The following is a 115,343-nucleotide window of genomic DNA, read 5'->3' on the forward strand; positions in this document are numbered from 1 at the left end:
ACTTATTGCCATCAATCTCCAGGTCACTGCCAGAACCTACGCACAGCAAATTACCCTATCCTATAAAAATGCTAAACTTTGGGATGTACTGTCGTCGGCAAGCAAACAAATTGGGTATGGCTTTTCCCTGCCGCCCGAAGCAGCAAAAAAAGCAAAACCAGTTACTATAAACATCAAATCAGCCACTATTGAAACAGCTTTACAAATGATTTTTGAGGATCAGCCTTTCGTCTACAAAATCGAAGGAAAACTCATCATGGTAGCGGATAAACCCGCTGAAAAAAAAAGTGAAACGTTAACGTTACGATCAGATGTATTAACTACTATACGAGGTACAGTTACTGACGAAGAAGGTCAGCCACTTCCTGGAGCAACTGTGATGGTCAAAAGAACCAATCTGGGGGCTGTAACTGACGGCTCGGGGCGGTTCACCATTCCTGATGCACCTGAAAATGGTGCTTTGCTTATCCGCATGATCGGCAAAGAAAGCCGCGAGGTAGCCTACAAAAACGGTGTGGTGCCTAATGTTACCCTTAAGGATGTTGAGGCTGATCTATCTGAGGTCCAGATCATAGCCTATGGTCAGATAGAGAAAAAATATGGAACCAGTAATCAAGGGACAATTACTGGAGCCCAAATTGCCAGGCAGCCGGTAAGCAACCCTCTTCTCGGTATACAAGGGCGTATCCCTGGACTTTTCATTCAACAGACCTCAGGACAAACTAATGGCCGAATTGGGGTTTTGTTGCAGGGCATTAACAGTTTGGCTTCAGGGACTGAGCCTTTTTATGTCATTGATGGCATTCCCTATTCACCTGATTTTACAGGTAGTTCCCTAGTTGGCAATCAAATATCTCAAAATGTTCTGGGCGCCAAAACGTCCAGTGGAGGTAGCACATTCAATTTCATCAACCCCGCTGATATAGAAAGTGTGACCATTCTGAAAGATGCCGATGCAACCGCCATTTATGGTTCCCGTGCAGCAAACGGTGCGATCCTGATCACCACCAAAAAAGGCAAGCCAGGCAAAACAAAAGTAGATTTAAATATGCAGTCCGGCTGGAGCCAGGTAACACGCCGTCCTGATTTTCTCAATAAAGATCAATATCTGGAATTAAGACGTGAGGGATACAAAAATTCGGGAGAAGATGTCCCTAATGAAAATTCAGTGCCTGATTATTCTAACTATCCGCTGACTGTGTGGGCGAATAACAAGGAACATGACTGGTGGAAGGAACTCGTTGGCGGCACAGCTAATTTCACCAGCCTGCAGGCAAATGTCTCAGGAGGCAACGAGAATACGACGTTTTTAGCAGGCGGCGGCTACTCAAAGCAGACCACCGTATATCCGAATGATCTGGCTGATAAAAAATACAATGTCAATCTCACTATCAATACAACCTCAGACAACAGGAAATTTAATTTCATGATTAAAGGATCGTTTCTTCGGGATGATAATCGTTTGAATGGAATTGATCTCGCATCAGCAGTGCTTACTACAGCCCCCAATGCCCCTGACTTGCTGAATCCTGACGGTTCAATCAACTGGGGCCCATTTCCCAATGACCCGAATCGCTACAGTTTTGGAGACAATCCATTAAAAGAAAAATACAATGAATATTATAGTACCAGCAACAATTTGCTTGGAACCAGTTTAATCAGCTATGAGCTACTACCGGGATTGACTGTAAAATCCACATTTGGATACAATATGCTGTTTGGTGATGAAATGGTTTTGAGAAAATTTGAATCCTACTCCCCCGAGTTCGTTGGTGTTACCTCGAGTTCAAAATTTCAGGACCGTTCCATCAACTCTTATATCATTGAGCCTCAGATCACTTACCGAAAGGATCTACCCGATGGGGTAATTGACTTCCTGGTCGGCAGCAGTTTTCAGCAAACGAAAACCCAGTATAGCGGTATTGAAGCATTTGGCTTCAACAACAACAGTCAACTGGCAAATCCACGGGCAGCTACCAATGTACAGCCACTTTTAGGCAAGGAAACGTTATATAAATACAATGCCATCTTCGGTAGGCTAAACTACCGTCACCACAACAAATATATTTTGAATTTCACTGCCAGACGCGATGGCAGCAGCCGGTTCGGAGACAACAACAAACTACATAACTTCTTTTCCGCAGGGGGAGCATGGTTATTTGGCGATGAAGATTTTTTAAAGAACTTAACTTCAGGGATATCAACCGGAAAACTAAGGATAAATTATGGCATCACCGGCAACGATCAGATTGATGACTATGTTTATGCAAGTCTGCTGGACGCTGTTCCATCAGGGATGCCCTATCAGGGTATTACTCCATTGATACCTTCAAGGCTTGCCAACCCAAACCTACAATGGGAAAGCACTAACAAATTTAATATAGGAATTGACCTGGGATTTTTTAACGATAGGTTGTCATTTACCGTCGATTATTTCCGCAACCGCTCGTCCAATCAGTTGGTCGACTACATTATGCCCAACCTCACTGGTTTTACCAATGTCAAAAAGAACTTTGAAGCTGTCATTCAGAATACCGGGATCGAATTGTTGTTGAACGCATCGATCATCTCTAAGCCGGATTTTACCTGGAGAACATCGTTCAATGCCACTATTCCTAAAAATAAACTGATTGACTTTCCTGGACTCGAGGGGAGCTCTTATGCTAATACCTACGTTATTGGTAAACCAGTTAATATCATCAAAGCATACGAATTTGCTGGCGTTAATGCTACAACAGGCTTATACGAATTTGTAACCTCCAAAGGGGAAAAGTTAAATTATCCAGATTTCTTCATGGACCGTACAAAGCTGATTGACATCAATCCCAAATGGTACGGCGGTTTTTCCAATACCATCAGTTATAAAGGATTTGACCTCGACTTTCTGTTACAGTATGTTAACCAGGTATCTCCAAACATTAAATATGAAAACTTCTTCCCGGGTTATGGAAGTTCAAATTTACCTACATATATGCTCAAAAGATGGCAAAAAGAAGGCGATATTACCGATGTTGAAAAAATCACTACGGGATATTCAATAACCACTGTAAATGCAAAGGACAGCGACGCGAAATACAGCAACGGCTCCTTTCTCCGCTTGAAGAATGCATCCATTTCCTACAATATACCAGCCACATTATTCAGAAAAATCGGCATCAGCAGCCTGAGGGCCTATGTGCAGGGACAAAACCTCCTCACGATCACCAAATACGAGGGTGCCGATCCGGAAACGCATTCAATTGGTTTCCTGCCTCCATTGAGAACATATACCCTGGGTTTGCAAGTTTCATTATAACTCTTAAACGATGAAAAATATGTCTAACAACTCTATATATGCTAAAGTCTTCATTATCGGAGGGCTCATCATCAGCAATTCATTATCAACAGGCTGCAAGAAATACATTACAGTAGATGCCCCATCGACTAGTGTTACAACAGTTAGTGCATTCCGGGACAATTCTTCGGCCATTCAGGTTGGCACAAGCCTTTTCACTGCTATGAGCGGAAATACCGGGAACGGCTCCTACGTCTCAACAGCGATCCTGCCGGAACTCTCAGCTGATAACTTGTCACTTTATGACAAAAACTCTTATCGGTATACAGATTATTACAAAAATTCACTGGAATCGCAATATCTGACTTCGGACCAGTTCGAAACCTACTGGATTGTCGCTTATAAGCAAATGTTTACGGTAAATACCGCCATTGAACAATTAAAGGGCAATCGGTATCTCACCCAGGCTGTGGCCAGGCGACTATTGGGAGAGGCCTATTTTGTCCGCGCATTCTATTATTTCTATTTGACGAACTTTTACGGTGACGTTCCTTTAGTCTTGACCACTAACTATGATAAAAACAGTGTGCTGAAGAATAATTCATCCGCAGAAGTGTATGCACAGATAGAATCAGACCTGTCTGCAGCTGAAACACTGCTCGATCAGAACTACGTATCTTCAGATCTGATAACACCTACTCCGGAGCGCCTGCGTCCTAATCTTTCAACCATCAAGGCACTGCAAAGCAGGGTCTATCTATATGAGAAGAAATATCCGGAAGCTGAAGCCGCAGCAACTGCTGTCATTGATAATACACAATATTCTTTGAGTGACGTTACATCTGCCTTTTTAAGGAACAGTTCCGAGACTATTTGGGCACTGCAATCCATCAATGTTGGCTACAACACCTTTGAAGGCAGCGTTTTCAACCTTCCCCCTACAGGTCCAAACGGTAATGTATTCGGCGGCTATCCAATCTATGCCTCCACGTCACTTGTCAATAGCTTCAAACCTGGCGATGCACGTAAAAGCAACTGGCTGGGTGTTGTCAATGCAAATAACAGGGACTATTACTATCCAGCAAAATACAAAGTCCCGTTTATAGCCAACTCCAAAGACCTTAAAGAATACACTATCGTATTCCGGCTGGCGGAACAATATCTGATACGGGCTGAAGCTAATAACGAGCAGGGAAAAACAGCAGACGCAGTGTCTGACCTCAATGCACTTCGTTCAAAACGCAGAGAATCAGGACCGGGTACGGTCCCCGATCCGCTTCCTGCATTCGCTAGTTCCTTAACCCAGTTGCAACTTCGTCCGTTGATCTTGGATGAACGAAGGGCAGAACTATTTACCGAAGGTGCTCACCGCTGGTTCGATCTGAGGCGTTTAGGTAATATCGATAGAATATTGACAGATGAACAAGCGGATAAAGAAGGTACGTGGTCATCATTCAAATCCTATTATCCTATTCCAAGGTATGAGTTGACCGCTAATACATCATTAGCCCAGACTCCAGGGTATTCAAAATAGCTTAGTGAGGGCTGTGAAGCATCGCAGCCCTCTTTTCCTCAATAAACTAAATGAAATGAAAAAGATTGTCATAGTGCTGCTGGCAGGGCTTACATCCCCAATGCTCTCTTTAGCCCAAACCCCGGCCGACTTATTTGAAAAATTGCCTAACTGGCAATCCGTACTTGAAAAAGCGGCGAAAGCGAATAAAAACATATTTATCGACTTTTACGCAACATGGTGTGCCCCCTGCCAAGAAATGGATGCTTCGGTGTACACAGCCCCCACTGTTCGTGACTATCTAAGCGAACATTTTCTGCCGGTTAAAATCCAGATGGACCAAACTAAAAACGATAATCCCGAAGTTCAGGCATGGTATAAAGATGCCGTACTGTTGGGCAAACAATATCATGTAGACGCATTCCCTTCCTTTCTATTTCTCTCGCCGAAAGGTGACTTGCTGACGATGCAATTTGGTTTTCACAATGCCGCGGACTTTCTGAAGGTCCTTGAAAAAGCAAATGACCTGAATAATGCTTATTATCCACTGTTAAAGCAGTACCAAGATGGCAAGTTGCCAGATTCAGCTCTCCTCAATTTGGCCATCAGGACAAAGGAATTGAAAGCCGATAGTCTGGCCAGGGTATTGGTTAGCAAATACAAAAATCTGTATTTCGACAAGCTCAGGATCGAAAGTCAATTGACTAAAAACTTCACAGATTTAGCTTTTCACTTTCCTACCACCATCCATGAAAGTGATAAAGTGGTGAGGTATATTTATAATCATCCTCAGATACTGGACTCAGCTTTCAGACCAGGAATATCCAAAGAATATACTTCCTTTTTTATAAGCAGGGATTACATCATGCCATTAATTACGGCGGCGGAGAAACGCGGCAAGGAACCGGATTGGAAAGATATTGAGTACAAAGTCACTAAACGGTATGATTCAAAAACCGGGAAACGTCTGGCTTTCGATCATAAACTTGCATGGTATTACAAACAGGAAGACTGGGAAAACGTGGTGAAATATGAAATAGAAAAAGTTGAAGAAAAAGGTATAGAAAACGCTGTGAAGGCGAGTACGCTGCAAGTTAACAACCTGGTTTATGAGGTGATTTTTAAAAGAAGTATGAATCCGGCGCATTTGAAAAAAGGCCTGCAGTTTATCGAAGTGATCATGAAAAACAACCCTCATGATGATGAAGTAATCGATACGTACGCTAATGTTTTGTATAAAATAGGTAGAAAAGAGGAAGCCATACAACAAGAGAAAAGAGCTTTAAGCCTGGCTGAAGAAAAAAAGCGCGATGCAAATGCTAAAATATATAAAGAAGTGATTCAGAAAATGGAAAACAATGTGCCAACCTGGCAATAATGGTCGCGATAACCTATGACATCTATGGAAGAACATATCGCAATAATTCCCTCAGCTTACAAAACAGACTTTATAGAGCCAGAAGAGAAATATTGAAGTCTTTGGGCGAATTAACCGAAGCAGAGTTTAAGTACCATGAGGGAATCCTTTATTATGCCTCACAAATGTGTTTAAGCTTAAAAGTGGCAAATAGGGTATTAGCAGCTAATGCAAAGGGGTCGATCCACGGAATGCTGCTACAACGGATCTATGCTGAATCCAAAATAATTACTAAACATACAAATATGAATATGAAAGAAATCAACTACGAATTGGGCATAGATGATCCTGCATACTTCCGGAGATTTAAAATAATTAAAGGATACTCCCTCCAGAGTATGGCTACCAGCATGACAAGAAGATGGTTTAAATATACGCAGGATGTTTTACATCCTGCGTATAGAAAGTTACAATCAAGGAGCAGTATAGTACAGCGTAGTAGTTGTACAAATGCCTGGAGTTTCTGCCAGAGGAATCAGAGAAGTAGTAACTGGCAATTGGTTTGGAACAGCTGTAGTTGTAGCAAAACCTGGTCTTGTGAAAGTACAAGATGTAGTACCTGCTGTAGTAAAATACAGAACTTTGTTCAGTCTTGTGCTTTTGAAAGCCAAGGCACTACCCGCAACAGCCATAACAGCAACAGCTGCGAGAACGAATTTAGCACGTTTCATGATGTTGAAAATTATTGTGTGAAGAATATGAGTGCCTACTCTGATCATGGGTTTTCGGCTACCCCCTTTATCAATTTGCGCGCAAAAGACTTTAAATATATAGTGTAGAGCTACCGCTCTTCATATGTTACGAAAATGCTTTGTAAAATGGCCAACTCGATATGGAAATGTGTAGTTAATAAAAAACATGATCTTCCTTTATAGCGTCTTTCACTGTAAAAATACGTTCTTATAGCTGATGGAGATATGAGAGATAGACACCTAAGTTAGGAGATTAAGAAAATTAGCTGACAAATCAGCAAATAACTGCGCTGCTATAGCAGCGAAAGTTTTTAGTTTAAGATAAAAGAAAAATGATGATTCGAATAATAGTAGTAGTTCAGCTTCTTCTGCTGTCTATATCCAGCATAGGGCAAAAGAAATTGATCACAGATTCTACCTTCCTGGAATGGCCGGAAGTTATACAATCTAAGTTAAGCAATGATGGAAAATTTGCTTCTTACAGCGTATATAATAGTCCACTGGGTCAGACGACTACCACCGTTAAATCGACAAACAACTCATGGTCTAGACAATTTACTTCATTAGGCCAATCGGAGTTCAGCCAGGATTCCAAATACTATTATATGGTACAAAACGGCAGACTGAACAAGCTGAAGGTTGGCAGTGCCGAGTCAACTGAAATAGCCAGAACCGGAGGCTTCACGTTATTTGCAGGGGCAGGCGCACAGTATCTTATTTATAAATCTGACTCTTCAAAACAGACGGTCATAATTAATCTAAATACTGAAAACAACCTATCTTTTGCCAACGTAGAAGAATATAAAATCAGTCCCACAGGCAACAGTTTAATATTAAAAGTGGCCGAGACCCCCAATCTCAATACTTTAACCTCGCTAAATCTCTCGACCGGGGTATATAGGGATATTTATTCAGGATCCGCTGTGTCACACCTAATATTCAGTAAATCAGGAGCAGATATAGCATTTACAACAGACACGGGAAAGTTACTTACACTTTGGCTTTATGATCATACAATGACTACAGCCAGCCCCATACTTCAACCTCGGCACATGCCCAACGATAAAGTGATTTCTGTCGACGATATTTGGGAGTTTTCTGATGATAGCCGGATGCTATATTTCACTTTTTTACCAGATGTAAACTACATTAAGAAGCCGACCGATCCTGACATCTGGAGCTACCAGGACCAGATATTGTATAGTCAATATAAGATGAATGCTTTTAAAGGGCCGAGGGAGTGGCGCAACCTAACTACCCTTGACATTAATAGCGGAAAAGTAACGCAACTTTTATTTGGCAATGAGCACAAAGGGAGTGTTCTTCATAAAATTTCGGGCGACAAATTCGTCATCGAGGTCATCGATACTTCATTAATAAGTAAAAGAGCAGCAGACAAGCCCTACAAGTCCTATTACATGGTCAATGGATCCACCGGTCAGCGGACACTTTTGCGGTCATCTTCCATAACCAGTATCTATGATATTAAATTTTCACCGGATAATAGATTTATAACTTATAGAGACGGCCAGGACGACGTCTACAAATGTTTTGATGTTCCGTTGAACGCTATATATGATTTCACTCAGGAAATTAATAAACAGATGCTCCACTACGATGGGCGTACAAGATCCACGTTACCTAATTATAAAGGCGTAATCGGCTGGATAAAGGGAACTACACATGTACTCATGGTTGGGATGCATGGCATCTGGGAACTAGACGTAACCGGTAAATGCAGCCCTAGAAACCTAACTGCAAATGGTAAAAATGATGGGTTGATTCATTACTCCTTTTGTGAAAAAATGGACAATCAGGTCATTGATCCGTCCAAAGACCTGTATGTATATGGGGTGAATCACAAAACCAAAGAATCATCGCTATACAGACTTAATATCAAACGAAAGATATTTCAAGAATTGTATGCCGGCAACTTCTTTTGGGCAGAACCTTACGGAGAGGTCCCTAAGAGATATTTTCAGAGAGCGAAAAATGCAGATGCCTTCATAGTAGCATTCCCTACCGTAGATAAAACTCCTGATCTATTCTTTACCACCCAATTCAGGAAATTTGACACTTTAACTACGCTATACCCTGAGAAAAAATACAATTGGCTTACTTCAGAACTGCATACTTATAAAGATGAACTTGGAAATGTCTGCCAGGGCCTACTGTATAAACCTGAGAACTTTAACCCTGATAAGAAATATCCCATTATCTTATATTTTTATCAAAATATTTCTAATACCCTAAATGAGCCATTATCCGTGGACCCGGTGTCCTCTGGCTTAAATATACCTCATCTTGTTAGCAACGGATACCTGGTTTTTCAACCCGATATCTATATTGAAAAGGGCAAGTTTGGGCAATACGTATTAATGAGCATCAATGCAGCGGCCGACCATTTGTCAACCTTTAACTACATAGACAGCAACAAGATGGCAATTGCAGGTCATAGTTATGGGGGTTATGAAGTTAATCAGATCATTACCCATACAAATCGGTTTTCAGCTGCATTATCGGGCGCGGGGTTTTCAAGTATTGTTAATAATACCTTTGACCTAGGTGTAGTCAATGAGGAAGTAAGGTCTTTTTCCAGAATCAATTCCAGAATGACTGTTGACTTCGAAGACGCACCGCAGTTATATATAGACAATTCACCAATTTTTAAAACTAAGAATATTCAAACGCCGGTGCTATTTCTGCATAGTGAGGATGATCGAAACGTTCCCTTTTACCATAGCCTGCAGATGTTCTTATCTTTGCGCCACCAGGGGAAAAAAGCATGGCTATTGTCTTATAAAGATGGCGGACATGGCGTAGGAAGCCTAGAGAACAGGATAGACTACATGAAGAAGACAAAGGAGTTCTTCGACTATTATTTAAAAAATGAGCCGATACCGGGGTGGATGCAACGACATATTAAATACTGAAAACATAGAGTGCTCCAAAACTTGGGCACTCTATGTTTATGATACAGAAATCATGTCATTTTCCAAATCACCATGTTAATCCCACACCTTTATGATCTATTTTCAATAAATGAATAATTACCTTATGGGGTGATTCGGAAAGTATGCGTAAACGTACCTCTCCATGATCTTTCACGGTTAATTTTCCATCTGCCATTGTTACATCCCAATAATCTGCTGAAATGTAAAGTTTATTATCTACGATTTTCAGGGCTTCTTTGCCTTCACTATCGTAGAAGGTTGCAGACAGTGAGAAAGGTAACGAGCCGTCAACTGGTGCTTTGATTACAAAGTAATGATTCGGTCCTCGGCATTCATCAACTAATCATCAAGGGCATTACCTTTGCATCATTATCCTTTCTTCTTCCAGTTGTGAGGTAATAAGTTGATCAGCTGATTTGCAGGGCAGTCATGCAGACTATCGTAGATATCACAGAGGTAGGTAAACGGGTCGATGTTATTGAGATGGCAGGATTCAATCAGAGAGTAAAATAAAGCTACACGTTCGGCTCCATGTTCATTGCCTGCGAACATTAAGTTCTTATGGAAGATAGTAACAGGTCGGATTACCCTCTCGGCGCCGCTATTATCTGGATCGACGTATCCATTTTCTGTAAATGCTCTTAAACGTGGCCATTGGCCCAGCGCGTAATTGACAGCTTTTGCGATAGGCGTTCCTGGCAGATGACCCTGATTTTGCTGGTGAAGTAACCCTGATTTGATTTTGTTCAGGAACTGGACGGTATATTTCTGACGAAGTTGCAATCGCTGATCCGGAGTAGATTTATTCTTATCGGCATAGGCTTCTATCCGGTAGATAACATTGAAGAGTGTGAGTACTTCTGCTACAAGTTTTTTGTCATACGCCTCTGCCTTCCTGAACCCGCGACGGATGTGGACCAGGCAACTCATCATGGTAACTTCATCGTTATTTTTAAAAGCAGCAGTATATGACCCGAGACCATCAGTCTGGAGTATGCCTTTAAAATCCTTCAATACTTCGGCTGGTATATGTTGGCTTCTTGACGGGTTAAATTCAAACAAGACTAGCTTGTGTTCTGGTGACAGGAACACCCAAAGCCACCCATTAGATGGCTTCCCTTTGCCTACATCGCTTAGGTACTTCAGTTTCGTCTTATCTGCCTTGATATATTTTGATTGCATAATGACCTTCCAAAGGCACCGTAGTAATCGTTGAAGTTTTTTATAACAGATTTCTTCCCAACCATCTACCGTCGATGCTGCAAAGTCTACACCCGTCGTGTTTTTGATAAATCTCAGCTGGCGGTAGTAAGGGTCTCGATATCCAAAACGGCGGCTATGAAGGTATGCAAGCAATCTGTTGCCTGCGGTACCTTTTTCTACCATGCGCGGCTTTACAGGCTCACAGATGATCTGCTTCTCATCATTGATATATTGAAGGTGCTCCTGCTGGACTTTGATGATTTTTCCTGGTGGATAATCATAAAAGGTAGTCACCTTTTTGCCCGTTGGTTTGAGGCCCGTTTTATCAATACTGATATCTATAGTCTCAGTTTGAACCTCTAGCCATGAAGGCTGAACTCTTCTCCCAAGATGTGCCTGGTATCTTTTCCTCTTCCGATTGCCTTTGATTATTTCATGGTTTGCTTGCTGTACACAAGCAGGAGTAACTGCTACGCTGATAATCTCTTCTAACTCCTGCACATCAAATTCAGCGCCCAGCGTTTGCTGAATAGCAACATTGACAACCGCTGATTCAGGTATAAATTTCTCGGATTTCTTTCCCATCAATATATCACAGAATTCCCTTAACTGAACTTCCTTTCGTAATCCTGCTTCTGCCTTCTCTCTCATTTCAGCATTTGCCTTTTCAAGGATCAAAATCCTTTCTTCCAGGTCTTTGATTATTTGTTCCCTATCCAGCATGATTTTATGTGCCTGATGAAAATACTTATTCAGTTTGACACATTCTTCTTGCTTTGCTTCCAGTTGGTTATTCAGGTCGTAGATGATTTTTCCAAACGTAATCCGTTCCCGGGACACAGATTCTGACAAGTAGGCATTTGCCATTGTTAAGGTGGAGACCTGTTGTAAAGCATCTGTGATGGAAGTAATTAATTCGGGGCGCACTGCGTTGTTGTAATGGTTACAGCTATATAAACGCAGCAGGTATTATAATGGTTTGATTATGTCTGATTTTTTCGCTCATACCTTTTCCTATACCTGATCTCAACTCCTTCCAAAATCAGCATCACATCCTTCTTGTCCAGTGTCACTGATCGGTAGTCTGGGCATACACAGGCGTACCCAATGTGCCCTGAGCTAATCTTTATTGTAAAGGGCATGGCCATCACCCTCAAAAACGAGCATCTTTACCTGGGTACGCCTGCCATTGAAGAACAAGTAGATTACTCCACGATTTAATGGATCCTGATTCATTATGTTACGCACTATTCCGGATAAACCATTTATACCCATTCGCATATCGGTATTGTGCGTATACAAATAAAAATTATAACCTGCCAGAGACAACATTTATCAACAATTTATCAAAGTGAGTAAATATTCCGCTGGAACAGCCTGATAGATCTTTATACCTAAAAGCTCCGGGAACACAGGTTGACACTCACCGGATACACTCATCGAATCAATATTTACAAGTAAAATCATGGGCTTATTTAATACCGGAACCTGTGTGTTTCTTTACTTGCAGAGCCAATAATAGAAGGTCTTCACTTTGATTTTATTGGCAGCGCAGTACTCTTTAATTGTTTTGCCAGAACAGGGGTAATTACTGACAATCTCCTTCATCCTTTCCGCCTTGGTGGTAGACGGCTCGTTCAACTTAACAATAGGCTTTTACATTACTCTTTTTTGCAAAAGTCTGAAGATTTCAGTACACTTCATTGATGGTCAGAACCGAATCATTACATATCAACTACAATTTGGCATCGGGAGTTTATAGGAATATTTCTGTCGGCGAAGTTTTATCGTGCATATAAGGAAAATTACCCTTGTCCTGAAGATATTGTAGTCGGGATATCAGGATGGTTGAAAGATGATACATTTGTACTAATTAATTCTACTTATGACTTGTGGAAGGCTGATCCTAATGCAAAAGTATCCCCAATAGTATTAACTGATGGAGAGAAGAATAATACTTTGTTCTATGCTGTTGAAAAAGATCCATCTGGTTCCCTAGTCGATAAACAATCAGAAATATTATTAACTGCATTTAATCTTGATAATAAGAATTTTGGATTTTGTAAGTTTAACCCTTATACCGGTCGATCTGTTCTTCTATCTTTGGAAGCAAGGTATTCAGGACATTTGCAGGACTTGTATACTCATTTTGGAGAAGAGGATTTAATTCGTTCATCCAATGGAAAGGCATTTTTGGTAAGACGGGAGAAGGCCGATTCTGAACCGAATTATTACTTCAGTCAGGATTTACGATATTTTTCTGCATTGTCTGATATACAGCCACACAAGCAATTTAATTGGCTAAAGGCGGAATTATGTACCTATAAAGATCAGGCAGGAAATAACCTACAGGGAGTATTGTATAAGCCAGAAAATTTCGATTCCGCTAAAAGCTATCCTGTGATTTTTAACATCTATGAAACGAAAAGTAACCTTCTTAATAATTTTGATAAACCGGTTTTGGCTGTTGCCGATTTTTCAATTCCCATATTGGTAAGTAATGGATATGTCGTTTTCTTGCCCGACATAGCAGGCAGGAGCAAGTATAGCGGAGATGGAGCATTAAATTCGGTGAATGCAGCAATTGACTTTATGTCTAATTTTTCATGGGTAAATACAGCGAAGCTGGCCTTAGTAGGCCATAGTTTTGGTGGTTTTGAGACTAATTATATTATAACACACTCTAAAAGGTTTGCTGCTGCAGTTTCTGGCGCTGGTATTAGTGACATGATCAGATTAGCGAGCGGCATTTGGGGTGATGGTGATAGTCAACAAAGTTTTGCTCAAACGACTTATTTGATGATGGAATCAACTTTAGCTGATGATCCGGATACTTATATTAGAAACTCCCCCATTCTTTCTTCAAAGAACGTGACCGCCCCACTGTTATTTATGCATAATGATGGCGATGGAAGTGTGAATTTTGAACAAACAAGATCTTTCTTTATTGTATTGCGTGATTTAAATAAGCCGTGTTGGTGGATAAATTATAGGGGTCAAAGTCATGGAGTGAGCGGAGAAACTAATCAGTATGATTTCAACAAAAAAGTATGGGAATTTTTAGACCACTACCTCAAAGACAAGCCGATGCCTGAATGGATGAAAGAGCATATATAGAGCGCCTGTACTTGAGTTACAGACAAAGGGGTAGGTAGGGGCTTTGCCCCTAACCGCTATTTGGTATATCCAAGCCTCAGGATGATCGGGCTGGATACCGGCATTTGCTGTCTGGCCATGAAGTCGTAAACTAACTGTATGTTGCCTTTCAGCTTGGCATTGATTTTATATTTTTTACTGATTCCGATAAGGGCGCTTGGTTTCCAGTTATTCCAGGCCTTCAGGTCATTTCCATTGCGAATGGTGGTGATGTATTTGGCCTCGGCTCCACCGTATACATAGAAAGAGCCTTTTAGCTTCCAGTCCAGGAAACTCCGCAGGCCGATGCCCTGATGCGAGAAGCGGATGTGGTTCCAGCCGGTACCCATACCCAGGGTGTAAGATACTCCAAGACCGGCACTGCTTCTACCGTTTAGCTTATATGCGGCCTGCCCGGCTATTTCTGTGCTGGAGGGAAAATACTGTGAGGTCTTTTGAAATTGGATATTCCCGCCCAATTCCAGCCGGTGAAGAAAGGTTTTGCTTTTAAAGGGATTGGGTTTGAAATCTGGTTCATCAGACATCGTGCTCATGTTGGGCAGTTTATCCTTGTATTTAGAAAACGCCTGTTGGGCATTGTCCATCAACTGAGAAACTGCCTGACGCGATGCCGGATTGTTGCCTACGCGCTGTCTGAGGGCTTCTTCTACCATCGCGCGGGTTTGAAGGCCTTCGATTTGGGCGGTTGCACCTGTAGCTGGTAGACCCAATAGCCCGGAAAACTGGGAGTTCCGCTGCATAAAGTCTTTATAGATCTTGCTTTTGGACAATAGTTCCAGCGCTTTCTTTTCGGCCTTCTTTTTATCGCTCAGCAGGCTTTTATATTCTTTCACTTGCTGATTATAGTAGTAGGCATCTTTGCTGATTGCCTGGAGGTTTTTAGACAAACCAGTAAATTGGGCCAGCTGGGCTTTAAGCGCTTTTTGCTGCTCTTTGATGTATCGCTCAATCTGCGCAGCATTATCCAGTGATTGCTGCAAGGATTGAATGCCGCTGACAGCGCCTTGTAGCTTTTCTTTGCTGCCTTGCAGGAGTTCCTGATTGCCCCCAAGGAATTTTAAGGATGTGGCCATACTATCCAGCGCGGGTACATGCTGTTTGATACCTGGTGGCAATTGCAATTTTCCGGATTTCATGGCAGTTTTTAGGCCACGCAAACTGTCCAATCCTTTGCGGAATATGCCTTCGGCCTGTTCAGGGCTGATCTTTTTTACCTTTCGGTAGAGCTTTTCCTCCTGTCGCAGCAGCTTGCTGACTGCTTTTTCTGCACTGGCGTCAATACGGTTGGATACTTTTTCAGATTTTTTCTCGATACTTCCAAGGTAGTTTTGAGGAAGGGCAAACAGGCTATCTTGCGCACTGGCCGGTAAACTAAACATAACGAATAGCCATAAGCAATACAGATGCTTCATGTGTAATGATTTGTACAGGGTAATGAATGTTACGGTTTATTGAGTGCTATAATGGGCAGTATCTGGGGCTCCACTTATAGGTATCGGGCTAAACTGTTCAAGTTAATAATGACAATTTTTTGCTTCACTAAGATAGGACAGCTTTTTGAGAAAATCGAATTTTTCCTGGTCGCGTAAAGGTTTTTGTATGACAGTGATCTACCAGATCCTTTCATCACGACGTATTTGAAAAGTGAATAGCTACATATTATTCACTAATTGTCCCTTATACCAGGCTTCAAACTTATTTCTTTCTGCAAAAATGGTGATTGTAGGCAACTCATTCATACTTCCAACCGCGATATTCATACTAAATTCGTCAATGCCAGCTACTTCATCAAGAACCAAAAGTTGAAGATCCTCTTTGGATGGTAGGTTGAAAACATCACCTATAGGCTCGAATGCAATCATCATGTCTGCTTCTGTAGTATTTGATAATTTGATTTTTTTCATAATTAATCGAATAATGTAAGTATTGTTCAATAAGGCAATAACAAAATGGAAGATGTTGCATTACCCGTGTTAGAAAACGAATGGAATGAAAAGATGTTGATTGAAACAGGAGCTAATTTCGCCCAATGCTGTGGTAAATGCAAGCATCCGGGTAGGGAGAATCAGGAATAAGTACTTCCAGTATCTTTTCACCTGTATCATCGCATTGCAGCATTTAAGGGTAAGGAAGGGGATAATTACAGTAAAGGTAAAGGAAGCCCGGGCAATGCACACCGCCGGAAATCAACCATTAGTCGGGCACATTACGCCCATTCCTGATTCCCCGAAAGGTTAGGCTCGAAACGCAGGTTTTGCTGCATCACGGCAATATGGCTCAACACCACATCATTGAATAGCGTTGCTTCCAGCATATCTCCGCAATGACAGTTAGTGCTGGCATCAGCCAGCAGCCGCTTCACTGAATGACGTACGGTCTTCGCTGGCTGCTTTTTCAGGATGGCTTTCAGCTTCTGTGTCACGTTGCCTGGTGTTGTATGTAGTAAGTGAAGATCTGATAGTATCCTGCTGGCCTGCCGGCTACCAATGATCACTTCATTAAGGAATATAAGCAGCTTGTCTTGTATGGAGTTGTCGTTATCTAAAAAGTTGGTCATGTCTTTAAACTTTATACTGATCTAATGACAATCGCATGCATCATGCGTTACATGGGGTGTACAGCAAGTTACGAAAAGGGAGAGAACGCGCATTCCAACTTTTGTGTGAGAAGACCACAGTTGTTGCGCTTATTGATTTACAAACCAGGGTATTTCGCCGTAGTAGGTATCTAAATTATCATAATCCCCACCCTCCAGATACTGCAACGCCCTGCCGGCTTCTTCGCCGGTTTGTGTTTTCAGATAGGCGATGGTCTCCTGTATGCCGGCAAAGGGAATCAGTTGCCCGTCGACGTAACAGTAGGTATCGAAATCAATTCTTTTTGCCTCCCAGACCCTCATACAGTCTTCCACTTGTTGGTGTTTTCCCAGTAGGTAACAGGCCAGCATGAGGCTAGCACCTGAAATGTCCTCATCCGGGTCTTTCCTCAGCTCAGACAGGGTGCGTAGCAGTTCCAGTACAAACGGCCTGTTTTGATGCTGATTGAAATAGTGTATCATCTCTATCCGTAAGTCTGTGTCGTCGTTGACTTCCTGTATCGTTTCCCTGGAGATCCTGCCGGTCTGCGCCAGTTCCTGTATGATATCTTCGGTTTTCATTTGTCGGATCGTGCTTTATTTAATAGGAGTAAAGGTCTTTAGCATTGGTAGGGTTCATGTGCCCACCGGTGAACCCAACACAAACGCCCTTACACATCGCCATCGCTATGCATAAGGGCGCTTTTTATCAGCACCGACTATGCAGTGGCCAGTTGCCTGGTTTTTCTTGATCTCATATACACCACCAGGCACGTGAATGCAATGATCAGAATAACCGGTAGTATCAGCGTCACCTGCAGTACTTCCGGGCCTGCGAGGTTCCTTGCTGCTGCCAGCGCAGCCGCTTCAGGCGTTCCCTCCACGGCCGTCGAATAGGTTTGCAGGGTAGCGCCTGCCGGAAGATGTTTTACAATGAGCCCATCATAAAATCCGCCCATGAACATCGTGTAGATAGATACTGCAAACATGCCTGCTCCTCCCATCAGGTTAAGCCCCAGTGCGCCGGACTGCGGGATGTTCTCCGCCACAAACCCGATCATGGTAGGCCAGAAGTAACATACGCCAATACCAAAGATCACCGCAGCAAAGAATACCGAACTTCCTGTAAAGGTGCTCAGCATATAAAGCCCTGCCGCAGCAAATATAGCTGAGAACAACAATACACCCTGTGGCGCCAGTTTCTTAACTATTGGCTTGGCAAAAGCCCTGCCCACCACCATGATGCCTGTCGTCAGCGTAAGCAGGAGCAGGGCATTACTGGTCACATTTTTTAGTAACATACCTATCCACTGACCTGTGAACAGTTCTGTAATGGCTGTCATCAGCATACAAACAAGCATGAAGAGGAACAGCGGCGAAAGCACGGCTCTGTACATGTCTCCGCTGGAGTAACCGGACGAGACCCTTTCGGTAGGGGGAAAATCAAGTTTTGAAAACAGGAAGCCATAGACAGCGGTCGGGATCAGCATGGTCGCTACCTGCAATTGCCAGCCCAGATTCAGTTTAAGGAACAGGGTCACGATTAACGTACCAATGACGATACCGCCCGGGAACCAGAGATGGAAATAATTCAGCCGGGTGGTCTTTTCCTTTGGATACAATGTAGCCACCAGCGGATTACACGCTGCTTCTACCGTACCATTGGCAATACCGATCAGCAGCGTAGAGAAGAAAAGCGCCCAGTAACCCTGTGCAAAGATCGTGAGTACAATGCCCGTCAGGTGAAAAAGAAAAGCACCTACAAGCAGGCGTTTCATACCAATAATGTCAACGATCATTCCGCCGATCACGATCGCCAGTGGAAATCCCCAGAACGCAGTCGCAGTAATAGTACCCAGCTGCGTTGCATTCAGGTTAAAATCTAACCCTAACTGGGTCATCATGCCGGCCCGGATGCCGAAGGAGAGAGAGGTCACTAATAAAGCCAGGCAGCTCGCCCAGAACAGCTTGTTCGTTTGGATGTTTTGCATATACGTGGTTTTGGACAGTAAAAATTTCTGTTGTAGCATGCCGCCCCTTCCTTATCGGCGGATGCCACATTTTATCCTTCTGTTATGGTTTGATCAAAAAGCGTTTTGCTGGCTGTTTGCCGGTATATCCCGGAATTTTGCGATATAAATTGGACATTGGTTCGCATCAGTGCCCGTGAAGTATTAAAATACAAAAATAAATAGAATTTTTATGATATTTAATGGGGAAGCAGGGGATTGTCTGACGCCCTGCTCCCGTATCACATTTCCTTTATCTTAGGCCAACAGCCAATGAAAAGATTCATTCACTTCTTTACAGGTGCCCTCTTCGGTGGATGCATCGTTTACCTATACTTTTTCTTTTTCTCGCCGGAGTACCGCCAGAAAAGACAACGAGATACCTGGAACAGAAGGTTGAAAGAATGCAAATCCGCTATGACAAAGCCGAGCTGAAATTTTTTATGAATAAGTAATTGTACAGCAGTATGATGTGTGCCGGGCGACGTCCGGTCCTCCCATCAGCATAGCATCCGCTCCTGATCTTCTCTCCAATGACTGAGCTACCTGTATACTAATGGTTTACCAGGCATCAGGTCTTCATATTTTTGCATTACTAAAAGGTCAGTTACATATCATTTGTATATCCTCCGGATATTGAAGTGATAATTAAGTGATGTATTAGTACTCATTGAGACTGGAGATCAGAATAATACTAAGTACCTTTGTCATCATTACCTCAAAATTGACTATTATGGCCATTGTTAAAGACAATATCCTGTTACAGCTCGTCCGGGGCTCGATCGGCAGACAACTCACCATCTACGAACGGAATGGGCAGATCATTATGGCGAAGAAACGCCGCCCCTCCAGTAAAAAACCCACACAAAAACAGCTGGAAGCCAGACATAAAATGCGTATCGCGGCGGATTTAGCCCGGGATATGATGAACGATCCTGAGATCAAGGCCTATTATGCCTCGCTGGCCGGACCAGGCCAGAATGCCTATAATATGGCGGTAAAGGATGCCTATCGCTCCCCTGAAGTGCAAAATATTCGCCTGGAAGACGCGGAAGTGATAGTCACGGCGAAGGACGAATTCCGCGTAGCGGCTGTGACCGTGCAGGTGACCGATGCGGATGGTGTGGTACGTGAGAAAGGACCGGCTATTTTAGGCCGTAACGGCGTAGACTGGTATTATAAGGCCGCAATGCTGCCTGCCGGTGGTAAGATCACGATAGCGGTTGCCGATCTGCCGGGGAAGGTGACCGTAAAAGAATTACTGCTAATGTAACAGCTGTCCCTATATATTGCTGGTAGTTACCCCTGCATACGATAGACGTTGCCCCGGCAATGTGCGGCATCGTCATGCCTGCCGCAAGGTCAGGCTAAACTGGTTAACCTTTTTCTCTTTTTACTGTTATTAAGCAGGAAATCCCCGCCCTCAGACCATTAACTCGGGAATGACTGCTGCATAAAGGGCAGAAGGTATCCACGTATACAACCATCTGCTACTGATTTCTTATTTCTTCACCAATACAGTAAAACTACATCATGAAAAGGATTGTATTAATCGGTAACAAGTCCTGGGAAGTAGAGCCTATCCTGAATGCCCTGCTGAATGTAAGGGTCCGGCCGCAGACGCTTCCAGATCCGACACAGCTGCATTACCCCTGGACCTTCCCTCAAGGTGCCGCAAAGCCCCGCGCTGTATGGGACACTTTCAAACAAGCCACCGTTGAACTATGGTGTATACAGGATATCATGGATGCAAAATGGAATCCCTCCAGTTCACAGGGTAAGCACGCGTGCCTGCCCAGGATCCTCGATTACAGTAAGCAGCATCCGGATCTGGTCGTCGCACTGGGCACAGCTGCACTCGGACTTAATGGTAGTAATAACAACGGGTGCGTTGTAATGGGCAGTAATATCTTCATCCACAATTATCATCCGAACGGAGAGAATCCGGAAAGTGTATGGGATGATCCTGCGCACTTTGAAAACGTACTGACATCGACCGTGAACCCGGCTGTTTTCCAGCTGGATAGTAATACTGTTCAGTTAATAGAGCAACGTTTGCTGAAGCCTTATCTGAATCCTTCTGATAATATCAGTGTGATCTCCAATAAAGATAATATAGGCGTAAGTGTGGTGAATATCACCAATTACGCCGACTACCAGTACTCCGACGAAAGTGGACTTAAAACACTGGCAGAGACGGGTAATACACTGCCGGTAGGCTCCGTGGAAACCACGCACGGCGTAATACGCTTAATGTGTGATGCACCGTTCCTGTTCATATCCGGTATTACCGACCGGGTCGGACACTTTGCAGATGACGTGGATGGTAAAGATGCAAATGGTAACGTTAAAACAGAAGCACAGAACTTTACCGCTGCGTTCAATATTGGCGTGTGCCTGAGCTATGTCATCCCTGCACTTGTTACGCAGGTAGCACAGCAGCATGCTACTCCATCCAGGATGACGGAACAAGTGTAAGTGTATCAGACGGTATGATAAAGCCCACCTGTCTTTATAAGGTCAGGTGGGCTTTCCTGTTATTATTTCACCGATTTGGTTCATCAGCGGACTACTGAAAGCCTTTTAGATTCCTTTCACGGATCGCCTCTTCCGTTCTGGGTACAAGGGACGCCAGTCCTGATTGTACCGCTTCTTCCTGCACGGCTTCAATGAACGGACGCAGGTCTTTATTATAATCCTGGAACGCCTTTTCGAAATTGCCCTGATGTCGTTGCATCGCATCTGCTAATGCAGCTGCTCCATCGATAGCGAGAGAGCCACCCATCCCGGCAGCTGGCGAAGCGCAATAGCCTGCATCACCCACTAATGCTATCCTGCCTTTTGTCCAGGAAGGCATTTTTATCTGACACAATTTGTCAAAGTAGAAGGGCTCACTATTCATGATTTCAGCAAGCAGTTCGGTTGTTCTCCAGCTTTCTCCTTCAAACTGTTCGCGTATAATTCTTTTCTGTTGTGCATGATCCCGGTAGTCATAGGGGATCTCTTCATCTGAACGGAATCCGAAAATGATATCGGTCTTGTTATTGTAAGCGTTCAGCATGATGGCCTTGTCCGGTACATTATATAGCTGTGCCGTATTCTCCCTGATCAGTAATTTATTGACTATCGTGATGGAGAAGTATTGTCCCAGGAAATGGGCGTATGCAGCCTCATTCCCGAAGCACATTCGTCTTACGGCAGAGTGTATGCCGTCGCAACCAAAGACCAGGCTGAATGACTGCTGCTCGCCATTTCTGAATGTTACCAGCACCCCGTCGTTTGTTTCGTGGATGGAAGTGATGCTGTTGCTGAACATAAGGGTGACATCGGCTTTTACGGTATCAAAGAGCATGTTAAGTAAGACATTCCTTTCAATCTCATAGTCGTCATCCGGCATCGGTTCTCCGGCTTGCCTCAGTTGCATCGATCCTTCGGTAATGTTGTCAGCGTTCTTGAACTCCCACAGGTCGATGTGTAGCCTGTTCGCCTTTATCGCCTCAAAAAGCCCCATTCGCTGCACGATCCCGATCGTATTTCCCCGTATATTGACAGGTGTGCCGCCCAGTTTTAGTCCGGGTGAGATCTCCACTATTGTTACATCGTATCCCATTTGATTCATCCAGAAAGCGGTGGATAGTCCGGCAAAGCTGGCACCTGAGATGAGCACTTTCTCTCCTTTTGATATATTCATTTGTTGCTGTTTTATTGCAGCAGCAAATGAACAACCAGCGCATGGGTTATAAAATAGTGAACCGGTGTATGTATTGGACTAATCGAGGTTTTTGTGCCTGAAGGATAAGGGCGGCATGCCTGCGACCTTGGTGAACAGGCGGATAAAATAGGGATAGTCATCATACCCTAACCAGGAGGCGATCTCCTTTACCGACTTATCTGAATGATAGAGCAGTCGTTTGGCTTCCAGCACGACACGCTGTTGTATATGGTGAGAAACAGAGAAGCCGGTTGTATTTCTGACACATTCATTCAGGTAGGGGACTGAGAGGTTCAGTTGCCGGGCATAGGCAGCCGGTCTTTTATCAGCTGTATAATGGTGATCCAGGAGTTCCCGGAAGGCCTGCGTGACCGTTTCGGCTCTCGTTGGATGGTCAGTAGTTTTGGCGCGTTTTAAATATTGTGAGATGGTTAATGCGATGAGGGCGTTGCAGCTGTCTTTTAGCAGGGACTGATAAACGCTGTCCTGCGGCTGTTCTGAGAACTGGAGAAAAAGTGTTACTGCCTGGTAAAAAAGAGAGAACGTTTCCTTCCTTAATGGTAGCGGACCGCCAGGAGTGAGCTTCTCCAGTAGTTTCAGGTGTTCAGGATGAAGGTATTCATTGGTGATAGCCCAGCTACTAACGACCACATCTTTGAATGCCAGTATCCGATGTACCTGATCGGGGTGCATGTACAGCAGGGACGATCTTTTGAGCCGGTGCCGCTGAAAGTCGATCTCGATGGTCATTGTACCGTTTTCCAGTAAAAAGAAGGAGTGACGGTCGTGACGATGTGCTTCTGCGACAATGTCGAAAATCGGCATGTCGTGGAGGGACATCCTTTCAATGGTGATACCTGAGTTGAAATTGTCTTCCAGGTAGTTTACAGGAATGGGTTTATTCGTTTTACGCATCGTAAGTCGGTTCTCCGGACAAAGGTAGGTAGTTATAGCTATCCCATAATTCCGGCTCGTACTCACGTGGCACATGATGGAAGTCATAATCCTGTAAGTATTCGCTGATGTGACGACCTAGCTGGAACGGGCCGACGCTTGTATTGATAATGATCTCGTACATGCTGATGATTGGATTTGATAATTCCTGGTCTAATGTAGTCGTATAAAGTCACCATCTGTGAACCCCAGGGTTACAATAAGATCCCGATAGAGGGCTTTTGAACCGGCAAGCGCCGGATGTCATTCCTCCATTCACTTATGATCTCTTTTATCCTTTCCCCGACTATCGTAATTATTGACATAGTAATTTTACCATTTTAGCTAATGCCTGCTTTCTGCGCGTTGATAAGCTGCCGCTTAGCTGAATGGATTTTATACAAAAATAAGGACTTTTATTCACTGATGATATCGTGTCAGACTACAACTTTACCAGCTCTCTTCTGATCGCTTCCAATACCATTCCGACCCTGCTTTGTACATTCAGCTTCCCAAACAATGCCTCCCGGTAACCATCAACGGTTCTTTCGGCCACTTTCATATCAGCCGCGATCTTTTTGTAAGTGGCGTCGCTACAGGCTAGTTGGAGGAACTGCATTTCCTTATCCGTCAGTTTCAGGGCCTGGTCATCATGCCTGATCAGGCGGCGGTAATTGATATTGAAGGCGTCGCCATTGTAGATGCCTTTATCATACACCTGTTGTAAGGCTTTTTCGAGTTCATCGGGATGGATGTCTTTTTGCAGATAGGCATTACAGCCGGCTTTGATCATGCTGATGATCGTGGTGTCATCATCTTTCATGGATAAGGCGATCATCCTGATCAGCGGGTATTGGGCGGCGATTTTATGAACGGTATCGATACCATTCATAACCGGCATATTGACGTCGATGAGTATGATTTCAGGGAGGCTGGGGGAGGCAGCGAGCTTATTTAACAGTTCCTGTCCGTTCAGCGCTTCCAGCGTTACCTCGAAGTGACTGAAAGTATTGATCAACGTGCTCAATGACTTCAGAAAGAGCTGATGATCATCTGTTATACCGACCGCTATTTTCATCTTACAAATTTAGAAGGATACGAAAACCATTGATATGGGGATGATAGACACCTTGTAATAATTGTATGCGTTGCTGTATCGTTGCTGATGGTGGGGTGCCGTCATTTTTGATCACTATTTCCAGGGGGCTGCTGAATGAAATTTGCATGTCACTTACATGGCAGGCTTCGACTATTCCCCGTATAATACAGAACAATATTACTTGTTTTTCTGCGGATATTGATAATTCATTACCGTAAATGAGCAGCTTCATAGGGGTATTCATATAATTGATCTCCTGCCGGATATACTCCAATGCGTTGAAATGGCTCATCCAGTCCGCCTGTATAGGCCTGGCTATGGTACGTAATTCCTGCATGGCGGTACGCAGTGAAGCATGTGCGGTGTTTAACATGTCCGAAAGCTGCGACATGTCTTTCATAGCAGCGCCGAGTAACATATTAACGCTTCCGAGTAACTGAGCAACCTTATCATGCAGGGCTGTTCCCAGTCGCGTATACAGGTATTCCTGTAACTCAATCCTGGCCTGTAATGATAGCAAGCTTAATTCATCTTTCATAACTATACTTTATTAATCATTACAGGCCGGAATGAAGGGTTTATTTTGTATGTCCGGTTCCACCAAGGTTGTAGGAAACTGCGAAGAAACCGCCTACCCGTGGTGCCTTTTCTGTCAGATCGGCGTCATCAATATCAGCAAAACGCTTATAGTTGTTCCAGTCCCGGTATTTATTCTTCAGGACATCTGCGTATCCGACGCTCATGCCTATGCTCAATACCAGTCGTTTACCGAGATCATTGGAAGAAGGGAATCCGAGACTTGTTCCTATGAACAGCCGGGAATTAGCTAGTGTGGAGAAATCAGGGGAAAAGCCGGTGCTGAGCATCCACTGTATATTGTGCTTTGTTGTTTTGTACCAGTGAATAAAGACGCCCGGATTGAACTGGATCAACTTGTTTTTGCTACTCTTATACAGTGATACACGGGCAGTATCATCACCGGTTTTGGCATCGGTAGGGTTCTTCCTTAACGAATAGTTGCTGCCATTGCCGCCGATACCAGCTGTTAGCCCGATACTGAAGTCTACCCGCGTACCGCCGTATGTCCTGATCTTATGAGGGGCGATGGTGAACACTTTTTTATCTGCGTTGTCTTTCAGCTCGTCACTGATCTCAATGAAATCGCCTTTCGCGGTGCTGATAGCAACAGGAGGGAGGGTGTAATCTGCGTTCAATACGGTGGTAAGATTGTACTGGATGATACTGACGTTTTTCAGGAGGATGGCGGCATTCGTCCCGGTGTAGATGTTATTGAGCACAGCCACCTTTTTTTCCAGTGAGTCAATAAGCGGTTTCATCCCCGGTTCTTTCAACGATTTCAGCTCATTTAAGGCGCTGTAAATGTGAGAGAGGCTGCTGTATATGTCCTCCTGGCTGGTATGAAATTTATCGGGTATATTGTCCTTTGTGATGCCATATGCAGCAACCGGATGCATAATGGACGCTTCCATTCTTGCGCTGGAAAAATTAGCCCTGTCATTCTTCCCGATCCTGATCAGCGTATCTATTGTCATAATTGCGTCGATCGTCTGTATACGTCGCTGTATGATGGTCAGATGATGCTGTATGCTGTTCAGCAGTGCCTCTTTCTTATCTAACTTTGCTTTTGTTTTGACTGGTAAGGCAAACATTGCTTTTGCCTTCACTACCTCAGCAGCTGCTTCTTCTTGAGGTCCGGACAGGCTGTTTAACCCGGATTGTACCACATCCATCCCATCCAGGAAGTTGTGATTGATATCTGTAAAGACCACATTTGATTTATAGGCGAAAGGGTTGATGTCTTTGTATGACAGCGATATCTTGTTACCTTCTTTGATCAGCATGGGAAAATCAGTTTCAAATCTGCTGTCATGCATATTGTAGACAACCCCGATGGTATTGCCCTGCGCGGAGCAGTACTGATCAGCTATCAGTAATAGTGAGAGTGTGATGAGCAGTTTCATGTTGCTAGGTTTTAAAAGAAATTGCGGTAAGATTGATCTTCTTTCAGGTAAGACAGGTGTTTTGCGAAATGGTCACTACCATTTGCACCGATAGCCAGCAGGTCTTCCAGTGCTTCTTTTTTGAACAACGAGCCGGCAGCAAAAGCTTCTTTATTGAAAGGATATGCTTTGGTCGCCATCCGCTGATCTTCAGCTGAAAGGCTGTTGTTGACCGGTGTACAGCACGGAGAAGCGGCGCCGGATACGAACATCCAGTCGGGAAATGAATAGTGCATAACAGAATGTTTGTCATGCGGCCCATAGGTTAGTCCGGCTGCGGGCATCTGACGCAGGTTAAAGTCAACCTTCTCTTTGGACCATCTGTTAGGTGGCTGGGCCAGGTATTCATATACTTTATCCCAGTCGAAATCGCACGGAATATCCGGGGTAGCATGCTCATGGTGAAAGCCGATAGCGTGACCAAATTCGTGAAGGACGATCCCTTCCCAGTCACGCGGAAGGCCCTGGTCAAAGCCGGATAGGTTAAGCGTAATGTCTCCGGCTGAAACAATAGCGGTGTCGCGGCTGTCGGTTCCCACTAAAGACCAGTAACCATCGTAATCAAAGCCTACCCGGATATGTGAATCGTCGTCTGCCGTCCAGCCACGGTATTGTTGTTTGGCTTCGTTTCCAAAGTCAAAGGTGATATTTGCAAAGCGGGACCAGATCTTTGCTGTATCAGCGATGGCTTTATGCAGCGTGCTGTTTCCGCCTTTGAAACTTACCAGCAGGCTGCCTGTCTGCCATAGTTTGAGGTTTTCAAAAACAAGTGATTTCGCTTTGCCGCTGATATAGGCTGGTAATGCAAGCCGCTCGTTTTCCCGTTGAGCGAGCTTCTCCTGTATGTGATGAGGAAAACCTTCCATGATCTGTTGATGTGCCATGATGTTCTTTTTGGGGGGTGAATAAATTGTTATGCTGTGGTTGCTTTATCGTATTCATCCATAGGTGATCGCACCTATGCCAGGTCCTGTCATTATCTTCCGTCATTCGTCAGATAGGTATGCACCCGCGCACTGTGCTATGGAAAGGAGGTATGTGCTATATTGAATATGCCGGTAGCAGGAGGATAAATGCTTTTTCATATCGCATTGCTTTGGGTGCAATACAAACTTACTATGGAGCGCGTGGAGTGGAAACAGGGAAAGCACGTCCGGGATACGGTGTTTTTCCCGTAGGAAGTTAGAAAAATACAAACTAGTTGGTATTGTATAGCTTTGGGTATCAGCTTACCTTTCTGACAAGGGGAATTTCCCCGTTGGCGTGCAGTATTTTCCCGCTGGCGGGCGTGTGTGATAGTATGTAGTTTACGATAAACCTATTTTTCACACTTAAATCTATAAACATGCAAGAGGTAGCCACAGACATTAAAGCAGAAGCTGTTATTGCGCTTTCGGCCAGAAGCGGTGACGGTGTCACCAATTTTGCAATAACCTTAAATATAATGGACGGTGAAAAGATCGTGAAAAGCAAATTTGCAGATCGCGGAGGCGAAACAAAAGTCCCCGGCGGACCGAGTTTGAGATCTACAAAGGCAAATATATTTGAGTTGAGAACCGAGCCCAGGGTCCTCTCAACTGTTGTGGAGAAGCTCGATGAGACAGGACACGTAAAGGTGACTATCAAAGCGCTGATTGTTGCGAAGGAGTACGAAGATAGAGAATATGATCCCTGGACCAAAGATAGATTCCGCGTGATCCGTTTCGATGAAGCTCCCCGGGATATTGCCCTTGGAGTAGATTATCAGATGATTGCTGCTCCGCTGTCTAATGATGATGTAGAGGTAGAGATTATCTATAATGATGTTATATTGTAAGAACCAGCATCAACTTCCTGTCAGGAAGTTGATGCTGCTGCGTAAGCATCGATAAAGTCGGTCCATTGTCCACATGTATCTGCAATACCGGAACCTAATGTTGGCCGGCTCCCGGCAAAGTATCTATAGAAATAACTGTGCTTAGACCTGGGGACGCAGATGGCCATGCCAAAAGGAATATTAGGCCTGGGGCGCATTAGTCCCGGGCCTTTGAATGTTTCAATAAACATATGTTCCCGTAATGCATTGAACTCCTTCACAAGCGCAGGTTCCCAGGTATCACCAAACCTGGCTACCATTTTATCTACGAGCTGAAACAGATCTATGAGATCAGATCCCGTATGCAGATAATTATCGACAGTAATGGCGTTTCTGGCCTCATCCGGTTTGAGTTTGCGGCCCAGCTGATTGATGAGAGGGATCAGCCGGTCATAAAAGGATAGATCGGTGGCAAAAAAAGCCGCTGTGTTCAGGTGGGGTCTCAGGGCGGGAGATTGTTGTAATGTATTTATTGCCAGCCTGGCGAGATCGAATGTGGCTATCGACGTGTTTCCGTATAATCCGGACAGGATAGCGATGTAATTATATCCCTGAAAATCTATTCCATATTCTGCAGCGACCATACACGCTACCTTGGCCTGATGCAGGATGAGCCCTGTATCGAAGTATTGCATATTGCAGTCCATCATCACAACGATATCTACTTTTTGTCCTGCGCTGACAAAAGTATTTAATATCGCCTCTTTCAACTCCGTCATTATAAGCAGTTGATATCTTGGGTGCTGTATCTCCCTGAATGGGAATACCCCAATAGCGGAGCCATGTCCCCAGGTGAAGAGCATATATCTGTCAGCACGCTGCTTACCCGTTACTATTGATTGAAAGAAGTTGCTGATGTCTTCCTTTTTAGTGATGTCGAATATACGGTCCTCCTTTAACATATTGAGTTTACTGCCTGTTCTCGCTGCTCCCTTGTCTTTACGTACGACCTGATAGAATAACGTCGTTTGCTGATCGGGGAAGGCGGGAGGCGGACCGGCATACTCCCGGTCAATTTTACGGACATTGTCGACGGGTATCCGTAAGCAGATGGTGATACATACGTCGTCGGGGATGTCAAGACTTAACATATCCCTGAACATCGCCATAGCAGAATGGGTGGTGTCGTTAGTGGCGTGCATCAGACAGATCACTGTCCACTTGTAAGTTGCTTGCATTTTATTATATTTAGAGAGATTATTGAAAATGCGCAAAATCTGTATTCTTCTCGCTGTGTTTGTGTTTGCTCTGGGGAATCTGAATAATTGTCTGGGGCAGCAACAGGAAGTTTATCACTTCCGTAAATATCGTCAAAAAGATGGTTTGAGTAGTTACAATATTACGAAAATATTGCAGGATCAATATGGATTTATCTGGATTAGTACGCAGGATGGTCTGAATTGTTTTGACGGGAAAAATTTCCTTGTCTTCAATCAGCAGGCAGTGGCGGCTCGGCGCTTGAAAGGGAATGCGATACTGGATATGGCAGAGGACCGGCAACGTGGATTGATATGGGTGGTTACCTCTAATGGCGGACTGCAGACTATTGCAACAGATAAACACAGGGTCATATTTCCCCGGGAAAAAAGTCAGCGGTTACCCTCCTTTAAAGACAAATGGTTACGTAGTATAGCAGTATCCGGAGATGTGATATGGATAGGCACCTACTCAGGTCTGTTTGCATTTGACCTGGCGAGAGACACATTACTCAGCCTTCCGTTCTCTCACATTAAAACCGGCAAATTGCTGGCCGATGATCAGGGACGTATCTGGGCCTGCTGTGATGAAGAAGGCGTGCTATTGCTGGATGGTCGTACAGGCAAATTGTTAAGCAGGTTAACGGCTGCAGACATGAACACTAACCGGTCGCGCAAGTCAGTTGTTTTCTGGAATGTGATCTCTTCGAAAAAAGATGAGGTGTTTGCCTGCACGAACTGGGGACTAAGGCAGATCAGCGCAGGTAATAACAGACTGGTGTTGAAAGCCAGGGATACTACAAGCGTTATTAATACAAATGAAGTCTTCAGCTGCGCATTGGATAAAACAGGTAACCGCTGGATCTCAGATGCACATCATCTTTACAAGGAAGACCAGCAGACGGGTGTGCTCAGTAAGATAGTGGAGCGCAATGATGAAAGCGATGCCTGGCAGACCGCTATTTATGCGTTGTATTTTGACAATGATAACCGGTTATGGATGGGGTCTGAAGAAGGATTGTCTTACTGTTCACTCAGGAGACCTTCGTTTGAAAGGTTTTACCGTTCTGCCACACTGGACACCAAGATCCAGCATGCATTTTCTCTTTGTTCACTCAATGATTCCATTGTTTATTGTGGTGCTGCCAACGGATTATACGAAGTCAATACGCAGGCCGATGTGATCAGGCAATTACACGAGGGCGCTTCCTGTTACCTGGTATCGCCCGTTACGCCGGATAGAATACTGGTGTCAAACAGTCAGGGATTATTTATCATCAGTAATGGGAAACTGTTACCCGCAAAACAACTGTATCCGGAGCTCTCTTTCATAGAAAATGATCTCTTCTGTACCATGGCGCGTTATAATGATAGCATCGTCCTGCTGGGGAGCGTCTTACATAGTGGTTTGTGGGTGTGGAACAGCAATAGCCGGAAAATAAAGGGGTATAATAGTGCAAATGGCTTACAACTCGATAATGGGGACGTTAATTTTATTTACAGGGACACACAGGGACAGATGTGGGTGATATCTACAAAGTCGCTTTCTCAGTTTGATCCGTTGACCGGACATTGCTCCCGCTTTACCTTATCTGATACCGATTCTTCACAGACGTCTGACATCCTCCTGGATATGTGCGAGACAAGCAAAAGTTACTGGTTTGCCACCTATGGCAAGGGAGTGATTGAAACCGATAAACAATTACAGGTAAAAAGAATCATCTCCACCAGTTCAGGTTTATGTAACAATGGTGTATACAAGGTATTTCCTGCCGATGACACGACCATCCTGATCACTTCCAATGACGGATTGTCTGTTCTCAATACACGCAGCAATAAGATCAGGAACTATTATGAACAGGACGGACTTCATTCCAATTCATTTGAACAGTTCTGCGGGTACCGCCGCCATCCGGATACTATTTTTGCCGGAGGCGTGAATGGATTCTCTGTTATTTATCCGCGTAACTTCCATACGAATCTGTCGCCGCCCGGACTGTATATTACCCGGGTGAAGATGGACGCACCATCCGGAAGCAGGGACACCACCGATCTGCACATGGCGTCGCTGCAGATACCTTCAGACGTTTATCAGACCACTATCTTTTTCGCTGGTTTGAATTTTAATAATCCTGAGCGGGTACGTTATGCCTACCGGATGTTACAGGTGAATGATAAGTGGACCGAAATTGGCACACAAAACTATATCCCGCTGATGGATCTCCATCCAGGCAAATATACCTTGCAGATAAAGGCAGCCAATGAAGATGATATCTGGACGGATCGTATTGCGGAGATCAGCCTGGATTACATGCCCAGGTGGTATCAGACGCTGTGGTTCAAAGCACTCGTAGTGATCAGCATCGGAGGGCTCCTGTTTGCCTTTTACCGGTATCGGATCAGTCAGTTGAAAAGACAGCATGCCATCCGGCGCGAAATCGCTAACGATCTTCATGATGACCTGGGCAGCACACTGAATACGGTTAAAGTGCTGACCCATCTTGCGCAGCATACGCGGCAACCGGAAGCGTACCTGAATAAGATAGAAGACTCGCTGGCAAATGCGTCCAGCGGACTAAGAGATATGTTGTGGGTGCTTGATGACAGTGGCGATAAGCTGCAGGATCTGGTAACACGTATCTGTAACGCGGTACTACCTGTTCTGAGTGCACAGGGCATTAAGCTGGATTGTCAGGTGGAACCCGGGATACGGGACCATGTTATTTCCAAAGCTGAAAAAAGGAACCTGCTGCTGATTGCCAGGGAGGCGGTAAATAACAGCGTCAAGTACGCTGCGTGTAAAAATATTAACATCCTCATCTCCGCTCACCCCAGGCTAACTTTAACCGTATCCGATGACGGTGTTGGGTTTGATATGGCACTGATACCTGTTATGGAAGGCAATGGATTGAAGAACATACATTACCGTGCTGCGCACATTAATTATACGGTAAATGTGTACGCCATGCCGGGAGAGGGTACGCGTATAACGGTGTCAAAGAAGTGATCAGAATATATTGCATAGCCCCTTTTAACTGTCATTATGTTATACCAGCAACGGCGAGTTATAACTAAGGCACCCTTCATCAGGTGTGTGAATGAAAGCTGAATGGTGGCCGTTCCCTGGGTCCATCGGGAGCGTGGATGACGCTTGTATATATACGGTTAAGTGGCAATAAGTACTTATACGGAATTACTGCAATCAGGGCGGAAAAATTTGCCGGCATTTCTTTTTTCAGGTAACTTAGTGCATACTTAGGCAGATGAGAGATGACTGCACTAATGAACAGCAATTAAGGCATGTAGTACGCAACCCCTGAAAGAATAATAGTTTTCGACCCCAGCATTACAATGACCATAGATAGCCCCCTTATCCTGGATGGCCCCGGACGAACCCTTATTCCCACTGGTAGGTTGGCGTAACGCCAGGTACTACTTCCAATAAAAAAAATCGGAATGGAGCATCAAGCTAAACAAACTAAGAGTACGGCGAAAGCGCGTAAGGGAGATTTTTTTGGCGACAGTGGTACCCCTTTTTTTGTCCCGCCGGGGATTCAGACTAAACTGATCGTTAATCCGCCTGACGACGCCTATGAAAGGGAGGCAGATGCCGTGGCAGATAAGGTAACGGCTACGCCAGATGCTGGCAAAGATCAGTCACCTGCCTTCTTTACACCAGGTTCCAATGCATTGCAAAGAAAATGTGCGCATTGTGAGCAGGAGGAATTGTTGCAGAAAGAAGAAGGTGAAGGAATGGAGGTAAGCAGGAAAGAGAAGACAGGAGAGGTCCCCGCAGGAGACGATGTAGCGACCGCATTGCAGCAAACTAAAGGAAGTGGAGAACCCTTGCCTGACAACACCCGCGCTCATATGGAAAATGCGATCGGCGCAGACTTCAGCGATGTCAAAATTCATACAGGAACGACTGCCGTGCAGTTAAGTGAGCAGTTGAATGCCCACGCATTTACCGTTGGCAATGACGTTTATTTTAACCAGGGCGCCTATAGCCCCGGCAGTACGCAGGGCGATAAGCTGCTGGCCCATGAGTTAACGCATGTGGTGCAGCAGAACGGTAGTATTCAGAAAAAGATCCAGCGTCAGAAAAAACAAGGTCCTGAATATGTCGAGTTCCAGGTAAAAGTGCCTGAAAACTTTACTAGTCTGGAACAAATGTACCGGCTTTTTGAACGCGTAGCTTATGGCAGGGAAATGAACATGTCGTGGTCATGTGGCAGCTATTGTGATATGACCAAAAACAGGGGGCAGATCATCCCTTTTCTTGTTCCAAAGACAAAACTGGATCGGGTCAGGGGAGAGCAGGCCGACAAAGAGAAACAGCTGAAAGAGGACTTCAAAGCCTTACCCGGGGATAGCCAGGAAAAGGTGAACGCTGAGGCCAATAAAAGATATTACGAAGTTTCAGGGAACAAGGAAAACTCTAAGATCAAACCAGGAGAAAAGGGGAATGCAGTGACCTGGGAAAACATGCGTAATGAAATACTGGAAGAGAAAAGGAAACTGGAGTCACTACCGAAGGAACTAAAGGACCTGATGGGAGGTGAAGGCACTTTCAAGCCAGGCGATTACCAGCAGCTGCTGCGTATTGCGGAAAAGCTGAAGCAGTTTTCGCCGGAGGACCTGGCGGTGTACAAATTGCTGGTATTACGTGCAACTGATGATCTGCAGCTTTTTGAAAAGTCGGTAGATATGTTCCTGGCCAGGAAAGCAGAATTAGTGGCCGCTATGAAGAAACAACAGGCCAATGCAAAGCAGGATGAACCTGCGTCTATGCAGGACGCTATGGATAAAGCTTTGACAAACCTGGATGGCAAGGATGTCCGCACCATGTCTGAAGCCGACCGGTACGACCTGGCCGCTAAGAAGACCTGGGAGGTGTCAAAGGCGCAAATGGAATATATGAAGGACCATCCAGGAGAGACGGCTGTAGATTTTGCGAAGGCAGCTACCCTGCAGAATACCGGCGATACTTTTAAAGGTATGGGAAAAGATATGCAGGAAGCGGCCAGTGGTGACGCCAATGCCTGGGCCAGATGGGCAGGAGGCGTAGGAGCCGGCGCTAAGTTATCCGGTTGGTTGCTCGCAGTAGGTGGCGTTCTCTATGTGTTATCCTGGTTGACAGGCGTCGGAGAGCTGGCAACCATTGCTGCCTTTATGGGATATATGCTGGCGAGTACGGTGGTGCTTTCTACTGTAGAAACGCAGCTACGCATAAAGGCGGCGTCACAGGCCACTACGGAGGAAGAGTTCAAAGAGCAGGTGAAGAAGGCCGCTGCTTCACTGACGAACGTAATAATGGCGGTGGGTTTACTTGTGCTGGCATTAGCGATAAGGTTCGTCGCCAAAACCTTCTTCCCTGAAACAGTCACTAAAATAAATGGCGCACTTACAAAATTCAGGCGCCGTGTACAGGCGGGTGTAAACCTGAAGAAGGTCAAAGCGGAGTTCCAGACCGAGATAAAAGGGCATCGGGAGAACCTGGTAAAAGCAGGCGAAGCCGCGAAGGACAATGCACTGAAAACTGCGTCAGACATTGAGAAAATGGACATGGATACGTTCATTGATAAACTGGAAAGTGGTGACAATGGCTTTTTTGATCAGTCTTCAGTGAAGGATGGACAGAAGATCCCGTGGAAGGAGCTGTCAAAAACACCGGAAGGAAGAAAAGGTATCGAAAGTTATAAGGTAAAGTTGACGGAGCAGTTGCGGTCAGGTGTGTTGAAAGAGATCAATGCCATGGTAAAAGAGCAGCTGAATGCAATAGATGCTATGTTGAAGGAGATAGAGCAGGCCACTGCTGCCAAAGAATTACTGAAGGCTGCTGATGGATATGAGAAATTCATGAGCGCAGAGGAAGTGGCAGCCCGCGGTGCAGCGCGGGAACAGAAGATGCGGGAGGAAAAAGCCGCCGAGGCCATGAAGGAAATAGAATTAATGATCAAGATCGAAAAAGTAAGGCCCCAGCTTTACAAATTTGATCCGATCCGCAGATACCTCGAGGCAAATCCGCAGGTCATTAAGAGCTTCGCTGAACATCCGGAGGCTATTCCGATCATTGAGGAAGTGATGAAGGAACTGAAAGACCTTGGCGCGGATAAAGTAGTGGAGAAATACAAAGGTAGGGAGCTGAGGGAGGCGACGCCTTTAACCGATGAACAACGGAAATTAAGCGGCGACTTTGAAAAAGCAGTTAAGTCCATGAATCAGGGTAAGCCGCGGCAACAGACTGGCGATCTTGATCAGCTGTATGCGGATGCAGAAGTAGCCTCCACCGAGCTGGGTAACGTGATCGATGATGTGCTGAGTGACCCCGGCGTCAGTAAGGCGGGAGGCCGGAAGGCGATGCGGCCGGAACTGAAGGGGAGAGAACGTGCCGAACAGAAGGTCAGGGATGAGTATGCAGGCGATGCTTCCTGGCTGGTGGACATTGCAGGTGGCAAAATTGTATTTCCATCGCTGGAAGGTATTTATCAGGCCCTGCAGGTGATAAAGAATAAATTTGGCGCCAGGATCATTAAGGTCAAAGACCGGTTCGTCGATCCCCAGCAAAGCGGATACCGCGATGTGCTGATGAGCATAAAAATGTCTAATGGTCATATAGCAGAATTACGCCTGCACTTGGAACAAATAGATAAAGTAGCTAGTTTAGAGCACCCGATCTATGAGGTAAAGCGGGTAGTTGCGCCAGATGCGGCCAGGGCCGCCGGTCAGTTAACGGCGGAACAGCAGGCCATTGCTTTGTCAATAGAAGCCAGGGCAAATGAGATCTTTGGCCAGGCCATAAAAGAGGCCACTACCGGTAAACCAGCAGAAAATGTTAAAGAATAAGCGCATAACACGAAACATATGAATGAGCCACAGAACACCGCTGATGAACGCCAGTATTTTGTAGTTGGCAATCGTACCGTGCAGTTGCTTCCCCTTGGAAATGGTGGTATGGAGATACTTAAACTGGACTGGGATACCGGTAAATTTATGCCGGGAGCCGACTATCTTCCCAAGGTGATGTTTGGTAAGGATGAAGTAGAAAAAGTGTCGGAAGATGAGTTTATCCAGCAAACGGAACAGATGCGCCGGGAGCTGTTTAAAGGCGATAATGCGGTATTTACACTGTATAAATTGCTGGATACAATAGAAGCAACCGCCAAACAGGAAGGACGGCTGCTGACAGCCGAAGAGCAGGGTATCATAGCACTGACACAGCGAAAGACGTATGCGATGTTTGAAAAGGAATGTCGTTTAAATGAGAATTATTGCAGGAAATGAGTCCTGTTTGCTCACATCGTTTCGGGATATATTTGGCATCCGGTCATTCAAAGAAAGGGATCCCGGGTATGGCATATTTTTTCATGCCTGCTTCATTGATCTCTACGCCAATGCCTGGTTTTTCTGAGACGGTGATATAGCTGTTGCTCACCCACTCGCCATCATAGGATATAATCTCTTTAAACATGGGTTGCGAATGAAAGTAACTCTGCCATTCGAGTATCATGAAATTGGGTACTGCAGCGCAAACATGTGCTGAAGCCATGGCGCCGAGAAAAGACGCCACCATATGGGGGGCAAACGGTGTATAATAGAGGTTGGCCAGGTTAGCGATCCTTTGTCCTTCTCCGAGTCCACCGCATTTTTGAAGGTCGGGCATTACAATGTCTACAGCGCCTATTTCCAGCATTCGTCTGAATCCATAGGCAAGATATTGGTTTTCACCAACGCAGATGGGAGTAGTGGTGGAGTCGGCAATCAGTTTATACACCTCCACATTCTCCGCCGGCACCGGTTCTTCCAGCCACATCAGCTGCAGCGGCTCCAGTCGTTTGGCAATCGCATGCGCAGTGACCGCATCGTAACGTCCGTGCATATCGGCACAAATGTCAATATTGGGTCCAACAGCCTGCCGGGCAGCTGCCAGTTGATCAAACATCCGTTGCAGTTCAGCGGGACCCGCTGTCCAGTTATATGGGTCGTACTTATTAGGGTCGTTTGCCTGATCAAGATCAAATTTGATCGCATTGAATCCCATCTTTTTTGCCTGTAGCGCAGCTTCTGCGAAATCGGCAGCTGTGGGCAGATTGTGTTGATATAACGCCGTATCGCAATATACGCGTACCTTATCTCTGAACTTGCCTCCTAAAAGTTGATAGACGGGCAGTTGGAGGGCTTTGCCGGCCAGGTCCCATAATGCGGTTTCTATAGCTGACAGCACCGCTATATATATGCCCGACTGTGCGCCCCGGAAAAACCCTGATTTACGAATGTCTTCGAACAGGCGGTACACATTTAAAGGGCTTTTGCCTTCCAGGCTCGCGCCCAGCATCTTTACCAGGTGATAAGTACCGGCAATGGCATCCACACCTTCACCACATCCCCAGATATCCTGATTGGTATGGATCTTTACAAATAAGCTTCCCCGGATATAACCGCATGTTACTTTTGTAATCTTCAGACTGGAAGGAGATGACAGTTTAGGGGCATGGCCGATCGCTGTTTCAAAGCCTTTTCCGAAGGTGGCGAAAGGCGCCATCACAGCAGCTATAACTGCTTTGGATACGAAAGATCTTCTTGAGTTAGGGTTTGTCATGTGTAAGTGATTTATCTGAATGAGCATATTTTTGTTGCAGATTACTGATCGCTTCGAATTCGTCAGCGAGTTTGTCACTTAAACGTTCAAATATGCGGAAGTAATCAGCATATATCTGGTGATGTTGTTCATTAGGTGTAAATACGTGAAGCGGTTCGGCCGGTTTTACAGCGGTATCGTCCAGGGACTGGTATACGCCCATTTCGGTAGCACTTAGTATATAGGCGCCGAAGCTTACACTGTGTAGTTGTGGTCTTACCTGTACTGGTTTATTGAAGATGTCAGCAATCAGCTGACTGCAGAAGGGAATGGTACCAAAACTTCCATTTACGGAAAGGCTGGTGATCGGACGTTGTTCTTCCAGGGTCTTGCCGATACTGTAAATTTCATACAGGATGCCTTCTATCGTGGCACGTATGAAATGTTTTCGCTCATGTTTGATGTTAATTCCGAAGTAAGCACCTTTCGCATTGGCATTCCAGATCGGCGCGCGTTCACCGAGCAGATAGGGCATAAACAACAGCCCATCTGATCCTGTTGGTACATTAGTCGCATCTTCCAGCAGTTGCCCCATACTATCTTCCATATCGAACTGATGAATGAAATCACCGAACTGGCGGGTGAACCATTCGAAGATGTTTCCACCGTTATTGGTAGGTCCTCCCGATATGTAGTAGTTATCCGCCAGCAGATAATTGAAGAACCGCATCTGTTCATCTTGTAACACACTGGTTCCCATCACCCGTACTGCGCCGCTGTCTTCAATGGTGATACTGGCCTTTCCTTCTCCTTTTATGATGCCGTCCCCCAAGGTGGCCAGGCATCCGTCACTGGAACCAATGAGGATCTTTGTATCTGCCGGGAGTCGTAATGACTGCTGATATGCTTTTTTTAAGTTACCGGCTGTTGACGATATGGGTGCTACTACGGCTAATTTATCAGCCGTAATACCGGCATACTGTAATGCGTCGTCTTCCCAGTTGACAGTATGAATGTTCAGCAACCCGGTGGCGGAAGCGATGCTATAATCTATCATATACTCCCCTGTGAGTTGATGAATGATATAGCTTTTTATAGAAAGGAATTTGCTTGTGCTGGCGAAGCGTTCCCTGTCATGGTCCCTCAACCATGCAATTTTCACCAGTGGAGACATGGGATGGATAGGGGTACCTGTTTCTCCATATAGCTTCTTTCCCAACGGAGAGTCACGCAGTTGCTGGGCTTCTTTCTTGGCGCGGTTATCTGCCCAGGTGATCGCATTACCAAGTGGGTTCCCTTTTATATCAACGGCAAGTACGCTGTGCATAGAGCCGCAGAAACAGATGCTGGCTACTGTATGTTTTTTCGGATGTATGTATTCATTTAACACGTTCTTCAATACGTATAAGGTTGTGATGAAGATCTGCTCAGGGTCTTGCTCGCTATAGTCAGGTTGCGTATGGAATGTTGGATAGTGCCCCTTCATGGATCCGATCACCTGGCCATCAAGGCTATATACAAATACCTTTACTCCGTAGGTCCCTAATTCAACTGTTATAATACAATTCATATCTATGGTTGTTATATATTACGCAAATGATTTTTTCTGAATTCACTGGGCCGGTAACCTGTTAGCTTTTTGAAGGTGGTAGAGAAATGCTGAGAGGAATAGAACCCTATATCAAGTGCGATATCCGTCACTGATATATCGGCCCGTTTCAATAATCTGATCGCCTCGGAAATGCGGATATTGATCAGGTAATTGATAGGCGAGAACCCGGTAAAATTTTTCACCTTTTCGGTAAACAAAGTGGTACCCATTCCTACCAGTCCGGCCATTTCCTCTACAGTCCACTGATGTGCGAGGTCCTGCCGCAGCGCCATTTCCAGATTTGTGAACGCCTGGGGGAAGTCGCGGGTCGAATGTGTTTGCCGCGTTATCTTACGGCTAACCTGTATCAGCAGTTCATCTATATGGTGATTAACACGCGTCTGATAAGCGACCTGCATTTCAAATAGCTCTGTGTAAATACATTTAATAATACTGCACACTTCATTGAACCGGCTCAGTGCGGGGAGGTTGTTTACAAACAATATCTTGCTGATGGCAGCGGCTTCACTGTCAGATAACCTGCTCCATTTATCTGGTAGTATATGACCGGTATCCAGTTTCTGTACGGCGAGTTGTATCCAGATAAAGGACCCGATGGTCAGTACGCTATTGTCGGAACTGAGTGGAATATCAGGCATTATCAGCGCTACATCACCGGGATAAAACACGTGCGGTTGATGGTTAATGTACCATTCGAACCTGCCTTCTAATATATGATATATGCGTAATCCTTCTGCTACAGTGGCCGGAAAACTGTTGGGCTGAATGGAGCCATTCTTTTTCATGCCCAGCTCCAGGATATGCGGAAATAACGCCAGCTCTGGAGATCTACCGTGGTTTAGCACAAATTGATTCATATAGGTAATGCGTGGGCTTACATAAAGTAAAGAAATTTGTTCAACCTGTACGTACAAAATTCAACGTCGTTTTATTTTGGAAGTTTTTATATGTAATACCAGATAATTTGTAAGTCTAAAGATTCCTCACCACACCAAATTACGTTATGAAAAATTACTTCTTTGGCAGTGCATCCCGCCTTGCTGGTGGCTGGTTGCTTGTTGTCTTACAGCTGATAGCGTCTTATACCTATGCGCAAACCGTGACAGGAACGGTGGCTGATGAAAAGGGTGCAAGACTCCCCGGCGTTTCTATCACCGTAAAGGGCCGTTCCCAGGGAACCACGTCCGATAGCTCGGGCAACTATCGTATTCCCGCTTCCGCCAATGCCATCCTTATATTCACCTCACTGGGTTTTAAAACAACAGAAGTGAGGGTTACGGACCAGCGAATAATAAATGTATCAATGCTGATCGATAACCAGAACCTGGGTGAAGTGATCGTCACTGCCCTTGGTATTAAGAAACAGGCCCGTAGCCTGGGATATGCCGCCACCAGTGTCAAACCCGAGGAAATTAGTGTGAACCGCAGCAGCAATGTAATGAATGCCCTGCAGGGGAAGGTGGCAGGACTGAACATCTCTTCGCTGGGTACAGGGCCAGGGGGCACCTCCAAGATACGCATCCGTGGTCAGTCGTCTATTTCGGGGCAAAATAATCCGCTGATCGTCATTAACGGCGTGCCGGTTGACAATACCAATTTCAACGATAATATCACAGGCGTAAAAGGAGGAGGCGTGTTCGCTGACGGGGGAGATGGCTTGTCGAGTATTAATCCTGATGATATCGAGAACATGACGATATTAAAAGGTGCACCAGCATCTGCTCTTTATGGCTCCCGTGCAAAGGATGGGGTGATCATGATCACTACGAAGACAAAGGGGAAAACCAGGGGGATCGGTGTCACCTATAATCTTAACTATACCAATGACACCCCGCTCGACTTTACTGATTACCAGCAGGAATATGGTCAGGGTGAAAATGGCGTTCGTCCGTCAGTGCCGAATCCAACTTCCGGGCAATGGTCATTCGGTGAGAAATTTGCACCGGGACTGACACAGATCCTTTTTAATAACCTGACGCTACCCTACGAACCACAAGGTAGCCGCATCCGGGAGTTTTATCGTCATGGTCAGAATGTTGCGAACACGGTTGCTTTTGAGAGTAGCAGTGATAAAGGAGGTTTGCGGTTGTCGCTTAATAATACCGATAATCGCGGGATCATGCCCAATAATACATTTAACCGCAAATCAATGAATATGGGGTTTAGCTATGACCTGTCGGAGCAATTTATGATATCAGGAAACGTAAATTATTCCCGGGAGAATAACAGGAATCCACCCAATATAGCGAATCAGGATAATTCCATTCCCACCACCCTGATGGCCATGTCGACATCCATGCCATTGCAGGTGCTGGATGACAATAAGTATAATGCAGCTGGCGACGAATATAACTGGTCCAGGTTCACCAACCGCACCAATCCCTACTGGGTGATGGCAGAACAGTTTCATAACATAAAACGGGACCGTATTTATGGTAATGTGACCCTGAGATATCGCTTGCGGCCATGGCTCAGCGTACAGGGGCGGTTTGGTCAGGACTACTGGTCCAGGGATGAGGACGTCAACAATTTTCCTACGGGACAGGCCTCCCGGGCTGCAGCGCCTCCAGGATTTGTGAATGGTTTATATACACAGGAATCGCGTCGCTTTCGGGAAACGAACCTTGACTACCTGATCAATGCGAATAAAAAATTCGGCGCAGTAGAAATTAATGTTAATGCGGGAGGTAACCGCATGCGTAAACGAAGCGACGTCAATAATGTGGTGGTAACAGATTTTATCACCAGGGGAATATATGCAGTACAGAACGGACGTTCCAAAGATCCGGTGTATACGCTGATAGAACAGGGTGTAAACTCCTTGTATGGTTCTGCTGAAATAAACTATCAGCAAACGTTCTACCTGACCGGTACAATACGGAATGACTGGTTCTCCACCCTGTCGCCTGAAAATAGAAGTATTTTGTATCCTTCCATCTCTGGTAGCTATATTTTCTCCGAACATCTGCCCCATGCCGGTTGGCTGAATTTTGGTAAGCTACGCCTGGGTTATGCGGAAGTGGGAAGTGATGGAGATGTGGCGCCATATTCTAATCAGTTGTTCTATACACCTAATGCCAATTTCATTAATAACCCCAATGGGCAGGCGGTGCCTGTTGGCACGAGCGCTATCAGTAACAATGTTACCGGTACGACGTTACCCAACGCAGGATTAAAACCCAGTAGGATAGCTGAAGTGGAGGCCGGCCTGGAAATGCGGTTATTTGATAGCCGTGTAAATATTGATCTGGCAGCCTACCGGAAAATTACCAGCGACCAGATAGTGCTGGTACAAATTTCAGATGCATCCGGTTACCTGAACAGACCGATCAACAGCGGTAAAAGCCGTAATCAGGGCTTTGAAGTGATGCTGAACCTGGTGCCGGTGCGGGGTACTCACTGGAACTGGGAGTTCACCGCAAACACCTCCTATAACATTACGAAAGTACTTAGTATCATCACAGAGAAACCCGGAGAGCGCATCACTACAGGCACGCACGTGTTCAATGGAGAGACCCGGCATGTTGTGGGGCAGGAAATCGGACAGATTGCCGGTTACGGATATGCATATAATGATAAAGGACAGCAAATATTTCAGTCGAACGGTTTGCCGCAGCGGACAGCTGACTTCCTGTTATTTGGCAGTGCGTTGCCCAAATGGGTAGGAGGCTTTTTAAACACCGTCAGCTATAAAGGTTTCAGGTTGAGTGTTTTTGTTGATTATAAACTTGGTAACAAAATGCTGTCCGGTACTAACTTCAACGCAGTAAGACACGGACTGCATAAGAGAACGCTGGAGGGCCGTGAAGGCGGTGTAACAGGTGATGGAGTAGATGCAGCGGGCAATCCGAATAAGGCCGTGGCAGCAGCGCAAACGTATTGGGAACATCTTCGTTCACAACAGATCGTGGCATCTGTTGTATACAACGGCGGGTACTGGAAGGTACGCCAGGTATCGTTGGGTTATGACCTTACAAAGCATATTCCGGCCAGATGGCCGATAAAAGGTCTGAAGCTTGATCTTGTCGGCAACAATGTATTGCTGCTGAAGAAGTGGGTTGATAACATTGACCCGGAGACATTTGGCTTTGGGTCTGATAACCAGATGGGACTTGAATCGCCCGGACTACCCACCACCCGCAGTCTTGGATTGAATCTGAATGTAAAACTTTAAAAGATCCCATCATGAAAAAGTGCTTATTATCCATCGCTATATTGTGTTGTCTTATTTCCTGTGACAAGGGGTTGAGTGATCTGAACGTGAACGAAACGAATTCGACCTCCCTGGATCCGGTGCTGCTGCTCAACCAGGCCATTATTAATACATCATTTCCGGTGAAGTCATTAGTATTTGATGTAGGAATAGTACAGCAAATGGTATCACCCAATGGCGGCGTACTTGCCGGCGCCAATTTTAATCAGGACAGTCGCGATGTAACAACACAACCCTTATGGACAGCTTACTACCAAAGCGTAATAAAGAACACGTATGATGCCCGTATGCGGTCGAAGGATCTGGTGAACAGAAGCAACATGTATAATATGGCGCGCATTTACCAGTCATATATATTCATGATACTGACGGATGAATACGGAGATATTCCCTATCTGGAAGGTGGCGCCGGTTTAGCAACAGGCGTATTGTTTCCACAATACGATCGTCAGCAGGACATTTATCCGTTGCTGATACAGGAACTTACAGAAGCCGCTGCGGCACTTAATACGACGGCTGTTATTGAAACAGGCGATATCTTGTATGCCGGGAATATAGCCAAATGGAAGAAATTTGCCTATTCCCTGTTATTGCGGGCAGGTATGCGGCTGAGTAAGGTAGATGTTACCAAAGCGCAAAGCACAGTGGAGGCAGCCTTCGCAGGAGGTGTCATTACTGTTAATGCAGATAATGCCTATATAAGGCATGATGCGAATTATACGCAACCTATTGGCAGTACACTTAATGGTGGAGAAGCAGCCAATTTTTACCTCGCCAAACCATTTGCGGACCGGCTGAAGAATACCAATGATCCAAGGCTGTCAGCAATAGCCGTCAGGTATATCGGGGCCGCCAGTGGTGCAGGGCAGACAGCCGCCGCCGGAACTACGGATCCTGTGAAACAAATCGGGATGCCTATCGGCAAAGATAATGGCACGGTCACTGCCGCAGCGACAGCTGATGGCCTCACCAGTTTTTACGAGTATAGTCAGGTTGACCGGCGCAGAATACTTAAAACATTTTCCCCTGTATTTCTTGTAACAGCAGCACAAACGAACCTTTTGCTGGCAGAGGCCCGCTTCCGGGGCTGGATCACATCCGGCACTGCGGCGCAGTACTTTGCTGATGGCATTAGCGCCCATATGGATCAAATGGCCGTATATGATGTTAATTCAGCCATCACTGCCACTGCACGTGATACGTATGTGGCGGCCAATCCTCTTACGGCTGGCAGGGAGTTGGAGGAGATCAATACCCAATACTGGATCGCCTCCTTTCTGAATGGCCCCGAAGCATTTGCGAATTTCAGGAGAAGTGGTTTTCCTAACCTTGCTCCTAATCCATATGGCCAACCTGGCAATCCGGATGTACCTGAAGGCACTTTTATCAGGAGATTGACCTATCCAACCTCCGAGCTAAGTGTAAACAGTGAAAACGTAAACGAAGCCATATCCCGACAGGGCGCCGATAAGCTGAGCACAAGGGTCTGGTGGGATAAGTAAAATAATAACTGGTAATGAGCACAGAGAGAAAACTAAGAAGCTCCGACTGGTTCGGCAAACAGGATAAAATGAGTTTTGTACACCGGTCATGGTTCCGTAACCAGGGCTATCCCGATGATTATTTCATGAACAGGCCAATCATCGGCATCTGTAATACCTGGAGCGAGCTGACACCCTGCAATGGTCATCTTCGTGAAATAGCTGAAGTGGTAAAGCGTGGCGTGCTGGAAGCCGGAGGCGTTCCATTCGAGTTTCCGGTTACATCGCTTGGTGAAACGGTTATGCGGCCCACTACGATGTTATTCCGTAACCTCACGAGTATGGACGTGGAGGAAACGATCCGCGCGAACCCCATTGATGGGGTAGTATTACTGACAGGTTGCGATAAAACAACCCCGAGCACAATTATGGGCGCCTGCAGTGTGGATCTGCCCACAATAGTGATACCAGGAGGCGCTATGCTTAATGGACATTTCCGGGGTGAATGCATTGGAAGTGGCACCTTCAACTGGATGATAAAGGAAAAGCAGGGACTGGAAAATTACACGATGCAGGACATCCAGGAAGTAGAAACGGGTGTGGCGAGAAGTCAGGGGCACTGCATGACGATGGGTACGGCGAGTACAATGGCGTGTATGTCAGAAGCACTTGGTCTGACATTACCTGGTGCTGCCGCTATTCCAGCTGTGGATGCACGTAAGAAACTGCTGGCCCAGTTGAGTGGTCGTCGTATTGTAGAAATGGTGAAGGAAGACCTGAAACTCTCCCGTATACTTACCCGGAATGCCTTTGAGAATGCTATTGTCATTAATGCTGCGATCGGAGGTTCGACAAATTTTATCATTCATTTACTGGCTATTGCCGGCCGGATCGGCGTTCCTCTTTCACTTGATGATTTCGATACAACCGGCAGCAGGATTCCCCTTTTGGTCAACCTGAAGCCCTCAGGGAAATTTCTGATGGAAGATTTTTATTATGCAGGAGGCCTGCCGGTTGTGATCCGGGAAATGCAACCCTATCTTAAACCAGATGTCATCACTGTTAACGGGAAAAGTCTTTGCGACAACTGCACTGTCTCACCCTGTTACAATACGGAAGTAATTGCCACGTTACAGGCCCCCCTGCAATCAGAAGCCGGTGTAGCCGTGCTGAGAGGTAACCTATGCCAGCAGGGGGCTGTTATCAAGCCTGCCGCAGCATCTGCTCATTTATTGAAACACCGTGGGCGGGCAGTCGTATTTGAATGTATAGAAGACTATATCGCGCAGATAGATGACCCGGAGTTAGATATTGATGAACATTGTGTAATAGTGCTGAAAGGCGTCGGTCCGGTGGGTTATCCGGGAATGCCTGAAGTCGGAAATGTGGATCTGCCAATGAAGCTGTTGAAGAAGGGAGTGAAGGATATGGTACGGATCTCTGATGGCCGCATGAGTGGCACCGCCGGCGGTACGGTAGTGCTGCATATATCTCCGGAATCGGCCGTTGGAGGTGCATTGGCTTTCGTTCATAATGGAGATATGATAGAGCTGGATGTAGCCGCCAGGAGACTGCATCTTGATATTACAGAAGAGGAACTTGCTGCCCGTAAGGCCGGCTGGCAGCCGCCCCTACCTATGGCCATCCGCGGATATGTTAAATTTTATATTGATCATGTGCAGCAGGCGCATCTCGGGGCGGATCTTGATATATTGCGAGGCGGATCAGGGGCAGAAGTGGTAAGGGACCTTCATTGAGCAGGAAAGGTGTGGGTTCGCCTGCAAGGATAGCCAGGGATGGCGGTATGAGTAATTTCAACCGCCATTCTTATCGTTTCACAAGCCGGATAAGCCAGATTAATATTATAGCTCCTACCAGCGCCACGATCAGTGAGCCTGCAAGGCCGCTACCTATATGGATGCCAAGTTGGCCGAAAAGCCACCCACCCAGCCAGCCGCCAACTATGCCGACAATGATATCCACGATTATTCCAAACCCCTCACCACGCATCAGTTTCCCCGCCAGCCAGCCGGCAATGCCTCCGATAATAATAGTCCAAATCATAAAGTGATGTTTACATTTAAGCGTCAATTTACAACACAATATTGATATTATATAAATAAATTATGTATTTGGATGGAGGAGCAGGTAGGTGATTATTTCATCTCATTTATATTTCGCACGGTTACATCCGGCATTTTTTCGAAAAGATCCTGCATATACTTTCTGTGATTGGCTCCGGCAATAACAACGACTTTTCTCACCCCCAGGGCCCTGGCTTGATTAACTACATTATCGCACATTGCTTTGTTTCTCATCATCCACCAGTGTATTTTCGAAAGCATTTCTTCTTTAGGGAAATTTTCCATGGTATACATTTCCGGCAAATAAAAATCTCCGGATGCGGAGATCTTAGCTGCTTCGTCGGTATTTAGCCATTCAGTGACATTTTTTGAAGTATTTTCTATACTATCGTATTTTGCAAAACCTTTAAGGATTGCTTTCATATAAGCTTTCAGTTCAGTACTGAACACAGCTGAAGTATCTTTTTTAAACACATCGAATTTTGCATCGAATGCTTCCCAGGACGCGCCCCAGTTCAGATCATAATCCTGGCAGTCCATGGCAATTAATTCCCCTATTTTCAATTCCAGCATCATTGGAAACGCAATAAAGGCATATTCCGAAGTCTTTAATCTCTTCATACTTCTTCCTACGGTATCTAATTGCGGGCTGAGTATTTTAGAGACATAGTTTTCAAGTTCAACGTCCGGCGATTTTTGAAGGTAATTAAACACTTGCCAAAATTGATAATGGCCATTTGCAACGTCCTGATTTAGATAATGGGCATGGGCTAAGTCAGTTTTCAGCCGATAGTCTTTCGGGTTATTGATCACTGATTTTTTTAAGCTGTCTATTATTTGGGGCAACGCTTCTTCCGGTATATTTCTATTTTTCCTAAGTATTTCCAGGCGCATTAAATTCTCTTTTTTGCACCAGTAATTCATAATATTCTGCTCGTCCTGCTTGCTCAGAAACTCGCCGAAAAAAGCTGTTGGCTTGAATTTTCTGATTGTATTGTGGATACCTGAAAAATCCTGCGGTGGATAGTTAGCGTAGTTGTGTGAAACACCGATGAGCAAGACATCTACCTTTTGAGCGATAGCGCTGATGGAAAAGAAAAGAAGAAGAAAAAAAGAATACCTCATATTGTCTTGATTAGATTAGTGCTGTCAATGGCCACAGTGCATACTTCAATGAAAACTGAAGGCGAGTGCGGTTTTGCCGAAATCCCCATCTTCATGGTCAAATGGGTGCAATACTTTTCAGGGGAGCGTTCGGGTTATATTTCCTACGTACAATATAGCACTTAGATAATCAATGGGGGCAATTTTTTTAATCAATGCGGTCTTTTCAACAGTGTTATTCTAAAGTGCTGTTTTAGGTGGTAAAGGACTAATGGTCGTGCCCGACTGCATTTATAGTCGAATTTATGGCAGAAACATTCGGGGGAATACGCACTAAAAGCAGGCTTTAACCTGCCAATTTCCGACATTATGGAGATTTTTTTTTAATTTGCCCGCTTTACCTATAGAAACCGCAAGGCATGGCAAAGACTCCTATTGAGAAAATACTCAGACCAATCCACAGATTTATTCATCAGGAATTTACCGGAGGAATTGTACTTTTTGTGAGTGTGATCGTAGCAATTATCTGGGCTAACTCGGCCTGGCACGATTCATATCATGATCTATGGGAGAAAAACCTCTCTGTTTCATTCTCGAATAGCGGTTTAGACAAGCCACTGCATATTTGGATAAATGATGGGCTAATGGCATTATTCTTTTTTGTCATTGGATTAGAGTTGAAACGGGAGTTTATAGCTGGTGAGCTTTCCTCACTGAAAAAAGCCTCTTTGCCGATGGTGGCTGCATTAGGGGGGATGTTAGTGCCCGCCTTTATATATTTCCTTTTTAACAATAACCGCGACTCCGCAGGGGGGTGGGGAATACCGATGGCAACGGATATTGCTTTTGCACTCGCTTTGTTATCACTCGCCGGTAAGAGAATACCTTCGTCTGTAAAAGTATTCCTTTCAGCGTTGGCGGTGGCAGATGATCTGGGTGCGGTCATAGTAATTGCCCTGTTCTATACAGCGAAAATTGCTTATTTGCCGCTGATCATAGGAGTGGGGCTGTTACTGGTGCTGGCACTGGGAAACGCATTGGGTATAAGAAGTACACTGTTCTATCTGCTGATAGGAATTTGCGTATGGGGGTGCTTTCTTTCCTCAGGTGTGCATGCAACTATCGCCGGGGTGCTGGTTGCGTTCACTATTCCGGCGCGCACCAAGATCGACGAGGATGAATATGTTAGTTGTTTAAACGCTTACACAAATCAATTCAGGGAAGCAATTCCATTAAAGGGATCATTGACTACTGCCGAGCAACATCAAACGATAGAACGGATCAAACAACTTTCGCTGGATGCGGAAACGCCGCTTCAAAAAATTGAATATGGTCTCCATCCCTGGGTTGCCTTTGTGATCATGCCTCTCTTTGCACTCGCAAATGCCGGAATGCTCATAGATAGTAGCTTTTTTACGGCGTTACTGAATCCTGTTAGTCTGGGTGTCGCGATCGGTTTACTGCTTGGCAAGTTTATTGGTGTTCTTTTATTTACATGGCTGATGGTAAAGTCAGGAATGGCAGATCTACCCCAGTTTGCCACATGGAGACATATAACGGGAGTAGCTATACTTGCAGGCGTCGGATTTACGATGTCGTTGTTTATTACAGGATTAGCTTTTACCAATCCTGAAATGGTGGATCAGTCTAAATATGGGATCCTCATATCTTCAGTTCTTGCCGGTTCGCTTGGGATTTTAGTGTTAAGAACTACGCGATATAGATAATTTATCACCTTCGCCAGAAAGGTGCATCATGGTGTAAATAACATATTCGGGAAATCTGGACAACATAACGGGAAGTAGAGATACCAGGGGGGCATATAATCCTGCCTACCTTCATGATATAATTCAAAAGACAATCTATCATGAAAAGTAGACATTTAGCCTGTTTGTCATTCGCCATGCTTCCCGTATTAATGAGCGCCTGTGACAAGGATAATAATAACACGCCACAAACATCCGCTGCCACCATTACTATTGAGAATGTGTTGGATTCCAGGCCGCTTGTCGAGTCGGGGACCTTTAAGAACAATGGTGCATCTCCAGTTGTTATGCCGGGAGAATCTGTATCCTTCCAGTTCTCGGCAGCCAAAGGACAGGCCGTCTCCTTTGTCACCATGTATGGTTGGTCAAATGACCTGTTTTTTGCCCCTTCAAATCCTGGTATCAAAGTCTATCAGGATAACGGTAACCCAGTAGAGGGCGACGTATCCTCACAGATCAGACTATGGGATAACGGTACCCGTGTTAACCAGGCGCCGGGGGCTTCCGTGTCACATCCGGGCACAGCGGAGGCAGCAATTCAGAACGTTACCGAGGTAAAAGGTGTAGACGCCCAGGGTAATGCCTTTGCCGCTGCTTCTTCGCTGATGAAGGCAACATTACATTATGAGGGAAATGCGATCTTCACGCTTACTATCACAAATACTTCGGGAAATACATCCAACCCTACACCGTTTAGTCCGGGTGTATGGGCTATCTCCTATATCGCCGGAGGTAACCTCTTAGATCCTGCGCCACTTTATGAAGCGGGCAAGCCTACTGCGAACGGCCTGACCAATATTGCGGAAATGGGAGATAACAGTGTGCTGGGAGCTTATATCGCCGCACGGACCGGCATTTTTACACCGCTTTCTCCTGTGCTGGTAGTGGTGTATAATGGTATCGAAAACCCCATTTATAAGACGGGCGAGAAGGATCGCGGAAAGGGGTTAAAGGAGCTCGCTCAAAAAGGTGATGCCAGCGGCCTGGCGACCTATCTGAAGACAATACAGGGTGTAAAAGACGTATATGTGCTTCCCGCAGCGAGCAGTACTGTTCTGTTGCCTAAGATAGGCGCACAGGCAGGAAGTAGCGTGTCCCAGCAACTAAATGTTGCCACAGGCGACAGATTAGCGATTGCTACTATGTACGGGCTATCCAACGACTGGTTCTTTGCTTCCAGGAACAATGGTGTAGACGCAACACAGAAAGGCGACATTTCTTCATCCATCGGACTATTTGACAATGGTACTGCCCCGAATCAGTTCCCGGGGGCCGGCCTTACGCAGTTTAATCTGGCAGGAATGCCATTGGAAGAAAGCAAGCTGATTGAAGAGGTGCCGAATCCGAATGCGTTCACTACACTGCCTGCAATACCTAATATCATTAAGGTAACCATTAATTAGATGCAAGTGGGGAAGCAGCAAAGATGAACATGCTTCCCCTTTTAACATCTTTACAATGTAACATGGATCAGAGGTTGTAAGAGAGCAGGCAACCAGAAAGATCAGCTGACAATTTGATCTGTACGGCAATAATATGGTAGTAAGTAATTCAACGAATTTTATGGAAACGAAAAGTATAATAAAAGTGCGCCTCTATTCTTGTTTAGCCATGCTGCTGTTCGCCAGTACAGCAGGAGAGGCGGATGCTCAGCAAATGAGCCGGCACACAGCGTCTCCGGCAACGATGAATATGGCAGGAACGGAACAAACAGCGTACGTGGTACCCGGGAAGCCGGAAGATATCAGTCCGCTGCTGGTGGGAGAGAGAATTCCTGTGGTAACTTTACCGGATGCTTTGGGAAACAATGTTGAGCTGAACAAAGCGATTGCTGAAAAGCCAACTGTATTGATCATGTACCGTGGTGGATGGTGCCCTTATTGCTCCAGACAGCTTTCCGGCCTGCAGGAGGCGCTCCCTGAACTGGAGAAGCTGGGATACCAGCTGATCGCTGTCAGTACGGATGCTCCGGCAGCCCTGATGGAGTCGGCTACAAAGGAAAAACTCGGCTATACGTTGCTTTCGGACGCAGACCTCCATCTGTCCATGCAGTTAGGGATCGCATTTAAGGCTCCTAAAACGTATTGGGAGATGCTGACCAGGACCACAGGTGGGAAGGATACCGGTCTATTGCTTCCTGTGCCATCTGTGTTTATTTTAGATAGAACGGGTGTCATTCACTTTGAATACATAAATCCCGACTTTAAACAGCGGATGAGCGCTGACCTTTTAAAAGCTGTAGCCGCCAGTGTGAGGAATGAACTTTAAATCCTAAGGCAGCGTAACCGGTAGTTATTGTAACGATCTTAAATTCTGTTTTATGGAACAATATTCATTATTAGTCAGGCTGCAGGCGAAGCCTGGTAAAGAACAGCAAGTAGCGTTGATATGATAAGAGAGTATAACGAAAACGGGACATCCGCACGCTTGATAATGCATTGCGGTAATAAATTCTTTTCGGGTAATGGGCTGAATAAACCGGCCCCTTACCCAATTAATACCTTTGTTTATAACAAGGGACCGGCTCAGCAGGTGGTAATAGACGAGGTGACCTATACCATGCCTGCGGGCTCCATTCTGCCGCTTGTTTCCAGTCAGCATTTTGTATTCGAACATCCTGAAACACTGTCCGCCTGGCAGTTCAACCGTGAGTTTTATTGCATCGTTGACTATGACTCGGAGGTTGGTTGCGTAGGCTTTCTGTTCTATGGCATTCAGCACCCTATGTTCATCCGGCTTGACGAGGAAGAAATAGAGGAAATGTCTCATCTGGAAAAGGTGTTCACTAACGAGATGATGCTAAAGGATAACTACCAGGGAGAAATGCTGCGTACCCTGCTGAAGAGGGTGATCATCAAAACCACCCGGATAGCGAAGCAGCAGTGTGAGAGCTATCAGCAGTTCCCGGATGAGAGGATGGACATAGTCAGGAAATTTTCGCTGCTACTCGAAGGAAATTTCAAGCAACAGCACGAAGTAAAGTTTTATGCCACGTCACTCAACAAGTCACCTAAAACACTCAGCAACGTGTTTTCGCTGCTAAAGCAGCCTGCTCCTTCTGTCCTCATCCGCAACCGGATCGTGCTGGAAGCCAAACGTTACCTGCATTACACGGATAGGTCAGCAAAGGAAATTGCTTATGAACTAGGTTTTGAAAGCCCCGCACATTTCAGCCGGTTCTTTAAAAATTACGCAGGGACGAATGTCTCTGAATTCCGGAATCTGTAAGGACGATATCTGTAGCGGTGAAATGGAACACGCAATAGGAAAACCAATAGATGGCATGCAATCTGGCGGGCGCATCTTATCTGCTTCGCTTTATAGTATAGGACGGGCCTGGAGGATATGCCCAGGCCTTTGACTGTATAATGAGCAGTTAATAAGTCATCGTTTTACCCCGGCGTCTTCCAGTATCATTATAAGAAAACCTTCCGGATCCCAACCTGTAAAGGTCTCTATCACATTTAGTGATTTTAATATTGTGTCTGGCTCATCTAATGCCCGGATAATGCTATCAATCCAGCTTTTCTCTGAACGTTTCTCTGCATCTCTAACGAGATATATGGCCATAATTGTCTGCAATGTAGGCAGGAGTTCCTGCTGAAAAGCTGTTGTAAAGTGACTTCTCATATTTGTATATGAGTCGGATATCTCATAGTATCTTCCCAGGCAATACAATGTATATTCTCTGCGCCATACAGGGTGAGTGACGTTCTGCCATTCCTGCTGGAATAATGTCTCTGTCTCGGGCCTTCCCTGTCCTGCGTGCAATAGTATATGCTGTGCATGACGCGCGGTAACGTGATCTTCTGAGGAGGCCCATTGCTGTAATTTTGGCACTATACCGGCCATGGATGCTACCAGCTCAGCGTAACCAGCTGTACGTAGTGAAGGTATTGAAATGATCCGATATAAAAGTGCCAACAGACGTGAAGGTGCTGTTGCTACCTGTAGTATATGTGCCAATATAGTTGCTGTGGCATATGCCGCATCATAATGATCATAATAACTGATATATTTCCCAACCCTGCACCAGATACGTTCCGCACATATGTCCGCGATATAATCATTACCTGTTAGTAATCCATTGATCGTAACGGGTAGGTCTTCCCCTGTACCAACAAATGTTTTGAGCTGGTGCCAGCTGATCCTATCGAGTTCAGCCTGCAGGTAATCAGGTATAGGTAGCGACTGTATGGTTGTATTGGTTACATAGTTGTCATATTCTTCCGTGAATTTTTTAACGACCGCGTCGATATAGCTGTCAATAGTTGGGTGGGACGGTTTGTTTATACACTCAGGCAAAAAGTCAGGCCATTTTTCTTTGTTACTCACAAATATTTCATTCTCCCTGGGAAATGCCCATATTACTTGTCCGGCAGTGTTGCACATCGTCCATGTACCCCTATTCTCTCCATTAGAGAGATAAGAGGTCATTACAGTACCATCAGGATAAAAGTATTTTGCGCTGACTGGTGTCTGATCCTGTGCTGCTATCATTTCAAAAACCAGGATATGATTGTAATAACAGCGTGTAACCCTCGTTGGTACAAATACTTTCTTCAGCTCGTATAGCAACTGTCCACTCTCATCAAAGAAAAGTTGCCTGAACTGACAGCCGTTATAACTATAACGCCTGCTGCGGCTGATTACACTCCCACCGGCATAAAAGTCATTGTCTGTATGCTCAGGGCACACATCTGCCATAAAAACCTCCTCTGGTATACCACTATCATCATGGTAGATTCTCTTTAACAGCAGTTTTCCCTGCGGATCCCATTCTGTATATTCACCCGTATACTGGTCCTTCGTGGGTGCCAGCTGTCTCAGGACCCAATAGGGATGGTTATTTTCACCCTGAATAAAACAGGCGTTTACTGGTACTGTGGCCGGGCGTTCGGGTAAGGGATGCCCGTTTTCACTCATAGGATTGTTCATGAAAAGGTCTGTTTTTACACGCGGGTAAAGATAAGTTTTGACATTTATATTCTCTACATCTGCTTTTAAGGACCTGTCCTTCTTTTGAATAAGAATATCTTTGAATTTCGCAACATGATAGCGTTTGCAGGTGGCCCGTATGAAAAGAGCTAAATTAAAAAAAAGATGATAGATGGGATATTGCTTACCCAGGGTTAATACTAAAAGAGGCTGATTCCCTTGTCAAGAAATTTGGAATAGGCGTTCACGAACCAAACGATAAAAAGTAGGCAGGAGAAATTATTCATCTGTTTAGCGGTAATATTATAATACGCAAAAAGTATTTGTAGTCACATCCTAAGAAATTAGCTGGTTGCTAGATCCCTGGAAAACGATTTGATAAATTTTACTTACTAAACTTTGAGCCCTGGGCATTGCCTAAGTGAATTTTTAAAACATAAGCTAGGGATATAGCCGGCGAAGGCACCACAATTATTATATTCAAGCGGCTTTAGTTGGGCGCGGTTATCCAGCTATTTGGGTATCATCAATTATGGCTAAAGGTTTACGTTTAGCTCCCTTCAATATCAGTATTCCTGTAACTCCCGCAATTACAGAAGCCAGTAAAATACCATATTTGGCCTGGTCTATCTTTAATTCATCCCTAAAGGCCAGGCCTGTAATGAACAGTGACATGGTAAAGCCAACACCCGCCAGCATCGCCACACCTGCAATGTGCCGCCATGTAGCATACTGGGGGAGACTTGCAATACGCAAACGCACCATCAGCCAAGTAAACAGTAGCACACCCACAAACTTACCAGCCAAGAGTCCAATAGCCACACCCATACTCACAGGGTTCAACAGCGAACTAAAAAAATCACTGCCGATCACCATACCAGCATTAGCTAATGCAAATAAAGGCATGATAACAAAAGCCACCCAAGGGTGCAAAGCATATTCAATTTTCTGTAATGGTGTTTCTGCATCCAACGAAAGTTGCTTGATCTTCTCGATAGTTCTATGTTGTTCAGCAGTAGTTAGCGAACCGTCCAGAGGAATTTCCTCTTCAAATTGCTTTGAGTAAGCATTCAGGGAACTTACATACTCCTGTTCATTGATCTTGGTGCGGGCAGGAATGGTAAAGGCCACCAATACACCGGCAATTGTAGCGTGTACACCTGAAAACAAGAAACACAACCAAACCGCAATACCCACAAGGAGGTAAAATAAACTAGACCTGATCCCCAATGCGTTGCCCACGACCATTAGCAGCAATAGAAAACCGCCAGCTATCAGCGGTGCAAAAGAGATACTAGCGGTATAGAAAAGCGCAATCACCAATACAGCGCCCAAATCATCGGCAACCGCCAATGCCGACAAAAACACCTTTACTGATGAAGGAATATGCTTACCTGCAAGCGAAAGCAAAGCCAATGCAAAGGCAATATCTGTAGCCATGGGAATGCCCCATCCATGTGAAGATTCTTTCCCCTGATTGATCACAAGATAAATCGCTGCAGGAACCAGCATACCGCCAATTGCCGCCACCATTGGCAAAGAGGCCTTTTTCATTGAAGACAGCTCACCTGCCATAAACTCCCGCTTCAGCTCCAGACCGATCACGAAGAAAAACAGGGCCATCAGGCCATCATTGATCCAGATGTGCAGTGGAACATCCAGTGCCGTGTTTGAAAATGACACAGCCAATTTCGTTTCCCACAAATGATGATAAGCGTCATGCCATGCTGAGTTTGCCCACACAATCGCAGCGATCACCGCCACAAATAATACAATGCCACCTGTAAACTCCTGGTGGATAAAGCGATGTATAGGTTTAAGCAATCTTTCAATAGGAGTCTTCGCCATAATATCTGCCTTTAAATGCCATTAAATGCGAAATATAAAACATTTTGCCATATACACCCGGCCCTGTGACCAGCAAATTCATCCTATAGCTCAGCCAGCCTTTTTCATTTGAATGTCTGGCATTGCCGTCGCAGCAAACAAAATTGCTCCTGCCAGGAAGCACAAAGCATCTAATGGATCTGCCGTAAACTTGTTGCTCAATGCTGGAAAGACAATTTCAGAAACTAAAATCGTTAAGAAGACATAGCATAAGATATGAACGATTGGCAGTTGGTAGTTTGGCTCTTTAAGAAACCAACGGCGTTCGCGCGTTAACAAATACAAGCAGATGGGCATGAATACTAATGGATCAAGAAACGAATCGGCTATTTCCAACTTGACGTACAGTACTTTCTGCAACAGCTGATGTGCCAAAAATAATATTTTACTCAAAACGAACAGGCAATCGTCTAATCTGAATTTCTTCATAGCGCAACAGCAAATGCAAACAGCAGAATGATCAAAAAAACCGGTGAAAGTGCCAGTGCAATTATCAGAACGGGCAATTTGGAAACAAAAATTATACTTCGCAACAAAAGCGGTTGCGTCCGGTCCGGGCGAAGCCAGTCTTGAAACCGTCTAAGGGTCCGGGACAGGGAGGCTCTTAATTCGCTGCTTAGCGTATCATGTCCGGTCTTTGGATCTTTTTCATTTGGCATACTGTTAATCGATTCCTGTAGGTTAAAAGCAAATATCTTCACATAAAACGTGCCGTCATGTCTTCCCAGCTTCTTTAATTATTCTTTTTTGTGATTGGGTTAGATGCAGAAACGCCTCTTCAGAAAATCGAATATGGTTTATACCCCTGGGTTACCTAATTTGAAGATTTCATACGCAGCTATTAGAAATTTTTCAGCATCGATTTCATTAATCGAATCTCTCGCTCCTGAGATTGAATGATGCTATCTGCAAGTTGCCGCACTTGTGGATCCTTTAGTTTTGCATGTTTGCTGGTCATAATGGCTGATGAATGATGTGGGATCATTGCTTTCATATATTGTACATCAGTAACTGGTGTCTGGCTTCTCAATAAGGTAAGCGATACGAAAAAGAGTACTATACTAAATACTATAATTAAGCCATTTTTGTTTCTATTCATATACATGTCCCGCATTATTCCCAACATAATAAGTGCCATAGGACACACCATTAATAATGACATGTAAAATCGGCTTAGGCTTAAATATATGTGGTCAGCCGAATCTACATTTAAAAACATGACCCCGTACATTATAAAAAAAGATATTACGCAAGATATCAGGAGCTTCCAATAATTATTTTTATTCATCATTTTTTCTGAATTTATCTGCTGAATGTAATTATATAGTCTACGTACATTATCAACACTAAAATCATTCCCGACTTGATAGATCAGATTGCTTATCATGCGGTATTAAATCTGAGTAGCCCTATTTTAAGTATATCCTGGAGGGAATTTTATTGATTTAAAATACATAGATCCTGTTAAAAGGGAATAAGAACATTTTCTTCAGGAACGATTTAATCTCAATGAAGATAAGGCGGATGGTCAGAGAATTGTCGCGGAAATAACCCGGAATGTTTACTTTAAGCGTAAAAATTTATCGACGCTTATTTTTCAATGTTCATCGCCGCAATCGGTCTCAATGTGAACTCTACAGCTGTTATTGTTGGCGCAATGCTTATTTCACCATTGATGGGACCGATTATGGGCATCGGCCTCACGATAGCCACAAATGATTTTGATCTATGTTTATTGTCCTGTTAGGTGGATTATCCGGCATCGCTGTCTGACGAGAAGGGAAAAGAGCCATGTCATCCCTGGTATATTTTCAGCAAAAAAGGATCACCAAAATACTGGAAGAGCCGAAGACTAATCTTCAGCACTCAACAGCGAACAAAATTAACGAAAAAGGCGGCCTCATAGGAGACCGCTTCTTTCATAAAAATAGTTAAACGAGCTTAGTTCTGTGGGATGTAGCCAAGAATGGATTCATACACGTATGTTTTCTTAAAAAGGCTCGCACCTATCGTAAAACTTTTACCACGATCAGTAGTCGTATAATAGTGCATTCCATCAGCATTGTAACGATATATAGGAACAGCACCCGGAGTTGGATCTTTATAGATATATCCGGCAATCCATTCATATTTACCGTGTTGCCCACCGTAGCCAATTTCATTGAAATCGTTGGTAAAGAAGTGTGTATTGTTGTTCTGGAAATATCTGTAAATAGGAATAGTACCCGGCTTAGAATTATCCGTAAATGCGGTTCCGATGATACCCTGATTTGTCCAATACGCTACGCCAGCTACCTCAGCGGGAGTAGTCGTCAACAAAATGTCAACCACCTGGAAATTCTTGTTATAGTAGTAAGAATACATCGGAGCCTTCTCGTATTGCAGATTGACAGCGTTATTCTGAATATACTGCTCAGTATAAGCAGCCAGTTCAGCCTTCTTGGCCGGATCATCTACGAGATCACTAATAGCGATCAGACCATTTTGAGGGATTTCAACGAGTACGGAGTTTTCCGGAGTGATTGTTTTTTGCCAGTCACTGGGATCGAATTTAGTACCATCTTTAGCATTAAATGTAGCAACTGATGTGAATCCACCGCCTCTGGTATGATAATGAATTGTCTCCAGCGTGTTACTATCTGAAGCTGATTTCTCAACACCGATTGTCAGGTCAATACCGAATGCATTTTTCATATTCAGTTGCAAACCGCCTCCAGCGGCAACAGTACGTCGTCCACTTCTTGTCTCAGATTTGTAGATGATCTCCACTTTGCCTCCAGTTACAATACTTAAATACACGTGAGTACCGTAGCGGGTTACAATTTCACTTGCAGGTCGGGTAGCAATGTCGGACCTGAATTCAGGCGTGAGATAATTTTTTAACGTAGCTGCATCCGTACTCAATACTATCTCCTTACTTTTCAGCACCAGGTTACAAAAACCATAGATATCCTTGGACGAAAAGGTATTCGTTTGCTCCCGGTTAAATTTTAAGGTTCCGGAGAAGGCGGTGTATTTAGCGGTTGCGCTTAAACTCATGGAAACTTTCTTCATCAGTGACGCTGCATCGGCAGCATATTCGAAATACAGTTTCTGGTCTCTCAGCGTTTTTATATTCACGCTGCCGGGGTTGGCAGCATAGAATGCAGCAAAATCAAATACCCGGCTACGAGACGCTTCTGCATCAGCAAAAGGCCCTGTTACATCACAACCGTAACCAACTACATCATAAGCACCATCACCGGCTGCTGCAATAGTGGGAGTACGGTTTTCATTAGGGATAAGTTTGTCCTGTCTGGCTTCTTTCTGGCAGGCGAAACAGAACGCTGCAAGGCTAAGCAGCACGACTCTTTTCATAGTTTACTTTTATTAATGATGAATAATGACATAGGAATACCTTATCGTGCCTTGATCAGCACAACAGCTCGTAATGGTTAAGAAAAACGGCACAGTAGCTATACCGGGAGAGCCGGATAGCAGCAGGATAATAAAAACATAAAATGGTTATTGATGCATTAAAGGAAATAGGTTATACATAAGTCAGCAAAGGAATAAATAATGGCATTTTCCTTAGGTCAACTTCGATACTTTACGTTCTTTATTTCTCATAAAAAGCAGGTATTAATGGGCTACTAACATAGATGCCAAATACAAATTGTATCGGCCCGGTGCTACTCAAAAGTTAAAACAAATGAAACGCAGGTTAAAGTGTCTGTATTACACAATGGAACATTAAACGGGTACATGGTACGGGTAAACATTCGTAGTTTCAATTGAATTTTCGCTGCGAAGATACCGCAATCTAGAAACACTATCAAAAATAATATGTTTAAAAATTAGATTATCTCTTAACGATAAATCCTGGCCATTGCTTATTTTTCACTGATCTCTGCGGCTTTAAATATAAAAAGGGAATACTGCGATTTAAACAACTTGAAACAGTCATATCCCGTAAGTTTACATTATTGAATAGAGTGCGGTGCAAAACAGACTCTAAACAATCCATTAAAAACCATTATGTTAATAAATTTGCTAAAAATATTAGCAAATCTAAAATTACGGTGTTAATATTGCCTCGTAAACGGACTCGACGAAAATAGGGCACAATTAAGGTCGAGCAGATCCAGGGACAATGAACTTTTTGCGCGGAAGCATTCCGGCCCGTTTTTAAGCACCTGTCACTTTAGAAACAGCAGTTCCGTGCCGCCAATAGAAAAGAGTAGAGGAAATGGAAAATCATTCTCATAAATACATTTTTACACTGATGTACGTGCCTTGTGTGGATGGGAACAGTATATATGGAAATATGAAAATGACCGTGGTGTCAACGACGCGACAGGCACTCCTGCATTTGGAACGTTTAACTACCCACCTGATTTGGGAAGATCAATCAGCGCCAGTGCCCAAACGGAAACTGCAACCCTTCTACCTGGTGCCCAAAGCCCTTTGGTGGATATTAGCCCCTTATACCAGGGCGCTATACATCAATGACAGTGAATGCCCTGCATTTCAGCCGGGAGATCCCAAAAACAGCCATAGCAATCAGTATCAATTCAGGTTATTCTATCTCATATGCACTGAGAAGCGCCTGCTGTCCGGCGGCACCTCCTGGGGCCATGCATACCTGGAAAAAAAAGACTGCCAGCACCTGGTAGACGATAAACGCACCATACACCTCCAGTGGGAAGACAAAAACAAGCCCATTCCCCGGCAAACCGTCGAAGCCTTTTACTTCGTGCCCGAGCAACTGTACTGGATCCTGGCACCCTACGCCAAAGCATTCAACATCTCTGACCGCAGGCCCATGCTGCTCATCAACCCACCGGGACCAGAAAAATAAGATCGCTAATTCACGCGACGCAATCAATTTTTACTTTGCCTTTTTGGTAAGTAAGAGTAGAAATGAGCATATTTGTATTATGACTACAAAGAATACAATGCAATGATGGAGAATGCCCTGCAGCAAAGGGAACAGATTTTAAGTCACAAAGAAGGATGGAAGCCGAATATATTGTAACTCATGTTAATAGAACCTATGGAGTTTGTAATCGTTGCAAATCTGACAAACTTGATAACGAATATATGGTTTGCCATAAGTGCGGGTCATTGAATTTTAATTGGAAATACTGAAATATCCGGTTCCTGAAAGATGGTTGATTGGTATCTTATACAGCGTCAGGACAAATCCTTTACGCCTTGGAATTCGGACTGCGGTATAGATTGTGTAGCCGAAGACAGGTGGCCCTCGTATTCTTGTGCAGATATTAAGAGCTGACAGATTATTGAATACGAATTCATTGTCTATTACGGTGATACTGGGCCAGCCTAAACGGATGATATAGGGCCAGGCATAACGGAGTCATTGGGCCACTTTCCATTGCAATATTACAGGTATTGATTAAAAGTTAAGCAGTAAGTTTCTTTTTCTTTCTTAAAGACTCTCCTGTCAGTGTTATTCTGTGAGAAGAGTACACAAGTCTATCTAATATCGCATCAGCCATTGTGCTTTCCCCTATTAAGGGATGCCACTGTTCCACTGGTATCTGAGTAGATATAATAGTAGCCCCCTTCTCGTATCGTTCTTCTATTACGTCAAGTAAGGCTGTTCTTGTGGTTTGATCCACCGGAGTTAGTAAAAAATCATCTATGATCAATAAGGGTAGCTTACCTATTGTGCGTATCATCTTAGAGTAAGATCCATCAAGCCTGGCTAATTTAACTTTGTCAAGGAAGCGGGTGGCAGGGTAATAATGTGTGCGGTTAAGCATTTGGCATGCTTTTACACCCAGACATTGTGCGAGGAAGCTTTTACCACAGCCCGTAGGGCCTGTAATAATAATATTCTCAGCCTTCTCCAGGAAGTGCAGATTAAGTAATCGATCTAGTACATTCCTGTCAAGGTGACGATTAGTCATATAGTCAATATCCTGTGGTGATACAGTCTGTTTAAAACCAGCCTGTCTGATCAGGCTTTCTATCCGGGTTTTCTGACGATGTTCCCATTCAGCATCCACCAGCAAGGTCAGAAGTTCATCTGCTGTATAATTTGTGTAGTGCTGATCAGTAAGGCTTTGGTGGTAAAGACGAGCCATAGCGCCCAGATGCATACGACGTAATTTTTCTACAGTGTTGTTTTCGTTCATTTATGATGTGTTTTTAATAAATAATTGCTGTTAGTGAACTTAACGGTATGCTGCCGCTCCACGGATGTTAACATGTTCCGGGATAGTTGGAAGAGCCGCTGGCGGCTCTTCCAACTGGTCAAGTCCAGCCTTTAAAATGCGTTCGATAGTATGATAGCCGGCTTTATGATATTCCAGTGCACGATGACAAGCCTGTTCAAGACGTTGTATAGTATAATCCTTTCCTAAGGCAAGTATGCCCTGGCATTGCTTATAGGCGATTTCCGGATAGCTATACTGACCTAACAACCTTTGGATATAGAGAAGTGTATTATTACCTGCAAGTGCTGCTTTATCCTCAAAAAATTGAGGACTCCAGCCATTATAGACCTGGTGAGTAGATGGCATGTGTTCACTGACTGTGGTATAATGCCCAGGTGTAAAGCAGCGACGATGACTAGCTATGCGGGTATGGTTGTAGAAAATCTCTACTGACACATGATTATATTGCACCTCTACATGATGCCCCTGATAGCGATAAGGTACGCTATAGTAGTTGCGATTCTCACTTAGATAGATATAGCTGGTCTTCTGAACCTTCGCTCGTCTGTATTGTCGCAGATGATAACGCCCCTGTGGTAATGGTTGCAACCATTCTTTTTCAGTGTCAATAAATTGTTGTCTACGGGTGGTACCACCATGAGCAAACAGGTAATCATTGTAAGTGACCAGCATGTTACTGATCTCAGTATTGAGCTCTTCAAGAGAAAAGAATGTATGGCGGGATAGTGGATAATAAATTCGCTGGTATACCAGCTCTACTGCACGTTCAACTAAAGCCTTGTCCTGTGGGTGATATGGGCGTGCAGGGTCTACCGCACACCCATAGAACAGTGCAAAGTCAGCCAATGTCTTATTGATCAGTGGTGCATATTTATGTGCTTTGCTTACTGCACTTTTGAGATTATCTGATACAATGGCCTGTGGCACTCCACCAAGCCATTGCAGGCAGGAAGATAAGCAAGTAATCAGATCCTCCCTTTTCTGGGATGATACTGCTTTTACAAAAGTGTATTGGCTGCAGGGCAGCACAGCAACAAACACTTCCACGGTTATCAGTTCCCCGGTTGTTTTTTCAACATAAGAGAGCCTATCCCCGCAAAAGTCTATATATAGCTTATCTCCAGCTTTATGTAATAGTTTTCCTCCCGGCGTGGTCCTTTTGTTCCACTGCCTTATATGCCAGCAAAATTGTGTATAACGATAACCATCGGGGTGTTTAAACAGGTATTCCTGATGCAATGCTCCCAGTGTACAACCAGGCTTCAGCAGTTCCTTTTCAAAGTAGCTGAAGTAACCGGCCAATGTCTCATAGCGTTCTTTTTCGGTCTGGCTATCTTCTGTAAAAAGATCTGCAAGTTCAGCATCTTCCAGTTGCAATAAGGCTTCCCAGGATAACTCCAATGCTTTAAAGCGGGTCATATAACTGTCTACAGTCTTACGGTTGACCTTAATGTAATCCGCAATCTTACGATTGCTCCATCCCTTCTGTTTCAGTGAAATTAATGTACGTACTTCCATGACATTGATTCTTTGACCCGCCATATACCTATTGCTTTTTTAGGTACAAGACTATTGCAAATCATGGAAAGTGGCCCAACGACCTCCGTTTTAGGCTGCGGATATTGATTAAATTGGCCCGGTGACCTCCGTTTTAAGTGGATGAAAACCTTATTTTTGGCCCAATTACCTCCGTTTTAGTGAGTGAAATCTGAAAATCGGCAACCTACAATCCGTTTTAGGTAGACACTGATCGTTCTTTTTGGCCCTATATCACCGTTTTGACTGGCCCGGTATGCTCCGTTAAGGGTGGCCCAATGATCTCCGTTTTAGACATTCATCTCTGTCTTTTTGACTTCAAGACTTATTAATGTGTTATTAATTTATTCAGATACATGTTTTATTATAGGTATTAAATTGGTTTATGGTATGGAAACTACAAATGAAATAGTCGAAATAGAACTATATGATAAAAGACAGCCGATGACTGGAAAAATGCATGCTGAGAAACTTGCCAATACGACTTTTAGGATGATTGACAATGACATATTCAACTACAGATTAACACTAGGAACTGAATTTGAAACACGAATTAATAATGATGGAAGACATGAAATAGTTAAAATCCTAAAAGAGTCAACATATGTTACGCGCCGATTTTTCCTAACCTCAGAATTTAGCAGTTCGGAGTATCGGTTACTAGGTGATGAAATAGTGAGACATGGCGGCCATTGGCAAGTTGACTTTGGAGGAATTGCGACGATAAACTTACCTGAGCACTGTACTCTCGATATAGACGCAATCTTCAAAATTTTTGAGTTTAAACCGACTGAGATAATAGACGATTGGGAATAAATACTGAATGCCTAGTAACATGACCTGTATTCTATTGATAGTAAGATACACCCCTACACGACTAGAACTCCATAAATGATCGATAATGAAGATAATGTATAAAAGTGCTAAAAATAAAAACGCTTCAAGTCCTTGAACTTGAAGCGTTTAATTTTCCGTGATCCCAGGTATGAGAAACTCGAACCAGCTTATTGATGATTTAACCACAGTCAATGGTAATTGCCACCGGTGAGTTAAAACATACGACAAAAGTTCGAGGACTGCGAGAATTGCTTAAAAGTAAGCCAGTAGAACAAAGCATGAGCAGAAAAGGAAATTGAGAGCTATTTGAGTTCATCGAAATATGGTACAACAGGCAGCGTATACACTCAATTTTAGGATTTTTAACCCCTGAAGAATTTGGTAAATCCATTCTAAAACAAGCAGTTTGATAAGTTGTCCATTTTTTTGTTGCAAATCCAATATATGTTTGCTCGAATTTGTGGAATTTTGCGGGCTTTAAATCTTTTAGATAGATTCAGGTCATAGTTAGATGGGGGATGTCTGGATAGGTATTCCCTTTTTACCGATATGACATTATCATAAAACTGGTGCGGATTAGGCGGGAAAAGTCTGGTAAGTTCGTAATCCCGGGCTTGATCCGGGATCTCTTTTATGCCTAACACACTAATCCCCATGAATACATTTTTTCAAATGAAGGTATCAGGAAAGCGGGCTATTAAAAGTATAAAAACCTGTATAACTATTATTTTATCCTTACTGAGTTTTTCTCAATGTAACCTAGGTTCCGAAGGAGCTGAAACTAATGGTGAAGTAGAGGAAACTGGCTACTTAATGATGGATGGATCTGGATATTACTTTATTCGAATGGATAATGCTGGAGCTCATTCATATAAAGAGACATTAGCGGCAAGAAAAGATGTAACTGGCTTTAAGTTTGAATTTGATGTTGACTCTATGAAGAAAATTGGTCTTCATTATGATACTTTGACGGACCTCCACAAACAGCAAAGAGGATTTCCTTCTATTTATGTTTTAAAGATGACAAGCCCGATTAAAATAGTTTACTCAACGGATTCTGTAGTTGCGCCTTATCTGAAGAACAAGGTTTCTCTTCCGATAACGTTTGATAAAGGAGAATTTACACTAGTATATACAGGAGGTATGAAGGTTTCTAAAATTATTCCTCTTCAAAAGGATTAAATTGAATTGATCACAGCAAACTCTTGGCATTGTAAAGTAAATCTCATGATACCAGCAGAAAGTCTTGAACATAAAATTATTGGCATGTATGGGCATGGAATGAGCTTTCGCGATATTTCTGCTCATATCAAAGATATGTATGACATATCAGCCAGTACACCTTCTGCCATTACAGAAAAGGTTATTCCCCTTGTAAAAGAATGGCAGAACAGGCCTTTAGAGGCTATATATTGCATTGTTTGGCTGGATGCTATGTTCTACAAGGTGAAAGAGGATGGGCACATAAAAAGCCGCTGTGTTTACAATATTCTGGGGATAAATACTGAAGGACGTAAAGATCTACTAGGCATGTATGTTTCCGAAAGTGAAGGCGCCAACTTCTGGCTGGGTGTTTTGACCAATCTTCAACAACGTGGTGTCGCTGATATTCTGATCGCCTGCATAGACGGGTTAAAGGGGTTTGCTGAAGCAATAGCAACAATTTATCCTAAAACGGAAGTCTAGGCCTGTATTGTACATCAGATTCGTAGTTCACTCAAATATGTAGCTAGTAAGGATCAAAAACAGTTCACGTCAGATTTGAGGCCTGTTTATCAGTCGGCGAGTAAGGATGAGGCAGAGGGACAGTTGTTGGAGCTGGAAATGAAATGCGGTAAAAAATATACCGTTGTGCTTGAATCCTGGAATCGTCACTCGGATAAACTCAGTACTTTCTTCAAGTGCCCTGCAGCAATCCGCAAACTTATCTATACAACTAATACTATAGAAGGATTTCACAGACAGATTCGGAAAGTGACGAAAACCAAAGGCGCATTTACCTTGCATATGGCATTACTTAAACTCATTTATCTGGCTACGCTCAATATTCAAAAAAATGGACGCAACCACTTCAAAACTGGAGTATCACGGTATCACAGCTTTCAATTATATTCTCAATAGCCGCCAGTTTGTAAAAGCTATTACTTATCATGATTGGATGAGTATACAGAAAATACCTGCATGAGGACGAGAGTGCTAGCATTTATTTACTGTTTAGTAGCTCTTTTAGCATGTCTGTATTGACCGCCGAATGAAAAATTATCCTGTTACCTGATAAAGATATCACCTCCGCGAATGGAAGTGCAATATCTGGTATACTCGCCTTAGAAGGTGTCAGCTGAATGAAATGTTTTCGTCTGGGAATTTTTGCAGGAGTGGCAAACTGCTTCCTCCAGTTCTTGAGCATGGAGACCGTGATTCCATGATTATCACAAAACACTTGCATCTTTACGTTTGACTGGCTCCATTGCATCGCGATATTCTTCTTCTCCGATATTGTAAATGAACGTATCGTGGAATTAATGGATGGTTGCATACAGCGCATATTTAAACAACGCAAACATAAACCCTCAGACTTACATGCCGAAGATGCTGTCTACCGGAACCTTACCTATAAAACAACACCAGGTCACAAAAAGCTTAGAACGTCTTTTCGATAGATCAATCAAAGCAAAGGAGTTACTCCTAAGAGGTGAAATCGATGAAGACGACTTTTGCGCTATAAGGTCTGATTGTGAAACAAGGATCAACTCAATGGGCAACGATCTTCATCAGTTAGCACTGGGTATAATAGGCCTGCAAAAAGATATTGACAAAGAGGTGTCTCAACTTCTTTGTATGGATCAGCTCTTTTTGAAGCTGCCTTTTGAAAGAAAAGTAAAAATGACCAGGCTTATGTTAAAAGATAAGATTGTTCCAGGTGATAAAACATTCCAAAGTGCTTTAAATGAGATAGCCAATATAATGATTGGGACAAAGGTCTTTGGCCATAAAAAGTTAATGAAAATCCAGAAGAGCAAGTTTGTTCTGAATACGATGCGGAAAGCAAATATTTCTACAATGAGCTGATAAATGCTGCTGATTTCAAAGCCTCAAAGCGAGTTCGATGTTTGGGCAGAAATTTCCTCAAATATTAGCTTTTCTTAGGGATATGGCTTCATTGATTAATTTTCAGCAAACTGATGGGGCATCAAATTACCTACAGCCCTAATAAATAGTAGAGTTCGAGTCCCAAGAGGTCACCCTATTGGTACAAGAACTTCTTGCTAACAAAAAATTACGATAGATAAAGGAGTAGTAACCTGATTAATAATCTATTAAGGTTTAGCTGCAAAGTGTGAAGAGAGTTCGATCTGACAAACCCCCAATTTTTATTAGAACAACTGAGGCGAAATGGAAAAGCATAAAAACACTGAAATTCAATGGAAAATAAAAAAGCCTCAACTTACGTTGAAGCTTTTTTTTGTGACCCCAAGTATACGAAACTCGAACCAAATAGCAACCGAATTGACGGATTTATTTCATTTAGAAAGATAATGTGTTAAAATAACATCGAAAAAGTTCGAGGTGTCTGTTAGGTACAGCTTTAAATTTCTTATCCTCTCACGGGATCTTTATTACTAATTTGTCGTAATTTGTATAACTCATTATATCACAATGTAAAATTTCTGTATGGATAATTCCCCAAAAAGCATTTCAACATTGAAATGGCAGGATATTTCTATTCTGACTGATAACAATAACCGGCCTATATTGATACTCCTATTCCCCGATCAACAAGAGGCAAATAACATGTATCAAATATTGACTAAAAATGCTTTCAACCTAGAAGTATATATGGACAAATCAACAGGGACGCATGATTTAAAAATTCCCCTCACGGATACTGAATATGGAATTGGTCTTAAAAGTCCATTGACATTAGACAAATATCCACCATTGAAATTGCTGCACAATAAGCAAGTACTTGGAATAACATGTGGCTTTAATAGTAATGGACAGGTGTTATTCAATCAAAATATAATTCCTCTCGATGGAAATCAGGTAATATTAAATTAGCAGCCCCTTCAATCAAAAATTTGCCGAAACCTATTGATAATTTAGTTACAAGCCTCACTTATACAGAATTTGAAAGACTTGTTAGGGACTATGTAAGTGATTTGGGACAGCCGCTTAAAGATTTTGAAGTTACTCATAACGACAAAATTCCCACGGCAGATGGCACCTATCAAATTGATGTCAAGGCAACCTTTGAGGCATTGGGGTGTGACTTCCTTGTATTGATTGAATGTAAGCACTATAAAGAGCCTATTAAACGAGAGAAAGTACAAATCCTAAATGATAAATTAAGATCGATTGGAGCACAAAAGGGTATTATCTTCTCAACATCGACATTTCAGGCAGGAGCTATACAATATGCAGAGGCTCATGGAATAGCATTAATACACGTAATAGAAGGAAGATATACTTATGTAACAAAAGGACAGGAAAAGCAAGATTACAACCCTCCCCCTTGGGCTGACATTCCAAAGTACGTTGGGGTATTTCGTTTTAATGTTAACGAAACCGGTGACCGGTATTTTGAAAGTTATCTTTCAAAAAATTACATGGAGGATCTTGCATTTTTTCTCTTCGGAAAAACTACCTAATGCCTAATATATCTCCGGCTTGAAAAAAGGTAGCAAATCATATATTATTTAATCGAAATTCATTATCTATTAATTATTTGAAAAGTTGCTATGGCAACTTTTTCCACATATGTGGAAAAGTATTTTCCGTCCATAATTTTATTAGACCGTTTATCACTTAAATTTGTGTTGTATTTTTAATCTTTAAATCACAGATTTATGACTTACAAAAAGGCAACAAACGAAAGCACCTCTAAAAAGGTTGCAACTATTGCGAGTAACCTACTGCGCAATCCTAAGACACCAGCAGCAGTGAAAGCAGTTGCTGCTTCCGCTCTTACTCAAACTCAGAATAAGAGTAAGAAGAAGTAGGGGACTATTAGCCTAATGGGTTAGGCTTAAAATTGGTTATTGCATAAAAGTTGAACGGAGTAGTTCAAGGATTTCCCAACGCCTACGCCATCTTTCTTTCGAATTGTAAGACAGAATACGTTCAACAAGCAATACCTTTTTCATTGATCACTTGTATACCCCAGTATCTTTCCTCATTCATTTTCTCATCAACATATTCCTATCTAAATAACGCAGCTCTAGGAGAGTTATGTTATTTAGTTGTCCAAGAGCTACCTTATTCATATTAATTAGTATGACTTTCCGCCATCTGTTAGGAAAAATCTCTTAGCGTATGAAAAAATATCGGGCACCACTTCAGGAAGCAGAACAACAAGAGCTCAAACGTCTCTCATTAATCGACCTATCAGATTATAGCGAAGCCGATATCCGGGAGGAATTCCTGGTGGAAGTTTGTAAAATACTTGGATATAGAAAGGAAAAAGACTATAGCGTGTCCCGAGAAGAGAGTTTTCATCTTAATCCTTTGTTTCTATCTGTTGGTAGCAAAAGAATCAAGTTGGACTATTTATGCAGCCTTAGGAAACAGTATTTCTGGATAATGGATGCGAAGGATGGCCGGTGCGTCAACAAGAGCCTGCCACCTGTCATTGATAAATCCGAGGTAGCGCAAGCACACTTTTACGCTCTCCATCCGGAGATTAACTGTCGATATTTTGTAGTAAGCAACGGTTGGTACACGAATCTTTACGACAGGGATTTGTTAGACGAAGTCTGCACTCCGCTGGTATCGATCCCGCAGCGGGAGATAGCTAACCGGTTCATGGAATTAGACCAATATATTGGTGCTACGCAGATCTTGCCAATGATAAAGGCAAGATTGTTGGATCAAATTGAAAAAGTTTTTCAGTCCGAATACTTAATAGAGAGACATGATGAATTTGTCCAGCACGTCATAGAAAGGGCGGCTCGCGCCAAAGACATAGTTGAGAAGAAGAATCGGCTGACGCTTAATGGGCAGACAGATAACTCCCACTAGGAACTACTTTAAAAAGTGGAGATATTTCGCAGCTTGTATATACCGTTTTTTCTCAGCTACGGAATATTCATCAACAAAAAGTTGTGTCCAATATTATTATAGATCGAATAAAGGAGAATCATTTGGCACCATCCTCCGAATTTAATGAATTTCTTTTCTTTCGAAGATTGCTGCTGGACATTCCCTATCCCGTCCATCCCACCTATTATTCAGCTGTTCTCCACTTCCTCATACGTAAGGTTCCGGTAGACAGCATCTTCGGCATGTAAGTCTGAGGGTTTATGTTTGCGTTGTTTAAATATGCCCTGTATGCAACCAATCAATAATTCCACGATACGTTCATTTACAATATCGGAGAAGAAGAATATCGCGATGCAATGGAGCCAGTCAAACGTAAAGATGCAAGTGTTTTGTGATAATCATGGAATCACGGTCTCCATGCTCAAGAACTGGAGGAAGCAGTTTGCCACTCCTGCAAAAGTTCCCAGACGAAAACATTTCATTCAGCTGACACCTTCTAAGGCGAGTATACCAGATATTGCACTTCCATTCGCGGAGGTGATATCTTTATCAGGTAACAGGATAATTTTTCATTCGGCGGTCAATACAGACATGCTAAAAGAGCTACTAAACAGTAAATAAATGCTGGCACTCTCGTCCTCATGCAGGTATTTTCTATATACTCAGCCAATCATGATAAGTAATAGCTTTTACAAACTGGCGGCTATTGTCAATCAACAGATGCCTCTGGATCCTTTAACCGGAGATGTATATATTTTCTTTAACCGCAGAGCTACACATATCAAGCTACTTCAATGGCAGCAAGATGGATTTGCGATTTATTACAAGCGGCTTGAGAAGGGGACATTTGAGATTCCCAAACCAGGTGGCGTACAATCCTCGCTTACCTCTACACAATTGATGCTTATTCTGCAAGGCATTCAGATGGATAAAGTCCAGTACCGCAGGCGGTATTTTCGACAATCTGCCGATCATTAACATCGCGCTAACAAATAATTGATTTACATGTGATAACATTGCAATTGCAATGAGTACGTCAACAGAAGATAATGATTACAAACAGCTCTATGAGTCTGCCATCAACAAGGTTGAGCAGCTGCAGCATGAATTGAATCAGCTCAAGAAGATGATTTTCGGAGTTCGCCAGGAGCGATTTATTCCCGCAGATAAGAATCAACTGGCACTCGATATTCCAACAGAACAATCTGCTGCTGTTTGCAACGTGTTAGATGCAAAGAAGGTGACTTATGTGAAAGTTGTAAAACAAGATGCGACTCAATCCAGAGATAGCCGTCATACCATACCATCTCACTTACGAAGAGAAGATGTAATTATAGATCCAGACCATATACCAGCTGGTAGTAAACATATTGGCACCACTGAAACTGAAGTGCTGGAATACAAACCCGCTGAAATTTATGTAGTCCGTTACATCCGTAACAAGTACCTTCTCCCATCTGCGGATGAGACGTCGTCAAAAATTATTGTTGGAACTTTGCCAACATTACCAGTTGCAAAATCGATGATGGGGCCAGGCTTACTGGCTCAACTGGTTGTTGAGAAGATCTGCGATCATCTCCCCGTGCATCGCCAGCAACAACGTCTGGAAAGAGATGGCATAAAGCTACCATACTCAACGCTGAGTGATGGTTTTGCTAAGACAGCTGCGTTAATTACTCCTATTTACAGAGCGCTGGTAACAGAAGTACTCAACGCTGACTATTTGCAGGCTGATGAGACAGTGTGCCTTGAAGTAACATGAAAAGTTACATGCTGTTAGATTGATGGTGGCAGGCCCACCGTAAGGGATGACAGGCATACCTTACAAACCACCCTATGATGCTTTGGACGAAAGGAAAAGGTGTTGAGCGATAGGGGAAAAGGCAGAATTAATCTGTCAGGTAAGATTTAGTGAGCTGAACGAAAGTGAACTGCCATAGTAAAGTATCGATATCGCACTTATTCTGTCGAAAGCAGGTAACAGTTTCTTACCTACAAATTAAGTTTAGCGACAGTAACCTGGTGTTGGCTAGATGACAGGCGGTACATAGGTAGCAGGACACTAAATCAGGCGATTTAATGGAACAAGGGAATTTGTACAGGAGTGCAAAGGGAACAATTCAAGCGGAGACACCGCAAGGTTAAATACCAATATCCTGTACAGAGGCGGACTAAGTCGTAGTACTATTGAAGCTGCTGTAATGGCTGTGGAGGGAAGGGCTTAGCCAGATTAGTTTTATAAAACCAACAACAGTAAAATGGATGATTGATTATTATGAAACAAAGCAACATCCGGTGACCAAGAAAATGGTACTGGATGCTTACAAGAAAGTAAAGGAAAATAATGCAAGTGGTGGAATCGACGGAGAAAGTATAGAAGATTTTTCGATTGATGCGTCAAAGAATCTATATCGGATTTGGAACAGAATGACATCTGGATGTTATTACCCGCCAGTTGTGAAAAGCGTTGAAATTCCAAAGAAATCTGGCGGTGTGCGTATTCTTGGCATACCTACAATATCAGATCGCATAGCTCAACAGGTTGTGAAAAATTATCTTGAACCTATCGTGGAAGGCAGCTTCCATGAGGATAGTTATGGATATCGTCCCGGTAAGAATGCACATCAGGCCTTGGAGAAAGCCACTGCACGGTGTGGTTATTATAGTTGGGTGGTTGATATTGATATTCGAGCGTTTTTTGATAGTATAGATCACGAACTGTTGTTGAAGGCAATCGAGTGGTATACAAAAGAGAAATGGATTCTAATGTATATTAAGCGATGGCTTAAGGCTGGAATTATGTGTAACGGAGAAGTTAGACGTGGGGAAAAGGGCACTCCTCAGGGAGGAGTAATAAGCCCGCTACTAGCTAACATCTTCCTTCACTTTGTATTTGATAAATGGATGGAAAAGAATCACTCAAACATGCCTTTTGAACGGTATTGTGACGATGCAATTATACACTGTACGACAGAAAAACAGGCAAATTTCATCAAAGGTGCAATTACCAGGAGGATGATAGATTGTCAGTTGATGCTGAATGAGGAAAAGACGCGTATAGTTTATTGCAAAAATCATATACATACTGAAGCACATCGAAGTGTAAGCTTTGACTTTCTGGGTTATACTTTTCGACCATTAGGCAGACCAACTAAGAACGGCTGGAAACTTATGTATTTTCCGTGTATGAGTGACTCGTCTAAAAAAGCAGTTAGGCAAAAAGTGAGAGAGGTAGTAAGAAGACGTTTCCAAGGCACGATTTTGAACATCGCAAGGATACTAAACCCTAAAATCAGGGGATGGTATCAGTATTATTGTGTATACTCAAAGTGGACAACACATGGATTGTGGTACTGGCTAAATCTAAAATTGGTAAGATGGATAATGGAAAATAGAAAACTTGGAAAGGGACGGGCGCATATATGGCTTGTAAGAGTCTACGAAACCAATCCCCGATTATTTGAACACTGGTCATTTATTCGCCCATATTAATTGTATTGCTAATCTGGAAGCGCCGTGTGATGGGAGACTATCACGCACGGTGCTGTGAGAGGCTTGGGCTGAAATGCCCTTGCCTACTCGACTCGGTACCGGTGCTCGACAAGGATAAGAAAGGTAGCACTCATCGGGGGTATTACTGGCTCTATCAGGATAATATAAACAAGCTGCTTGTCTTTGATTATCAACCCGGACGTGGCCGGGAAGGACCCGCAGAAATGCTGAAAGATTTTTATGGTACGCTGCAAACAGACGCTTACTCTGCATATAATAGCATCGTTGATACCAATAATATAACATTGATCCACTGTCTTGCTCATGCAAGAAGGTACTTCTCTGACGCTATTTACAGCGACCGGGAAAGAGCAGAATATGTATTGGAACAGTTACAGCTCGTCTATCAGATTGAACGCGATAGCAGGGCGTTAAATCACGACAATGAAAAACGAGCAGCTTCAAGACAGAAGCACTCCTTACCTATACTGAAGAAATTAGGAAGCTGGATGGAAGACCAATACAAGCAGGTACTTCCACAAAGCCCGATAGGAAAAGCCCTTGCCTACAGTATAAAACGCTGGGATAAACTCTGTGCCTTCGTGTATGATGGAAAGCTACATCCAGATAATAACGCGGCTGAGAGATCTATAAGAGCGACTGTTATAGGCCGAAAGAATTACCTCTTTGCCGGGAGCCATGAATCAGCAAAGCGAATTGCAATGCTCTACAGCCTGATCGGAACCTGTAAACTACATAACATTAATCCCAGCCTTTGGCTAAAGGACGTTTTAACGGTCATTAACGACCATCCTATCAACAGAATCAAAGAGCTCCTACCTCATATCTGGATCACGAAGCAAAAGTAACGCTCCCCAAAATCACTACATAGGTGCTGTCTATCGGATACTTACCCTCATACAACTGAACGAGCAAGGCATTAGTACGGTTATATATACGGAGCGTAAGACTGAGACAATCTTATCTAAATGGATTGACACCTGCATTTTTCACCTATCGGACCGCATAGAGCTTAGGTATTTATGGGCATGTGAAAGGCTTGTTGCCAAAATAGCTAAACAGACAATTATTCTTACGCCATACTTACGGGAGAAAGTAACGACTATACTTGCCAGCGAGCTATTCTATATTCCGGAAGAAAAATTTGACCCTTGGGGGCCAGACCAGGCTGGAACTGTGATAAATATGGTTGAAACTGCATTAAATATTTATAGGTCAAGATTCTTAAACGTAAGTATCCGGTAGACAGCACCTATGTAATGATTTTGGAGAGCGTTACTTTTGCTTCGTGATCCAGATATGAGGTAGGAGCTCTTTGATTCTGTTGATGGGATGGTCGTTAATGACCATTAAAACGTCCTTTAGCCAAAGGCTGGGATTAATGTTATGTAGTTTACAGGTTCCGATCAGGCTGTAGAGCATTGCAATTCGCTTTGCTGATTCATGGCTCCCGGCAAAGAGGTAATTCTTTCGGCCTATAACAGTCGCTCTTATAGATCTCTCAGCCGCGTTATTATCTGGATGTAGCTTTCCATCATACACGAAGGCACAGAGTTTATCCCAGCGTTTTATACTATAGGCAAGGGCTTTTCCTATCGGGCTTTGTGGAAGTACCTGCTTGTATTGGTCTTCCATCCAGCTTCCTAATTTCTTCAGTATAGGTAAGGAGTGCTTCTGTCTTGAAGCTGCTCGTTTTTCATTGTCGTGATTTAACGCCCTGCTATCGCGTTCAATCTGATAGACGAGCTGTAACTGTTCCAATACATATTCTGCTCTTTCTCGGTCGCTGTAAATAGCGTCAGAGAAGTACCTTCTTGCATGAGCAAGACAGTGGATCAATGTTATATTATTGGTATCAACAATGCTATTATATGCAGAGTAAGCGTCTGTTTGCAGCGTACCATAAAAATCTTTCAGCATTTCTGCGGGTCCTTCCCGGCCACGTCCGGGTTGATAATCAAAGACAAGCAGCTTGTTTATATTATCCTGATAGAGCCAGTAATACCCCCGATGAGTGCTACCTTTCTTATCCTTGTCGAGCACCGGTACCGATGTCTCATCAGCCTGCAAATAGTCAGCGTTGAGTACTTCTGTTACCAGCGCTCTGTAAATAGGAGTAATTAACGCAGCTGTCTTAGCAAAACCATCACTCAGCGTTGAGTATGGTAGCTTTATACCATCTCTTTCCAGACGTTGTTGCTGGCGATGCACGGGGAGATGATCGCAGATCTTCTCAACAACCAGTTGAGCCAGTAAGCCTGGCCCCATCATCGATTTTGCAACTGGTAATGTTGGCAAAGGTCCAACAATAATTTTTGACGACGTCTCATCCGCAGATGGGAGAAGGTACTTGTTACGGATGTAACGGACTACATAAATTTCAGCGGGTTTGTATTCCAGCACTTCAGTTTCAGTGGTGCCAATATGTTTACTACCAGCTGGTATATGGTCTGGATCTATAATTACATCTTCTCTTCGTAAGTGAGATGGTATGGTATGACGGCTATCTCTGGCTTGAGTCGCATCTTGTTTTACAACTTTCACATAAGTCACCTTCTTTGCATCTAACACGTTGCAAACAGCAGCAGATTGTTCTGTTGGAATATCGAGTGCCAGTTGATTCTTATCTGCGGGAATAAATCGCTCCTGACGAACTCCGAAAATCATCTTCTTGAGCTGATTCAATTCATGCTGCAGCTGCTCAACCTTGTTGATGGCAGACTCATAGAGCTGTTTGTAATCATTATCTTCTGCTGACGTACTCATTGCAATTGCAATGTTATCACATGTAAATCAATTATTTGTTAGCGCGATGTTAATGATCGGCAGATTGTCGAAAATACCGCCTGCGGTACTGGACTTTATCCATCTGAATGCCTTGCAGAATAAGCATCAATTGTGTAGAAGTAAGCGAAGACTGTACCCCACCTGGTTTGGGAATCTCAAATGTTCCCTTCTCAAGCCGCTTGTAATAAATCGCAAATCCATCTTGCTGCCATTGAAGTAGCTTGATATGTGTAGCTCTGCGGTTAAAGAAAATATAGACATCCCCGGTTAAAGGATCCAAATGCATCTGTTGATTGACAATAGCCGCCAGTTTGTAAAAGCTACTACTTATCATGATTGGCTGAGTATACAGAAAATACCTGCATGAGGACGAGAGTGCCAGCATTTATTTACTGTTTAGTAGCTCTTTTAGCATGTCTGTATTGACCGCCGAATGAAAAATTATCCTGTTACCTGATAAAGATATCACCTCCGCGAATGGAAGTGCAATATCTGGTATACTCGCCTTAGAAGGTGTCAGCTGAATGAAATGTTTTCGTCTGGGAACTTTTGCAGGAGTGGCAAACTGCTTCCTCCAGTTCTTGAGCATGGAGACCGTGATTCCATGATTATCACAAAACACTTGCATCTTTACGTTTGACTGGCTCCATTGCATCGCGATATTCTTCTTCTCCGATATTGTAAATGAACGTATCGTGGAATTATTGGATGATTGCATACAGGGCATATTTAAACAACGCAAACATAAACCCTCAGACTTACATGCCGAAGATGCTGTCTACCGGAACCTTACTCTTAAACAACTACTTTGACAGTCCTAATTTTAGGTTTAAAAGATCGCTAGCGGATCAAGAATATAAGGCACTACAGTGCAAATCATTGGAGTTAGATCAATTGGCTAAGGACGTGTATTCCGATATTAAACGCGAACTGGGTAATGAATGGAACGACTTACAATGGTATGATGCACTGCACTTTGATAAAATGGGAAGTGCAATATGTGATGTCCTTTTTTATAACGTAGGCACACTCCGTAATATAAACGAAAAACAACAAAAAAGATTGATTAAACTAGCTGAACTTGGATTTACAAATTATGCAGATCAGCTGTGTACTTCCTTAGGACTTCCTTTTGATCATCCGAAAGAGTTCCAGGATCCGGCTGTGGTAGAGGCTTTTTTTAATCCTTCCGTTCGGCAAGATGGCTAAAATATCAGATTAAATCACAACTTCTTAACCCAATTGTAGGAGCAGATAATAATTCATCATTATCATCACAAAGGCTAGATGTTTGATGATTTCAACTTACTCGAATATTAGGGTCTCCAAATAAATGTAGACATGCCCATGCTGGAGGACTAGGATATCTATCATATACCCTTTTATTAGCGTTAAATACCGCTTTGTCTATTGTCAATCCTTTATCCATGCATTCCAAGAACTCAGGAAGCCAATAACGCGGTATCGTGACATCTAATGCCCATACAGGAGCTATAATTGCGCCGTATCCCTTTGACATAAAAGTTTTTATTAAAGAAGTTATGCTATTTCGAAACATTTCTAAATCCATAGATCCAGAATGGCAAACGAAGAAAATTAATATTTTTCCGCTCCCTATAATTTCGTTGAGATTATGGGTCAGCTCTCCATTTTGATAAAAGACTTGAGTTTCTGAAATATTTTCTCCCCCATGAGAACATATAATATTAATGTCAGAACATAACGGAGCCTTTACCATTTTTGAGGTGTGAATATTAAACTTATGCTCATGAAGGGTATCTTCTATATTGCTAAATAAATAGTTTAAAGCCCAATCCCCGCTTTCAATTGGCACCCATATTGATCTTGAATACTCTTTTGTTAGTTTAAAACTTCCTTTGTTTTCTAAGTACCATTCCGTTGATAGAATGTTAGTTGTAGGATACTTTAATGAAACAAAGTCATAGTTAGCATCGAGATATAAATTATGAGGAAACCGTGATAGAATCATATCAATTACTAAATATACAGCAGAGGTCTCAGATATAAGTTGAATAGATATTGGCTTTATTTTATTTATTATGTCTTCCGACTGAGATAAGTATTCTTCTGGAAGAACTTCGCGCACTGAACCGAATTTATCTTTGACAGTATCTTCGAATTTTAGAGTACTACGAAATCTTGAGTCAGAAAGCTGGTTAACCATTTCTACGGTCCAAGCCAAATCGAAGAAAAAGAACTGCCTGTTAAATAGCGATAGTTGAACTAGAGCACCCTCGGATACACCAATCCAGATAATACAGCCATTATCATTATCTGAAAGCTCATTAGATAATTGGATAGAATCTTCGTATACAGAATAAATAAAATCTTCAAGGTTTGGTAGCTTCAGTGGTAGTTCGTATTCATTTTTTTGATTTTTAAAGACAAGACTGTAATCAGACTTTACAAGCATCGCCAATAAGAATCCCGAAAAATCCTTATTTCTGGCACTGGACTCAATGAGGCGAGTTGAAATATTTAATGCCATTTTATTGTCATATACAAAGTCTTTGGCGTTTCTTGTTTCCAGTAGTTTTATTAGAGATTCTCGTAGATATTTTTTTAGATCCGGGCCACCTTCAATAACATCCTTTTGTCGTTTTATCTTTTCTTCTGGTACTATTTGCTCAAAAACTGAGAGGTAAAATCCTAACCCATCAGAGCTAAAGTTAGCATTAGGATAGACACGTCTAATATTATAGAGAAGTAACAGCCAGGGTATAGTATCATTTACATCACCATTTAAATGATATTCTCTAAACTGATTTAAGTAATCTAATAATACCTCAGGTAGTTTTTCATCAGAAGTCAATAATAAACTGGTGAAATAGGTTTGTTTGATTCTATGTCCCTCGTCTTCATCGATATGAATCTTGGGGGGAAATAAGCTATATATAACCTTCACCCACCTATGAAGGCCAACATTTCTGAAGAATTTCATAGACTGCCACAGAAAAGTGGTTATATACTTTTCTTTAATTGAATTTTTCTTGCTAAGAACGGCCCCTAAACTGAGATTTGCGTATAATAATGCTGCATGTATGCTATTTGTATTAGAATAGAACCAATAAGCGTTATAAAACCCCCATTCAGGTAGGTGATCTTTAAAAGATGCGAGAATAACTTCTTCTGCTATATCTCGCCCCGCTTGAAAATATTCGGAAGTTGATAATCTATCGAACAACATGCTTATTATGAAATAAAACAATTCGACATTCCCAAGCGATAGAAGGAGTGATCTAGTTGCCGTTAGATTTAAAAGGTTATCTTTGATTAACTCCTCGTCCCAGTTTAAATTCTCTGCATCTTTTTGAAATTTTAGAATTGAAGTTATAACGGCGTCCTGTTTCTCTTCTAAGGAGAGCGTATTGAAGTCAATATTTGCTTCTGAAAGCCTCAATTGATTATCTTCCTTGAGTGCCGTCTCAATAGACAAAAAAAACTTTTTCAGAAAACTATCGCCCGTTGATTTTTCCATTATTGAGAGATCTAATTGTTCGAACTTTCCCAACAATATTTTTTTTAATTGGGCTACTAGGGTATCAATTCCAATAACAGTGGAAACATGACTATTTTCCTCCAATATTGTTAATATATAGGGACTGACATTTCTATAATTGTTGTAGTCATTACATTGATACAAGATTATAGTTTCATAAAGATTCATCAATTCATCTAAATTATCATAGTTCCCGTTAATACTGTCTAGTGTTATATTTCTATGAAATGTTTCAAGTATATTCTTTATCATAACGGATGAATTTATGTTGTCGAATTTTACGAAAATTCGAAATTACAAAAAAGGTTAAATGGAAAGATTTTCAGCGCCTTTAGCCTGTTCCCCAAAACCGAAATCTGTAGCCACCTCTTCAAAATAATTCATCGGGTTACCAGTCGGGTAGGTCTGTTCCATAAAGCGCATGAAAGAAAATTGTGCGGTAAGATAGGTCCAGGGGTTAGCTTTTTTAATAGCATCTTTTAATTCCTTCTTTTTACGATCATGGTACTCAGTAATTCTGTCTCGTAAGAAAAAGCGTTCAGATTTTAACCCTGGGTAATATCTAATAAAGAAATGTAGATGAATCAGTGTAAGTGGATGAATTTTTATGAAGGAAGATCGGTCATCCAAAATGATAGAATCAAATTGTTCATCAAGAAAAGTATTGACTCCTGAAATATCAAGGGATGGCTCTGTGTAGACAATTACAGGAAATATTCTGAATTTTCTGCCGACTGACTTGAGATAACGGATTTGATTTCTTAGCTGATATATACCCTTATTTTTTTCTCCTGCTAATTTCTTTTCACTGGCGAAATGGTCATATAGGAATTGCTCGAACCCTGTCGTATCGGCTCTATCCACTACCGTTCCATGTATTCTGGCAGATTTCACTTCAATGACAAATACATCTTTGTTATTTTGCATTATTAGAATGTCGGGATATTGGGGATCATCTTTATCTGTCTTGATTCTGTCGTGCCGATGCATGAATATTTGCCTGACCAACTGAAGCGTTATATACTCCTCAAAAAAATGTTTTCCGATTATCCCTAGGTACTCGTTGTAATTTTTTATACCATGATTTTTCCTCAATGAGGTGACTTTATAAAAATAATAAATGAGACTGATATCGGTTAAATTCGAGAAGAAATCAAAATCGAGTACAGCTACCCCTTCCGAAAAACGGTAAAAGGGCTGGTTGATCAGAGCAAAGGCCTCGCCGGAAAAAGCGCTGGCAGGTACGGCAGTAGGATCATAGATAAAAGGTTCGAGCACGCGTTCCAAAGTCTCATCGACTATGCAATATCGAGGCTGCCTATCCTGTTCATAGCCGGTATAAGAAGATATAATAGTTTGCAGGAACACGAAATAAAAATTATAGGGAGACGCTACACCGAATGCATCGGCAAATTCATTTAAAAGGGTTTCGCCATATCGCTCTCCCACAAAACGAAAGAATAAAAAAGCCTTGAATGCATTAACTCCATACATGTTGATTTTCTTCCTGGCGAATTCCTGCTGAAATAGTTCCATCTTCCACAGGTGAGTTATTGACAATAAATTTTTATTATCTGCACGGTTGTAATAAGTGTCATTAATGGCAAGGACTGCATCGAACAACTCCATTTGCAAGAGCGCCTCCCCCTCTTCATTGATCCTGTCCTGATCATTTATTGGCCTGTAATGGGCGATAAGTTTCGCCATAAGGCTAACAATAGCCTGCGAAGTAAAGATAGCAGCATGCCTCCCTTCCTGAGTCAAGCGTATTTTGATCAACCGTTCATAGATCGATCTGTTCATTCTGTTAAATACAAGGCGGAATGTGTCGTGATCAATTTGATTGGGGGTACCGTCGCTCTCAAAGATAATCGCATTTATTCTTGAAAGCATGATAATCAACACGTCTGTAGGGTATTTTAAAAGCTGTTCAATTGGATCTATAGGCTTGACCCTGTTGTAAAACTGGCGATAATCCAACACTCCAAATATGGTGAACGTATGGTTTTGGGCTCTGGAATACGGCTTAATGTTTTTCATATAATGTATAGTGTAATGCGTTAAACCATACCATAAGATATCGTATAGTTTGTCAACCAGGTAAAGAAAATGAGCCGGGGAATGAAGACTTCTATTTCAATTCAAGGAAGCAAAATTAGAAAGCCTAATTCAGAAGACCCCCATAATTTAAATCATGAAATCTCTGACTGGATTTCTACGGTAAATGATGACACTTTTAAGTAAACAGGGTAAATATAGAACATCGGAGTTCGAAGAGAGGTCGATATTCTACGTTTAAAATTCTCAATTTCGTACAAATCTCCAACATTTCAACCAGAGCCGGAAATAATCCGTTATTCGCGCTCGTTGCGGATCTAATGAGTACTTCCTACAAAAAAAGCCCGACTTCTATTCCAAGCCAGGTTTTTGTGCCCCTAAACTATGGGAAACTTGAACCAGATTGTTGATTATTTAACGCAATTATGCGATATGGAGTTTAATAGACAACGAATATAGAAAACGAGGAGCTAAGTTAGGAAGTTAATGAGAATCTCATATTAAATAGGCTTAATCAAATACAATCTACTTTAATTATAAGTGGAATTTTGCCCAATTAGATATCGCAAATTAAAAAGAACCCGGCCGGGACTCGAACCCGCTTGAAGGTTGATAATGAAGATAATGCATGAAATGCTAGAAAACAAAAACGCTCCAAGTCTTTGAACTTGAAGCGTTTAATTTCCAGTGATCCCGCTGGGACTCGAACCCAGGACCCATACATTAAAAGTGTATTGCTCTACCAACTGAGCTACGGAATCATTCCCTAAGGGAGCGCAAAGGTAATAAAATGATTTAAAAAACAAAATATATTCCTAAAATTTCTAACCTGCCAGATGTATTCAACTAAAAGGCATTTTATACAAACAAAAAAAAATGAGGCTGACCATTACAGTCAGCCCCTGATATCCCGGATGTATATCATTAAAACTTGAACGTCACACTACCAGTAACGCGGGTAGGATTCTGTGCTGCCAGACGATAAGACCAGTATTTCTCATTGGTCAGATTATCCACCTTCAACCCGATCCTGTATGCTGGCTTATCATAGAAGACAGCCGCATCCAACACCGTATAGGAAGGGATGCTGAATTTGAACGCAGTGGTATTGGTCTGATAGTACTCGCTCGCATAAATACCGCCAAAACCGAAGCCAAGTCCTTTAGCAGTTCCCGAGGCCACACGATAACTGATCCACAGGTTGGCTACTTTGTCAGGACCGGCAGTAGTCGGTCTAAGGCCTTCTACAGCAGCATTGGCTTTAGTGAATTTGCTGTCATTGTAGGTATAACCAGCGATGATGTTCAGCCCCTTTATCGGGTTGGCGATCACTTCCACTTCATATCCTTTGCTTAGCTGTGTACCATCCTGGATGGAATAGGTAGCATGCTCCGGATCATCACGTGTAACGTTGGTGACAGAAATATTATAGTAGCTTAATGTTGCACTTATTTTGCTGAGGTCGAATTTCACCCCGCCTTCCCATTGATTGGCCTGTGTAGGCTTAAAAGTATTTCCTTCAAAATCAGATCCCGAAACGTTGTTAAAGCCGTTCATATAGTTGCCGAAAACGGAGATCTTGTCTTTCAGCACCTGGTATACTGCGCCGAATTTCGGTGACAGGGCGGTCTGATTGTAGTTGCCAGCCGTTGAGTCCAGGGCAGGGTAATAAGTTCCTTTGTTCATGTACCGGTCCACACGCAGACTGGCCATTACCAGCAACTTATCAGTGATATTGAGGACATCAGATACATAGGCGCTGTAAGTCTCTTCTCTTCCGGCTACATAGTTGGAAAAAGTAGCATTCGCAAACAGCGGTTTTACCTTCTCGAGTGTAAAGTTGTTATATGCTGTCCCTGGTTTTCTGACATCAATAGGAGTCAGGTTTACCGTAGCGTCGTTACGGGTGGATCGCAGGCTGTAGAAATCCAGACCAGCGACAATCCTGTTCCTTAATCCGCCGATTTTGAAGTCGCCGATGAAGTTCTGCTGAATATCAGTTCCGTAATAGGGAAATTCCTGGTTAGTGACAGCCTGACGTAAAGACGTGTCGGATGTCATGGTCAGCTGTACGACGTTTCCATCAGAAGAAGAGCGTGTACGGGAAACGATTGTCTGTGAAGTCCAGCTTTTTGAAAGTATATATTTCGCCTGTGCAAAGATGTTATACTGCTGACTGGAATAGGTGATGGTATTGTTTGCAAAGGAAAGCCTGTAGGGAATATGTAAGTCCGTAATGCTTTTTGCGGTTCCTTTTGTATAAGGTGCCAGCCGGGTAGGAGAGGTCGCTTTGTTCAAACTGAACTCAACGTCCAGGGAAAGGGTCAGCCTGTCATTCACCGCATAGGAGAAACTGGGGGCTATCAGAAAACTCCGGGTGAAGCCGGCATCCTGGAAGCTGTTCTCACTATGGAGAGCCGTATTGACCCTCAGTAAAGCTGTCTTCTCTTTATTCAGTGGCGAATTAATATCCATCGTCAGGCGGTTCAGGTTCCAGCTTCCACCGGAGTAGGAAATTTCCCCCATAAAATTTTCGAAAGGCTTTTTGGTGACCCTGTTAAACAGCCCCCCGAAAGAGGATACCGTGCTACCAAAGAGCGTCGCGGATGGCCCTTTGATCACCTCAATACGCTCAAGGTTTACCGGATCGATCGTCGTGTAGGTGAAACTGCTTACGCCGTTACGAACCAGCTGAGGCGTCGGAAAACCTCTGGAAATGAAGGTGGTTCTACCCTGGTTCCTTACTTCAGCGACACCAGCGCCCGGCACATTCTTAAAAGCACTGTTGTAATCTGTGATCAGCTGCTCTTTCATTAGTTCTTTACTCACAACGGTATAAACCTGCGGATTTTCCATGTTGCTCAGCGGCATTTTAGAAACATCCACGCTTTCTTTTCTGCCGAAACGGTTCCCTCCACTGGTCACGACTACTTCTTCCAGCTTTTGGGAGGAAGCACTTAGCAGGATCTTAATATAATTTTCCCGGCCTTCTTCCGCTTTTACGACTACAACAACAGGGTCCAGGCCGATGAGTGATGCTTTCAGATGATAGGTGCCCACCGGAATGTTTTTGAATGTAAACAGACCGTTTTCATTGGTAATAGCCCCTTTGGATAGTTCCTGTATAATCACAGTGACTCCCGGAGCGGGTTCTCCATTATTGGTCATAACAAGACCAGAAATGCCTGTTGGCTTGTCATCTATATCATTTCCATAGATGGCAGATACATTAAATAAGAAGAATGCTAGTATTAGCGCAAGTCCCGAAATTCGGCTCCCCCGATACATTCCCATAAAACAAAGTTAAATTAGGCTGCAAAAGTGCACAGGTCGGTGGAAATATCAGCTATCGAAAGCGGAAATTATTTTATCAGATTGGGAAATTTTCTCTATTTGTTTGTTGTAAAGCCCGTCATGGGCTGGTTCACATAACGGTTATAAACGTGTCTGGCCTACTGCCAGGCCGCACGCGTTTAACCGGAGTTCCTTACATTTAAGTACAGTAAAAACACATGCTATGAGGAAACTGATCTATGGTATCAATATCAGTCTGGATGGTTGCTGCGATCACACCAGATTCGGTGGTGGAGCGGATGTACATGATTATTTCAGAGCGCTGCTGGAGGGTGTGGACATGGTCATTTACGGACGGAAAACCTATGAACTGATGGTGCCTTTCTGGCCCGAGGTGGCGCGAACACAATCAATGGATAAGACGGGAAATGCCTTTGCCGATGTGTTTGCGGGTCTCAGCAGGGTCCTGGTGTCGAAAACCGTCAATAGCGTAGCGGATGACCAGACAACCATCATCCGTGATAATGTAAGGGAGGAAATCCTGAAGCTGAAACAGCAACCTGGTAAAGGCATTTCTACAGGAGGAATAGCATTGCCTGCACAGTTGATAGAATGGGGATTGGTAGACGAGTTCCACATGGTCGTTCATCCCGTAATGGTAGGACAGGGGCGGCGTTTGTTTACTGAAATGCATCTACCGGAAAACCTGGATTTACAGTTAGTGGCTTCACATGCATTCAGTAGTGGCTGCGTGGCACTCCGGTATGAGAAGCTGAACTTTTACACAAAGTAAAATGGACCGTACAACAAAATGCGGGGGGGGAAAATGTCCTTCCTTTGTAGGGACAAAATGAATGATATGAAAACAGTTAAGAGTGTTTATGTCAATGGGAAATTTTCTACCCCCCATGGTACAGCGTCAACAACAGTTATAAGTCCTTTGAATGGTCAGGCGATCGCGGAAATTACCTACGCCGACCAGGTAGATACCATGCATGCCATCAGGGCAGCGGCCGATGCGTTGCCTGCATATAGTAAGACAACGGTCGAACAACGTTCCGCATACCTGAAAGCGATCCATGACGAAATTCTTAAGCGGATAGATGACCTGGTCAACGCTACTATTGTAGAATATGGGGCTGCCAGGGAACGTGCCAGATGGGCGAACGTGATTGCCGCAACCACCTTCCTGGACGGCATAAAGGTCCTTGAAAATTATCCATTTACGATCAGGGTGAATGAGAGTACTGTGATAAAAGAACCTGTAGGTGTGGCTGCATTATTTACGCCATGGAATGCCACCGCGGGTGCAATAGCGCTGAAAGTTGCCGCAGCACTGGCAGCAGGGTGTACGATCGTCCTGAAGCCCAGTGAATTTTGCCCATGGCAGGCAGAGATCATTATGGAATGTATTGATGCCGCAGGACTTCCTGCCGGTGTTGTAAACATGGTCAACGGCAGCGGTGAGGTGATCACAGAGGCCATTATGGCCAGTCCGGAAGTAACCAAGATCTCCTTTACCGGATCCACAATAGTAGGTAAGATCCTGGCAAAACGCGCCGTCGATACCATGAAAAGAGTGACCCTGGAGCTGGGAGGAAAGTCAGCGAATATTATTTTAGCAGATGCCGATCTGCAGACGGCTGTTCCAATGGCATTACAGGCGGCTTTTATGAACAACGGACAGGCCTGTATAGCTGGTAGCCGGTTGTTTGTACCGGCCTCTAAACTGGAAGAGGTAAAGCAGCTACTCGTTACAGCTGCTGAGAATTTCACAGTAGGAGATCCCCGGGAGGGCGATTACAAATTAGGCCCTCTGGCCAATAAAAGACAGTTTGAACGTATCCAGCAATATATTCAGATCGGCCTGGACGAAGGTGCGGAACTGTTAGTAGGAGGACCAGGACATCCTGAAGGATTATCAGAAGGATATTATGTCCGGCCAACTGTTTTCACCGGTGTAAGCAACGATATGCGTATCGCAAGAGAGGAGATTTTTGGCCCCGTATTATCTGTTATCAGCTACAATGCCGAACAAGAAGCTATTGAAATGGCCAATGATTCAGAGTACGGCCTGATGGCCTATATCAGCTCGGGAGATCCTGCTCATGCAAAGGAACTCGCCAAAGAACTGAAAACGGGTAGGGTACTGATAAACACACTTAAACATGATTCGATGGCGCCATTTGGAGGGTATAAAAGTTCTGGTATAGGCAGGGAGAACGGAGGGATCGGACTGGAAGAATTCCTCGAGATCAAAACGCTCATCAGCTGATCTTAAGAGATGTATTTAATGAAAGAGGTATCATAATTACCGGTTCGACAGTAACCGGCGAATATGATACCTCTTCTTATTGAAATATTTCAGGTAGTCACAAGAAAAGTTTATCAGCTGCGTATAGCCCTTTCCCCGGTATCAGCCAGCTGATACAACTAACGTGTAGGTTCTTACCGGAGCCGGCATTATGAAGCGCCCCTTGAGCCGGCATTTCTGATATCTGTTGGCAGCAACACACACATTTTTTATATTATATACTACTTAATAATATTTAAATATTTGGCGGATACGTTTGAGCTTTAAATTTTTTTGCCCTAGTTTGTGATCCCAACTGTATTAATAAAGAATTGTCGTCTAGAACAGCATATGAGGAAATTGAGCTGATTTCCGCCTTCCAACTGGGGGATAGAAAAGCTTTACACCAGGTATACGCCTTATTTCAGCAACCACTCTGTTATTTCACAGAGCAGCTGGTAGCGGACACTATGGCCGCTGAGGATATTGTTTCAGAATGTTTTATCAGCGCCTTTCAGCGAAAAGAGGACTTCCCCTCACTGGGGCAACTCAGGTCCTTCCTGTTCACCGCAGCTAAAAATGCCGCACTTAATTATATAAAGGCACAGAAGCGTCATGATGATATCCATCATTCAATAGAACATGGTGCTGATCGTTTCTCAATAGATGTAGAGAATGCCTATATCAAAGCAGAGGTCTTACAGCTTATTTCGGGGGAAATAGAAAAGCTGCCTCCACAATGCAGACAAGTAGTACGCCTGGCTATTATAGAAGGGAAAAGCGCACCCGAAATTGCCGCCGAATTAAATATGGCTTATCAGACAGTGCTGAACCAAAAAGCCAAAGGTGTCGCATTATTGCGGAATGCTGTCCTTAAAAATAAGTTACTTTCCCTGCCCATGCTCGCGCTGGCCTTGAATATGCTGCAGCGGTAAAAAAAAATAAAAAAAATTAAGATAGACCGGTATATAAGGTAGAGTTAGTTGTTTTAGTAGTATAGCATGACAGAGAAGAATCATTATATAGCCGCATTAATCGTTAAGTATCTTGATAACAGCCTGAACGAAGCTGAGCAGAAAGAGCTGACCGAATGGATCAATGCAGAAGAACACCACCGTGATCTCTTTACAGAGATGACCGATCCTCAGCAACTGACCACTCATCTGCAACAGTTCTATGCCTATGATTCAGAAAAGATCAGCCAGAAAATAAGTCAGCATATTCCTGCATTTAACGACGCACCTGCTGGTATACGTACCATCTATTTCAGAAAATGGGGATGGGCCGCAGCTGCCGCCCTGCTTTTATTGGGCGGTGCCTATTACTGGACATCCCGTGTGCACAATAAACCAGCTGTCATCGCTTCTCTGCCTGTTAATATAGAGCCTGGAAAACAAGGCGCTATCCTCACCTTGGCAGATGGCCGGGAAGTAGTGCTGGATAGCCTGCATAACGGTATCGTGGCTAGCCAGAGCGGGGCCTCCATCGTACTGTCGGAGGGTCAGTTGGTATACGATCCGACTGTTGCCGGAAATATGGAAATGCAGTATAATAAAATGACGACACCAGCGGGCAGACAGTTCCATGTAACATTACCCGATGGTACCAACGTGTGGCTGAACGCTGCCAGCTCCATCCGTTTTCCGACCAGCTTTCCTGGTAATGAAAGAAGGGTGGAGGTCACAGGAGAAGTATACTTCGATGTAGTAAAGAATGCAAACAAGCCCTTTATTGTAGCAGTTAAAGATAAGATCGATATAGAAGTTTTAGGGACTACATTCAATGTGAATGCATACGAGAATGAGCGCTCTATCCGTGCTACGCTGATTGACGGAAGCATCAGGGTAGGAGTAGTATCAACCGATCATAGAAAAGCTGTAACGCTGCAGCATGGCCAACAGGCAAGCATTAAAGAACAGTTGATCACCATAGCCGATCATCAGGATCCGGAGAAGATATTAGCCTGGAAAAATGGCTTGTTCAACTTCGACGGCGCAACCCTGGAAGAGGTCATGCGTGACCTGGAACGATGGTATGATATAGAAGTAGTATATGAGAACGGTATTCCCAATTCAGATAAGTTTATCGGGGAAATGACCAGGCAAATTGCCTTAACGGATCTATTGGATATTTTAAAGAGGTTTCAGGTCGATTTTAGGGTAGAGGGACGTAAACTAATCGTACTAAACAAGTAAACTTTCAGGCCTATGCCAACAATGTACTAATGACCGGATTATTCCGGTCCGGATGATTATTGCCAAAAACTAACCAGTAAAAAAAACGTCACGGATTGCGGCCGTGACGTTTAACATGACCTGGTTAGTGCAAAAAATGTCGTTACGATTCACATTTATTAACAACCAAATCTGATGCAATTTATGCAAAAAAAACGCTATTGGCCACCCGATTGCCGGGTAACAAGAGCCAGTCTAACCAAAATCTATCTGGCGATGAAACTAACAGCTGTATTATTAATTACTGTCATCCTGCAGGCGGCCGCTACAGGCCATGCACAAACCGTCTCTATATCGGGTAAAACTATACCTTATAAACAAGTATTTTCTGCCATCAAGCAGCAAACTGGATACGTTGTGTTCAGTAATACAAACACCATCAGCGAAACAGCCACGATAACGGTTTCGGCTACGGATATGCCATTAACGGCATTCCTGGACGAAATGCTGAAGGATCTGCCCGTTACCTACCTGATTAAGGATAAAACTATTGTACTGTCACGCAAGGCCGCTGAATTGCCGGCCCCTAACACTATCACCGGTGTGATCCATGCCACTACCGGAGAACTGCTGTCAGGTGTGTCAGTGAGAATTAAGAATACGGTTAACGGTACCATCACCAACAGCAATGGTACCTTTTACTTTAACCACCTTCCTGAAAATGCCGTGATCCAGATTTCCATGCTGGGATTCGAATCACTCGAAATTGCCGTGCAGAAATCTGCCAACGGATATTCTGCCTATACTGTCAATAAAGCCCAGGCAGGCTCCCTGCTGGTAACAGAAGGTAATAACCTGTTGCTGAATATCACCCTGAACAGAAAGGAGTTTGAAATGAATAACGTTGTTATTACAGGGTACATGAACGTCAACAAGGGTAACTATGTGGGTGCAGTATACTCCGTAAGAGCCGATGATATAAAAGTTGCCGGCGAAACCTCGATAGATCAGATGTTGCAGGGTGTTGTTCCCGGTATGTCCGTTATTACACAAACCGGCCAGGTAGGCGGTAGTCCTAAGATCCGTATCCGTGGTACTTCCACCATCCTGGGTAACCAGGAGCCGCTTTGGGTGGTAGATGGTATTATTCAGCGTGACCCGCTTCCGATCCCTAATGGTAATGGTTCTCTCGCCGGTGATGCCACAGAACTCAGACTGATCGCATCCAACGCTATCGCCTGGCTGAATCCGAATGATATCGAGAGCATCACTGTATTAAAAGATGCGTCAGCGACCGCCATCTATGGTTCGCAGGCTGCAAACGGGGTGATCGTTCTTACTACGAAAAAAGCACGCCCGGGCCAGCTGGCTGTTTCCTATTCTAACAGCCTGTCCGTTGGTCAGCGTCCTAACTATGGTATGTATGATCTGATGAACTCTCAGGAACTGATGCAGTTCTCCAAAGAGGTGTACGCAAACCGTGACAGCTATACCAACACGGTTTTACCCATTGGTTATGGTCAGCTTATCCAGCAGTTACAGAACAAGGAAATAGACTATCCTACCTACGTGGCGAAATACAGAAAGATGGAAAATCAGAACACTGACTGGTTTAAACTGCTGTTCCGGAATTCATTTAACCAAAACCATAGTATCAGTATTTCCGGCGGAACGGAAAAGATCATGAACAGAACTTCCTTCAACATGCAGCAGCAGAAAGGGGAAGCTAAAGGAAATGACCTTAGTACTTTCTCCGCTTCCTCCAATACCACACTGAAATTCGGTAAGAAACTGACGGTTAACTTACTGCTGAATGGTACTGTTCGTACCACCCATGGTTTTGCGTATGGTGTGGATCCATTTGAATATGCCTACAAGACTGCCAGGACCATTCCTATGTACAACGATGACGGCACCTTCTTCTACCATGAGAAACTGACATCTAAAGGTGGTAGTACGGTGTATCCGAATAAATTGTCCTACCTGTACAATATCCAGAATGAATTGGACAATACAAGCAACAGGAATAATACCACCACACTGGGATCAACGATTGATGTACGTTATCAGCTGGCCAAAGGGCTGGAATACCAGGGTCTCCTGGCTTATACTTCTGCCACTTCCAGTATAAAATCCTATGCTACCGAGCTCTCTAATTTTATTGCTCAATACAGGGGATATGAATTCGGTACCGTATCATCCAACAGTCCGGAGGAGCTGTCCAGCCGTCTGCCTTTCGGTGGACTGGCCCAGCTGGAGAGTGCTTCCAACAGAGGATATACTTTAAGGAACGCCCTTATTTACAACCGTCTGTTCGGACAGGCACATAATGTGACCCTGCAGGGTGGTATAGAAGCCAGATCCGCTCTGCTGGAAGGAAACACCAACAGCCGTTACGGATATCTGCATTACAGAGGTGAGACGTATGCTCCGGTACCATTGAGACCAGTATTCCTCGGTAACACCGGCGCTGATGATCTGAATGAAGACATGCGACTGAACTCCAAGATCGTCAACCAGGAAAGTAATTTCCTGAGTGAATATTTCTCTGCAGTATATGCGTATGACGCCCGGTATATTTTCAACTTCAACGCGCGCCTCGATGCTTCCAACCGCTTTGGTCAGGATAAGAACAAACGCTTCCAGCCTACCTGGTCACTGGGTGGTAGATGGCGCCTGGCGAATGAGAAATTCCTGAACCGCAGCAAATGGCTCAACGCGCTGGACCTGTCAGCTACCTATGGTTACCAGGGAAATGCTGTTGAAGCGGTATCGCCATACCTCATTGCTACTGACGGCGGACTGAATAGCCAGTTCAAACAATACACACTTAATATCAAATCGCTGCCCTATCCTGATCTGGGATGGGAGAAAACGAAGACCTGGAACCTGGGTATAGATGTAGCCCTGTGGAACGGCCGATTCAATGCCACTGCCAACTACTTCAGAAAGACAAGTAACGTACTGGCTTCCCACCAGATACCTGTTGAAAACGGTATGAGCGCAGCCACCGTTTTTGGTTCCCAGATGGAGAACGAAGGGTACGACCTGCTGGTGAGTTTTACGCCTGTTAAAACGAAGGACTTTACCTGGCAGATATCTGCCAATACCGGTCTGGCGAGAAACAAAGTGAAGCAGAATGAACGGGTGAACATGCTGGGTGACTATCTGAGCGGTCAGGCGATCGTGAATGGGGAAGCCTATTCCACCTTCTACTCGTATTCATATGCTGGACTGAACCACAATACCGGTATCCCTATGTTTAACTATATGGATATTAAACCAACTGCCAATGATCTTGAGTATCTCGTGAAGTCCGGTAAGATGGAGCCTGATTTTTCTGGTGGTGCCAACACCATGTTAAGATATAAGAATATCACCTTCTATGCGCAGTTTGCAATGGCATTTGGCGCCAGCAAGCGTATACCTGCGTTTTATAATGCCAGTGGTGCACCAACGCCTGAACAGAACGTACCACGTATCCTGAAGGAACGCTGGCAGCATCCGGGCGATGAAGTAAATACCGATGTGCCGGTGATCCCTCCGGGAAATCCGCGCTATTATGAACTCAGACTGCCGCAGCTGAATGCCGCAACTGTACTGACACCATACACGATGTATAACTCATCCGATTATATGGTAGGCAACGCGGATTTCATCCGTTGCCGCCAGGTATCGCTGAACTATGAATTTGCGCAGTCAGTTGTAGAAAGGATACATATTAAACGTCTGAGCACAGCGCTTAGCCTGACCAATCCTTTCCTGATCACTTTCGACAAGAAATGGAGAGGGTACGATCCGGAAACAGCCGGCTGGCCTGCACGCAGAATGGCGTCCCTTTCATTTAACATGACACTCTAACATTAAAGCGAATGAAACGTAAGTTATTTTTAATAGCCGGTTTGGCCGGTTTGCTTACCTTAAGCAGTTGTACGAAATTTTTAGAGGAGAAATCGCAGAGTGACGTGATCCCGAAAACGGCTACCGATTTCAGAGAACTATTGATAGGATCCGGGTATATGACAAATAACGAGCCTATGAAGTATCTCTATCTCATGGACGATGATGTCGATTTTTTCCTGGAATATGCTAATGATCCATCCTACGTCGTGGGATCTTATGATGCGAAACAGAATTTTCTCTGGTATAGCTGGCAACCTAAACTTGCTGATATGGATGGTATGGGCGTCCTTATCGCGGAAGATCCTTCTGTGACCACCTATGCACAGTATTACGCCAAAATTATGGGTTGTAATGCCGTGCTGGAGAATATAGACAAGGCCATAGGTACCCAGTCAGAAAAAGACCGCGTAAAAGCAGAAGCACTGGCGGTGCGCGCCATGTATTATTTCCGGCTTGCTAATCTTTATGGAGAACCATATAACTATAATGCCAAATCACTTTGTGTTCCGTTAAAGCTGACCTCCGGTATTGTCTCGAGTCCAATGTCACAGGCCACTGTTGAAGAGGTGTATGCACAGGTAGTCGGCGACCTGCAGAAAGCCGCCGCCCTGATGGACCCGCTGCCGATCATGCGCAAAGACTTTCATATCAATCAGCCGGCTATTCATATCCTGCTATCACGCGTGTTCCTTTACATGGAGAACTGGAAGGAAAGTGTAGCAGAAGCGAACAAGGTTTTTGAACAGGGGGGCAAGATTACGGACATGACTACGCTGGATACCAAGTCTGGTAGCTGGCTGAATTATAATAATGCGGAAGTAGAATGGGTGTTTGGTGGTAATACACAGGCCAATCAGAACACTTATGCACCTGCAGCCCGGTTCCTTGCTACATATGACACAGAGGATGCAAGGTACAGAATAGGTTTTTCCTTATCTAGTACAGGTGTAAATCTTGTATCCAAACTTCCTTTCGTAGTCGATCTGGGACAAGCCATGCGCTCATCAGAAGCGTTACTGAACAGGGCAGAGGCAAATGTACAGCTGGGCGAACTCGGTGCTGCATTAAAGGACCTGAACGATCTGAGACGTAAACGTATCCAGGGTTATACTGATGAGAATATTGCTGATAAGGCTACGCTGTTGCAGGCGGTAAGAGACGAGCGCCGCAAGGAATTCGCTTACGAATGCTTCCGTTGGTTCGACCTGCGTCGTTACGGTATGCCTGAAATCTCTCACCGGTATCAGCATGACCTCGGAGAAAATGTAGTACACTACAAGCTCACTAAAGCTGACCCGATGTATGTACTGCCATTCCCTACAAGTGTAATATTGAAAAATTCAGGACTTAAACAGAACCCATCTGGTCAGATGCCTGACAGAATTGGACAATAATATTACTAACAAGCAATTCATCTTCTATGAAGTATATAATTATTATCACCGGTCTTTGCTGCATGGCGCTGTTCTCCTGTAAGAAAGACACAGCCATCGGTCCGGCTACCGATGTACCGGCTGACTATATTCTGCCACAGGGTGATGCACCGGCCGATGCCAATGAGAAGATCCTGTCTCTCTATAATACATACGGCTCCTATTTCCTGTACAACTTTACCCAGAAGGATTTCCTCTGGGTGCCATCTACAGGTGGATCCAATTCTAAAATAGATACCGCGGTGCTGGGTAATCCCGCATACACCATGGATATGCTGAACTTTCTTCATGATATATGGCTGAAGTTCCTTCCGGAAGACTTTAAGAAAAATCAGGGCATTCCATATCGTGTAATGATGGCGGATACGATCAAACAATATCGTGTAGGATATCCTCCAGGAAGAGAATACCTGTATTTTGACTATAAGATAGTAGGCAAGTCCATCACCTTCGCCGGTATGAATGCGTCGCTTCGTACCATGACCCCGGCCAGCAAGGTGGCAAAGAGAAATGCGCTGATAGGCGTTATCTGGAACTACTATATCCAGAATAAGATACTGGACGTGCCGGATTCATTCTATGATATCAGCGATTATGTTACCTATCCGGCTTCTCCGATAAATGCGTCTAATCCTGCGAATGTTGATGCATTCAGACAAAGAGGATTTATGCCGGTATCCTATCTGCCTAATGGAAATCCATCGGAATGGTACTATGGCACTTATTCCTGGCCGCAGGCGAAGAGCAACGATATTGCCACCTATATCACGGCCATCCTTACGCGCACTGATGAGCAGATGGCGTCATACCTTGCTTATCCTGTGATCAAACAGAAATTTGACTTACTCGTGAACTACTATAAGTCCAGATACAATATTGACGTACGCGCAATTGCGAACGCCACCTATTGATACCTGATCCTTCCGCCTGTCCGGGGTTTTAGCCCCGGGCAACCGGAAGACCGGTACGCTCCACATCCTTATTTGTACTGGTAATAGTGTAAGCAACGCTTACGCCCGCTAAATTATTTATTAGATAATCCGTAATGCATGGAAAATACCATCGTAAAAGTTGAAAACTTGTCTCACCGTTATGCATCACAGTGGGCGGTCAGAGATATAAATTTTGAGATCAGCAGCCAGGGAGTTGTGGGACTACTGGGTTCCAACGGAGCTGGTAAATCTACCACAATGAATATCATTTGTGGCGTATTAAAACAATCGAAAGGCGAAGTGTTTATCGATGGTATCAATCTGAAAGACGATCCTGTAGCGGCGAAACGCAATATTGGTTTTATGCCGCAAAAGCTGCCCCTTTACCTCGACTTTACAGTGGAAGAATACCTGACCTATTGCGCTGAACTCCGGATGGTTGAGAAAGGCCAGATAGCAAAGTCGGTGAAAGATGTGCTGGAAAGATGCGGAGTGGCCCATTTCAGAGAACGCCTCCTGCGTAACCTCTCCGGTGGTTATCAGCAACGTGTTGGTATCGCACAGGCTATTGTTCATAACCCAAAGTTCGTGGTACTCGATGAACCTACCAACGGACTGGACCCCAATCAGATCCTGGAGGTGCGTAATCTGATCAAGCAGATCGCGCTTGACCGTGCTGTATTGCTTTCCACGCATATTCTTACAGAGGTACAGGCTACCTGCAGAGAGATCAAAATGATCGAAGAAGGACAGATGGTATTTTCGGGTTCCCTGGAGATGTTCGATAACTACATAGAACCTAACACCCTCGTAGTAACGCTGGACACTCCTCCGGTAAGCGATGCCCTCATGAGCGTGGAAGGTATCAGATCAGTAGAGCAGATCGCTCCCTACCGTTACCGCCTGGGGTATGATGGCGAGAAGAGAACCGCGCAACGCTTTGCTGCTGCCAGTGTGAACCAGGACTGGGGACTGATGGAACTGGTGATAGAGAAAAGTTCGCTGGATGAAGTGTTCGCCAGATTGTCGAAGAAAAACAATAAGTAAAATCTGATAACAAGATATTAAATGAGACGTATTTTTAAGATCGCCAAGGCGGAATTGTTCACCTTGTTTTATTCGCCGATTGCCTGGATGATACTGGTGGTTTTCGCCTTTCAGACCGGAATGTCCTTTGTTGAACATCTGCAGGAGATCGTTCGTGCAAAGAATGTAGGTTTTGGTAACGCCTTTATCACTGCCAGCATATTTTCAGGTAATCTTGGTTTGTTCACGACCGTGCAGGGCTATCTCTATCTCTATATCCCGTTGCTGACCATGGGGCTGATGAGCCGTGAACTGAGCAGCGGTTCCATTAAATTATTATATTCATCACCTGTTACCTCCGCACAGATCATTTATGGAAAATTCACTGCCATGATGCTCTATAGCCTCATGCTGATCGGTATATTGCTGGTATATGTAGTGATAGGCATGTGTACGGTGGAACACTTCGATCTGCCTTCTGTATTTTCAGGTTTATTATCCCTGTACCTACTGATGTGCGCATACGCTGCTATCGGGCTGTTTATGTCCTGTCTCACTTCCTACCAGGTGGTGGCTGCATTGGGTACGCTGGTATTACTGGCTGCACTCAGTTACATGAACAAAGTATGGCAGGACATTAATTTTGTTCGTGACATTACCTATTGGCTGTCTATTTCTGGTCGTTGTAACGAAATGATCGGTGGATTGATCTGTAGTGAAGATGTGCTGTATTTTGTTATCGTTATTGCCATGTTCCTGACCCTGAGCATTCAGAAACTGCAGGCTGGCCGTACGCATGCATCCTTCGCGACCGTATGGAGTAAATACTCATTGGTGGTGTTCCTGGCGATGCTGCTGGGTTATGTTACCTCCCGCCCGGTATTTATGGCCTATTACGATACGACAGAGACCAAACGTAATACACTGACGCCTAACAGCCAGGCTATTATGGCCAAGCTCGATGGTGATCTGACGATCACTACCTATGTGAACCTGCTTGATAGAGAATATTATCATGGTATTCCAAGCCAGGTGAATGAAGATAAAGAGCGGTTAAAACAATATATCCGTTTCAAACCAGAGACGAAACTGAAATACGTTTATTACTACGATAAACCGACTAATAATCCACGCCTTGATTTTGTTTATAAAGATAAAACGCTCGCTGAAATGGCGAACAAGGAGGCTGAGATCCGTGAACTTGATATCAATATGTTCCTCACACCTGAACAGATCAAAAAGCAGATCAATCTGGAAGATGAGGGCAATACCTTCGTTCGTTTGGTAGAAAGAGGAAATGGACAGAAAGCATGGCTGAGGATCTACGACGACATGATGAAGTTTCCTGATGAAGGAGAAGTTTCTGCCATGTTCAAGAGGATGGTCATGAAGCTGCCTAAGATCGGTTTCCTGCAGGGACAGGGAGAAAGAAGCATAGAAGGAGACAGAATGAAGGACTACACACTCTTCTCATCTGTAAAAACCTTCCGTTATGCACTCACCAACCAGGGTTGCGATGTAGTTTCACTGGACCTGACGGGCGATAAGGAAATCCCGAAAGGAATCGACATCATTGTCATTTCAGATATGAAAGAGGCCATGGATACTGCCACAAAGAAGAAACTCGATGCCTACATCGCCAGCGGTGGTAATCTCGCTATCTCCCTGAAGCCCGGTTCTCCTATCATGGAATCTTTCATCGCTCAGTTTGGTGTAAAGACAATTCCTGGTCAGCTGGTGCAGCCTAAACTGGACGTGGCAGCCAACGTTGTAATGGCAGTACCTACTGCCGCTGCTGAGAAAGTTGCGCCTATATTCAGCATGATGCGTGAACAACGTAAGTATGTAGGTATGGTGAAAAGTGCCGGTCTGATATTTAGTCCTGAAAAAGGGTTTACGGCAGTACCTGTATTACAAACTGTCGATACCATGAAAACATGGAATGAACTGCAGACGATCGATTTCGTGAATGATTCTGCTTCATTGGATGCAGCGTCAGGAGAGAAGGCAGACAGCTTTGTAACTGCCTATGCACTATCAAGAAAGGTAGGTGATAAAGAACAGCGTATTATGATACTGGGAGATGCCGACTGTATCAGCAATGGTGGTATGAACCCGCCGATCAGACGTTACGGTGCTTCTAACTTCTCGCTGATCCCGGGTATGTTCCATTGGTTATCTTATGGCACTGTTCCGGTAGATGTAAGCCGCCCACGTTCTTCTGATAACGATATTACTCTTACCAAAGAGGGAGTGAAAATGCTGAAATACCTGCTGATGTGGGCGATCCCTGGCATCCTCATAATTGGTAGCACCATCTTATTGATCAGAAGAAAAAGAAAATAAAATAGTTGCTGGTATGAGCTTAATGACGGATAAACAAACGCTGACTGATCTGAACATCTTCGGCAAAAGCGGTACAAATGGTGGCATCTATGCCATCTTTGACCGCACGCATACCCGGGGAGGATCAGCGCTGCTGGAAGAAATGTTCCGCAATCCATTGTCGGAAGCAGCTGCAATTAACGCACGTAGTACAACCATTCGTTCTTTCGGGACCGCCGGCGTATCTTTCCCTTACGATGCCGTGTGGTTCGATGGGGCCGAACAGTACCTGCAGCATACAGATGAACGTAGCCGGTTGAGTGATCAACAGGATAATCTGGGTAGAAAACTGAATCAGCTGATAGCCGGTGATAATGCCTATAAAGCCATTGAGAAAGGAGTAGAGTGCCTGATCGCTATTTTACAGACAACCCTCCGGTTCGCGGATAGTGTCCGTCAGCAGATGGCAGCAACGCCGTACAGTGAAGAACTGACAGCGATAGAGCAATTGCTGAAAGAAGCGGAACTACAGTCGCTGTTACACGAGCCAGCCAAACATAAATTACCTTTTGCCAAAGTAGCGGAGTATGATAAAATACTCCGCTTCCGGCAACGGGAGGTGATGAAACGGCTGTTATACCTGTTGTATCAGACGGACGTTTATATATCGGTCGCGCGTATCGCGGCAGAGAAAAAGTTCGCTTTCCCCAATGCCCTTCCCCGGGAACAGCAAACGGTGCTGCTGGAAGATTTTTATCATCCTTCGTTAACGACACCTGTCACCAATACTATTACCATCACTCCTTCCAGCAACGTGATATTCCTGACAGGGGCCAATATGGCAGGGAAATCTACGTTCATGAAGGCCCTGGGCATCTGTATGTACCTCGGGCAGATGGGCTTCCCCGTACCTGCTTCCAGGATGGAGTTTTCCGTGCGGGATGGTATATTCACGACCATCAACCTTCCCGATAACCTGAGTATGGGTGCCAGCCACTTTTATGCAGAAGTGCTCCGCATCAAGAATGTAGCGCGGGAACTTAGCCGGGATAAATATCTCTTCGTCATCTTCGATGAATTATTCCGTGGTACAAATGTAAAGGATGCGCATGAGGCAACGATCGCTGTTACCAGTGCCATTGCCCGCAGAAAGAACTGCATGTTCATGGTGTCCACACACATCATTGAAGCCGGGGAAGTGCTCAGGGCACAATGTGAAAATATCAACTTCGTATTCCTGCCCACATTAATGGATGGTAACAAGCCCGTATATACGCATAAACTGCAATCAGGCATTACGGCTGACAGACACGGGATGGTCATTATCAGAAATGAAGGTATCCTCGATATATTGGCCAGAAAAAAAACAGTAAAGACGAACACATGAGTTTTATTGCAGACAAACAAACGTTAGACGATCTGTCCTTGTTAGGCAAATTTAATCCTGGTTCAGTTTTCAGTATTTTCAATAAAGTGAAGACCCGGGGGGCAGAGAAGCTACTGGATGCCATGTTCCTTCATCCGCTGTCAGACGTGGAAGCGATCAACAACAGAAGCGCGATCTTTCTTTATTTCAATGATCATCCTACCGGTTTCCCTTTTGATGATAAGCAGCTGGAACGTATGGAGTCCTATCTGGACGAAGGCGGAGATGGCAGCTATCTCCTGGCCCTCTGGGAGTTGAGCAGGAAGAAGATCGCGGCACTACTGGTCAGAGATGATACCTATGAACTGGCTTTAACAGGTATAGACAGTAGCATCGCCATATTGGAAGCCTGTGAACAGCTCCTCCGGCAACTGGAGAAAGAAGGCCGCGATAAAGATCAGCCATGGAAGAAATGGTCAGACATTGTACGGACCATTATTACTGACGTGCGATACAAACAGCTTAACAGCTCTTCCCGGTCCCTGTTGGATAATGTACGGCTACATCACATGCTAACAGGTACATTTCGCGGTCAGCTGAAAATGCTGCTGGAACTGATCTATGAAACGGATCTGTATATAGCCGTAGCCGGTGTGGCCAGGGCCAAAGGATTTTCTTATGCACAGGCATTGCCGAAAGACCGGAACAAGCTGGAAGCAAAAGGACTGAGACATCCCGGGCTTGATAAAGGTGTTGCCAACTCCCTGTTCTTTAATACAGCAACGAATGTATTATTCCTCACAGGCGCCAATATGGCAGGTAAGTCAACCCTGATGAAATCTACGGGTATCCTTCTTTACCTGGCACATATGGGATTTCCCGTGGCCGCAACCGATGTACAATTCTCCCTCCTGGACGGTATCTATTCCTCCGTGAACGTTCCTGATGATCTGAATAAAGGATATAGCCACTTCTACGCGGAAGTGCTGCGGGTGAAAAAAGTGGCGGAAGAAGTAGCGACCGGTAAATCCTTATTTATCATCTTTGATGAACTGTTTAAAGGAACAAATGTAAAAGATGCCTATGATGCAACACTCGCTGTTACAGAAGCATTTACCAATTTTACAAATTGTTTTTTTATCATTTCAACACATATCTTTGAAGTTGGACATGCCCTGAATAATGGTGGTTCACAGATCTCTTTCGAGTTCCTGCCTACTATTATGCAGAACAATGTCCCTCAGTATACATACAAGCTGCAAAAAGGTATAACCACCGACAGACAAGGTATGATCATTATTGAGAATGAAGGAATATTGAATATGTTATAGATCAGTATTGATCCCTGAGGGGAGATGTTACATCAAAAACCAAACATTATGCACTATCGCCATTGGGCTACCATGGGACTAATGCTCCTATTGGCAAATGGGAAATCAGCATTTGCCCAACACCAAAATCAATCTATACCGCCGGATACTGCTGTACGCACAGGAAAGTTACCAAACGGATTCACCTATTACATCCGGAGGAATGAAGAGCCACAGAAAAGGGCACTGTTCTACCTGGTCAATAAAGTGGGTTCTATCCTGGAGGATGAAGATCAGTTAGGACTGGCGCATTTCATGGAACACATGAACTTCAACGGTACTACCCATTTTAAAAAGAACGACCTGATCGACTACCTGCAGAAGGCCGGTGTAAGATTTGGTGCTGATCTGAATGCCTATACCTCTTTTGATGAAACTGTATACCAGCTGCCTATCCCGACAGATAACCCTGCGATGGTAGGCAAGGGACTCAATATCATGCGTGACTGGGCACAGGAAGCGATCCTCGATCCTGGAGACGTGGACAAGGAACGCGGTGTTATCCTCGAAGAAAAACGTTTAAAGGAGGGGGTTGGCGCCAGGATGCAGCAACAAACCCTGCCCGTGATGTTAAATCATTCACGATATGCTTTCAGGGAACCTATCGGCACGGACAGTATTCTAAAGAACTTCCCGGTAGCCGCCATCCACAGGTTTTATAAAGACTGGTACAGGCCTAATCTGCAGGCGCTGATCGTGGTAGGCGACGTCAATGTAGACGCTGTCGAAAAGCAGATCAGGAAGCAGTTTGCCGATCTGAAAAATCCTGCCAGTGAACGTCCCCGTCCGGAATACAAAATTGAGCTGACCGGGCAAAACCAATTCAGGTCGATCACCGATCCGGAGATCACGGCAACTGAACTGGAGATGCTGATCAAGCATGAAGGCAGCACGATCAAAACGACTACTGACTATAAGAATGCTATTCAGAAAGCCTTGTTCAATCAGATGCTGAGTCGCAGACTGGGCGAGTTGAGTCAGCAGCCTAATCTGCCCTTCCTCGGAGTGAAAGCAGGTGTTGGCGATCTGTTTGGTGGTCTGGATCAGTTCTCCTACTCGGTTACTGCGAAGCCAGGTAAATTACCGGAAGCTTTTGCCACTACCTGGCAACTGATCGAGCAGGTAAAACGCGATGGCTTTACCCAGGCGGAACTCGACAGAGCGAAACTCAGTTATGCAACTGCTATGGAATCGGCTAAGAAGGAAAAGAGTAAAACACCTTCCAGCAGCTACGTTTCCGAATACCAGCAACTGTTCCTCCAGGGCGCTGCCACTCCCGGCTTTGACTGGGAATATGATTTTGTGAAAGCGACACTACCTGGTATCACACTGAACGATATCAAAGAAGTGGCTACTCATTACATCACCGCCACAAACAGAGACATCTTCCTGTCCGCTCCTGAAAAGGAAAAAGCGAATCTTCCTGATTCTGCTGCTGTAGACGCATGGTTCAGCAAGATGGCGACTATGGCTATTCAGCCATACAGCGATGTAGCAACCGGCAACGTGTTGCTGAAAAATATCCCAGCTGGTGGAAAGGTCGTTTCCCGTTCTACTGTGGCGGCACTTGATATGCAACAGCTGACTTTAAGTAACGGAGTGAAGGTGTGGCTGAAACCCACCAGCTATACGAATGACCAGATCCAGTTCATGTCATTTGCACCGGGTGGTATCAACAAATATCCGAACGAAGAATTCCCTACAGCTGCCAATACGGTCGGTATCATCGGTGGTAGCGGACTGGGTGACTATTCCCCTGTTCAGTTATCCAGGATGCTGAATGGTAAGGCAGTTTCTGTAGGTGCCTATATCGGTGGCCGTAGCCAGGGTGTAACAGGCGGTTGCAGGTCTGAAGACCTGGAGACTGCATTACAGCTCATTTACATGCGCTATACTGCTCCCCGTAAAGACACCGTGTTATTTGAAAACGCTATTGCCAGATCCAGAGAAGCAGTCAGGAACAAGTACGATGATCCGGATAACGTGTTCAGGGATACTGTCACCACCGTATTGGGCGGATATAACTATCGTACAAGTCCGGTTACACTGGAAAGACTTGATAGTATCAGTCTTGATAAAGCATTGGCTATCTATAAAGACCGCTTCGCGGATGCTTCACAGGCGAATTTTGTCTTTGTGGGCAATTTTAACACAGATAGCATTCAGCCACTGCTGGAGCGTTACCTGGGAGCGTTACCTGCTTTAAACCTGAACGAAAAAGCTGTTACCCTTCATTCGGAGGTACCTAAAGGTAAACTGGTGAAGGTTGTGGAAAAGGGTAAAGGTAATAAGGCGACTGTACTGCTGGTCTATAATGGCGATTGCGCCTATAGTGCTGAAGAAAGTCTGCAATTACAGGCATTGACAGAAGTACTGCAATACAGACTGCTGGAGAGCCTGAGAGAGAAAGCAGGAGAGGTGTATACACCTTCTGCTCAGGGCAGCATGGTGAAAGAGCCAGATCCGCGTTTTGCCATCAACGTGTCTTTCGGTTGTGCGCCGGAACACGTGGAGCACCTGGTGGGACTGGTAGGAGAGGACATTGCCAATCTGCAAAAACACGGCGCTACCAGTGATGAACTGGTGAAATTTAAGGCCGGCTATAGAAAGCAGGTAGAGTTGCAGGTAAAGAGCAATGAATTCTGGTTGCAATATATAGCGGGTAAGCTCGAGAGAAACGAAGAACTGCAACCTGTGCCTGATGTGGAAAAGCGATTGAAACAGGTTACCAGTAAGTCGCTGAGGTCAGCTGCCGGAAGGTATCTGAGCGGAGAGAATGTGATCCGTTTTGTATCACTGCCTGAAAAAAATAATCAATAATAACCAGTACCTGGTTCACGTTATCTATCCCTATGATCACCTAAGTCCGGCTTCGTCATGGAGCCGGGCTTTTTTATAGTTTGTCCCGCCGGTGCAGTCGTGTGCTGATCACTGGCTACTGTTGCAGTTGTATGAGTGATGCCTTCAGAATAAGAATGGTCTTCTCCATTTCATCGTTATCCAGGTGTCCAAATCCGATTCGCAGTGCGGTCACTTCTTTATTCTGATACAGCAGCGTTCTTGGAATGAACAGGTTGTTTTTCTCACATTGTTTCTTTAACCGCATCAGGTTTACCGGCTTTTTGAAAGATAGCCAGAATGCAAGTCCTCCTGTTGGTTGGCGGAACTCGATCCAGTCTCCCAGTTGTTTCTCCAGTAGTGCCGACATGAGGTCCCGCCGTTCTTTATATATTTTCAGTGAGCGTTTCATATGCCGCTGGATAGCACCTTCCTCTATCATTTCTCCCAACGCCTGCTCAATCATCACGTCTCCCTGGCGGTCTATAATGCCCAGGTATTTGCGCATTTCCACCATCAGGTTCTCCGGAGCAACGACGAATCCCGTCCGGAACCCCGGTGCGAGCGACTTACCAAATGAGCTTACATAAATGACCATCCCTGCTGTGTCTACAGTGGCCAGGGGTAACAGGGGCTGTTTGTCATAGTGAAAGTCATAGTCATGATCATCCTCTACGATCACGAAGCCGTATTTTTTTGATAGTTCCAGTAGCGCCATACGTCTCCGGGCACTTAAACTGACCGTTGTCGGATAATGATGCTGGGGCGTGACATACACCAACCGGATGGGATGGGACTTACATAGCTCGTTCAGGGCTTCTGTATTCAGCCCTTCATCATCGGTGGGGATGGTCAGTACCTGGTTACTGGATTTCTGAAAGATCATATTGGCAGCAAAATAACTGGGAGAGCCGACCACTACGTAATCGCCCTGACGAAGAATGATCTCGGAAATGATAAACAGGCTCATTTCAATACTACGGGTGATCAGCAGATTGTTGATAGATATCTTGAATCCACGTGACAGCCGGAGGTACCGTGACAGCTGCTCCTTAAAATACCGGCTCCCTTCCTGGTTGTAATAACTCATTTTCTTCCAGTTGCTTTTACGCTTCATATTGGCGCTATATGAACGGGAAAGGTCATCTATCTGTGTGAGCCGGATGTCAGGAACGCCGTCATTGAACACATAGTCACAGGGTGCATAGTCAAACGGGTTGTCCAAAAGAGCGGTAGTGGCAAAGGTGAAACCGGTTGTAGCCGGGTATCCACCGCTTTCTGCCGGCCGGCCTTTCACTTTAGGTAACCGGGGCATGACAACGGCGCCCTTGTTGGGTTTGATCTCTATCCAGCCCTGCGCATACAGCTCTTCATACACGGCAGTGATGGTATTACGATGTACCTTTAACAATTCGCTCAGACTTCTGCTGCCAGGCAATTTTGTCCCTGGCAATAATATGCCGGATTGGATCGCCTGCATCAACTGATTGGCTATTTGGATATAAATAGCAATGTGGGAAGACCGCTCTATCTGGATAAAACTCTTATATGGAACCTCAACCGGACTATTCATAATATTAAAACTGGCACCTGTAAACCTACCGGCAAGGTATTAAATTTGGCCGAAAACAGGTATTCCGCTCCCTGTCAATCAGAATAAAATATAAAATGAGGAAAATGAAGGAAGCAACAGCACTACGTCATGACTGGACCAAGGAAGAACTAATGGCCATTTACAACAGGCCATTGTTAACGCTGATATACGATGCCGCATCCGTACACCGGGAATGGCACAAGGCTGACGAAGTGCAGATATCGACGTTATTATCGGTGAAAACCGGTGGTTGTCCTGAAGATTGTTCCTATTGTGGTCAGGCTGCCCGCTATCAGACCGGCATCAAGGTACAGGCCCTGCTACCCACCGAAACCGTGCTCGCTCATGCCCGTAAGGCAAAAGAGAATGGCGCCTCCCGTTTTTGTATGGCTGCTGCCTGGCGGGAGGTAAGGGATAACAGTGATTTTGACCGTATTATTGACATGGTAAAGGGCGTCAATGACATGGACCTGGAAGTGTGCTGTACCCTCGGCATGCTGACGGAGCACCAGGCAAATCGCCTGAAAGAGGCCGGTCTGTACGCCTATAACCATAACCTGGATACTTCCGAGGACTATTATAACGAGATCATATCTACCAGAAAGTTCGATAACCGTATTAAAACCATCGATAATGTTCGTAAAGCCGGACTAACCGTCTGCTCGGGCGGTATTATCGGTTTGGGCGAATCTCATATGGACCGTATATCCATGCTGCTCACACTGGCCAACATGGAAAAACACCCTGAATCCGTGCCTATTAATGCACTGGCCAGGGTAAAAGGTACTCCGCTGGAGAACAACCCTAAAGTAGACATCTGGGATATGGTACGTATGATCGCTACTGCACGTATCGCTATGCCTGCGTCTATGGTGCGCCTTAGTGCCGGCCGTATCGAAATGACAGAGGTGGAACAGGGCTGGTGCTTCATGGCGGGGGCCAACTCCATCTTCACCGGTGAAAGGGAAACACTGTTGGTGACCCCTAACCCTGGCGTATCTGACGATTTACAGATGCTGCAAAACCTGGGCTTAAAACCAATGGTAAAGGAAACAGCAACAGCCGGAACTGCCTGCTAACATTCGAGCTCTCCCCATAAAAGTAACAAGGGATGCTACCGGAAGGGAGCATCCCTTCGTTTGTATTAACAGATATTCTTAGAAAGCAAAGTGTACAAATGGTTAGTGAATTTTGAACCATATTTCTGATGGAATATTTTTTAAATTTGATGAATGTTGAAGAACATAAGCATGCGAATTGCCATATCAGCACTTGAGAAGCATTTTACTGAATAAGCCTGAAGCAACTAATGGTATATAAAAAAGTAAAACCTCACAAAGAATTAGCGCCCTTTATTCATTTTTATTGGGAACTGAACGGAAACGAATCTGAGAAACAATGGGAGCGGGTTTTTCCGGACGGCTGTGCAGGCATTATATTGAACTTAGGGAATAAATGTCTGACAGATAATGGGGGACTTTCAATGGAATCCGGGAAAACTTACGTGGTGGGTGCAATGAATGTTTTCAAGGACAGCTTCATTGATAACGATACACATTTAGTTGGGGTATGTCTGAAACCGGCAACTTTTGCTAATTTCTATAGTTATGCTTCGCAGAATGAGTTGACAAATAACACTGTCGAATTAGAAAGATCCAACTCGTTTAATATTGATAAGGCATGTGAAAATCTATTCCATTATTTTGATGGTTTTTATTCTGAAAGAATAAAAACAAAAACCAATCAATTGCATGCTGTCATTAACGATATACATTGCTCGAAAGGAACAATCAGCGTTTACGACCTGGCGAAAAAAAATTTTATAACCGTAAGACAGCTGGAGCGGAATTTTAAAAAGTTCATCGGACTGTCTCCAAAAGAATATGCGGGTATTATCCGTTTTCAGCATGCTTTGTCTCTGATCAAAGATTCGAAGCAAACCCGCAGTTTGTTCGATATAGCTCTTGAATGTGGCTATTATGATCATTCACATCTTAGTCTTGAAATCAAACGAAATACAGGGCTTTCACCATCGTTACTTTAATTTGTCGCATTTTTACAAAGTACCAGTGGAAGCGTAAATGTAAATTTGCGTAAACATTGAACTTCAAAACAAATGCGAAAAATTTCACTTTTCATTGCTATGAGCTTAGACGGTTATATTGCCAAACCCAATGACGATCTAAGCTTTTTGAAATTAGTAGAAAAAGAAGGAGAGGATTATGGCTATGCGGAATTTACATCCCAAATTGATACCGTAATTATTGGCAGAAGGACCTATGACTATGTAGTTAACGAAATCGGGCCATCTCATTATGATAACGGACAGCGAGATGTTTATGTCATTACAAGAACGGAGAGACCGCCAATAGGCAGAACGATTTTTTATACAGGTGACTTAACCGAACTTGTTGACCGTTTAAAATCAGAAAATGGTAAAAATATCTATTGCGATGGGGGAGCAGAAGTAATCAATGAGCTATTAAAGCACGACTTAATAGACGATTTTGTTATCTCGGTTATTCCGGTTCTGGTAGGTAGCGGGACAAGACTTTTCAAAGACGGAATACCTGAGCAGCCCCTGGAATTTATTACGGCAAAAGCATTTGATACCGGACTGACGCAACTGCATTACAAGCGTAAAAGGTAGAAAACAAACTGCTGAGTAGCTACTTAATACGCGGATAGTACCTGTTCTAAATAGCAGTGGAAACTTCTGTTGACGACAGAAGTTTCCACTGCTATCTTGTCAATTTGCATTGATTTACAGGCAGAAATCCCCTGTAGGTAAGTGCAGTTAGCACCATTACCAACCCGGTATCTATAATTAAAATAATATAACGTAATCTGCTGATTATTAATCCTTTTATTTTTTTAGTGTTTTTTTGAGTCGGTTGCCGGTGGTCCAGGGATATCTTTTTCGTCCTGATCTGGCGCCTGAATTTATATACCGCTTGGCCGTCGCTAGTTCGTCGCTTGTTCGTCGCTTGTAGCTCCGGACTATAAGGCGACCATAAAGGGGGTAAATTGGCCTTCGCAGATTTCCGTTGAGCAAATCCTCCGGAAAAGTTATCTTAGCCGCCAAAATTTACTAGAAATGAAAGGCAGTGATATCAGCTACAAAGTGACGCTAACGCAATCTGAAAAAGAAGTTATCTGGACACCAAAAAAGGGTACCATACTGGAGCTCTGCGAATCAGTGGGCGTAGATCCGGATTTCAGTTGCAGAACGGGTACCTGTACCACCTGTGAGGCAAAGCTTCTTAAAGGAACCACCGAATATGAGACAGAGCCTTATATGGAACCGACGAACGGAAACATCCTCATCTGCTGCTCAATACCCACTTCCGACATTGAAATAGCATTATAAGGAAGCGATGTGATCATATAGCTGCCGGTAAATATGTGTTTACCATATTTACCGGCAGCATAAAGAAGTAGCGGCGACTAACATCATTCTGCGCCATCCATCTGTGCCCGCTTGATCGCGTAATTTCCCACATTCCTCCCTACAACCAATCCCACCTGGCAATCGCTTTTATCATAATGCAGTCCGCCGAGAAACCTCGACCTGGCCGCTTCTTCCGCCATTGCATCATAGGCTGCCGCTCTCTCGGGAATAAGGTGCCCCAGTAGCCTGGACGCCGCCCCGCTGAATGTGGAATGCCCTGATATATAGGAAGGGAAATTCGGTACACCCGTCAGGGACTTAATATTGGGGTTCATCTGACTGGGTCGCGGATTAAAATAGAAATACTTGGTATCCCAGCAAACGATCGCCGCGTCCATTTCTGCCATCGCCAGTAAGGCAATATTACGTGCCCAGCGGACCTCGCTATAGTTTTTGGTAAGGAAGTCTTCCGCAGCAATGGACATCCAGTGTCCGGTCGGCGTGTAGGTGCCCACACCATCCGACCAGAAATGTATGATCCGTATGTTCTCCCGTGTCGGGCGTGAGGTCTGTGTATATACTTCCTCCACTTCTCGTTTCATCTCATCACCGGACGTAGAAGGTGGTGGACCGGGGCGTAAGGCGATGACCGTCAGTGAGTCGAAGAGGAAGGGCTTTACCTTGCCATATAAAGGCAGCATCGGCGGACGTTTAGGTGTTTCCAGGCTTTGCCACGGTGTTTCTCCCTTCGCCATACAATCATCTTCCAGTTGCTTCCATAAGGCAGGCGTACCACCCGCTGCACCAGCCCGGTCGCCTCTTGCTCTGGCAACAAATTTCTGGGCCACTGCCTTGCCTAATGCTTCCCCGGCTTCGATATCACTACGGACATTGGCGCCGGCAATCATACGTGCCAGCTTCTGCTCTTCCGCTTTCTGCTGAATGAAGTCCTGATCTCCCGGGAAGAGCAGCTTCATCATCTCCGCAGCTGCACCCGCCATCACTGCATCCTCAGAAGGATAGGACGGCAGCCCGGACCGGGGTATCAGTACATTCAGTGAACTATCTACCTGATAAGGCGCCGGGCGTTTGTACCGTGCCTTATAATACCAGGCGGCTACCAGTGCGTCGTATTGTGCCGCAGCCACATAGGCATAGGCTCTTGCAGCATAAGGCGGATTCGCGAACGGGAAGAGTGGATAGGCCAGCGGATTGCTGGCGTTAGGTACGGGATAGGTGCCGTCCTCGTTCTGGTAGGGCGGCAGATTATGCTTTGCGACCAGCTCCCGCATGATCTCGTTCCACCGTAAGATGCCGCCCGCACTCCAGTATTTTACAATGCGTTTTTCTTCTGCGCTGAGGTCTGCCTGCCAGGCTTTAATTTCATTGATCTGTGCAATGTAATCCGGTGTTTTGGTACCTCCCGGTGAGTCTACATGAAACTCCGCTGGGGATGTCAGTAATACCGGTTTCCATGTTCCTGCATTCAGGTCCGGATTAACAGGTGTCAGTGCCGGAATATTCTCCGTTCTGCCTTCAATATCTTTGTTACAGGCGATGAGGGCGAAAGTTATTATCGAGATAAGGGTAATCCCGTATAGAATGATTTTATTCATGTCACTTAGCATTTGAGGATGGATCAGTCAGCTTGACTTTTTTCGAGAAGTTCAGGATGTAAAAGAGGGAGCCGTAGACGGTTGTGGACTGCCCCATGTTCCTGCCGGCCACTGTAGTATTGCCACCAGCTACTATAGAAAGCTGTGGGAGGGGAGGGAGGACATACTTGAAATTACCGCCTACCATGGTAGCTTCCATATCGTTGCTGGGGAAAGGCATATTATTGCGGGTAATATCGAATCCACCCAGCGTATTCCAGATATTGAGCACCGCTTCTGCTATAAACCGCCGATTTCTGAAGCCGGCCCGGAAATTATAACTCATCACATCCGGCATTTTCACTTCATGGGTGTTGTGCATTTCCGTGGTATAATAGGATTCCCGGTCAATGTCAATATTGTCCCGCAGCAGGTAGGTCGCCGAAGCAGTGGCAAAAAAGCCTTTCCACTTATAATCTGCCATGAATCTTGCTAAAGCAGTTTTGCTATGTAACCCGATAGCCAGGGGCAGATAGTCAGGGGTGTAATCGCTCAGTGGGAACGATACACCGGCAATGCCCAGTAATGACAGTCTGCCATTACCCAGTGTCTGCTGGAAAGGCCGCCATTTCAGGAAGAGACTCATATCCTGTAATCCATCCATACCCCGTAATGTTCCGGCGGAGGCTTTTGTCTTTACGTATGGAACATTGAAAAGAACGCCCAGCTTTTTCGATATGCCGTAGTTGCCCATCACGGAAATTGTCTTTGTGGAGACGGTACCCAGATTTTCATTGTCTCTTTTGAATGTTCCTTCCCAATAGTTTTTCCAGCTACTATAGCTGTACATGGGTCCGATACAGTATTCATTCTTCGCCATCATCAGTGCATCAATATCTGTTTGCGCGAATAATGAACGGGGAAGTGTCATAGTACACAATAGCATCATCGCTACTGCCTTCAAGGGAGTAAACTTTTTCATTGTTCAGCTGATTTTGGTCATTAAACCTCATAGGTAAGCCGGTTGCATAGTGTCTCGACTTTTATCACATAACGTTATTAACTCATTTGGGAGGTATTTAGTTCAATATAGGTAAATTTATCCAGTTTAGAAAGTATTGAAATACCCAAAGGCAGTTCCGGAGAACTGCCTTTGGCGGGAATAACAGACCATGATCTGTTACAACCCTGTCTTGCAAACAAGGGTGGCACCCCGCTGTATACTGAAGCCGGGTCTGAAACTGATACCTTTTCCTCCGTGTATCACCACGTTCTGCCTGTTGGCGATCGTACTGGCGCTTACTTTCACAATCCCGTCTGCACGGTACAGGTATTCACTTTTAAATGACCCGTCGGGAATAGTAATGTCCCCTTTGAGTGCAAAACCGGTGGGCACGATCGTGTACACGTGGTTGTCATTTCCGGCGATCAGACTTCCATCTGGTGCTATCATCAGCCGGTTCCCGGTTAAATAGCCGTCGCTGTCGGGAAATGCTACCGAAGGAAAAATGCTCGCTCCGGGAGACACCACCGTGAGCGATTGTTGTCCCTGCTCCGTGTTTAATATGAAAATATTGTCATTGCCATCTATAGCTAACGTACTGGCTGGGTTGAGTCCTGTGATGTTGGCTGTGGGAACTGTTCCGCCGTCAGCCAGAGAATACGCTTCCAGCCGTCCGTTGTTGATGATGTAGATATTATTCGTTCCTATGACTGGTTGAGAGACCTTGTTGGGCTCTCCCACTACCTTCGCGTAACTGCTGCCATCGAAGGCATTGACAATATGAAAACTACTACCTCTTCTCAGACCATTGGTTATACAAACTTTGTTATGCTTTACAGAAGGTACAGGAATGTCAGTGGCAAACGTAGTCATCACATTTACATCCCACTTCATCACACCATCAGCATTGTTCAGTGCGATCAGCTTTCCGGCAGCACCATCATACACATAAACGAGTTGTTCTGATTCATGCAGTGCTGGTGTGCCGAATTTATTTGTCCCCGATGTATATACCCATTTCAGCTTAAATTCCGGCTGAGCGGTATACGCATATACACC

At 44.2% G+C, this 115,343-nt stretch carries 89 protein-coding genes, 1 tRNA gene and 1 pseudogene (2 of these 91 cut by a window edge); 51 read left to right on the forward strand and 40 right to left on the reverse strand.

The features are described 5' to 3' along the window. The 3 genes in view from GWR21_RS01585 to GWR21_RS01595 are tightly spaced (at most 55 nt apart) and all read left to right on the forward strand, a layout consistent with a single transcriptional unit that may run on beyond the window. Positions 1-3,295, forward strand: partial view of a SusC/RagA family TonB-linked outer membrane protein gene (locus tag GWR21_RS01585; protein WP_162330033.1) — the 3' portion only. 107 nt of this gene lie to the left of the window's left edge; only the last 3,295 of its 3,402 coding nucleotides appear in the window; its start codon lies beyond the left edge, outside the window; the stop codon is at positions 3,293-3,295. Between the two features lie 19 nt (positions 3,296-3,314). Beyond that, positions 3,315-4,808, forward strand: coding sequence for a RagB/SusD family nutrient uptake outer membrane protein (locus GWR21_RS01590; RefSeq protein WP_162330034.1), 1,494 nt, complete (start codon positions 3,315-3,317; stop codon positions 4,806-4,808). Positions 4,809-4,863: 55 nt separating this feature from the next. Beyond that, positions 4,864-6,165, forward strand: a complete 1,302-nt coding sequence (locus tag GWR21_RS01595; RefSeq protein WP_162330035.1) for a thioredoxin family protein — start codon at positions 4,864-4,866, stop codon at positions 6,163-6,165. Between the two features lie 452 nt (positions 6,166-6,617). Here the strand turns inward: GWR21_RS01595 and GWR21_RS01600 are convergent, their stop codons facing one another. Next, positions 6,618-6,875: a hypothetical protein gene (locus GWR21_RS01600; protein WP_162330036.1), complete on the reverse strand. Its 258-nt coding sequence runs from the start codon at positions 6,873-6,875 to the stop codon at positions 6,618-6,620. 626 nt (positions 6,876-7,501) lie between these two features. On the opposite strand from GWR21_RS01600, the gene GWR21_RS01605 reads away from it, so the two are divergent. Beyond that, complete coding sequence (locus tag GWR21_RS01605) at positions 7,502-9,829, forward strand: S9 family peptidase (RefSeq protein ID WP_162330037.1); 2,328 nt, start codon at positions 7,502-7,504, stop codon at positions 9,827-9,829. Between the two features lie 390 nt (positions 9,830-10,219). On the opposite strand, the gene tnpC (GWR21_RS01610) is transcribed toward GWR21_RS01605, so the two are convergent. The 3 genes from tnpC (GWR21_RS01610) to tnpA (GWR21_RS31815) form a co-directional block, all read right to left on the reverse strand. Next, positions 10,220-11,980, reverse strand: a complete 1,761-nt coding sequence (tnpC, locus tag GWR21_RS01610; protein ID WP_162330038.1) for an IS66 family transposase — start codon at positions 11,978-11,980, stop codon at positions 10,220-10,222. Between the two features lie 192 nt (positions 11,981-12,172). Further along, positions 12,173-12,385, reverse strand: coding sequence for an IS66 family insertion sequence element accessory protein TnpB (tnpB, locus tag GWR21_RS31810; RefSeq protein ID WP_162330039.1), 213 nt, complete (start codon positions 12,383-12,385; stop codon positions 12,173-12,175). Between the two features lie 168 nt (positions 12,386-12,553). Then, a complete protein-coding gene (tnpA, locus tag GWR21_RS31815; protein WP_394367284.1) occupies positions 12,554-12,661 on the reverse strand; it encodes an IS66 family insertion sequence element accessory protein TnpA in 108 nt (35 codons plus the stop codon). 240 nt (positions 12,662-12,901) lie between these two features. Between tnpA (GWR21_RS31815) and GWR21_RS01620 the strand changes: the two genes are divergently transcribed. Next, positions 12,902-14,170, forward strand: a complete 1,269-nt coding sequence (locus tag GWR21_RS01620; RefSeq protein WP_162330040.1) for an alpha/beta hydrolase family protein — start codon at positions 12,902-12,904, stop codon at positions 14,168-14,170. A gap of 56 nt (positions 14,171-14,226) precedes the next feature. Here the strand turns inward: GWR21_RS01620 and GWR21_RS01625 are convergent, their stop codons facing one another. The 5 genes from GWR21_RS01625 to GWR21_RS01645 all read right to left on the reverse strand — a co-directional run bounded on the left by GWR21_RS01625 (position 14,227) and on the right by GWR21_RS01645 (position 18,775). Next, on the reverse strand, positions 14,227-15,621 hold the full coding sequence (locus GWR21_RS01625; protein ID WP_162330041.1) for a hypothetical protein: 1,395 nt from the start codon (positions 15,619-15,621) through the stop codon (positions 14,227-14,229). A 240-nt stretch (positions 15,622-15,861) separates the two neighbouring features. Next, positions 15,862-16,113, reverse strand: a complete 252-nt coding sequence (locus GWR21_RS01630; RefSeq protein WP_162330042.1) for a hypothetical protein — start codon at positions 16,111-16,113, stop codon at positions 15,862-15,864. Between the two features lie 302 nt (positions 16,114-16,415). After that, positions 16,416-16,766 carry a hypothetical protein gene (locus tag GWR21_RS01635; RefSeq protein WP_162330043.1) on the reverse strand — a complete coding sequence of 117 codons (351 nt, stop codon included), beginning with the start codon at positions 16,764-16,766 and terminating at the stop codon, positions 16,416-16,418. Positions 16,767-16,895: 129 nt separating this feature from the next. Continuing rightward, positions 16,896-17,366, reverse strand: a complete 471-nt coding sequence (locus tag GWR21_RS01640; protein ID WP_162330044.1) for a hypothetical protein — start codon at positions 17,364-17,366, stop codon at positions 16,896-16,898. 137 nt (positions 17,367-17,503) lie between these two features. Next, a complete protein-coding gene (locus GWR21_RS01645) occupies positions 17,504-18,775 on the reverse strand; it encodes an MFS transporter (RefSeq protein WP_162330045.1) in 1,272 nt (423 codons plus the stop codon). Between the two features lie 751 nt (positions 18,776-19,526). Here GWR21_RS01645 and GWR21_RS01650 point away from each other — a divergent pair. Then, entirely contained in the window at positions 19,527-20,066 is a 540-nt protein-coding gene (locus tag GWR21_RS01650; protein ID WP_162330046.1) for a hypothetical protein, read from the forward strand. 260 nt (positions 20,067-20,326) lie between these two features. Then, the gene (locus GWR21_RS01655; protein ID WP_162330047.1) at positions 20,327-21,271 is read left to right on the forward strand and encodes a hypothetical protein; all 945 of its coding nucleotides are present in this window, start codon (positions 20,327-20,329) and stop codon (positions 21,269-21,271) included. Between the two features lie 91 nt (positions 21,272-21,362). On the opposite strand, the gene GWR21_RS01660 is transcribed toward GWR21_RS01655, so the two are convergent. From GWR21_RS01660 to GWR21_RS01685, 6 genes are all read right to left on the reverse strand, one after another. Then, positions 21,363-22,484 (reverse strand): FAD-dependent monooxygenase, encoded by a 1,122-nt coding sequence (locus tag GWR21_RS01660; RefSeq protein ID WP_162330048.1) that lies wholly within the window; start codon positions 22,482-22,484, stop codon positions 21,363-21,365. Between the two features lie 78 nt (positions 22,485-22,562). Further along, entirely contained in the window at positions 22,563-23,420 is an 858-nt protein-coding gene (locus GWR21_RS01665) for an AraC family transcriptional regulator (RefSeq protein ID WP_162330049.1), read from the reverse strand. A 460-nt stretch (positions 23,421-23,880) separates the two neighbouring features. Continuing rightward, the gene (locus GWR21_RS01670) at positions 23,881-24,516 is read right to left on the reverse strand and encodes a response regulator transcription factor (RefSeq protein WP_162330050.1); all 636 of its coding nucleotides are present in this window, start codon (positions 24,514-24,516) and stop codon (positions 23,881-23,883) included. Between the two features lies 1 nt (position 24,517). Further along, a complete protein-coding gene (locus GWR21_RS01675; RefSeq protein WP_162330051.1) occupies positions 24,518-25,075 on the reverse strand; it encodes a histidine kinase in 558 nt (185 codons plus the stop codon). 40 nt (positions 25,076-25,115) lie between these two features. After that, positions 25,116-26,519: a hypothetical protein gene (locus tag GWR21_RS01680; RefSeq protein WP_162330052.1), complete on the reverse strand. Its 1,404-nt coding sequence runs from the start codon at positions 26,517-26,519 to the stop codon at positions 25,116-25,118. An 11-nt stretch (positions 26,520-26,530) separates the two neighbouring features. After that, on the reverse strand, positions 26,531-27,442 hold the full coding sequence (locus tag GWR21_RS01685; RefSeq protein WP_162330053.1) for a M12 family metallopeptidase: 912 nt from the start codon (positions 27,440-27,442) through the stop codon (positions 26,531-26,533). 461 nt (positions 27,443-27,903) lie between these two features. Between GWR21_RS01685 and GWR21_RS01690 the strand changes: the two genes are divergently transcribed. Further along, complete coding sequence (locus tag GWR21_RS01690; protein ID WP_162330054.1) at positions 27,904-28,374, forward strand: hypothetical protein; 471 nt, start codon at positions 27,904-27,906, stop codon at positions 28,372-28,374. 20 nt (positions 28,375-28,394) lie between these two features. Here the strand turns inward: GWR21_RS01690 and GWR21_RS01695 are convergent, their stop codons facing one another. Further along, a complete protein-coding gene (locus tag GWR21_RS01695; protein WP_162330055.1) occupies positions 28,395-29,591 on the reverse strand; it encodes a hypothetical protein in 1,197 nt (398 codons plus the stop codon). Between the two features lie 55 nt (positions 29,592-29,646). On the opposite strand from GWR21_RS01695, the gene GWR21_RS01700 reads away from it, so the two are divergent. The 3 genes from GWR21_RS01700 (at position 29,647) to GWR21_RS01710 (ending at position 36,893) form a co-directional block, all read left to right on the forward strand. Continuing rightward, the gene (locus tag GWR21_RS01700; protein ID WP_162330056.1) at positions 29,647-32,616 is read left to right on the forward strand and encodes a sensor histidine kinase; all 2,970 of its coding nucleotides are present in this window, start codon (positions 29,647-29,649) and stop codon (positions 32,614-32,616) included. Positions 32,617-33,065: 449 nt separating this feature from the next. Continuing rightward, a complete protein-coding gene (locus tag GWR21_RS01705) occupies positions 33,066-36,455 on the forward strand; it encodes an eCIS core domain-containing protein (protein ID WP_162330057.1) in 3,390 nt (1,129 codons plus the stop codon). A gap of 18 nt (positions 36,456-36,473) precedes the next feature. Continuing rightward, entirely contained in the window at positions 36,474-36,893 is a 420-nt protein-coding gene (locus tag GWR21_RS01710; protein WP_162330058.1) for a hypothetical protein, read from the forward strand. A 43-nt stretch (positions 36,894-36,936) separates the two neighbouring features. Here GWR21_RS01710 and GWR21_RS01715 read toward each other — a convergent pair whose 3' ends face one another. The 3 genes from GWR21_RS01715 to GWR21_RS01725 are packed head-to-tail and all read right to left on the reverse strand — an operon-like array spanning position 36,937 to position 40,656. After that, on the reverse strand, positions 36,937-38,208 hold the full coding sequence (locus GWR21_RS01715) for a mandelate racemase/muconate lactonizing enzyme family protein (RefSeq protein WP_162330059.1): 1,272 nt from the start codon (positions 38,206-38,208) through the stop codon (positions 36,937-36,939). After that, positions 38,195-39,757, reverse strand: coding sequence for a gluconokinase (locus GWR21_RS01720; protein ID WP_162330060.1), 1,563 nt, complete (start codon positions 39,755-39,757; stop codon positions 38,195-38,197). The genes GWR21_RS01715 and GWR21_RS01720 overlap by 14 nt, the downstream gene beginning before the upstream one ends. 11 nt (positions 39,758-39,768) lie before the next feature. Continuing rightward, positions 39,769-40,656 carry an AraC family transcriptional regulator gene (locus GWR21_RS01725; protein ID WP_162330061.1) on the reverse strand — a complete coding sequence of 296 codons (888 nt, stop codon included), beginning with the start codon at positions 40,654-40,656 and terminating at the stop codon, positions 39,769-39,771. Between the two features lie 146 nt (positions 40,657-40,802). Here GWR21_RS01725 and GWR21_RS01730 point away from each other — a divergent pair, with 146 nt between their 5' ends. From GWR21_RS01730 to GWR21_RS01740, 3 genes are read left to right on the forward strand one after another with little or no spacing between them, the layout of a single operon-like run. Beyond that, positions 40,803-43,973 (forward strand): SusC/RagA family TonB-linked outer membrane protein, encoded by a 3,171-nt coding sequence (locus tag GWR21_RS01730; protein ID WP_162330062.1) that lies wholly within the window; start codon positions 40,803-40,805, stop codon positions 43,971-43,973. Between the two features lie 11 nt (positions 43,974-43,984). Next, the gene (locus GWR21_RS01735; RefSeq protein ID WP_162330063.1) at positions 43,985-45,514 is read left to right on the forward strand and encodes a SusD/RagB family nutrient-binding outer membrane lipoprotein; all 1,530 of its coding nucleotides are present in this window, start codon (positions 43,985-43,987) and stop codon (positions 45,512-45,514) included. Positions 45,515-45,528: 14 nt separating this feature from the next. Further along, positions 45,529-47,250 carry an IlvD/Edd family dehydratase gene (locus tag GWR21_RS01740; RefSeq protein ID WP_162330064.1) on the forward strand — a complete coding sequence of 574 codons (1,722 nt, stop codon included), beginning with the start codon at positions 45,529-45,531 and terminating at the stop codon, positions 47,248-47,250. A 70-nt stretch (positions 47,251-47,320) separates the two neighbouring features. Here GWR21_RS01740 and GWR21_RS01745 read toward each other — a convergent pair whose 3' ends face one another. Both GWR21_RS01745 and GWR21_RS01750 read right to left on the reverse strand, forming a co-directional pair. Continuing rightward, positions 47,321-47,557, reverse strand: coding sequence for a GlsB/YeaQ/YmgE family stress response membrane protein (locus GWR21_RS01745; protein WP_162330065.1), 237 nt, complete (start codon positions 47,555-47,557; stop codon positions 47,321-47,323). 92 nt (positions 47,558-47,649) lie between these two features. Next, on the reverse strand, positions 47,650-48,702 hold the full coding sequence (locus tag GWR21_RS01750; RefSeq protein ID WP_162330066.1) for a DUF5694 domain-containing protein: 1,053 nt from the start codon (positions 48,700-48,702) through the stop codon (positions 47,650-47,652). 398 nt (positions 48,703-49,100) lie between these two features. Between GWR21_RS01750 and nhaA (GWR21_RS01755) the strand changes: the two genes are divergently transcribed. The 4 genes from nhaA (GWR21_RS01755) (at position 49,101) to GWR21_RS01770 (ending at position 53,675) form a co-directional block, all read left to right on the forward strand. Then, on the forward strand, positions 49,101-50,408 hold the full coding sequence (gene nhaA, locus GWR21_RS01755) for a Na+/H+ antiporter NhaA (protein WP_162330067.1): 1,308 nt from the start codon (positions 49,101-49,103) through the stop codon (positions 50,406-50,408). 140 nt (positions 50,409-50,548) lie between these two features. Continuing rightward, the gene (locus GWR21_RS01760) at positions 50,549-51,850 is read left to right on the forward strand and encodes a spondin domain-containing protein (RefSeq protein WP_162330068.1); all 1,302 of its coding nucleotides are present in this window, start codon (positions 50,549-50,551) and stop codon (positions 51,848-51,850) included. A gap of 160 nt (positions 51,851-52,010) precedes the next feature. After that, positions 52,011-52,715: a peroxiredoxin-like family protein gene (locus GWR21_RS01765; RefSeq protein ID WP_238430131.1), complete on the forward strand. Its 705-nt coding sequence runs from the start codon at positions 52,011-52,013 to the stop codon at positions 52,713-52,715. A 120-nt stretch (positions 52,716-52,835) separates the two neighbouring features. Next, entirely contained in the window at positions 52,836-53,675 is an 840-nt protein-coding gene (locus tag GWR21_RS01770; protein WP_162330069.1) for an AraC family transcriptional regulator, read from the forward strand. A 156-nt stretch (positions 53,676-53,831) separates the two neighbouring features. Here GWR21_RS01770 and GWR21_RS01775 read toward each other — a convergent pair whose 3' ends face one another. The 4 genes from GWR21_RS01775 to GWR21_RS31820 form a co-directional block, all read right to left on the reverse strand. Continuing rightward, complete coding sequence (locus GWR21_RS01775; RefSeq protein ID WP_162330070.1) at positions 53,832-55,385, reverse strand: hypothetical protein; 1,554 nt, start codon at positions 55,383-55,385, stop codon at positions 53,832-53,834. 504 nt (positions 55,386-55,889) lie between these two features. Beyond that, a complete protein-coding gene (gene nhaA, locus GWR21_RS01780) occupies positions 55,890-57,233 on the reverse strand; it encodes a Na+/H+ antiporter NhaA (protein WP_162330071.1) in 1,344 nt (447 codons plus the stop codon). Between the two features lie 90 nt (positions 57,234-57,323). Continuing rightward, complete coding sequence (locus GWR21_RS01785; protein WP_162330072.1) at positions 57,324-57,647, reverse strand: hypothetical protein; 324 nt, start codon at positions 57,645-57,647, stop codon at positions 57,324-57,326. A gap of 466 nt (positions 57,648-58,113) precedes the next feature. Beyond that, complete coding sequence (locus tag GWR21_RS31820) at positions 58,114-58,659, reverse strand: DUF305 domain-containing protein (protein ID WP_394367253.1); 546 nt, start codon at positions 58,657-58,659, stop codon at positions 58,114-58,116. A gap of 300 nt (positions 58,660-58,959) precedes the next feature. Between GWR21_RS31820 and GWR21_RS31825 the strand changes: the two genes are divergently transcribed. After that, positions 58,960-59,019, forward strand: a complete 60-nt coding sequence (locus tag GWR21_RS31825) for a hypothetical protein (RefSeq protein WP_394367285.1) — start codon at positions 58,960-58,962, stop codon at positions 59,017-59,019. A gap of 194 nt (positions 59,020-59,213) precedes the next feature. Here GWR21_RS31825 and GWR21_RS01800 read toward each other — a convergent pair whose 3' ends face one another. Further along, a complete protein-coding gene (locus tag GWR21_RS01800) occupies positions 59,214-60,629 on the reverse strand; it encodes an MAC/perforin domain-containing protein (protein WP_162330073.1) in 1,416 nt (471 codons plus the stop codon). 871 nt (positions 60,630-61,500) lie between these two features. On the opposite strand from GWR21_RS01800, the gene GWR21_RS01805 reads away from it, so the two are divergent. Continuing rightward, positions 61,501-62,112 (forward strand): hypothetical protein, encoded by a 612-nt coding sequence (locus GWR21_RS01805; protein ID WP_162330074.1) that lies wholly within the window; start codon positions 61,501-61,503, stop codon positions 62,110-62,112. A gap of 565 nt (positions 62,113-62,677) precedes the next feature. Here the strand turns inward: GWR21_RS01805 and istB are convergent. Together istB and istA are read right to left on the reverse strand one after the other, a co-directional pair. Then, positions 62,678-63,415, reverse strand: a complete 738-nt coding sequence (gene istB, locus GWR21_RS01810) for an IS21-like element helper ATPase IstB (protein WP_162330075.1) — start codon at positions 63,413-63,415, stop codon at positions 62,678-62,680. 39 nt (positions 63,416-63,454) lie between these two features. Continuing rightward, on the reverse strand, positions 63,455-64,999 hold the full coding sequence (gene istA / locus GWR21_RS01815) for an IS21 family transposase (RefSeq protein ID WP_162330076.1): 1,545 nt from the start codon (positions 64,997-64,999) through the stop codon (positions 63,455-63,457). A gap of 384 nt (positions 65,000-65,383) precedes the next feature. Between istA and GWR21_RS01820 the strand changes: the two genes are divergently transcribed. The 4 genes and pseudogenes from GWR21_RS01820 to GWR21_RS31450 form a co-directional block, all read left to right on the forward strand. Continuing rightward, on the forward strand, positions 65,384-65,809 hold the full coding sequence (locus GWR21_RS01820) for a hypothetical protein (protein ID WP_162330077.1): 426 nt from the start codon (positions 65,384-65,386) through the stop codon (positions 65,807-65,809). A 335-nt stretch (positions 65,810-66,144) separates the two neighbouring features. Continuing rightward, entirely contained in the window at positions 66,145-66,240 is a 96-nt protein-coding gene (locus GWR21_RS31830; protein ID WP_394367286.1) for a hypothetical protein, read from the forward strand. 244 nt (positions 66,241-66,484) lie between these two features. Continuing rightward, entirely contained in the window at positions 66,485-67,012 is a 528-nt protein-coding gene (locus GWR21_RS01825; protein ID WP_162330078.1) for a hypothetical protein, read from the forward strand. Between the two features lie 48 nt (positions 67,013-67,060). After that, positions 67,061-67,965 (forward strand): annotated as a pseudogene (locus tag GWR21_RS31450) (IS256 family transposase); the annotation flags it as partial. A 68-nt stretch (positions 67,966-68,033) separates the two neighbouring features. On the opposite strand, the gene tnpA (GWR21_RS01835) reads toward GWR21_RS31450, so the two are convergent. Continuing rightward, on the reverse strand, positions 68,034-68,366 hold the full coding sequence (tnpA, locus tag GWR21_RS01835) for an IS66 family insertion sequence element accessory protein TnpA (protein WP_162330079.1): 333 nt from the start codon (positions 68,364-68,366) through the stop codon (positions 68,034-68,036). A 44-nt stretch (positions 68,367-68,410) separates the two neighbouring features. Between tnpA (GWR21_RS01835) and GWR21_RS01840 the strand changes: the two genes are divergently transcribed. From GWR21_RS01840 to tnpC (GWR21_RS01880), 10 genes are all read left to right on the forward strand, one after another. Continuing rightward, a complete protein-coding gene (locus GWR21_RS01840) occupies positions 68,411-68,899 on the forward strand; it encodes a hypothetical protein (protein ID WP_162330080.1) in 489 nt (162 codons plus the stop codon). A gap of 603 nt (positions 68,900-69,502) precedes the next feature. Beyond that, positions 69,503-69,889: a hypothetical protein gene (locus GWR21_RS01845; RefSeq protein ID WP_162330081.1), complete on the forward strand. Its 387-nt coding sequence runs from the start codon at positions 69,503-69,505 to the stop codon at positions 69,887-69,889. A gap of 20 nt (positions 69,890-69,909) precedes the next feature. Next, entirely contained in the window at positions 69,910-70,479 is a 570-nt protein-coding gene (locus GWR21_RS01850) for a restriction endonuclease (protein ID WP_162330082.1), read from the forward strand. A 198-nt stretch (positions 70,480-70,677) separates the two neighbouring features. Beyond that, complete coding sequence (locus GWR21_RS31310) at positions 70,678-70,830, forward strand: hypothetical protein (protein WP_202929030.1); 153 nt, start codon at positions 70,678-70,680, stop codon at positions 70,828-70,830. 313 nt (positions 70,831-71,143) lie between these two features. Continuing rightward, positions 71,144-71,848, forward strand: coding sequence for a hypothetical protein (locus GWR21_RS01855; protein WP_162330083.1), 705 nt, complete (start codon positions 71,144-71,146; stop codon positions 71,846-71,848). A 309-nt stretch (positions 71,849-72,157) separates the two neighbouring features. After that, positions 72,158-72,490, forward strand: coding sequence for an IS66 family insertion sequence element accessory protein TnpA (gene tnpA / locus GWR21_RS01860; RefSeq protein ID WP_162330084.1), 333 nt, complete (start codon positions 72,158-72,160; stop codon positions 72,488-72,490). Beyond that, the gene (tnpB, locus tag GWR21_RS01865; RefSeq protein WP_262888481.1) at positions 72,491-72,847 is read left to right on the forward strand and encodes an IS66 family insertion sequence element accessory protein TnpB; all 357 of its coding nucleotides are present in this window, start codon (positions 72,491-72,493) and stop codon (positions 72,845-72,847) included. It begins immediately after the preceding gene. Between the two features lie 49 nt (positions 72,848-72,896). Then, positions 72,897-73,631 (forward strand): IS66 family transposase, encoded by a 735-nt coding sequence (locus tag GWR21_RS01870; protein ID WP_162330086.1) that lies wholly within the window; start codon positions 72,897-72,899, stop codon positions 73,629-73,631. A 500-nt stretch (positions 73,632-74,131) separates the two neighbouring features. Beyond that, entirely contained in the window at positions 74,132-75,361 is a 1,230-nt protein-coding gene (gene ltrA, locus GWR21_RS01875) for a group II intron reverse transcriptase/maturase (protein WP_162330087.1), read from the forward strand. Between the two features lie 101 nt (positions 75,362-75,462). Beyond that, entirely contained in the window at positions 75,463-76,230 is a 768-nt protein-coding gene (gene tnpC / locus GWR21_RS01880; protein ID WP_162330088.1) for an IS66 family transposase, read from the forward strand. Between the two features lie 427 nt (positions 76,231-76,657). Here the strand turns inward: tnpC (GWR21_RS01880) and tnpC (GWR21_RS01885) are convergent, their stop codons facing one another. Genes tnpC (GWR21_RS01885) through tnpA (GWR21_RS01895) form a run of 3 tightly spaced genes read right to left on the reverse strand, consistent with a single transcriptional unit; the run spans position 76,658 to position 78,887 of the window. Beyond that, positions 76,658-78,148, reverse strand: a complete 1,491-nt coding sequence (tnpC, locus tag GWR21_RS01885) for an IS66 family transposase (protein ID WP_162330089.1) — start codon at positions 78,146-78,148, stop codon at positions 76,658-76,660. A 49-nt stretch (positions 78,149-78,197) separates the two neighbouring features. Beyond that, entirely contained in the window at positions 78,198-78,554 is a 357-nt protein-coding gene (gene tnpB / locus GWR21_RS01890) for an IS66 family insertion sequence element accessory protein TnpB (protein WP_262888451.1), read from the reverse strand. Continuing rightward, complete coding sequence (gene tnpA / locus GWR21_RS01895) at positions 78,555-78,887, reverse strand: IS66 family insertion sequence element accessory protein TnpA (protein WP_162330025.1); 333 nt, start codon at positions 78,885-78,887, stop codon at positions 78,555-78,557. 44 nt (positions 78,888-78,931) lie between these two features. On the opposite strand from tnpA (GWR21_RS01895), the gene GWR21_RS01900 reads away from it, so the two are divergent. Continuing rightward, a complete protein-coding gene (locus tag GWR21_RS01900) occupies positions 78,932-79,378 on the forward strand; it encodes a hypothetical protein (RefSeq protein ID WP_162330090.1) in 447 nt (148 codons plus the stop codon). 91 nt (positions 79,379-79,469) lie between these two features. On the opposite strand, the gene GWR21_RS01905 is transcribed toward GWR21_RS01900, so the two are convergent. The 4 genes from GWR21_RS01905 to GWR21_RS01920 form a co-directional block, all read right to left on the reverse strand. Next, entirely contained in the window at positions 79,470-81,941 is a 2,472-nt protein-coding gene (locus tag GWR21_RS01905; protein WP_162330091.1) for a hypothetical protein, read from the reverse strand. A 54-nt stretch (positions 81,942-81,995) separates the two neighbouring features. Continuing rightward, positions 81,996-83,729 (reverse strand): hypothetical protein, encoded by a 1,734-nt coding sequence (locus tag GWR21_RS01910; protein WP_162330092.1) that lies wholly within the window; start codon positions 83,727-83,729, stop codon positions 81,996-81,998. A 706-nt stretch (positions 83,730-84,435) separates the two neighbouring features. Continuing rightward, positions 84,436-84,508: transfer RNA gene (locus GWR21_RS01915), tRNA-Lys, on the reverse strand. A 163-nt stretch (positions 84,509-84,671) separates the two neighbouring features. Next, positions 84,672-87,041, reverse strand: a complete 2,370-nt coding sequence (locus GWR21_RS01920; protein WP_162330093.1) for a TonB-dependent receptor — start codon at positions 87,039-87,041, stop codon at positions 84,672-84,674. A 223-nt stretch (positions 87,042-87,264) separates the two neighbouring features. On the opposite strand from GWR21_RS01920, the gene GWR21_RS01925 reads away from it, so the two are divergent. From GWR21_RS01925 to GWR21_RS01980, 12 genes are all read left to right on the forward strand, one after another. Continuing rightward, on the forward strand, positions 87,265-87,834 hold the full coding sequence (locus tag GWR21_RS01925) for a dihydrofolate reductase family protein (protein WP_162330094.1): 570 nt from the start codon (positions 87,265-87,267) through the stop codon (positions 87,832-87,834). 66 nt (positions 87,835-87,900) lie between these two features. Further along, positions 87,901-89,316, forward strand: coding sequence for an aldehyde dehydrogenase family protein (locus tag GWR21_RS01930; protein ID WP_162330095.1), 1,416 nt, complete (start codon positions 87,901-87,903; stop codon positions 89,314-89,316). Between the two features lie 350 nt (positions 89,317-89,666). Further along, positions 89,667-90,269: an RNA polymerase sigma factor gene (locus tag GWR21_RS01935; protein WP_162330096.1), complete on the forward strand. Its 603-nt coding sequence runs from the start codon at positions 89,667-89,669 to the stop codon at positions 90,267-90,269. A gap of 66 nt (positions 90,270-90,335) precedes the next feature. Further along, entirely contained in the window at positions 90,336-91,529 is a 1,194-nt protein-coding gene (locus GWR21_RS01940; protein ID WP_162330097.1) for a FecR family protein, read from the forward strand. A 255-nt stretch (positions 91,530-91,784) separates the two neighbouring features. Beyond that, complete coding sequence (locus tag GWR21_RS01945; protein ID WP_162330098.1) at positions 91,785-95,369, forward strand: SusC/RagA family TonB-linked outer membrane protein; 3,585 nt, start codon at positions 91,785-91,787, stop codon at positions 95,367-95,369. Positions 95,370-95,380: 11 nt separating this feature from the next. Next, positions 95,381-96,805, forward strand: a complete 1,425-nt coding sequence (locus GWR21_RS01950) for a RagB/SusD family nutrient uptake outer membrane protein (protein WP_162330099.1) — start codon at positions 95,381-95,383, stop codon at positions 96,803-96,805. A gap of 26 nt (positions 96,806-96,831) precedes the next feature. After that, positions 96,832-97,755, forward strand: coding sequence for a hypothetical protein (locus GWR21_RS01955; RefSeq protein ID WP_162330100.1), 924 nt, complete (start codon positions 96,832-96,834; stop codon positions 97,753-97,755). A 138-nt stretch (positions 97,756-97,893) separates the two neighbouring features. Beyond that, entirely contained in the window at positions 97,894-98,823 is a 930-nt protein-coding gene (locus tag GWR21_RS01960; protein ID WP_162330101.1) for an ABC transporter ATP-binding protein, read from the forward strand. Positions 98,824-98,844: 21 nt separating this feature from the next. Then, the gene (locus GWR21_RS01965; RefSeq protein WP_162330102.1) at positions 98,845-101,148 is read left to right on the forward strand and encodes a Gldg family protein; all 2,304 of its coding nucleotides are present in this window, start codon (positions 98,845-98,847) and stop codon (positions 101,146-101,148) included. Positions 101,149-101,161: 13 nt separating this feature from the next. Then, positions 101,162-102,514 carry a MutS-related protein gene (locus GWR21_RS01970; protein WP_162330103.1) on the forward strand — a complete coding sequence of 451 codons (1,353 nt, stop codon included), beginning with the start codon at positions 101,162-101,164 and terminating at the stop codon, positions 102,512-102,514. Beyond that, positions 102,511-103,824, forward strand: a complete 1,314-nt coding sequence (locus GWR21_RS01975) for a MutS-related protein (protein WP_162330104.1) — start codon at positions 102,511-102,513, stop codon at positions 103,822-103,824. The genes GWR21_RS01970 and GWR21_RS01975 overlap by 4 nt, the downstream gene beginning before the upstream one ends. A 48-nt stretch (positions 103,825-103,872) precedes the next feature. Then, a complete protein-coding gene (locus tag GWR21_RS01980; RefSeq protein WP_162330105.1) occupies positions 103,873-106,683 on the forward strand; it encodes a M16 family metallopeptidase in 2,811 nt (936 codons plus the stop codon). Between the two features lie 115 nt (positions 106,684-106,798). Here the strand turns inward: GWR21_RS01980 and pdxR are convergent, their stop codons facing one another. Continuing rightward, positions 106,799-108,274, reverse strand: a complete 1,476-nt coding sequence (gene pdxR / locus GWR21_RS01985; protein WP_162330106.1) for a MocR-like pyridoxine biosynthesis transcription factor PdxR — start codon at positions 108,272-108,274, stop codon at positions 106,799-106,801. Between the two features lie 104 nt (positions 108,275-108,378). On the opposite strand from pdxR, the gene bioB reads away from it, so the two are divergent. The 4 genes from bioB (at position 108,379) to GWR21_RS02005 (ending at position 111,665) form a co-directional block, all read left to right on the forward strand. After that, a complete protein-coding gene (bioB, locus tag GWR21_RS01990; protein ID WP_162330107.1) occupies positions 108,379-109,374 on the forward strand; it encodes a biotin synthase BioB in 996 nt (331 codons plus the stop codon). A 230-nt stretch (positions 109,375-109,604) separates the two neighbouring features. Continuing rightward, positions 109,605-110,339 carry a helix-turn-helix transcriptional regulator gene (locus GWR21_RS01995; protein ID WP_162330108.1) on the forward strand — a complete coding sequence of 245 codons (735 nt, stop codon included), beginning with the start codon at positions 109,605-109,607 and terminating at the stop codon, positions 110,337-110,339. Between the two features lie 72 nt (positions 110,340-110,411). Continuing rightward, a complete protein-coding gene (locus GWR21_RS02000; RefSeq protein WP_162330109.1) occupies positions 110,412-110,945 on the forward strand; it encodes a dihydrofolate reductase family protein in 534 nt (177 codons plus the stop codon). A gap of 447 nt (positions 110,946-111,392) precedes the next feature. Next, positions 111,393-111,665: a 2Fe-2S iron-sulfur cluster-binding protein gene (locus GWR21_RS02005; RefSeq protein ID WP_162330110.1), complete on the forward strand. Its 273-nt coding sequence runs from the start codon at positions 111,393-111,395 to the stop codon at positions 111,663-111,665. 83 nt (positions 111,666-111,748) lie between these two features. On the opposite strand, the gene GWR21_RS02010 is transcribed toward GWR21_RS02005, so the two are convergent. From GWR21_RS02010 to GWR21_RS02020, 3 genes are all read right to left on the reverse strand, one after another. Further along, entirely contained in the window at positions 111,749-113,302 is a 1,554-nt protein-coding gene (locus GWR21_RS02010) for a phosphatase PAP2 family protein (RefSeq protein ID WP_162330111.1), read from the reverse strand. A gap of 1 nt (position 113,303) precedes the next feature. Further along, positions 113,304-114,263, reverse strand: coding sequence for a transporter (locus GWR21_RS02015; protein WP_162330112.1), 960 nt, complete (start codon positions 114,261-114,263; stop codon positions 113,304-113,306). Positions 114,264-114,461: 198 nt separating this feature from the next. Next, positions 114,462-115,343, reverse strand: the final stretch of a protein-coding gene (locus GWR21_RS02020) for a PQQ-like beta-propeller repeat protein (RefSeq protein WP_162330113.1). 1,113 nt of this gene lie beyond the right edge of the window; only the last 882 of its 1,995 coding nucleotides appear in the window; the start codon falls outside the window, past its right edge; it ends in the stop codon at positions 114,462-114,464.

Origin of the sequence: Chitinophaga agri, assembly GCF_010093065.1 — a bacterium.
GTDB classification, from domain to species: domain Bacteria; phylum Bacteroidota; class Bacteroidia; order Chitinophagales; family Chitinophagaceae; genus Chitinophaga; species Chitinophaga agri.

What these genes read in the sequence shown, in the direction of transcription:
- GWR21_RS01590 (WP_162330034.1), top strand. Translation starts at nt 3,315, where the DNA reads ATGTCTAACAACTCTATATATGCTAAAGTCTTCATTATCGGAGGGCTC.
- GWR21_RS01595 (WP_162330035.1), top strand. Translation starts at nt 4,864, where the DNA reads ATGAAAAAGATTGTCATAGTGCTGCTGGCAGGGCTTACATCCCCAATG.
- GWR21_RS01600 (WP_162330036.1), bottom strand. Translation starts at nt 6,875, where the DNA reads ATGAAACGTGCTAAATTCGTTCTCGCAGCTGTTGCTGTTATGGCTGTT.
- GWR21_RS01605 (WP_162330037.1), top strand. Translation starts at nt 7,502, where the DNA reads ATGGTACAAAACGGCAGACTGAACAAGCTGAAGGTTGGCAGTGCCGAG.
- tnpB (WP_162330039.1), bottom strand. Translation starts at nt 12,385, where the DNA reads ATGTTGTCTCTGGCAGGTTATAATTTTTATTTGTATACGCACAATACC.
- tnpA (WP_394367284.1), bottom strand. Translation starts at nt 12,661, where the DNA reads ATGAAGGAGATTGTCAGTAATTACCCCTGTTCTGGCAAAACAATTAAA.
- GWR21_RS01625 (WP_162330041.1), bottom strand. Translation starts at nt 15,621, where the DNA reads ATGAAGCATCTGTATTGCTTATGGCTATTCGTTATGTTTAGTTTACCG.
- GWR21_RS01630 (WP_162330042.1), bottom strand. Translation starts at nt 16,113, where the DNA reads ATGAAAAAAATCAAATTATCAAATACTACAGAAGCAGACATGATGATT.
- GWR21_RS01635 (WP_162330043.1), bottom strand. Translation starts at nt 16,766, where the DNA reads ATGACCAACTTTTTAGATAACGACAACTCCATACAAGACAAGCTGCTT.
- GWR21_RS01640 (WP_162330044.1), bottom strand. Translation starts at nt 17,366, where the DNA reads ATGAAAACCGAAGATATCATACAGGAACTGGCGCAGACCGGCAGGATC.
- GWR21_RS01645 (WP_162330045.1), bottom strand. Translation starts at nt 18,775, where the DNA reads ATGCAAAACATCCAAACGAACAAGCTGTTCTGGGCGAGCTGCCTGGCT.
- GWR21_RS01650 (WP_162330046.1), top strand. Translation starts at nt 19,527, where the DNA reads ATGGCCATTGTTAAAGACAATATCCTGTTACAGCTCGTCCGGGGCTCG.
- GWR21_RS01655 (WP_162330047.1), top strand. Translation starts at nt 20,327, where the DNA reads ATGAAAAGGATTGTATTAATCGGTAACAAGTCCTGGGAAGTAGAGCCT.
- GWR21_RS01660 (WP_162330048.1), bottom strand. Translation starts at nt 22,484, where the DNA reads ATGAATATATCAAAAGGAGAGAAAGTGCTCATCTCAGGTGCCAGCTTT.
- GWR21_RS01665 (WP_162330049.1), bottom strand. Translation starts at nt 23,420, where the DNA reads ATGCGTAAAACGAATAAACCCATTCCTGTAAACTACCTGGAAGACAAT.
- GWR21_RS01670 (WP_162330050.1), bottom strand. Translation starts at nt 24,516, where the DNA reads ATGAAAATAGCGGTCGGTATAACAGATGATCATCAGCTCTTTCTGAAG.
- GWR21_RS01675 (WP_162330051.1), bottom strand. Translation starts at nt 25,075, where the DNA reads ATGAAAGATGAATTAAGCTTGCTATCATTACAGGCCAGGATTGAGTTA.
- GWR21_RS01680 (WP_162330052.1), bottom strand. Translation starts at nt 26,519, where the DNA reads ATGAAACTGCTCATCACACTCTCACTATTACTGATAGCTGATCAGTAC.
- GWR21_RS01685 (WP_162330053.1), bottom strand. Translation starts at nt 27,442, where the DNA reads ATGGCACATCAACAGATCATGGAAGGTTTTCCTCATCACATACAGGAG.
- GWR21_RS01690 (WP_162330054.1), top strand. Translation starts at nt 27,904, where the DNA reads ATGCAAGAGGTAGCCACAGACATTAAAGCAGAAGCTGTTATTGCGCTT.
- GWR21_RS01695 (WP_162330055.1), bottom strand. Translation starts at nt 29,591, where the DNA reads ATGCAAGCAACTTACAAGTGGACAGTGATCTGTCTGATGCACGCCACT.
- GWR21_RS01705 (WP_162330057.1), top strand. Translation starts at nt 33,066, where the DNA reads ATGGAGCATCAAGCTAAACAAACTAAGAGTACGGCGAAAGCGCGTAAG.
- GWR21_RS01710 (WP_162330058.1), top strand. Translation starts at nt 36,474, where the DNA reads ATGAATGAGCCACAGAACACCGCTGATGAACGCCAGTATTTTGTAGTT.
- GWR21_RS01715 (WP_162330059.1), bottom strand. Translation starts at nt 38,208, where the DNA reads ATGACAAACCCTAACTCAAGAAGATCTTTCGTATCCAAAGCAGTTATA.
- GWR21_RS01720 (WP_162330060.1), bottom strand. Translation starts at nt 39,757, where the DNA reads ATGAATTGTATTATAACAGTTGAATTAGGGACCTACGGAGTAAAGGTA.
- GWR21_RS01725 (WP_162330061.1), bottom strand. Translation starts at nt 40,656, where the DNA reads ATGAATCAATTTGTGCTAAACCACGGTAGATCTCCAGAGCTGGCGTTA.
- GWR21_RS01730 (WP_162330062.1), top strand. Translation starts at nt 40,803, where the DNA reads ATGAAAAATTACTTCTTTGGCAGTGCATCCCGCCTTGCTGGTGGCTGG.
- GWR21_RS01735 (WP_162330063.1), top strand. Translation starts at nt 43,985, where the DNA reads ATGAAAAAGTGCTTATTATCCATCGCTATATTGTGTTGTCTTATTTCC.
- GWR21_RS01740 (WP_162330064.1), top strand. Translation starts at nt 45,529, where the DNA reads ATGAGCACAGAGAGAAAACTAAGAAGCTCCGACTGGTTCGGCAAACAG.
- GWR21_RS01745 (WP_162330065.1), bottom strand. Translation starts at nt 47,557, where the DNA reads ATGATTTGGACTATTATTATCGGAGGCATTGCCGGCTGGCTGGCGGGG.
- GWR21_RS01750 (WP_162330066.1), bottom strand. Translation starts at nt 48,702, where the DNA reads ATGAGGTATTCTTTTTTTCTTCTTCTTTTCTTTTCCATCAGCGCTATC.
- nhaA (WP_162330067.1), top strand. Translation starts at nt 49,101, where the DNA reads ATGGCAAAGACTCCTATTGAGAAAATACTCAGACCAATCCACAGATTT.
- GWR21_RS01760 (WP_162330068.1), top strand. Translation starts at nt 50,549, where the DNA reads ATGAAAAGTAGACATTTAGCCTGTTTGTCATTCGCCATGCTTCCCGTA.
- GWR21_RS01765 (WP_238430131.1), top strand. Translation starts at nt 52,011, where the DNA reads ATGGAAACGAAAAGTATAATAAAAGTGCGCCTCTATTCTTGTTTAGCC.
- GWR21_RS01770 (WP_162330069.1), top strand. Translation starts at nt 52,836, where the DNA reads ATGATAAGAGAGTATAACGAAAACGGGACATCCGCACGCTTGATAATG.
- GWR21_RS01775 (WP_162330070.1), bottom strand. Translation starts at nt 55,385, where the DNA reads ATGAACAATCCTATGAGTGAAAACGGGCATCCCTTACCCGAACGCCCG.
- nhaA (WP_162330071.1), bottom strand. Translation starts at nt 57,233, where the DNA reads ATGGCGAAGACTCCTATTGAAAGATTGCTTAAACCTATACATCGCTTT.
- GWR21_RS31820 (WP_394367253.1), bottom strand. Translation starts at nt 58,659, where the DNA reads ATGATAAGCAATCTGATCTATCAAGTCGGGAATGATTTTAGTGTTGAT.
- GWR21_RS01800 (WP_162330073.1), bottom strand. Translation starts at nt 60,629, where the DNA reads ATGAAAAGAGTCGTGCTGCTTAGCCTTGCAGCGTTCTGTTTCGCCTGC.
- GWR21_RS01805 (WP_162330074.1), top strand. Translation starts at nt 61,501, where the DNA reads ATGGAAAATCATTCTCATAAATACATTTTTACACTGATGTACGTGCCT.
- istB (WP_162330075.1), bottom strand. Translation starts at nt 63,415, where the DNA reads ATGAACGAAAACAACACTGTAGAAAAATTACGTCGTATGCATCTGGGC.
- istA (WP_162330076.1), bottom strand. Translation starts at nt 64,999, where the DNA reads ATGGCGGGTCAAAGAATCAATGTCATGGAAGTACGTACATTAATTTCA.
- GWR21_RS01820 (WP_162330077.1), top strand. Translation starts at nt 65,384, where the DNA reads ATGGAAACTACAAATGAAATAGTCGAAATAGAACTATATGATAAAAGA.
- GWR21_RS01825 (WP_162330078.1), top strand. Translation starts at nt 66,485, where the DNA reads ATGAATACATTTTTTCAAATGAAGGTATCAGGAAAGCGGGCTATTAAA.
- tnpA (WP_162330079.1), bottom strand. Translation starts at nt 68,366, where the DNA reads ATGCAACCATCCATTAATTCCACGATACGTTCATTTACAATATCGGAG.
- GWR21_RS01840 (WP_162330080.1), top strand. Translation starts at nt 68,411, where the DNA reads ATGCCGAAGATGCTGTCTACCGGAACCTTACCTATAAAACAACACCAG.
- GWR21_RS01845 (WP_162330081.1), top strand. Translation starts at nt 69,503, where the DNA reads ATGGATAATTCCCCAAAAAGCATTTCAACATTGAAATGGCAGGATATT.
- GWR21_RS31310 (WP_202929030.1), top strand. Translation starts at nt 70,678, where the DNA reads ATGACTTACAAAAAGGCAACAAACGAAAGCACCTCTAAAAAGGTTGCA.
- GWR21_RS01855 (WP_162330083.1), top strand. Translation starts at nt 71,144, where the DNA reads ATGAAAAAATATCGGGCACCACTTCAGGAAGCAGAACAACAAGAGCTC.
- tnpA (WP_162330084.1), top strand. Translation starts at nt 72,158, where the DNA reads ATGCAACCAATCAATAATTCCACGATACGTTCATTTACAATATCGGAG.
- tnpB (WP_262888481.1), top strand. Translation starts at nt 72,491, where the DNA reads ATGCTGGCACTCTCGTCCTCATGCAGGTATTTTCTATATACTCAGCCA.
- GWR21_RS01870 (WP_162330086.1), top strand. Translation starts at nt 72,897, where the DNA reads ATGAGTACGTCAACAGAAGATAATGATTACAAACAGCTCTATGAGTCT.
- ltrA (WP_162330087.1), top strand. Translation starts at nt 74,132, where the DNA reads ATGATTGATTATTATGAAACAAAGCAACATCCGGTGACCAAGAAAATG.
- tnpC (WP_162330089.1), bottom strand. Translation starts at nt 78,148, where the DNA reads ATGAGTACGTCAGCAGAAGATAATGATTACAAACAGCTCTATGAGTCT.
- tnpB (WP_262888451.1), bottom strand. Translation starts at nt 78,554, where the DNA reads ATGCTGGCACTCTCGTCCTCATGCAGGTATTTTCTGTATACTCAGCCA.
- tnpA (WP_162330025.1), bottom strand. Translation starts at nt 78,887, where the DNA reads ATGCAATCATCCAATAATTCCACGATACGTTCATTTACAATATCGGAG.
- GWR21_RS01900 (WP_162330090.1), top strand. Translation starts at nt 78,932, where the DNA reads ATGCCGAAGATGCTGTCTACCGGAACCTTACTCTTAAACAACTACTTT.
- GWR21_RS01905 (WP_162330091.1), bottom strand. Translation starts at nt 81,941, where the DNA reads ATGATAAAGAATATACTTGAAACATTTCATAGAAATATAACACTAGAC.
- GWR21_RS01910 (WP_162330092.1), bottom strand. Translation starts at nt 83,729, where the DNA reads ATGAAAAACATTAAGCCGTATTCCAGAGCCCAAAACCATACGTTCACC.
- GWR21_RS01920 (WP_162330093.1), bottom strand. Translation starts at nt 87,041, where the DNA reads ATGGGAATGTATCGGGGGAGCCGAATTTCGGGACTTGCGCTAATACTA.
- GWR21_RS01925 (WP_162330094.1), top strand. Translation starts at nt 87,265, where the DNA reads ATGAGGAAACTGATCTATGGTATCAATATCAGTCTGGATGGTTGCTGC.
- GWR21_RS01930 (WP_162330095.1), top strand. Translation starts at nt 87,901, where the DNA reads ATGAAAACAGTTAAGAGTGTTTATGTCAATGGGAAATTTTCTACCCCC.
- GWR21_RS01940 (WP_162330097.1), top strand. Translation starts at nt 90,336, where the DNA reads ATGACAGAGAAGAATCATTATATAGCCGCATTAATCGTTAAGTATCTT.
- GWR21_RS01945 (WP_162330098.1), top strand. Translation starts at nt 91,785, where the DNA reads ATGAAACTAACAGCTGTATTATTAATTACTGTCATCCTGCAGGCGGCC.
- GWR21_RS01950 (WP_162330099.1), top strand. Translation starts at nt 95,381, where the DNA reads ATGAAACGTAAGTTATTTTTAATAGCCGGTTTGGCCGGTTTGCTTACC.
- GWR21_RS01955 (WP_162330100.1), top strand. Translation starts at nt 96,832, where the DNA reads ATGAAGTATATAATTATTATCACCGGTCTTTGCTGCATGGCGCTGTTC.
- GWR21_RS01960 (WP_162330101.1), top strand. Translation starts at nt 97,894, where the DNA reads ATGGAAAATACCATCGTAAAAGTTGAAAACTTGTCTCACCGTTATGCA.
- GWR21_RS01965 (WP_162330102.1), top strand. Translation starts at nt 98,845, where the DNA reads ATGAGACGTATTTTTAAGATCGCCAAGGCGGAATTGTTCACCTTGTTT.
- GWR21_RS01970 (WP_162330103.1), top strand. Translation starts at nt 101,162, where the DNA reads ATGAGCTTAATGACGGATAAACAAACGCTGACTGATCTGAACATCTTC.
- GWR21_RS01975 (WP_162330104.1), top strand. Translation starts at nt 102,511, where the DNA reads ATGAGTTTTATTGCAGACAAACAAACGTTAGACGATCTGTCCTTGTTA.
- GWR21_RS01980 (WP_162330105.1), top strand. Translation starts at nt 103,873, where the DNA reads ATGCACTATCGCCATTGGGCTACCATGGGACTAATGCTCCTATTGGCA.
- pdxR (WP_162330106.1), bottom strand. Translation starts at nt 108,274, where the DNA reads ATGAATAGTCCGGTTGAGGTTCCATATAAGAGTTTTATCCAGATAGAG.
- bioB (WP_162330107.1), top strand. Translation starts at nt 108,379, where the DNA reads ATGAAGGAAGCAACAGCACTACGTCATGACTGGACCAAGGAAGAACTA.
- GWR21_RS01995 (WP_162330108.1), top strand. Translation starts at nt 109,605, where the DNA reads ATGGTATATAAAAAAGTAAAACCTCACAAAGAATTAGCGCCCTTTATT.
- GWR21_RS02000 (WP_162330109.1), top strand. Translation starts at nt 110,412, where the DNA reads ATGCGAAAAATTTCACTTTTCATTGCTATGAGCTTAGACGGTTATATT.
- GWR21_RS02005 (WP_162330110.1), top strand. Translation starts at nt 111,393, where the DNA reads ATGAAAGGCAGTGATATCAGCTACAAAGTGACGCTAACGCAATCTGAA.
- GWR21_RS02010 (WP_162330111.1), bottom strand. Translation starts at nt 113,302, where the DNA reads ATGAATAAAATCATTCTATACGGGATTACCCTTATCTCGATAATAACT.
- GWR21_RS02015 (WP_162330112.1), bottom strand. Translation starts at nt 114,263, where the DNA reads ATGAAAAAGTTTACTCCCTTGAAGGCAGTAGCGATGATGCTATTGTGT.